Origin of the sequence: Oleidesulfovibrio sp. (genome assembly GCF_047973035.1) — a bacterium.
Lineage (GTDB): Bacteria > Desulfobacterota > Desulfovibrionia > Desulfovibrionales > Desulfovibrionaceae > Oleidesulfovibrio.
Genome location: NZ_JBKEBF010000037.1, coordinates 1 through 115,343, shown reverse-complemented (window position 1 = coordinate 115,343; position 115,343 = coordinate 1). Strand labels below are relative to the sequence as shown.

The following is a 115,343-nucleotide window of genomic DNA, read 5'->3' as shown; positions in this document are numbered from 1 at the left end:
TCGTTATGGGCACACGCGGTAAAACCGTACTGGAAGGACTTATGCTGGGCAGCGTTACCCAGCGGGTACTGAAGATTACCCCTTGCAGGGTGTTGGTAACAAGGCATGTATAGCCTTTCTTCGTATTGAAGCGCCCGTCCGGATGACGGGCGCTTTTTTGTGCCGCAAATCCGGCAGTCACAGACGTAGCAACAGCTGCTCCATAACCGGCGTAACCGGCGCTATCTGCCTGCATGTTGCCTCTGGCAGAATGGAAAGCTTCAGATGGGTAAAGCAGCGCAGTACGCTACAAACAAACTCTCGTGTTGGCATCACTTCTGAAGGTCCGTATCCCGCCGTGTTTGATAATAATCAGCAGTAAACAAAGACAGCCTGTTATTCTCCGTAACATCTTCACAACTATGCCTCCGTAGCTTGCGCTGTCATACTGCTGGCCCAGCCCGCACACGCAGCAATATTCTGCAATGCAGCGCAGTTTGTTATAAAAGAGCACTGTATTCACAGCGTGTTGAGCCGCCTTTCGACTTTGTGAAATTTCGGACTTGACGACAGCCCGTCCAATGTCCATAGTCTGGGCACGCGCAATCCGCGCCAGATCAGGAATCTAGGAGTTGTCATGTCCACGGAATTCGGCACGGCCGTTAAGAAAATCGCTGAAGTCATGATGTTTGAAAACTGGCTTCGTTTTTATTTCATCAATGAAGAAGAAGACTCCAAGCTGTTTATCCGTGTACCGGAGCAGGCTGAAGAACGAATTCAGAAGGACTACCCCGACGTAGCCGGCCTGTTGGAGTTTATGAATAATAAGGAAATTACCTTTGAAACGTCGCGTAGCGCCGTGTGCACCTTTGTTGCCACCAAGCTGGAAGGCAAAAGCGTACGCAACGATCTGACAGGCCGCGTTTTTGACAGTTCTGTTTTCCAGCTGCAGATGCAGCTTTTCAACATCTGGGTTCAGTCCCACGAAGCGCAGCTGGACAGCAGCTTTATGGAATTCCGCACCTGGCTGGAAATGTTTGAAGAATGGAAAAAGTCCGACCGCGTAAAAGAATACGTGGAAGAGATGAAAGATACGCTTGTACGCGCTGCCAAGGACACTTGCAGCGTTCCGCAATAAACATCCTGACTGTTACTTTTCAGGCAGCATCCGTTTGGGTGCTGCCTTTTTTATTACGCTGCATGCCCTCTGGCATGGTCAAAAGCCGCTATTTGCATTATTCTGCATAATAGAACTCTAAAGCAGACCGGCTTTCTCGCAAGGAGGGCATTATGAGTAAGATACGTTCAGCCATTTTGGCGTCTTTTGTTGCTGACTCGCTGGCGCTGGGCGCACACTGGGAATACGACAGAGAGCGCATAGAAAAAACACTGGGCAGAATTTCAAAACTGGTCGCCCCCCGCCTGAATGCCCACCATCCCACCAAAGAGGCGGGAGATCTTTCACACTATGGCGACCAGACTCTGCTGCTGCTGAAAACCGTTGCAGAAACCCGCGACTTTTCTCTTCAGACTTTTGCCGAGCACTGGCAGCAGATGATGAAAGAGTACACAGGGTACATAGACAGAGCTTCCCGTGATACCATGGCCCGTTTTGCCCAAGGTTCCCCGCCGGACAAAACAGGTGCCGTAACCGGAGATTTTTCCGGAGCATCGCGTGTGGCGCCGCTGCTGGCTATTCTGGGCGATGATCTGGACAGGCTTATTGATGCAGCCCGTGCGCAATGCCTGATGACGCATGGCTCTGTACTGGTGGCAGACGGTGCGGAGTTCATGGCGCGTTCAGCCCATGCGTTGCTGCAGGGGCACTCTATGCCCGACGCGTTTTTGTCCGCCGCAACTGCCGGATATACGGAACTGCCTGCCGAAGACTGGCTGGCCTTTGCCGAAATGCATACGAACATGGAAGGAGCTGAAGCCATAACCCGTTTCGGGCAGGCATGCGGCATGAAGGGCGCCATGCTCAGCGTCATACAGCTTGCCATACGCTACGAAGACAACCCCGCAGAAGGGCTGGTTGAAAACGTCATGGGCGGCGGCGATTCATGCGCAAGAGGCCTTGCCCTGGGAATGCTGCTGGGGGCACGTCACGGACAGGACTGGATACCCGTGCACTGGCTTTCCGACCTGCGCTCGCGTGATGCCATTGAAGACTGCTTTACCAGATTATGGGCCTAGTGTTCCTGTCTGATTGCGCGTAGCCCAGCTTGTAAACGCAAAAAAAGCCGGACGTTATGTCCGGCTTTTCTTATTCTTCCATTCAAATGCGTTACAGCAGCGTCAGGTCCCAGTTGAAGGTACTGGAGCGCGACGGCTCCGGCACTTCACGGGGCGGCTGTTCTTTCATATGCACAAAGATAGTATAGCCTGCGGCTTTCAGTTCTTCGTGATGCGAGGTTATATCCAGCGGCCAGCCGGGGAAGAGCCAAGTATTCTGCCCGTAACGGCGTGCCCAGAAGGGCTCCCGCTTAGGACTATAAAACGGCTCGCCCTGCTTAAGAGGCTGCACGGGGTTGCGGGTAAGGCCCATAGGCCAGTAACCGGACAGGACAATACCCAGCGGGATGGGGCTCATGGCCGGCAGAGACAGAACCTCTTCACCGGACAGTTCGGGGCTGACAATGGCACCACGGATTCCCATACGTTCCAGCACAACCAGCGCTGCAGGGTTCGAGATATTGCAGAAAGGACCTGCCACAGGGGCGATCTTTGCATTCTCGGGGAAAAGCGCCATCTGCCAAGGCGCACCGAGCACAAAGTGACGGGCACCGTTGCGCAGCACCTGCACTATCAGGCGCTTCCACTGATCTTCTTCGTTAGGCCAGATAACAGGCGGCAACCACCACGAGTAACGGGGCACCAGAGTGCGTGATATGCTGGCAGACTTGGGCGAAAGCCACACTCCGTCCACCACTCCGCCATCGCGCCCACCGCGGCGGCCTTTGGGTATGTTGCCGTGCAGCATAACCGTAAAGCCTTTGCCCATACTTCCGGCACGGGCAGGAAGCTCGGGTTCGAAATCCACAGAAGTCTCGCTACGGGTCCGGACAGCGTTCAGTTTTGCTTCCCATTGGCGCAGCAGGGCAACCAGATCTTTTTCGCGCCTGTCGATAAGGAACACAGGGATTCCGGCTGCAGGCGGGCGCCCTTTGGCAAACGGCAGAGTAAAAGCTCCGGCCTTGGGCACGGGCTTGCTTACGCGTACCGTGCGATGCCACGGGTCGTCCTCGTAACCGATGCGCAAAAAGTCCGCAGTTTGCAGCGCAACGCGGGGCTTGAATTCAAACGCACCCTTTTTATCACGCGTCAGCTTGCCCACCAGCTGGCCCGAACTTGTGGAATCGTTCGGAGCTGTCACCGGATGCTGCTTCTGAGGCAGGAAACGGGCGTGGGTGGTAGGACGGCTGAGCGCTTGCTTCAGCAGGTCTTCGGCCTGCTTTCTGGCTTTCGGATCGTTAGGGTTATCGCGCAGCAGCCGATACGCCGTAACGGTATAAAAAACATAGTGCGGGCCTTTTTTGCGGCCTTCGATCTTCCATGAAGAAAGATTTTCCATACCCAGCAGGTTACGCGCCAGCACATCCAGCGAAAGGTCAAGGCACGAGAAGTAACGGCCTTCACGGCTTTTCTGTTTGTACATACGGCGGCAGGGCTGCACACAGCGACCACGCAGACCGGATTTACCGCCCATGTAGCTGGACCAGTAGCAGCGGCCTGATACACAGAAGCAAAGCGCACCGTGCACAAACAGCTCAAGGTCAAGCCCCTCAGGACAGTTGTCGTTGCACAGGCGAACCTCGTCTATGTCCAGCTCCCGCGGCAGGATAACGCGGTCTGCACCGATGCTGCGTGCGGACTCCAGCGCTGCCGGATGTGTAATGTTTGCCAGTGTGGAAAGGTGTATTTCGCCTTCAAAACCAGCCTGACGCGCCATTTCCACAGCGCCCAGATCCTGCATGATCAAGGCATGGGGCTGCACTCCGCGCGCAAGCCGCGCAATAAGGCGTCCGGCTGCGGCAGGGTCGTTGGGCTTGAGCATGGAGTTAAGCGCAATATACACCTTGCGGTCTTCGCGCCGTGCCAGCTCAACCATCTGGGCCAGTTCTTTTATGGAAAAGTTATCAGCCTGCATACGGGCAGAAAAATGCTTCATGCCTACGTAAACGGCGTCTGCACCGGCTGCCAGAGCTGCCAGAAACGATTGAGTATCGCCTGCGGGTGCTAATATTTCAGGTAGATGTGTCATTGTTATGGTATCCGTAGCGGGGCGGGTAGGGAGTTGCAGTTTTTACTATGCCCGATGCCCGTTCTTCTGACGCTCTCATTCCGGCGTCATGCCGTTCTTCCGTCTGCCAGAGGACTGTTATGCCCCTGCTTTCTCAAGACGGAACCGACAACATACGGTTCGGGTCATCGCAACGCTGCCGCAAAAAAAGACAACACACCGATATGCAAGAACATATCGCGGAACTGCCTTTTCTGCGGCCACAATCAGGCCGCGAAACTGCAATGCAGACAGACCAACGCCCCGGCACAGTCCCGTCTGCAACCTTGCATCTAACCATAGAAGGGCACAGATGCAACAGTAATAATTCCCGTCTGCGTACTTTATTTGCACAGACGCATTATTTTGTGCAATGCGCACTGCCGCATTTGGCAACAAAGTAATCCTGCTCTTGTCAGAGGCGGACGAAAACACTATGTGAGTCCTGCCACCAGGGCAGGTCATTCTTATGTGAAGGACAGATACAATCTGGCTTTATACTGCTTGCAAGCCTCGCTTGACACAACTATCCTCTGATACCGCGCTGTTACTGTATTTTTACAGTCTGCCTGTGCTGTACAGGCACTTTTCCGCCACTCTACAGCAAGATAGTGTTGACCCGCTCAAAGGCCTATTCTAGACAATTAGAAAGCCACGCCTGCGATTGCGTGGCTTAAGAAATATGAGGAATGTGAAATGAGCGAAGAGCAATGCACCGAACTCAAGGTGCTGGACAACGTCCCTTTCGGACAAGTGTCCGGTGACGCGCAATTTTTTGCCCTGCGCCTTGAAAAACCCCAATGGAAAGACTGGAAGCCCGGTCAGTTTGTGATGATCCGTCCGCGCGGATGGGCCTTTGACATGCTGTGGGCACGCCCTTTTTCCATATGCCGCGTCAGCAGCCGCGATCTTGTCCTGTTCTTTCAGGCAGTAGGACGCGGTACCCGCAGACTGGCCGAGCTGAAAGCCGGTGACTCCGTAGTCGTGTGGGGCCCCCTTGGCAACAGTTTTGCTGTGGAGCCTGATACCTCCACCTTGTTGCTGGCCGGCGGCATCGGCATCGCTCCGTTCATCGGTTATGCCCACGCGCACCCTAAACCGTGGAACCTGTGGATGGAATTCGGCCACCGTATGCCTTTGGGATGCTATCCTTTTGAAAGCATCAACGAAAAAATCATGGCCGACAACTATCTGGAAGAATGCCCCGAAGACCTGCAAAAGTTCATCGCCCGCCTGGAAAAACGCATTGCGGAATACGCAGAGCGTGACGGTCTGGTGCTGGCTTGCGGTCCCACGCCGTTCCTGCATACCGTGCAGCAATTTGCTTTAAAGCATGGCGCACGTTGTCAGCTTTCGCTTGAAACCCGTATGGCATGCGGAGTAGGCGGCTGCCTTGGCTGCGTTACCAGCACCACCGACAAACACCACCTGCACGAAACGCAGGCTGGCAAAGCACAGGTCTGCAACAACGGCCCCGTATTCTGGGCTGATGAAATTGACCTGACCAAAGCATAGGAGCACGGCCGTGGATTTGCACGTTACCATACCCAGCGGTCTGCATGGCCTCGAGCTGAAGAACCCCGTCATGACTGCCTCGGGCACGTTCGGCTACGGGGTTGAGTTTGCACCCTACGGTGATCTGACCAAGCTTGGCGGCATTGTTGTCAAAGGGCTTTCCTTAAAGGCCCGCGCAGGCAACCCTATGCCCCGCATCGCCGAAACTCCATGCGGCATGTTGAATGCCGTGGGCCTGCAGAACTCCGGCGTTGAAAATTTCATCACCGAAAAGCTGCCCAAACTGCCGTGGCAGGAAACCCCTGTCATTGCCAACCTGTATGCCTGCGACCCTGACGAATTCGCGGAACTGACAGGTATTCTGGCCGCAGAAGAGGGCATTGCCGCCATTGAAGTAAACATTTCCTGCCCTAACGTCAGCGAAGGCGGCATCCTGTTCGGTCAGGACGCACGGCAGGCGGCGCGGGTAACCAGCGCGGTCAAACGCCGCTCCGGCTCCAAACCCGTTATTGTCAAGCTGTCACCCAACGTTACCGACATCACTGAAATCGCCCGCGCAGTGGAAGACAGCGGCGCGGACATGCTGGCCTGCATCAACACGCTTAGCGGTATGGGCGTGGACATACGTTGCCGCAAACCGCTGCTGGCCAACGTTATCGGCGGTCTTTCCGGCCCTGCCATCAAGCCCGTGGCCTTGCGTTGCGTATGGCAGGTGGCACGTTCCGTCAGCATTCCGGTTATCGGCATCGGCGGGGCAACCACGGCGGAAGACATTCTGGAATTCATCCTTGTGGGCGCGCACGCCGTACAGATAGGCACCGCCAACTTCATGCGTCCTGACATGGCCTTTCGCCTTGTGGACGAGCTGCAGCAACTTGTGGACGAGCTTGGCATCACCAGCTGGGATGAGTTCAGAGGCTCTCTGCAAGTATAACAAGTTACCGAAAAACATCCGGGAAGCTATCGATAGTGTCGTAATCTGCCGCAACCGTTACATCGGACGCGGAACGACAACCCTGAGAGTTTTACAGAAAAACATCACCGAAGCCGGAGAGCGATTACGTTCTCCGGCTTTTTTATATCCGCCACAGCATCTATAAGCAGAATAGTTTTGGATAGTTGCACAACTTTTTCAAATGAGTGCGCTCTGACATTTTTCTACAAACTCACTTGCCTTGAATGGTGCGAACACGTACAACTTCACAAAATCAATAAAAATGCTGCCAGTTCAGCGCGGCATAACGGGAGTGCCTTTAGTTCAACCGACCACACATTTACCGCATCCTTAGGAGGAGCGCATGGAAACCATGCTTGATGGAAAAATAGTCTCTCGTGGCAAGGAGTTTTTTACCAGTATCAGCGGCGAAGCCCCGTCCATCTTTAATAAAGGCTGGTGGACAGGCAAAGTCATGGACTGGGCCATGCAGAACGAAGACTTCAAGGTCCAGCTGTTCCGCTTTGTTGACGTGTTCCCTTACCTGAACACATCAGAGTCGCTTTCGCGGCATATCCGTGAATATTTTGCAGAGGGCGGCGATGATGTGCCCTCGGTGCTCAAGTGGGGGGCAGGCAAGGCTGGCTTCGGCGGCAAGCTGACAGCCATGCTGATGGAAAAAACCATCCGCTCCAATATTGAAGGCATGGGCCGCCAGTTCATCATCGGACAGAACTCCAAAGAAGCGGTAAAATCAATCGCAAAGCTGCGCAAAGACGGCTTTGCCTTCACCATCGACCTGCTTGGCGAAGCCACCATGAACGAAAAGGAAGCCGACGAGTACCGTGACGGCTATCTGGAAGTTCTGGACGCCATTGCCAAAGAGCAGGACAAATGGACACCCCTTAAAGGAAGCGGTCCCGATAAAGATCTGGACTGGGGCTACACTCCCAAGGTCAACGTTTCCATCAAGCCCTCGGCCCTGTACTCTCAGGCAAAGTCTGTAGATATCGAAGGTTCTGTTCAGGGCATCATGAAGCGCCTTGCCCCCATCTACCGCAAGGTTATCGAAATGAACGGCTTCCTGTGCATCGACATGGAAGCACTCAAGTATAAGGAAATGACCCTTGAGCTATACCGCAGGATGCGCAGCGAACAGGAATTCCGCCACTACCCGCACCTTTCCATCGTGCTGCAGGCCTATCTGCGCGAGTCAGAAAAAGACTTGGAAGACCTGCTGCACTGGGCCCGCACAGAAAAGCTGCCCATTGCCATCCGTCTTGTAAAAGGCGCCTACTGGGACGCGGAAACCGTTATTGCCAAGCAGAACGGATGGGAAATTCCCGTCTGGGTGCACAAGCCTGAATCAGACATGTGCTTTGAGCGCATGACCCGCACCATCCTGCAGAACAGCGATATCTGCTACTACGCCTGCGGTTCGCACAACATCCGCACCATTGCCGCCACCATGGAAATGGCAAAAGAACTGAATGTGCCCGAAGACCGCTACGAGTTTCAGGTGCTGTACGGCATGGCGGAACCCGTGCGTAAAGGTTTGCAGAATGTGGCAGGCAGGGTGCGCCTTTACTGCCCCTACGGCGAACTGATTCCCGGCATGGCCTACCTTGTGCGGCGCCTGCTGGAAAATACCGCCAACGAATCATTCCTGAAGCAGAGCTTTGCTGACAACGCCGACATGGAGCGCCTGCTCGAAAATCCGGAAATTACGCTCAAGCGCGAGCTGGAAGCACGCCCGCCGCGAGTAGAGCCCTCCGGCACAGGTGGCCTGCCGCCGTTCCGCAACGATGCCATGATAGACTTTACCATTCCGGAGCAACGGGCTGCCTTCCCCCGCGCCATAGCTGAAGTACGCGCCAAAGCGGGCGGCACTATTCCGCTGTATATCGACGGCAAAGACGTAAGCACTGCAGATGTCATTGCCACCACCAACCCCGCAGACCCCGATGAAAAGCTGGCAGAGGTGTGTCAGGCCGGAGTAGAACAGATAGACAGCGCCATAGAAGCCGCAGAGCGCGCATTCTACATCTGGCGCGATGTTTCGCCCGAAGACCGCGCAAACTACCTGCTTAAAGCCGCAGACATCGCCCGCAAAAACGCCTACCAGCTTTCTGCATGGCAGATTCTGGAAGTGGGCAAACAGTGGGATCAGGCATACCATGACGTAGGCGAGGGCATCGACTTTCTCGAATACTACGCCCGTGACATGCTCCGCCTTGGCAAGCCGCGCCGCATGGGTCGCGCGCCGGGCGAACACAACCACCTATTCTATCAGCCAAAGGGTATCGCGGCGGTTATTTCGCCGTGGAACTTCCCGTTTGCCATATCCATCGGCATGGCTTCTGCCGCCATCGTTACCGGCAACCCCGTCATCTACAAACCATCCAGCATCGCATCGCGCATCGGCTACAACCTGACGGAAGTCTTCCGCGAAGCAGGGCTGCCCGCAGGCGTGTTCAACTTCTGCCCCGGCCGCAGCTCTGTTATGGGCGACTATCTGGTAGAACATCCTAAGGTAAGCCTCATCTGCTTTACCGGTTCAATGGAAGTCGGCCTGCGCATTCAGGAAAAAGCAGCCGTAGTTCAGCCCGGACAGCACCACTGCAAACGGGTTATCGCGGAAATGGGCGGCAAAAACGCCATCATCATTGATGACGACGCAGACCTTGATGAAGCAGTGCATCAGGTCATCTACTCCGCATTCGGCTTTCAAGGGCAGAAATGCTCCGCCTGTTCGCGTGTTATCGTGCTCGACCCCATCTACGACCGATTTGTCAGCCGCCTGACTGAAGCCTGCAACGACCTGAAAATCGGCCCCGCAGAAGACGCGGCAAACTATATGGGCCCAGTTGCCGATGTTTCACTGCAAAAAAACGTGAACGCCTACATCGAAATCGCAAAGCAGGAAGGCAAAATTATTGTCTCCCGAGACGATATTCCTGAAAAAGGCTGCTACGTGCCGCTGACAGTTGTGGAAGGCATCACGCCGGAGCATCGCATCGCTCAGGAAGAAATATTCGGGCCGGTGCTGGCAATCATGCGCGCCAAAAACTTTGACGAGGCGCTTGATATTGCCAACGGAACCAGATTTGCTCTGACCGGCGGCGTATTCTCGCGCAGCCCGGAGCACCTTGAAAAAGCCAGAAAGCAATTCCGCGTGGGCAACCTGTACCTGAACCGCGGCAGCACCGGCGCACTTGTTGAGCGTCAGGCGTTCGGCGGGTTCAAAATGTCCGGCGTAGGTTCAAAAACCGGCGGCCCCGACTATCTGCTGCAGTTCATGGACCCGCGGCTGGTTACCGAAAACACCATGCGTCGCGGCTTTACCCCCATCGAAGAAGATGACGACTGGATTGTGTAAAGCTGGATAGAAAAAGCGTTGCGCCAAAAAAAATGAAAAGAGGCTCCCGAAAGGGGGCCTCTTTATTTGGGGTGAGTAATTTTCGCCTCCGGCGGGCAAGGGGAATAATTCCCTTTGCAAACCCCGAGAAAACTATGGTCACTATTGCACCATACGATTCGCAATCGCTGCCTTTTTAGGTTTGCTCGGCAGTAGGCTTGCAAAAGGCAGAGCCTGTGCTTTAACTCAACCTACAGCTTTCGCATTGCACTTAAAGGCCAGTAAACGTACTCAACTTTTCCTGTAACCTCTGTTTCATCAACAAGTCTCACAGTTCCTTTATGCCCTACTGTTTCCACAAGATACCGTCCTTCAGGAATCATACAGGAATCATCCGCATCTGAAAGGCTCCCGACATTTTCACACGATTGAAATGAACAAACATCTCCGGTAACTCCCTGTATCCGAAATAAATATGGAGAGCTGTCGGGTGCATCAGAATCTATCTTTTCGATTACAACAAAATCGCCTTTAGCAAGCTCTCGCTCCCAATATGAATGCGGAACTCCCAACAGTCTTAAACCTCCCCCAAATTCCGGCAACAACGCAGTATTCCCCGCTGCAATTGAATACGATTGAAACCGGCCACCATCCACAGCACTGTTTACTACAAAAAATGCCACGACATACATGGATAAAAATGCAGTACGCTGCCAGCGGCTGCTGCCAAAGCCGTCTCCTGCCAAAACAGGCTTTGCAAAGGCCGCATCAAACGCCGAATACAGACGGACAAGAACCTCCAGCGCGCCCAGTAGTCCCATCAACAACAAAAAACTATCATTCTTCAGCCCAGAAAAAAGTAAGAGAAGAGGGTCATCAATTAGAATAAAAACACCTAATCCAAAGCCCTTGGCAAAGTGCCCCCGTACTATCTGGCCGGTACCCGGGCATAGAAAAGACAATGCAGCTAACGCAAAACGAATCAAAACCACCAACCTCATTTATTCATGGAACATGCTGAAGCTCGTGAAGGCCAAAATTTATTTGAAAACAGCCCACCTTCACAGACGATAGCATTGCAAAACTGATATTAAAAATGATTTTCATTGTCAAATATATGAATAACCAAACTCACCCACAAAAAAACGCTAAACCAGCGCACCACATCACCACTTATCCAGCCCCCTACAAAAACAGCCCGCCGGCCACATGGCCTGCGGGCTGTTTACTATGCGTAACTTCTTGTCCGAAGGATGCTACAGGGCAGCCTTCAGAACATTCCGGCTTACTTCCAGCTTCTGGTCGCCGCGCTCGGACATTGCTGTCAGTCCTTTTGCTTCCAGCCCCTTGATTACAGCGTCGAAATGTTCAACGCCAAGCTTATGGTCGGAAAGGCGGGTTTTAACGCCCAGAGACTCAAAGAACTCCCTTGTTTTGGCTATGGCGGCATTAATGCGTTCGTCATCTGTGCCTTCGGTGATGTTCCAGATGCGCTCGGCATACTGCAGCAGCTTTTCGCGTTTGGATTCGCGGCGCACATCCATCAAGGCAGGCAGAATGATGGCCAGAGTCTGACCGTGATCAAGACCGTAAAGAGACGTAATCTCGTGCCCGATCATATGAGTTGCCCAGTCCTGCGGTACACCCGAACCGATAAGGCCGTTCAGCCCCATGGTGGCGCACCATACAAGGTTCGCACGGGCATCGTAGTCTTCGGGGTGATCAATCGTATAACGTCCGATTTCGATCAGGGTCAGCAGGATGCCTTCTGAGGTTCTGTCCTGAAAGCGGCCTTCCACGGGGAAAGTGAGATACTGCTCCATAACGTGGACAAAGGTGTCCACCACACCGTTTGCCACCTGCTTGGCAGGCAACGAGTAGGTAAGCGTGGGGTCAAGAATCGAAAACTTCGGGAAGGTAAGCGGACAGAGCACGGGAAACTTTCCGTCACCCTTGCTGATAACACCGCCGCAATTCATCTCGGAACCGGTGGCAGGCAATGTCGCCACACACCCCAACGGCACGGCCTTGGCTGCGGGCACCCCTGCAAAACCATGGTACAGGATAGACTCCGGATCACCGTCGAACACGGACGCAAGCGAAACAAACTTCGTACCGTCCATGACAGACCCGCCGCCCACGGCCAGCAAAAAATTGATACCTTCTTTTTTTACCAGTTCCACGGCCTTCATAAGAGTTTCATAACGGGGGTTGGCTTCAATCCCGCCAAACTCAAACACCCGGCGATGAGACCCCAGTGCGCTTCGCACCTTATCAAAAGCGCCGAACCGCTTTACGCTGCCGCCGCCGTATAAAATAAGCACGTTGGCATCAGCAGGAACAAGCGTGTCCAGTTCTGCCAGTCTGTCTTTACCGAAAACAATGTGGGTAGGGTTATGAAAGTTGAAATCAAGCATGATTATCCTCCTTAAGGATTGTATGCGGAATATAATTATGTCTTATAATTCTGAATTTTTGCGTTTGACAAACTTTCAGACGCGCATCGTTAAAGCTGTTGCCGGAGTATGCACTCATTTTTGTGCGTACCTTCCCTCATACTCCTTTTTTGCCCTGAAACAAGTACGCACCAGACGGTGCCTGACGAATTATCAAGCAACATAACCCCTTTGCTTTTCGTTGAGTACTCGTATAATCTACCTAATACGTACTTCCAGACATGTCAGGGCGTTGCACTTCATGCCCTTACAACAGTCAGCGATCAGTACCAGTGCAGCGGTTATAGTACTTGCTGCCGTATCTGCCTTACGGAGTCTCCCATGCCTGTTTCTAAAAATCGTCCGAATCCATCAATACCTTCTGCACCTCTTGTTCCCAAACGCGATGTGCTGGTCACTGTAAGCGAATCGCAAAACCATCTGCACGCTGCACAGTTTGCTGCACAGTTCTTACACAATGCAACGTCTGTCGGTATTACACTTTTATACGTCGCACCGCCGAAGCAGCAGCACAACAGAGGCCCTTACGGCCTTGCATTAGGCGTGGGCGGTATGGATGACGAAGAGTATAACCGCCATATCGCGTTAGGTACAGCCAGCCTTGCAGAGGCCGAAAAACTGCTTTTGAAGGCAGGTGTTGAAGAAGACCGTATTACTTTGCGCTCTGTGCCGAACACAACGGCCATGGACTGGGATATTATGTATCAGGGGGTCAATGGCGGACACTCTGCCATTGCTCTTGGCAACCGGGGGCGTACCTGGCTGGAAAACCTGCTGGAAGGCACACCCGACATCACCGGCGGGCTGATCAAGCAGTCGTGCATTGTCCCGCTCTGGCTGTGTCCGCCGAACCCTTCCGGTTCTCAAAAGGTGCTTATCTGCGTTGACGGTTCTGCCTCAGCCTTTAACGCCGTACACCATATTTCTCATATTCTGGGAGCAGACAGCCCCCACGAATTCACATTGCTGCGCATCTGCAAAACAAATCCATGCGGCTTTACCGACAGCGGCATGTTGTTCAAACAATGCCGCCAGATTATGGAAGGGCAGGGTGTTGCGCCGGAACGTGTCTCTACCAGCGTTGTCACGCATAACAACGTGGTGGAAACCATCCTGCGGCTTTCGCTGGAAGGTAACTACGGCCTTGTGGTGGCAGGCAGACGCGGAATGGGGTCAAACCTCATCGAGCATTTGCTGATGGGTGCGGTGGCAAACAAGCTGATGCGCAGGCTGCGCAACTGTGCGCTGTGCCTTTGCTGCTAGATTTAGTGCTGCATGACAACTCTTCGCCTCCGGCGGCAGTATGCCGCCGGAGGCTTTTATTTGAACGGTATAAAGCAGAGAGCAGGGGCGGGGAACAAGCAGAGCAGCCGCCATTCCATTATGCATTGAGTCCTTCTTTATGATGCGGAAAAAAAGCAAATGGAGAACAGCTCAGTGTTATTGCAATAACTGTAGCTGCGTTGCCTGCGCGGGCTTCCATATGCGGATAGACCGCTCCATACCGTACTCGGCGCAGCCGCTGGTTACCGCACGGTACAGCTCCTCTGCATTCGGGGAATTACAGATATATTCTTTGCCGAACCTGCGCCGGTATTCATTAAGCACTTCCGGAAAATGCTCTTTCAACTGCCCGAAATAATACTCCCGGCTGCCTTCGCGCAGCGACATTCCCGGCCAGAACAGTATGTACGAAGCACCAGCCTCTCCCGCCTGCCGGACGACCTCACTAACCATATCTGTAGAATCTGTAATGAAGGGCAGCGTAGGCATGAGTGTGATTCCGGCATAAATTCCGGCATCACGCAGCGCTTTAACTGCCTTGAAACGCTCGGACGGAGGCGGGGCGTGCGGTTCTATTTTTGCCGCCAGTGCGTCTCCAGCGGTGGTCACAGTAACGGAGACCGCCGCATAGGTACGCCCTACAAGCCTGAGCATATCAATATCGCGTGTTACCAGCGTGCTTTTAGTGATTACATGCACCCCGAAACCATGACGGCCAAACAGCCGCAGTGCCCCGCGTGTAAGCTCCAGCTTTTTCTCCGCAGGCATGTAGGGGTCGTTCATAGAACCTGTGGTCACTGTGCCGCGCTGACGCTTGCGCGGCAGTTCATCAGCCAGAATTTTCAACGCATCCTGCTTTACCCGTATATGCTCAAGGGCGCCTATGTCGTAGCACGTACTGCGTGTATCGCAATAAATACAACCATGCGGGCAGCCGCGATACAGGTTCATATTATAGTAGCTGCCGAAGAGCTTGTCAGGAGCGTCTTTCACACGTGTAAGAATGGTTTTGGCTTCGATGTAGTCCATACCTCACATTGCACGGTACTTTCAGCCACCACAACAACCGGAAGCGTAATGACAGGAGGGGACAGCAGTCAGGCATCGGTAAAGCCGCAGGCATAAGCGAAACAAGGCCAGCAAAAAGACAGATACCGGCAAAAAATGATTTACGCGGAAGAAATGCTACGCTTTTGAATTACAAGCAAATCTGGACTGTCATCTCATATTCCACAGCACTGCATCCTTCTGCTTATAGGCCCGCTTTGCCGTTACCCAAAAGCACTTACCAGCCAAGGACAAACACTCTTTGAGCGGGTGCGGAACCCCCTTCCCCCAACAAAAAACCGCCCGCATGTGGCCATGCGGGCGGATATTGTACACCAACGTTTCACGTGAAACGTCAATATCGGCGGCAAACTACATCTGTGCTGCCACCTGGTCGGCACCGGCTTGCAGCGCCTCTGCGTTTTTGGGGATCAGGTGCGAATAGTGGCTGGAGATAACGTTACTCAGGCTATTCTTAACCACTTCCAGATCCATAACGCCGGTTGCCTTTACGTATGCGCCAAGTGCAACCATGTTTGCCATACGGGTATTACCCAGCTGATCGGCAATTTCGTTTGCGGGCACACCGTATGCTTTTACGCGGCTTTCTGCCTGCGCCATATCCACCAGCGAAGAGTTTACAATCAGAACTCCGCCGTCCTGCATCATGGGCTGGAACTTGTCCATGGAGGGCTGGTTCATGATGATCAGGCTGGCAGGGCGCTGAATGATGGGCGAACCGATGTCTTCGTTAGAAATAACAACGGTGCAGTTTGCAGTACCGCCGCGCATTTCAGGGCCGTAAACGGGAATATAGGTTACGTTAAGACCGCTTTCCATACCGGCATATGCCAGAAGGTTGCCGATAAGCATAACGCCCTGTCCGCCGAAACCGGCAATGATGACGTCCTGATACAGACTCATTGGCTTATTCCTCCTCGGCCGCTTCGGCGGTGATGTCTTTGTATACTCCCAGCGGGAAGTAGGGGATCATCTCTTCGGCGATGCGCTTGTTAGCGGATACGGGGTCCATGCGCCAATTGGTGGGGCAGCCGGACAGCATTTCAACAAAGCCGAAGCCGACGTTGTTTGCCTGCACTTCAAAAGCCTTGCGCAGAGCACGCTTGGCCTGACGGATATTCTTTACCGAATCAAGCGAAACACGCGCAGCATATGCGGTGCCGCCCAGACCGGCAATAATCTCTGTCATTTTAATGGGCTGACCTTCGCTTTCTGCGCAACGTCCGCCGGGGCAGGTGGTGGTTTTCTGGCCTACCAGAGTGGTGGGTGCCATCTGACCGCCGGTCATGCCGTAAACGGTATTGTTTACAAACACAACGGAGATGCGCTCGCCACGGTTGGCTGCATGCACGATTTCGGCAAGGCCGATGGAAGCAAGGTCGCCATCACCCTGATAGGTAAAGACAAATTTATCCTTGCGTGCACGCTTTACACCGGTTGCCACTGCAGGAGCACGCCCGTGGGGTGCTTCTACCGCGTCAACATCAAGGTAATTGTAAATAAACACCGAACAACCGATGGAACCGACGCAGAGGGTATCTTCCACAAGGCCCATTTCGGTAAGCACTTCGGCCACAAGGCGGTGCGCCACACCGTGGTGACAACCGGGGCAGTAGTGAGTAGGACGGTCGGCCAAGACTTCGGGTACGTCGAAGACCAGCTTTTCGTTATTTTCGGCTTGCATGGATTACCTCCCCAGCCTTGCGACTATTGCTTCCACGAAGTCGTCGGAACCGGGCAGGTTGCCGGGCATATGACCGTAGAAGTCAGAATCGGCCAGACCGCGGATGGAAAGACGCACGTCTTCAACCATCTGTCCGCAGTTCTGTTCAATGGTAAGAAAACGCTTGCCCTTTTCTGCCAGAGCGCGGATAGGCTCTTCGGGGAAGGGGTAGAGCGTAAGCGGACGCACAAGGCCCACTTTGTGACCTTCTGCGCGCAGACGACGAACGGAGCTTTTGACGATACGCCCGATGGAGCCATACGCCACAACAACCAGTTCCGCATCATCGCATTCGAAAATGTCTGCGCGGGCTTCGGCCTTCATGGCTTCGTACTTGTCCTGCAGGTGTCTGTTCTGCTTTGCAAGAGCACCGTCCGTAAGGAACAGCGACTTGAGCAGACGGGGACCGCGGTCTTTAGCACCTTCGATGCACCAGTCTTCAACGCCGTAGTTCTCGGCTTTTTCCGGAGTCCACGGAATGACAGGCTCTTTCATCTGGCCGACAATGGCGTCGCCGAGAACAAGCACGGGGTTGCGGTACTTGAAAGCAAGGTCAAAGGCTTCGATCATCATGTCGTAGCCTTCCTGACAGGTGCCGGGAGCAAGAACCAGAGTACGGTAGTCGCCATGACCGCCGCCGCGGGTGGACTGGAAGTAGTCACCCTGCGAAGAGCCGATGTCGCCAAGACCCGGACCGCCGCGGTTCATGTTTACGATGACGCCGGGCAGCTCGCTTCCTGCCATGTAGGAAATGGCTTCCTGCATCAGCGAAACACCGGGGCTGGAGGAAGTGGTCAGCGCACGCGCACCTGCGGCGGCTGCGCCCAGCAGCATGTTGGCTGCTGCCACTTCCGATTCAGCCTGAACAAATTCACCACCTTCTTTCACAATGGCGGTGGACATAAACTCGGGAATATCGTTCTGAGGGGTGATGGGGTACCCGAAGTAACAGGTACAGCCAGCAGCCAGCGCGCCGCGCGCAATGGCTTCATTACCCTTGATGAAAATTCTAGAGGGCTTTTCGGACATGCGCCTACTCCTTTGCCTTTTCGCCCTTTGCGGGCTTTTCGGGCCGGTAAACCCTGATCGCACAGTCGGGGCAGATAAGCGCACAAGATGCGCAGCCCGTACACTTTTCCATGTCCTCTTCAGTCACCTCTGCCACTTTGTACCCTTTACGGTTAAAGCGGGAGGACTGACGGATGATTTCCTTGGGGCAAACGGTGGTGCACAAAAGGCACCCCTTGCACCTCTCATCCAAAAACGTAACGCGTGCCATTCGCACTACCCTCTGTTTTTTCGCAAGCTGCCACTATAGGCCGCTCGCTGTGTCATGAGATTTTTTGTTAATTCTTAGAGCTGTGGGTATAGCTCAAGTCCTGCCGGTTTGCAAAATTGTGCAACACTCATTTTTCCAGCCCACACTATAAAAGCAACATTGCATCACCATACGAAAAAAAGCGGTAACCGGCGTCCACCGCTTCTTTATATGCGGCAAGCATTTTTTCGCGTCCTGCAAAGGCCGAAACCATCATCAGCAAAGACGATTCGGGCAGGTGGAAATTGGTGATGATGTGGTCTGCCACATTGAACGTATATCCCGGATAGATAAAAATATCCGTCCATCCGGTATAGGGACGAATTTCACCGCACTGCGCCCATGCGCCTTCCAGCACGCGGGTGGAAGTAGTGCCCACGGTAACAACAGGACGCCCTTCTTTTTTGGCATTGTTAATTGCCGTGGCAGCCTGCTGCGAAAGTTCTATATATTCTTTGTGCATACGGTGTGTGCGGATATCATCCACACGCACAGGGCTGAAGGTACCATACCCGACGTATAACGTCACTTCCGCCCAGCCGAAACCACGCTTTGCAAGCGCTTCGTGCAGCTCGGGGGTAAAGTGCAGGCCTGCTGTAGGTGCGGCAACGGAACCTAAGCGGTCTTCGCGGCTGTAAATGGTCTGATAACGGTCGTGGTCATCTTTACCGTCCGGTCTGCGGATGTACGGAGGGAGCGGCAGATGCCCCTGCTGCATGAAAACTGCTGCAAGGTCGCCGTGCCAGCGCAGCTGCACTTCGCACTTGCCGAACTCACCCGTTGCCAGCACTTCCACCTCAAGCCCTTCAAACTGCATGACATCCCCTTTGCGCACACGCTTTGATGCACGCAGAAGGCCTTCGGCACGGGCTGTACATGCTCCCGTTTCGTTTACGGGAACAGCTTTGATAAGCGGCAGAGGAGTGAGCAGCAGAAATTCAACTTTGCCGCCTGTGGGACGCTTGCCCAGCATACGGGCCGGCAGCACCCGCGAGTTATTGGCCACCAGCAGGGCACCGTCGGGCAGAAAATCTGCAATATCGCGGAACATGGCCTGCGAATTAGTGCCTGTAGCTCTGTTGACCACAAACAGGCGGGATTCTCCGCGCTTTTCGGGCGGATTCTGCGCTATCTGCGCTTCCGGCAGGTCAAATCGGTAACCGGCAAGAGTAAAATCGGCATCAACATGCTGTAATGCCTCTTGGTTGTTCTGGTTTTGTTCAGAAATAGTCGATTGCATGGGGCAGCGTGTCCTTTCCACCATCCGGCATAGCTTCCGGCCGCAATCTTTCAGCCGCCGTCACCGGCATGGAATCCGCACCAGACCAGAAGATGCGGCGGCAGGCAAGTTTTTTCAAACAGGGGCGCCCCATTTTGTCACTTTTTGTCGAAAACACAACTATTTCAAGCTGTCAGCCGACAACTGAACAATAGAAGCGGCGGCATGTTATGCTTTTTTTTGCGTTTTTGCCAATTCGCACATAAAAGCACAGCCACCGGACAAGACACGTTGCGTTACTTAGTTATTGTTGATTCATTGCGTGCCGCTGCGACATACGCTATGTGACATAGCTGAGTGACGGCGTCGCCGTGGTGCGTAATCAATCGGCTCTGGCGCAAAGCGCGTACAGGCCCGAACCATTGTATTTCAGTAAGGAGACTCCATGAAAAAATCTCTTATTCTTGCGCTTCTGCTTGCCGGCGTGGTGGCTCTTTCCGGTTGTACTACAACCGGCAGCTCCAGCTCCGGCGGAACTGAAGAAGTTTCCCAGTTCCTGTACTATGACTTCAACGACATTGTCGTTCCCCGCGACATGAAGCTGAAAGACTCGTTTGTGCTCGGTTCCGGTGCAGACCGTACCGGCTTCCTCGGCTTTTCCGGCTGGGTGGATGCCCGTTCGCTGACTCAGAACACCATTTCCAACATGCAGCGTGACGGCTGGAGCCTGCGCTTCCAGTTCATCAGCCCGCGTACGCTGCTGCTGTTCACAAAGCCTGACAAATTTGCCATCATCAATATTACTGACAATAAAACCAACACCGAACTGGAAGTGTGGGTTGCCCCCCGTCAGGACAACGTAGGCCTTGAAAAGCCTATCCTTGATACCCCCACCAATTCTATTCCCGGTGACATCACCATTCAAGAAGAAGGGCTGACAAACTAATGAGCTCCACTTCCGGCACCGCGCATCTTGCCTTCAGCGGCTATATGGGCAAACGCCTGCAATTAGGCGTCTGCGGTTCTGTCGCGGCATATAAATCGCTCGATCTTCTGCGGCGTTTTAAAGACTCCGGAGCCGATGTAGGCGCGACGGTTACGGAAAGTGCTGCCCGTTTTGTAACTCCGCTCAGTTTCGAAGCGCTCGGCGCTTCACCTGTATATTCCGGCATGTTTCCCGTGGGGGATGATGTTTTCGGGCATCTTACCCCCGGGGAAGCCTGCCATGCTTTTCTTATTGCACCCGCCACTGCCGCCATCATGGCTAAAATTGCGCACGGCATGGCAGACGATATGCTGTCGTGTCAGGCTCTGGCTTTTGAAGGGCCGTTGGTCATTGCTCCTGCCATGAACCCCCGCATGTGGAATAACCCGTCCACACAGGAAAACTGGCAAAAGCTGAAAGACCGCGGGCACATAACCATTGAGCCCGGCTGCGGTCGCATGGCCTGCATGGATGTGGGGCAGGGCAGACTGGCAGACCTTGATACCATTTTTCTTACCGGTCTGAAGGCCATGACGCCACAGGATATGGCCGGAACCAAAGTCATGATAACCCTTGGCCCTACGCGGGAACAGTGGGACGGCGTGCGCTTCTGGTCCAATCCGTCTTCCGGCGTGATGGGCGCATCATTTGCCGTGGCGGCATGGTTGCGCGGCGCTCAGGTACATGCCGTCTGCGGCCCGGGCACTCCGTGGCTGCCTGCGGCCATAATGCGTTATGACGTTACCAGTGCAAAAGAAATGTACAAAGCCACGGCAGACTTATGGCCTGCCGTGGATACCGGAATTTTCACTGCCGCAGTTGCGGACTTCAGCCCTGTTCCTTTCGGCGATGCAAAGTTTAAAAAAGCCGGAAGCGATTCCCTGCGGGTCGAATTTACGCCAAACACTGATATTTTAAAAACGCTGGGGCAGGCTAAGCGCGATGATCAGCGCATCATCGGCTTTGCGGCAGAGACGGGCGACCTGCAGGCCAATGCCGTGGGCAAGCTGCAACGCAAAAATGCCGATATGATCGTCGGCAATATTGTCGGCACCCCTGAAAGCGGCTTCCAGTCCGCTACCAACAAGGTTTTTGTGGCAGACAGGAACGGTCGTACCGAAGAGTGGCCCGTGCAACCCAAGACAGAAGTAGCATGGAGGATTCTGGATTGGCTGTTGCAAATGTAGCTCTGCGCGAAGATCTGCGCCCTTGGCACAATGCCGGACTTAACTATCTTTTTATTGATGAGACGGTAGAGGCATGGCTGGAAGAGGGTAAAAAGGCACAGCAGGCAGCTTCGCCCGCTGGCGCTTCACAAAACGTCGCAGCTCAGACCCCGCATGTCCTCCGGCAAAGCCAAAGCGATTCTTACGCTGCGCCCGCTCCTGCACAGCGAGCAGGGCAGCACGGGTATACGCCACAGGCTGCCACCGAGCATTCTTCTCCGCAAAGGCCATACAGCGGCACCGCCGCGAACGGCTCTGCCGGTCCTGCTGGGCAGCAGCACCGCCCTGCAGCCCCTCAACCACCTCGGGACAATACAGCCTTACAGCCGCAAACACGGCCCAAGTATACCCCGCAGGAGTCTCCGGACGCATGCACGATGCGCGAGGATAAACCTGAGCCGCCTCAGGCAAGCACGCTGCCGCCTGAACAATGGCCTGCAACATGGCAGGCTGCGTGGGCTAAAATCCCCGGCCCTGCACCTGTTGTATGGACATACTGGTCGCTTGGCGATGACCTGTGCGGCAATGCCAATGCCGAGCGCGGCGCACTGCTGCGGCGCATCATCGGCAGCCTGCAACTGCCCCGCGGAACCAGCGCCTTCTGGCCCGTGGCCATGCCGCCCCAAAACGCCCAGACAGACACGGACGAATCCGGCCTTGTGGCAGACCCCGCACTGTTTCTTGCCGGTATAGAGCGCATCAAGCCGCGCAGGGTGTTTGCCTTCGGCAGCAGAGCGCTGCGAAGCTTTGCCCCGCATTGCGGTCTCAGGCCATATCAGTTTGTCCACTTCAACGGCTTCAGGCTGTATGCCATGCCGGACATTGATTACCTGCTTGAATCACCAGGCCCTGTAGATGCAGTTATCTCCTGCCTGCGCGTGGCGTTGCAGCAAATGCGCTGAAACTCTTTGCCTGCTATTTTTTGCCCGCTGCCTGAAAAGGTAGCGGGCTTTTTTCTGTCGATGCAACGCTGTCCGGCTCTTCCCGAGCAGCAGTCCTGTCGCTTCTGCATTCTCCGCTTTGCAGCGCGGTTGCATATTGCCGCACGGCACCGTAACTCATCGGCAATCATCGCCCCAGGCAAAAACACCTTGCCAATGTGAACTGCCATGCACATGTTTCAATAAGTATAAACAAACAAAATTCGATTCGAAAAACCTGTTCACCCCCCCCCGTTTACGCTATGCTCAGACTAGCCTCCGCATCCGAGTGGTGCCATAGCCATGCAGGAGAAACGCCATGAACAGCTACACCTCTTTTTTTCGCACATATTCAACCCTCTGGGCGATTTTTATCTTTTTCATAGCAATTCATACAGCCTCTATTGCTTTTGCGGCTGAGAACGAGCCTGAAAATAAGCCTGTCAGCGTGGTCAATGTAACTATTAATGCCGGAATCGGTCCTGCAACGGCGGACCTGCTGCGCGGAGCGATTCAAGAGGCAGAGGCGGGGCATGACATGGTGCTGGTGACGCTGAACACCCCGGGCGGACTTGTTTCATCCATGCGCGAGATGGTTCAGGACATTCTGAACGCAAATGTGCCCGTAGGGGTGTGGGTAGGGCCGTCAGGAGCACATGCCGCAAGTGCAGGTATGTTTCTGGTTGCTGCGGCCAGCATTAACGGTATGGCTCCGCAGACGACTCTGGGGGCAGCCATTCCCGTAACGGCAGACGGTTCCGACACTAAAGGGGACTTAGCCACAAAAGTCACCAACGACCTTTCCAGTCTGGTTTCCAGTCTGGCAGAACGCCACAACCGCAATGTGGACTGGTATGTTTCTGCCGTTCGCAAAGGTGAGAGTCTGCCTTCGTCTCAGGCCATCATGAACAACGTTGTCGAGTTTATGGCAACCTCGCCGAAAGACTTTCTTGTTCAGGCCGGCAGCAGAGGGGTGCCCGCCGAGCTTGGGCCGCTCTATTTCACGGAAGACATGATAACCATCGTGCCGTATGAGCCAGGGGTCAGGTACCGCTTTATCGGCTGGCTGCTTGATCCGCAGGTTGCGTATCTGTTGCTTATTGCCGGTGTTGCGTTGCTTTTTGTGGAGTTTACGCACCCCGGCGCGATACTGCCGGGAGTGTTAGGAGCGTTATCGTTACTGCTTGGGCTGTACGCCATGACAATTCTGCCCACGGAAGCAGCCGGACTGCTGCTGATTGTTCTGGGGCTGATATTCTTTCTGCTGGAAGTGAAAGTCATCAGTTTCGGTCTGCTTTCTCTGGCTGGAGTCGCCGCGCTTTTCTTCGGCTCGCTCATCCTCTTCCCTGAAAGTGAAAGACTGCGCCTTCCCCTCATGACCATCGGCCCTACGGTTCTTGGTATCAGCGCCTTTATGGGTGGCATAGTCTGGCTGGCAGTAAAGTCGCAACGTCGCACTACCGCAATGGTTTCTGAACAGCTGACAGGGCAGACAGCGACCGTTGTCCGCTGGAACGGCAAAAAGGGAACCGTTAAACTGCAAGGCACCATGTGGAACGCGACAACACCGAAAGAACTCCCCATCGCAAAAGGGGAAAGTGTTATCGTTACCGGCATGAAGGGCCTTACGCTGCATGTATCAACAGGCCACGCCGATTCCGATGATTCACACAAAGGAACTTCGTAGCGGCATAACTTCAGCCCCCAACCGCATCGCGGTTCTATACACTGTAATCACGGCTCCAAATGTAAACCTAAAGGAGAAGCAGAATGTTTGCCTATCTTCCCATAATTCTGGCCATCGTTGCGTTTCTGATTGCATCCATCAAAGTGCTTAATGAATACGAAAGGGCGGTTGTTTTCCGGCTTGGGCGCGTTCTCGGAGCCAAAGGTCCGGGCATCATTATTCTGATTCCCATAATTGATCGCATGGTTCGCGTAAGCAAACGGGTGCTGACCCTCGATGTTCCCAATCAGGATGTCATCACACGGGATAACGTTTCCGTTGAAGTAAATGCTGTCGTATACTTCCGCGTTGTGGAGCCTGTTAAGTCCATCATTGAAGTAGAGGATTATCTTTATGCCACTTCGCAACTTGCGCAGACGACGTTACGTAGCGTTTGTGGCAGTGCGGAGCTGGACCAGCTGCTGGCCCAACGGGAAGAGATGAATGAGCAGATTCAGCAATTACTGGACGAACAGACCGACCCGTGGGGCATCAAGGTACAGTCTGTAGAGCTTAAGCATATTGACCTGCCTGCCGAAATGCAGCGCGCAATGGCCAAACAGGCAGAGGCTGAACGTGAACGCCGCGCCAAGGTCATTAACGCAGAAGGCGAGTTACAGGCTTCGACAAAACTTAAAGAAGCAGCGCAGATAATGTCGGAAGCACCTGCTTCACTCCAGTTGCGGTACCTCCAGACAATGCGGGAAATGGCTGCGGAAGGAAAATCAACCGTAATCCCTATTCCGTTTGATATTATTAAACCCTTTCTTGATGCCAAGGGCAAATAGCCTGATTTGAACCAGTTACCCTTGATAGGAAAGGCGGCCTGATGGTCGCCTTTTTATTTGTATTTTTAAATGAGCCTGTTGCCTTATATGGCCGCACCACACAAAACAGACGAAACAGAACACACAGGGAAGCTGGCCGGAGCAAACCAATGACAACCACTAGACGATACTGAAATGAGAGAGGAATCGCCGTGACAGTGAGGGGGAGTGGCTTCTTAAAACCGCAACGCGAAGAGGATAACGTAAGCATGATGTTCCATCGGCTTTATGGTCTGTAGCTCAAGTATTCTCAGCAAGCCCCTTATTATTTATACCTGAGACAAGTTAGTGCATCCCCCGGCAAAAAGAAAATCGCAAGTGAACCGTTAAAACGGGTAGCGGCGCGCAAGGCACATAATTTAATCACAGCGCACCCATGCCGCAGACGGCTTTAATTCCTCCTCCATAAACCACACAGCACCGCAAGCAGATCAGGCCAACACAAAAACTTCACTCAGATTACCCGCAGCAGAGGCGGGGCGTGAGAGGGCGCCTCCTCAAGAGATGACGTGGGCAATTTTTTGGCATATATTGCCCACCGTTCTTACAAGCTCAACCAGCCGCGCATATGCGCGCTTCATACAGGAACCGACCATGCATATTCTTGTTACCGGAGCAGCCGGTTTTATCGGCTTTCATCTAAGCCGCCGTTTTCTGGCTGATGGGCACACCGTTGTAGGCCTCGATTGCCTGAACGATTACTACGACGTGCAGCTTAAGAAAGATCGTCTGGCACTGCTGCAAAAAGAGCAGGGCTTTACCTTTGCCCCTGTGGATCTTGCTGATGATGCCGCCATGGATGCTCTGTTCGAAAAAGAACAGTTCACCCATGTGGTGAACCTTGCTGCGCAGGCAGGCGTTCGCTACAGCATCGAAAATCCCCGTTCGTACATTCAGTCCAACCTTGTCGGCTTTGGCAATATTCTGGAAGGCTGCCGCCACAACGGCGTTAAACACCTTGTGTATGCTTCTTCCAGCTCGGTATACGGGCTGAATACCAACATGCCCTTCAGCGTGCATGACAACGTAGACCACCCCATCAGCCTGTACGCCGCAAGCAAAAAATCCAACGAGCTTATGGCGCACACATACAGCCACTTGTACCGTCTGCCTACAACAGGACTGCGCTTTTTCACTGTGTACGGCCCGTGGGGACGTCCGGACATGGCTCTGTTCCTGTTCACCAAAGCCATATTTGAAGGCAAGCCCATTAATGTATTTAATGAAGGCCGCATGCGCCGCGACTTTACTTATATTGATGACATCATTGAAGGCGTGGTCCGCGTGACAGAGCGCACACCTGCACCTAATCCTGAATGGAGCGGAGCTGCGCCTGACCCGTCATCCAGCCCCGCACCGTACCGCATTTACAACATAGGTAACAATAACACGGTAGAACTGGGCACCTTTATTGAAACACTTGAAGAGTGCATCGGCAAAAAGGCCGTTAAAAACCTTATGCCCATGCAGCCCGGTGACGTGGAAGCCACCTATGCAAACGTAGATGACCTTATCGCTGACACCGGCTTTAAGCCCGGAACGCCGCTGAAAGAGGGCATCGCAAACTTTGTGGACTGGTACCGGAAGTACTACAACGTGTAGCAGCCTGCTTGCTTGAAACAATTCAGCCCGCTTTTGCGGGCTTTTTTGTTTTCTTCGCAAATGCTGTAGAATTGAACATTCCGTATTACATTTTAACTCTCATTATGCTGCCATAATGTTTCACGTGAAACATTAACTATCTTCTACACCGGTTACAAAACAGCATGGTTAAGCCAACGAAGCCGTAAACAGCCGGATAAAAGTAACGCAAAAAATCTTATCAACCCGTTGACACTTTACTCTTGCTTTACTAGCTATACTCTCGTCACCCGCGTGGACCATGAACAACGTTCATGTTTCACGTGAAACATGAACGTGCAACCTAGAGAGAGTGCTGTGGCTAGAATCATCGCTATCGCTAACCAGAAGGGTGGAGTAGGTAAAACCACAACTGCCATTAACCTTGCGGCTTCGCTGGCAGTGATGGAAAAGCGCGTTTTGCTGGTGGATTGCGATCCGCAGGCCAACGGCACCAGCGGGTTAGGGCTGGACCCTGATCATCTGGATGAAAACCTGTATACCGTGTTCTTTCGTCCGGAAGAAGCAGTAGAAGCAGTATACCCGACCAGCCTTGAATACCTTTCCGTTCTGCCTACCACGACTGATCTGGTAGCAGTAGAGCTGGAGCTGGTAGATAAAATGGGGCGGGAATACTACATGACAGATCTACTGAAAAATCTGGAAAGCAGGTTTGACTACATCCTTCTTGACTGCCCGCCCTCGCTGGGGCTTATTACGCTTAATGCTTTGTGCGCAGCCAGAGAATTACTCATCCCGCTGCAGTGCGAATTTTTTGCGCTGGAAGGCATCGTAAAGCTGCTGCAAACATTTGAGCAGGTAAAAAAACGCCTCAACCCCGGGCTGACCCTGATGGGTGTGGTGCTTACCATGTTCGACCTGCGCAACAGGCTTTCGCGTCAGGTGAAAAACGAAGTACGCAAATGCTTCCCTGACCACCTGTTTGAAACGGTGGTGCCCAGAAACGTACGACTTTCAGAAGCACCAAGCTACGGCAAATCGATTATTCATTATGATGTGAAGTCGAAGGGAGCCGAGGCCTATCTGGCACTGGCAAAAGAAGTAGTGCTCAGAAGGCCCCAGCAAGAAGGCAAGCGTTAAAGTATTAAGAACCGGAAGGGGTGTGTTCGTAGCAGATGTGGTCTTTGAAGTGTTTTTTACGCACTGTGGCACCACAGCCCTTGCAACGAAAAACCAGAAGGCCGCCCAGATTTGCGTTGGTCAGACGGAAGGGCTTACCTTCGTCGTGTTCCCAGTCTTCTGTTTTTGCCCCGCAACAGTTGCACTGGACTTCCGCGTTAAAGGGGTATTTAAAATCCCAGAACTCTTTAAACGACTCCCAGTCTTCCAGCGGCTCTGCCACTTCGACAGGGGGGTACATGGCATCAAGACCGTTTTCCAGAATGGGAGCTACCTTGCGGCCTACACGGCTCCAGAGTTCAGAACTGATCGTGATCGAATGTAGATTTCCATGCTTGTCATACAACGGCAACACATGGGAATTTCTGTCAGACATACATAGCCTCCGTCTGGTTATTTCTCCGTCAAATGGCGCAGAACAGATTTAGGGGGATTCAACATATTGTCAAGGAGAGAGAGATGGCTGCCGTGCAAAGAGGCCTCGGACGTGGGCTGGATGCGCTCTTTAAAGGATATCAGGAAGAAACACCCGCACCGGCACAGGGCGGGGCAACTCCTAATACACTTTCCATAAAGGCTCTTATCCCCAATCCGGAGCAACCCAGAAAGCACTTCAGTGAAGAAGCTCTGCAGGAGCTTGCAGACTCCATCCGCTCACAGGGAGTCCTTCAGCCCCTGCTCGTCCGCCCTGCAAAGAATGCAGAAGGCATGTACGAAATTATTGCAGGAGAACGCCGCTGGCGTGCCTGCCAGAAAGCCAAAGTTACAGAGCTGCCCGTCATTATCCGCGAGATGACAGACGAGGAAACTCTGGCGGTAGCGCTTATAGAAAACCTGCAGCGCGAAGACCTGAACCCGATGGAAGAAGCGCAGGGTATGGCCCAACTGAAAGAGCAGTTCGGCATGAATCAGGAAGTGCTGGCTGCAAAGCTGGGTAAAAGCCGTTCTGCTGTGGCTAACACCATGCGCCTTCTTAACTTGCCAAAAACTGCACAGGACGACATCGCAGCCGGCAGACTGACCGCAGGGCACGCCAGAACACTGCTTTCCGTCAACGATGACGCTGCTCGCGAAGAGCTGCGTCGCCGCATAGTAGAAGAGGGACTTACCGTGCGCGGGGCAGAATTGCAGGCGACCTTTTTTAAAGAAAACGGAACACTGCCCGCCGAAGGCGAAAAGGGCGCAGGCACATCCGGAAAGAGCGCTTCGGCACCCAAAATTGCCCCCAGCGCAAGCATTATTTCACTGCGCGAAAAACTTAAAGCAACCATGCCGGTAAAGGCGACGATCTCGGGTTCGGAAGAAAAAGGCAAAGTGACGTTGTCGTTTTCTTCGCAGGAAGAACTTGCACGCGTGCTTAACCTGCTCGGCATCCAACTTTAGCCGCGATTACATATGACCTATTCATTCGATACAGACCGCCTGTGCGGCACAGTTGGCCAGCTTTGCGATAAAAAAGTGCTTATCGTGGGCGACGTGATGGTAGACGAGTATCTCATCGGAGATGCCGAGCGTATCTCGCCGGAAGCCCCTGTTCCCGTCGTTACAGTAGAGCGTGAAAAGCTGCTTATCGGCGGAGCAGGAAACGTTGCCAAAAACATTCAGTCACTGGGTGGCAAGCCTGCGCTTATAAGTTTGTGCGGCACAGGCAGCAACGCTGAAGCGCTTCGGAATGTACTGCAAAGTGAAAATCTGGATGCGACTCTGGTTGCCATCGAAGGCAGAAGAACCACGTTTAAAACCCGTGTTCTCGCACGGCAGCAACAGATGGTCCGCATCGACCGCGAAGATACTTCCGCACTGCAAGGCGAAGGGCTTACCAGGCTGCTGCAGGCCGTAGAAGACCAGCTTGCAGAGCACGATGTCATCATTGTTTCAGACTATGGCAAAGGGCTGGTAACTGAAGAATTCATGCAGCGCCTTAACGCCATGTTGGATGTGTATGAAGGCAGGCACGGCAAGCGTCACCACGTGTTTGTTGATCCCAAGACACGTAACTTTCACTTGTACAAACACGTCTTCATCCTTACCCCCAACGCAAAGGAAACAAGCGAAGGAGCACGTCTGCCCACAGGCAGCAAAGAAGAAATTCTTGCTGCGGGCACCGCCATCTTTGCCATGCTGGAGTGCGACAAGCTGCTTACCACGCTGGGCGCACAGGGTATGGCTCTATTCGATGGTGCGGGCAAAGTCTGGCACATTCCCACCACAGGACAAAGTGTGTTTGATGTGACAGGCGCAGGTGATACCGTAATTGCAACACTTGCCCTTGCACAGGCGGCAAAAATCGACCTGCTGGACTCCTGTATGCTGGCAAATTTTGCTGCGGGTATAGTGGTAGGGCAGGTGGGTGCTGCTTCCGTTACGCCTGATGAACTGCTTGAAGCCATAAAAAGACACGATGCACCAGCGGTAAGCCGCTGGCTCTAAAAAAACATACTCAAACGCTCCGGAACCGTCCGGAGCGTTTTTTATTTTCGTAATCAGCAGACTAACAAGAGCCGGAGTTGGCACCGGCAAAGAATTCACGTATTCTGTAAGATACACGCCAAAAAAACGGAGACACAGCAAAAACTTCATCTCAGGAGCGGCTTCTGCTTCTGCTCACAGCCTGTGCATGGGCACAGCGGAAGGTACAGAAGCTAAGATGGCAGCATTTGCATCGGTACTACATGATTGGCGCAAAGGGGAAACGCCATGACCACATGGAGCGCAAAAGCATATAGCGACGGCACGCTGCATCTAGCGGGTGAAATAGATTACAGCGTCGCCCCGCAAGTCAGACGGTACCTGCATGATTACGCAGGCAGTTCGGCAAACACTCTTCTGCTGAATCTTCAGCAGGTGGAGTACATAGACAGCACCGGTCTGGCAATTCTGCTGGAGCTACGAAGGATACTGCTAAGTCAGGAGCGTAGCATAAGCATAGTCAAAGCATCAGAAGGGGTAGCCCGCCTTTTTACCTTGACGCAGGTTGCTGCACTTTTCGGCATGGAAAAAAAAACCGGCGACCAAGAGGGCACCAATGCATCGTGATGTGCAGACCCTTGTCTGGCTTGTAAACGGTCTGGTAGCGTGGCCGGCTAAAGCCCGAAAGCGTCCGAGAGCCTACTATACGTGGCAGGGCTGGCAGCACTTAGCAGAAGTGGGCTCGCGCTCTCTTGCCATCGTTTCCATCATTGCCGCCTGTACAGGTATGATTCTGGCCCTTCAGGCCGCGCAGCAGCTGGAAAAGGTAGGAGCGCTTAGTTACGTGGCCAATATGGTCAGCGTAACCATTGTAAAAGAGCTTGGCCCGCTGCTTACTGCCATCATTCTGGCAGGTCGCTCCGGTGCTGCATTCTGCGCCGAAATTGCAACAATGCAGATTTCAGAGGAAATAGATGCGCTTCAGGTTATCGGCATTGATCCGGTACGTTTTCTGGTCGCGCCCAAGATAATGGCAATGCTCATCATGCTGCCGGTGCTTACATTGTGGGCAGATCTGGTCGGCATCTTGGCGGGGGGGCTCTTCTCATCACTGCTTCTGGGGCTTTCTCTGCAAGGATACCTCAATCAGGCTGTGCTTTTTCTGGGCACGAATGATGTGGTAGCCAGCGTAGTCAAAGCTGCCGGCTTCGGGGGAGCCATTACGGTTATCTGCTGCTGGCAGGGCTTTCTGGCACGCGAAGGCGCAGCGGACGTGGGCAGACGCACAACAAAAGCAGTAGTGCAGTCTATCTTCATGATTATTCTGCTCGATTTTTTCTTCACCGCACTCAACTACATCGCAGGCTGATACAATATGCATACAACTCCGGGCGTAAGCCTGCATGCGGTGGATGTAGGTTACGAAAACAACGTGGTTCTGCGCAATCTGACCCTGACCATTCCGGCAGGCAGAATAACTGTCATACTGGGCGGCTCAGGCTGCGGAAAGTCCACGCTGCTTCGGCACATTTTAGGTCTGCAAAGGCCGGTTGCCGGTGATATTTTTATTGACGGAAACAACCTGTGCAGCATGACCGAAGACCAGCTGTACGAATACCGTCGCAACATGGGTGTGCTGTTTCAGGGCGGAGCGTTGCTCGGCTCGCTCACCCTGCGTGAAAATGTGGCTTTGCCTCTGCTTGAGCATAGCCAGCTGGATGACGAAACGCTCAACACAGTCGTCCGTTTGAAGTTGTCTCTCGTCGGGTTGGATAATTTTTTAGATTATTACCCCAGTCAGCTTTCAGGCGGAATGCGCAAACGGGCAGGGCTGGCCCGTGCTCTGGCGCTTGATCCCGGCATCCTGTTATGTGACGAGCCTTCTGCGGGCCTTGATCCCATAACGGCGGCAGAGGTCGATCAGCTGATAACAGACCTGCATCAATCGCAAAAAATGACTATTCTTGTGGTCACGCACGACCTCGACAGCCTCTACCGCATTGCAGAACATGTTATAGTGCTGAATGCGGGAGAAGTTCTTTTCAACGGCCCGCTGGAACAACTGCGTCAGGCAGATGATCCGTACATACGGCAGTTTCTAAGCAGAACCCCCGGTGCACGTAAGACTCCGTCATGGCTGTTGTAGCAATCAGACTGAAGGATACAACCATGCTTAATAAGCAGGATAATAAAAAAGAAGTCATAAAGGCGGCACTCACCTTACTGCTTGGTCTTGTGGTGCTGGGTTTGTTCATAGTGGCCTTTGGCGGGCACAGGTTCTGGGAAACGCTGGATACGTACAGCATACGATTTCTGACAGTAAAAGACCTGTCCGTCGGCAGGCCGGTGAAGTACGCAGGCATAAACATAGGCCGCGTGCTGGAAATCGATGTGGACAGTCAGGATCCGGCGCAGATACGGGTGGTAATCGGAGTAAAAGAAGGGTTTACCGTTTACGAAGGAACAGTTGCCAGCATTACACAGAAAGGGCTGGTGGGCGATAATTACGTACTGTTAAGTCTGGCAGCCGCCCCCGGTAATGTCTTGCCCGTACAAAGCGAAATACCTCCGGACACAAGCACCTCCATTTTCGAGGCCGCAGCATCTGTGGGGCAGCTGGTACGCGAGCTGCAACCCCGCCTGATAAGCATTGCGGACAACCTTGACACTCTGCTTGTCACTGTAAACAAACAGAACATGGGGGAAGTTGCCCAAAACTTAAACACCGTACTCCAGACAGCAGATAACAGCATAAAAACGCTTACGAGCGAAATTTCGGCTGTTTCCAAAGAGACCGCTGCAGGCATACGGGAAGCACGCGCAGTAATGCGCAAGCTGGACGGAGGGGTAGACAATGCCAATGCCGCAATGCACTCTACGAATCAGGCCATGCTGGCAATAAAAACACAGACAGAAGCCGTAGGTACAATGATGACGCGGTTGGGCAGCCAACTGGGAACAGACCTTGAGTACGACCAGGTGCAGGTTGAAGAAATATTACGCAATACGAGGGAACTGACACACAATCTGAATATGCTTTCACGCTCGCTCAGAGACAGACCCTGGCAAGTAATTTTCCATCCTTCGGATGAGCAGCAGATTCGCTAGTGCTATTCTGACTTCCACCTGCAAAGCTGAAAAAAGACACACACCACTAAGGGAGCACCGTTGATGAAAAACCAGACAATACAGCCCGAGCAGACGAACTCCCCCGGAGCAGAAACGAACACACCCTGCGCAAACGCGCATACAATACACGCAGAACCAGCGCATCTTGCCACCAGCCATATGCGCCCCACGGCGAGTTTTAGTGCAGGCAAGGCAACTGCCGTGCTGTGCATGTTGCTGTTGTGCATAAGCCTTTTCGCATGCGGCGGCAGGGGCGGCCCGAGAGAAAAATTACTGCGCGTGGACACTGGCAGCATATTCCGCCCTCAGTCTGAAACATACTGCGCTGACAACACCATGCTGCATCTGCGGCTGTATGAAGTAGGCACACTGGCGGGACTGAACAGAACCGCGGTGCTGATTGCCAAAGGTAATGTTCTGACGCCCAGCACAACATGGCACTGGGAAGGAACACCTCCCACGTTGTTCACACAAGCGCTTGAAAACGAAACTGCAAACAATCCGTATTACGATATCAGCGCGCATCCTCGTTCGCGTAACGACTTAAGTGGCATTCTGCGTGTATCTATTACTGCCTTTGAGGTGGTGGCGGAAGCTCCGTACAAAGTACGCGGAGGTGCCCGCATCGAGCTGTGGACAGCCGATGAGACCAGCCGAATAGACATGACTGCGCTCACCTTTGAAGAGCCGATCGAACGAATGGAAGGAGACCTTATAGCAAAAGCTGCATCACAGGTGTTGAGCAAATTATCCGGCCAGACCCGTGCATGGCTGGAAACGTCAGCCCTCAGAGCATTGCCGAAGCCAGAAGGATGGGTTGCACCGTGAACCCGTTTGCCTACATTGCCGAACGTAAAATTCAGGAAGCAATCGAACGGGGCGAGCTGGACGACTATGAAGGAAAAGGTAAGCCCATACAGCTTTGCGATGACCCGCTGGTGCCGCCGGAATTACGCATGGCGTATAAGATGTTAAAAAACAGCGGGTACCTGCCGCCCGAAGCGCAGGACTTGAAAGAAGTGCATACTATTCTGGAGCTGCTTCAGGAGTGCAGCGACGAGCAGATACGCTACCGGCAAATGAACAAGCTGAATGTGCTTATGGCGCGCATCAACAAAGACCGCAGACATCCCATCAAGCTGGAAGAGTTAAAAGAATATTACAGCAAAACAGTGCAGCGGATATCGGTAGCGGAGCGGAAGCACGTGAGCGACATAGAAACCAGAAGGCTGTAACTGCGATAGGACCGCTTGCGAAAGACAACGCCTTACAGGCTCAATGCACTGGTTTGCAATATATAGCAGGATTAGACAGAAGTTACTCCCCCGTCCAAATGGACCACGGCAAAGCTGAGCTTTTCCCTCCACATCCTACCGCCAAGACGAGACATTACGAATCCTAACAAACAGAAACCACTTTCACCACCCGATACATCAAAACCGCCATCACTTACGGGGGTTGCAAAGGGAACCATTTCCTTTGCCCGCCGGAGGCAGACATAAATTGGAACAAAAAAGCCCGCAACACCAGTCGCGGGCTTTTGTCATCTTACGGGTACATATTATTTACGCAGCAAAGCGGCATAAAAGAACTCACTGGCGGGGCTGTCCGGTGGCGTTGTCCACTCAAGTTCCAGCTTGGCGCCTGTGCGCTCAATAAAGTGCTCAATCTGCTTTTCGTTTTCTTCAGGGTTCAGGGTGCAGGTAATATATGCCAGAAGACCTGCTTCCGGCAGAGCTGACCATGTGCTGTCCAGAATCTCTGCCTGAACTGCAACAAGACGGGCTACGGATTCCTGGCTGCGATGCTGCCGGATATCAGGACGGCGGGAAAGGGTGCCGAAGCCTGAGCAGGGCACGTCTGCAAGAACAGCCTTCGGAGCAATGCCTTCAGGCACATGCGAAGCAGGGCCGGAAAACACCGGCACATCGGGCAGGCCGAGACGTTCCAGTTCGATACGCAACCCTTTGAGGCGCTTTTCACTGGGATCGCTGGCAGCGCAAACTTCCACGCCGCGCTCAAGCAGCGCGCAGGTCTTGCCACCGCGTCCGCAGCAGCAATCCCAAACAGGCCCTTCCCACGTTTCAGGCTGGAGCGCGTCCATGACTTCCTGCACGGCAAAAGACTGGCTGGAGGCAATGCCTTCTTCCATCAGCACATACAATTCTGCGGGACGTTTCTGCGCCGGAAAAAGCAGACCGGAGGAACTGTGGCCGATGCACTCAGGATGTGCAGCAAGGCGCTGATGCGTTTCGGGCCCTTCGGGGTGGCGCATATTGATGCGCACACCTGCAGGCGCAGAGTGAGACGAAGCAGTAAGATATTGTTCCGCCCGCTCTTCACCATAGGCTTCAACCCAGATGCGGACAATCCATTCCGGCGTTGCGTACCAGATTGAAAGAAACGCAATGCGGGGGTCAGCTTCATCCGCAAGGGCGTCATGGTACCACTCGGGGCGCAACGGTGCGCCTTCAAGGCGGTCGATATTGCGCAACACGGCATTGGCAAGACGGGAAAGCCCCGTACCAAAGCGTGAACGCACATAACTTACGGCCCAGTCAACGGACGCGTACACCGGAACACGCTGTAAATACAGCATTTCATACACAGACAGGCCAAGGGTTTGCATCAGCTCGACAGGGAGCTTGGAGTCGGCCTTTAAAAAACGGCGAATAAGCCACGATAACCTAATTTCCGACCGCAGGTATCCGTACACAAGTTCCGTAGCCAGAGCAGTATCTTGCGGGCTTAATCGGGCCTCTTTAAGGTTTCCGTCCAGAACACTCTGCACGTCGCGCCCTTTACCCATTACGGCGCGTATAGTTTCAAGAGCGATTGCTCGCGCAGGAGGCAGTAAAGCTCTCTTTTGATCCAATCCAGATTTATTTTTCACGTCTGCCTCGTTTCAGCTCAGCTTCGGCTTTGATGGCAGCCTGAAGGTCGAGCGGAGGTGGCGGGTTATGAATGAACATACGAAGCGCAACTTCCATCAGTTGCATGGGCACCAGAGTATCAAGACAAGGCCCGTTAGGACGCTCGTTAAGTACACCGTACACCGGCAGGGGATAGGTATCCTGAATGCCGGAAGTAAGGTCTCGTTCGCATGCTACGGCCACAATAAATTTCGGACGCTGCTGCACCACAATGCGGCGTGCAATGGTGCCACCGGTAGCCACTGCCAGCGATACGCCGTAGTGGTCACGCAGTTTGATCAGCCCGCCGATGGGGCACTCGCCACAGCGTTTGCAGCGGTCCACGTTATAGGTAAGTCTAACGGCGCAATGACTGTTCTGCAGACAATGCGGTGTAAGGATGAGGATGTCTTCAGGGTTGAACTTACCCGTTTCACCACGAATAAGTTCATTATTCACACGAATAAAACTGTGCCGCACTTTTTCTTTGGGAATGCCGAAAAAACGCGCCAGCATCACCATAAGCGGCAAAAAAAGTTTAATGGTAAGTCCGCGGATGCGGCTTGTGCCAAGCACAGGACTGCCTTTGACGATATTCAACACCAGCCCAAGTGCAGCCCATGCAATAAGCAGAATGAGCGACAGCATAAAAAAGCCGGAAATATACGGCAAGGCGGGGTGAATGTTGGCAAGACCGATGGACGGGATAAGCCATACCAGCAGCAGAACAACGCAGATAAGAACAGATGTTCCGGTAATCAGACCTATGAACAGGCGCTTGCGAGCCCCGTAATAGCGCTCCGGGCCTGCTGCTGCATCTGCCACCGAGCTTTGTTCGGGAGTAAAAGGGTTCATAGGGCGACCTTAGCAAATTGCCGGAAAATCAATCAATACCCGTTGCGGAACGAAAAAGGAGATTTCACTCATAAACACCAATAAACATCTGCTATACAAGCAGGATAGCAGAAGCATAAAAACATGACGGTCAGAAATGGCTGCAGTTATAAGAAAAAAACAGCCAGCATAACCGGAACCATAATCCGGCAAAAAGCTGGCTGCTGAAAAAACTCTGTTATTCCGGCAGAAATCGCTATCAGCACTCATCAAGGCCGACACATTCGGCAAGAGAGCATTCCGAAAGATAACCGCAATAGAACGCCGTTGCGACCATAGGCTTACGACTTGCCGGACGCAAAGAGGAAATAAGGTACAGTTTGTCGCTGCATGCGATGGCAAGCTTATCATCCACAAGACCCACAACAGTACCTGCTGCAATTCCCTCCGGCACGGCTTCGCCCATTACACCGGGTTCAAACCCCACACGGATAGGCTTGCAACCTTCACGTTTAAGCGCAAAAAAGGCTCCCGGCCAGGGATGAACTCCGCGAATGTGCGCATCCACTTCGCGCACAGGGCGGTTCCACGTAATTTCGCCGTCCGCTTTGGTTAGCTTGGCTGCGTGCGTGGCACTTTCGTGGTCCTGCACTATGGGAATAAGCTCGCCCACAACCAGCCTCTCAAGCGCATCAATAAGCAGTCTGCCGCCAAGGTCCGCAAGCTCATCATGCATGGTTGCGGCCGTATCGGTAATGCCGATGCCGGTAGCGCGCTGCAACAGGATAGGTCCGCTGTCCAGGCCCGCCTCCATCTGCATGATGGTAATGCCTGTTACTGCGTCACCATTCATAATAGCGCGCTGGATAGGCGCCGCACCGCGGTACTTGGGCAGCAACGAGGCATGTACATTGATAGCGCCTTTAGGAGCAATATCAAGCACGCGCTGCGGCAGAATAAGCCCGTAGGCTGCAACAATAAGCACATCGGCACCAAGTGCAGCCAACTGCTCTACATCTTCGTCTGCCTTGAAGTTAAGAGGCTGGTACACGGGCAGGCCGTGTTCAAGTGCCAGCTTCTTTACCGCAGAAGGACTACACTCCAGACCGCGACCGCAGGGTCTGTCCGGCTGGGTGTACACACCCGCAACTTCTGCGCCTTCCCACTTCAGAATATGAGAAAGGACAGTAGCCGCGAAATCGGGCGTACCCATGTAGACAACTTTCAGTTTTACTTTTTGCGCTTCAGCCATTTTTTCACTTTGTTGTCGTAAAGAGTGCGTTTCAGACGGCTGATCCTGTCAATGAAAAGCGTGCCGTCCAGATGATCAATTTCATGCTGAAGGCAGATGGAAAGCAGTCCGTCCGCATCGATGCATACGTCGTTACCTTCCAGATCTTTCGCGTACAGGCGGATCTTTTCAGCTCGGGTAACTTTGCTGCGCAGTGCGGGAACGGAAAGGCAACCTTCTTCGGTTTCCACTTCACCTTCAAGCATTTCAAAGCGGGGGTTTACATACGTACGCAAGTCGTTGCGGGTTTCAGGGCCGGAAACATCCACCACGATCAGGCGGCAATTTGCGCCAACCTGAGGAGCGGCAAGGCCGATGCCGTCGGCATCGTACATGGTTTCCACCATATCAGCGGCAAGCTCACGAATTTCATCAGTTATTTCTCCGATATCCTCGCACTCGATGGCAAGGCGTTTATCGGGATATGTCAGTATTTCTCGAATCATTATTCTTTTTCCTGCTTGTCGGCACCGCATCATTGCGGCTCACAAGTAGATAAGCATTGTATACGCCGGTGCAAACCCGCAAACACAACACAGCCCGCGAAAGCGGGCACCGTAAATCTTAACGGTACGGCTGCGTACAGGCATACACCCGCAGCCGCGCGGGGGCAACCATGCATAAGCATTAAATAACCCGCCGCAGTATAAACGCCCCGACGGTAGGTCCGCCGGGGCGTACAGGTTTTAATCCTGCTTTTCGCGCAGCTTGATGCCAAGCTCGCGCAGCTGCTTGGAAGCAACCGCGTCAGGAGCCTGCGTCATCAGGCAGGTGGCCTTCTGTGTTTTAGGGAAGGCAATAACATCGCGAATAGAGGCGGAGCCTGCCAACAGCATCACCAGACGGTCCATACCGAAGGCAATGCCGCCATGTGGAGGTGCGCCCAGTTCCAGAGCCTGCATAAGGAAGCCGAACTGGTTTTCCGCTTCTTCCTTATCAAAGCCCAGCGCGCTGAACATGTGTTCCTGCGCCTGACGGCTATGGATACGGATGGAACCGCCGCCAACTTCGCTGCCGTTCAGAACAAGATCGTATGCGCGGGCACGGGCCTTTGCAGGATCGGTCACCATCAACTCTTCATGGCCGACCTGAGGTGCAGTGAAAGGATGATGGCAGGCAACATAGCGCTTGTCCTCCGGAGAGTATTCAAACAGCGGGAAGTCGGTCACCCACAGGAAGTTGAAGGAATTTTCAGGAATCAGACCAAAGCGTTCCGCCACTTTCAGGCGCAGGTACCCCAACGAGTTGTTCACAACGTCGGGCGATGCCGCCTGAAAGAACACAATGTCGCCCACTTCAAGGCCAAGCTCGGCAGTCAGCGCGGCACGTTCTTCGTCGGACAGGAACTTGGCAATGGGAGACTGCCATTCACCTTCTTTGATCTTAATCCAGGCAAGGCCCTGAGCACCGTACACTTTTACAAACTCGGTGTAGTCGTCAATTTCCTTACGGCTCAGCTCGCCGCCGCCCGGTACGCGCATGGCCTTGACCAGTTCAGCCTTTGCAAACAGACGGAAGCCGGAACCGCGCAGGATTTCTGTAACGTCTTTCAGTTTCAGGTCAAAACGGGTGTCGGGCTTATCAAGACCGTATTCGGCAATGGCCTGATCGTACGGCATACGGGGGAAGGGCACAGGAATATCAATACCCAGAGTTTCCTTGAAAACACGGGACATCAGCCCTTCAGCCATGGTCTGGACTTTTTCTTCGTCCACAAAGCTCATCTCAATATCAACCTGAGTGAACTCGGGCTGACGGTCGGCGCGCAGATCTTCATCACGGAAGCAACGTACGATCTGGTAGTAACGGTCCATGCCGGAAACCATCAGCAGCTGCTTGAAAATCTGCGGAGACTGCGGCAGCGCGTAAAATTCACCTTGATTCATACGGCTGGGAACAAGGAAGTCACGTGCGCCTTCAGGAGTGGATTTGGTCAGGTAAGGGGTTTCCACTTCCAGAAATTCAAGTTCGTCCAGATAGTTGCGGATTGCCTGTGCCGCACGGTGGCGCAGCTGGAAGTTACGGGCAAGACGCGGACGACGCAGGTCGAGGTAACGGTATTCGAGGCGCAGGTTTTCGCTGGCTTCTACACGGTCTTCCACCTGGAAGGGAGGCGTTTTGGAAGTATTAAGCAGCTTCCATTCGGAAACATAAATTTCCACTTCGCCGGTTTTCATGTTGGGGTTAACCATGCCCTCGGGGCGGGGACGCACAGTACCGCGCACGGCCAGCACATATTCGGTGCGCAGGATATGAGCCCGTGCATGTGCATCTTCGTTTACATCCGGACTGAACACAACCTGAGTCAGGCCGTTGCGGTCACGAAGATCGATAAAAATAAGGCCGCCATGGTCACGGCGAAACTGAACCCAACCCATCAGGCACACTTCGGAACCGATGGCATTGGCATTCAGCTCACCGCACGTATTGGTGCGTGCCCAATCGCCAAGTGATTCCACAAATTTCTGGTGATCCTGCTGAATGTCCAAATTCTGGTCGCTCATTGAAGTATACCTCTGTGTTCGGCAGGGGACTTTCTGCTCCCGCCTGTAGTAATAACGTACTAGATAAAAATGTTATTGCGCCACGGCTTCAGGTGCGGCGTCCATGGATACTGTTGCCTGCTCGCCGGAGTCCATGTCCTTGATGGTCACGGTACCTTCTACAAGCTCGTTGCCACCCAGCAGCAACACTTTGCGCACATTACGCTTACCGGCCTGTCTCATCTGGCTTTTCATGCTGCGCGCGGCAAAGCTTACTTCACCTTTCAGGCCGCTTTCGCGCAGAGCCTGCGCCAGCATCATGCCGCGCTCAAGGCCGTCTTCTTCCAGCACTGCCACCAGAAAGTCAGGACGCACAGATTCATGCGCAGCTTTCTGCTCCAGCGCCAGAGCAAGCCGCTCCATACCGCAGGCAAAGCCGATACCGGCCACATCGGGGCCGCCCAGCTGAGAGATAAGACCGTCATACCGGCCGCCGCCAGCCACTGAGGACTGTGCGCCGATATCGCCGCAGACCACTTCAAACGTGGTGCGGTTGTAATAATCAAGCCCGCGTACGAGACGCGGATTAGCCACATACGAAACACCCGCACGGTCAAGCATGGAGACCACGGCCGCATGGTGTGCAGAGCAGGTCTTGCAGGTATGATCCAGAATGACCGGCGCATCGGCGGTCATTTCCTTGCAACGAGGAACCTTGCAATCCAGCACGCGCAAGGGGTTGGTTTCCATACGGCGACGGCAGTCTTCACACAGTTCGTCCGTATTCAATGCGGCAAGAAATTCTTTAAGGGCAGCATGGTAGCCGGGGCGGCAATCGCGGCAGCCCAACGAGTTAATCTGCAGCTCAAGGTCGCTAAGGCCTATACGCTTCAGGAACATCAGCAGCATAATCACGATTTCCGCATCAGCATAAGGTTCCTGCGGACCAAGGCACTCGCAGTTGATCTGATGGAACTGACGCATGCGTCCTTTCTGCGGACGCTCGTAGCGGAACATAGGCCCGAAGGTGAACAGTTTGGAAATCTGCTCCTGACTATGCAGCGAAGCTTCGATGTACGAACGCATAACGCCCGCAGTAGCCTCCGGACGCATAGTCAGCGAACGGCCCTTACGGTCAGGAAATGTGTACATTTCCTTTTGCACCACATCAGTTTCCGCTCCGATGGAGCGGCAGAACAGTTCGGTACGCTCTAAAATAGGAGTACGCAGTTCACCATATCCATACGCGGAAAAAACTTCGCGTGCAGTATTCTCCAGAAAAGTGAACACGTCACTTTCCGGCGGAAACATGTCCGCGAACCCCTTGATCTTCTTAACCTTGCTCATAAAAGCCAGTCCATGCTGATAGGATAAATATACCGGAATATGCCGCATGGCGCAGTAGCCACAACACACCGGTGAAACAGCCTTCTGTAGTCCATCGCGCAGCGGTTGTCAAAAAGAACACCTGCCAAACATCACGGCTCATGCCGCTTTGCAAAGCAGGTAAAAGAACAGACAGGCAATAATTCTGCAAAATAATTCTGCGCGCTAAGAAATTATTTATCCGCTCCCCAAAAAGCCCGATGTAAAAAGTAACCGGCACTCTCAAAATTTCTGTCTATCTATGGCGCATACGCTGGAGCCGTTCATACATGGAGCAACTCATCAGAATATATGGCATACGTACCTTTACCGTCATTTTTTACAGCATACAGGGCGCTATCCGCTTTTGTGCACAAAGTGGCGTAATCCTGACCATGTACGGGGTAGACTGCCACGCCTATGCTTAAACCTATAGCACATTCAGCCTCATCGCTTTTATACCGCAGAGTCACTTCATCATTAAGCTGCCGACACTTAGCTTCCAGAGATGCAAGGTCAGTTATGTCAGTCATAAACACCACAAATTCATCACCACCAAAGCGCCCAAGAATATCTTCACAGCGAAAAAGCGACCGCAGCTTATCTGCTACATCAACAATGACGGAGTCACCTGCAAAATGCCCGAGGGTGTCATTCACAGCCTTAAAATTATCCACATCAATCATAAAAAGGGCATGACGTGTGGCTGAAGGGCTGGATACCAGCAGTTGTTCGATGGCAACTCTGGTTGCCCCTTTGTTCAGCAGGTTGCTCAACGAATCACGCTGGCTGGACTCGAACAAAGCAAGTTCACGCGATTTTTCATTCGAAATATTGCGCACATAGCTGATAATCCTGATTGCATCCGTAATGTCGGAATAGTAGATTTGAACATCCAGACGCAGCCACTGGTACACACCATTTCCATCCAGCTCGTAAGTGACATGATCAAAGCAGGTGAAGGCGTTTTTATATAGCGAAAGGATACGCTTGCGCGAGAGCGCTTCGCCATATGCCTGTCGATAGTCAGGATGTGTAAGCTGATCCTGTATTGCCTCTATCGTGTCCTCATAACACAGATTCTTACCCAGCCCGAGATGCGCCGCAAGCTGTGCCGCATTCTGACCTATAAGAACATTACGCGACATATCGGCTTCCAGCACGTTGCTGTATAGCCTGCTGCTGATGTCATTGTACTCCTGTTGGGCTGCGCATTGCAGTTGCAGTTTCTTCTGCTCCGTTATGTCCCGAACTATCCCTATAATATGAACCTTTTTGCCTTCGTGGTTCAAACTGGTTGTCAGATCGAGTGAAAACCATCTTTCTGCACCGTCCGGGTGAATAAAGCTGCCTTCAACGTGTTCATGCTCTGACTCACCTGAAATTCTGGATAGTGCGGTTTTGATTTCACCCGACATGCGAAGGGTTGTAGAATAGTTTTCAAAATGCTCGGAAAAACGGTCATGCCGCCTGGGGATGCCAAAAAATTCTTCAAAATTGGTTGAAAGATAGGCGCAGTCAGTTTCACTATTCCAATCAAAAAAGACGTCTCCGGTTCGGGAAATTAAAGCCTCATAGCGGCTGTACTCGTTTGAAAGGTTGTGTGCCACGGTCGTACGAAACCGCATGTTCACTTCTTCATCGGCCAAAAAAAAGGTGCTTAAGGTTATAAGCACACTTCCCAGAAGAATTCCGACAACAAGCACATATGAAAAAACAAGTTCGCTACCGGCAACACCATGCTGAAATTGCCCCAGAATACCTGAAAGCAAAATAAAGCCGATCCCCACAGAAAAAATTTTGTAAGAAACAGGCTTTTTATTATAATCCTTCACCACTGCCCATATAAGAAGGGCTACGTTGGATACAGCCAAAATTTGAAACAGCGGCATGAAAACCGCAAATTCAAGAAAAAATATGATTTTTAATGTAACAACAACCAGCCAGAACAGCAGCATTACATTTTTTACTAACCGGATAATATACTGCTTTGTTCCCCAACTGGAATGAATACATTGCCACACAGAATACGGCAAAAAATAAAGGCTTATATATTTAACATTTTCAACTAGTATATTCGTGATTGGATTTTCTGAAACTAAACCACTGCTGCAAATCACCCATACAGCCATAGAAAAAAACAAAAAAGACTGAGCAATGTTTGTTTTATTCTTTGTGTACTGTTGATATTTAGGCAAAAAATGCAACACCATCAGCAACAACGAAATAAATAACAAAGATATCATTGATGCTATGACAGCTATTTCACCTTCAGAAAATGTATTCAAGTCAAAAGTAACATCGACAAATGATAGCGAACTTATACCTTCTGCACTCATCAAGATCACCCCAAGACATCAAAATGAAAGCAGCGCCAATATGCAGTTCAAGGTAATAAACTAACAGTGCTGGCGCGTTATGTGTAATCTTTGATACAATGCTACTTTTTTTGCAATAGCTATCACAAAACTAACAAAAACTACATAAAACCACACAATTTCAAACATTTATATGTAATTTGAACTTTTATTCCTTTTTTTGATAAGAGCCGCAGTTTTTAAAAATACAATTTCTTCAACTTCGAAGATTCTGTTCAATCCTTCCAAACCATAAACTCACCCGCCAATTCGTCTTAGATTGACACGCAGCCTGTGCGTATTGACGCTAGCTGCGCATATGGTATTTTTTTCGCTCGTTATTACGGAGACAATCATGTGGGACGAGAAACACGTTCAGGAATACGAATACTGGCATGCCACCAAGGCTGGTGAATTTGCGCTGCGACAGGAAAAGCGCCTGCTGGAGAGCATGGTCTCCGGCTGGCCACGTCGCGGGCGGTCACTGCTGGAGGTAGGGTGCGGTCCGGGGTATTTTCTGGAAATGTTATGGGAGGCCGGTTTCGATGTGACCGGACTTGACCGTTCTACCGCCATGCTGGAAGCCGCCCACGGAAGGCTGGGGCACAAAGCGGAGCTGAATGTAGGTAACGGCGAGCATCTGCCATACGAAGACAATCGCTTTGACTACGTTGTTCTGCTGGCCAGCCTTGAATTTATGGAAGACCCGGAAACCGCTCTGGAAGAAGCGTTCCGCGTGGCAGCCCGAGGGGTTCTTGTCGGTTTTCTTAATCGCTGGAGCCTTTACTACCTTACACGCGGCAGACCCTGTTTAAAAAAGTCCGATACAGACAAATCCGGCACGCTGCGCAAGGCAAACTGGTTCAGCCCCTTAAAATTGCGCTCCATGCTTCGCGAAGTGGTCGGTGACAAACCCATGACCATGCGTTCCGTTTTGGCAGGGCCTGTCTTTTCGTGGCGTGATTTCTTGCCGTGCGCGCTCTGCAATGGCTGGATATCTCCACTGCCATTCGGCGGATACGCAGCCATCCGCGTAGACCTTGTGAATATCGCTCCCGTCACTCCCATCATGGCGAAAGCCGAAGCAGTAAAAACGGCGCCTACTGCATAATCATTTGCTCAGGCGGCTGTCATACGCACGTCTTACGCATCTCTCATTCAGGGGAGCTATTCTTTATGCTCGTCTTTCACCGAATCACACAAACAAAGCGGCTTACACCTGCGGTTAGGCCATTCATTCCGTCAGCCCGGTGTATGAGCATGGAGCCAGCCCTTGCTGCCTATAATCGCGATAACGGCAACAGGTAAGACAACACCGCCTATCCTTCAGGGGCAAAGGGCAGGGTAGCGGCTTAACCGTACGGTTGGATTGTTCCTGTAACTGCTACCTTTCCCGAAAAGCCCCTACGCGGCTCGGCTGCTATAAACGTTTTCATACAATATTAAAGCACTAACCAGTTCTTTTATTACACGTAATTTCTGCCATAACGCATAAAAAAGGGCACCGGATTCCGGTGCCCTTTTTAGTCTGATGAATCTAGTATTGTTACGCCTAGCGTTTGTACACAGCGCCTTTGGCGGCGGAAGTGACCAGCCTGCTGTAGCGGCGCAGCAGGGGCGAAGTAATCTCTTTTTCCAGCGGGGTAAACGCCTTCCGGCGTTCTTCCATCTCGGCTTCATCCACCAGCAGGTTCAGTTTACGCGCAGGAATGTCGATCTCGATCATATCACCTTCACGCACAAGGCCGATTGGGCCGCCTTCTGCAGCTTCAGGCGAAACGTGGCCAATGGCTGCGCCACGGGTTCCGCCGGAGAAGCGACCGTCAGTAATAAGCGCAACATCCGCGCCCAGCCCGATACCGGCAATGGCCGCAGTGGGTGAGAGCATTTCACGCATACCCGGGCCGCCCTTGGGGCCTTCGTAGCGGATAATGATGGCATCACCTTTTTCTATCTTCTGCGCCATAATGGCTTCAAACGCTGTTTCTTCCGAGTCAAACACGCGGGCACGGGCAATACGCTGCATCATTTCAGGAGCAACGGCAGACTGCTTTACCACCGCGCCTTCCGGTGCCAGAGAACCATACAGAATGGCAATGCCACCCTGCGGCGAATAAGGAGCTTCCACAGACTTGATAACATCATGGTTGCGCACGGCTGCGCCAAGGTCATCAAGGTTTTCGCCCACGGTTTTGCCGGTCACAGTCATGGCATCGCGGTTAATCAGGCCGATTTTATCCAGCTCTGCCATTACAGCGGGAATGCCCCCTGCGCGGTGCAGGTCCTGAATATGCTGATGTCCCGCAGGGGAAAGCTTACACAGGTTAGGCGTCTTACGGCTAACTTCATCAAAAATACTCAGCGTCAGATCAAGGCCGGCTTCGGCAAATACCGCAGGGAGATGCAGCACCGTATTGGTGGAGCAGCCCAGAGCCATATCGGCGGCAACAGCGTTGGCTACGGCTTTTTCCGTAACGATGTCGCGCGGCTTGATGTCCTTCTCCAGCAGTTCCATCACACGCATACCCGCATGCTTTGCAAGGCGCACCCGCGCGGCAGATGTGGCAGGCGTGGTGCCGTTACCGGGCAGCGCAAGGCCGATGGTCTCGGAAAGACAGTTCATGGAGTTGGCAGTGAACATACCAGCGCAGGAGCCGCAGCCGGGACAGGCAGTTTCAGAAAGGTCTTCCAGCTCCGCTTCGGTCATCTTGCCCTGACGCACCATGCCGACGCCTTCAAACACGGTGATAAGGTCAGAAGCCTTGCCGCCTGTTTCGCCTGCCATCATGGGGCCACCGCTGATGAGCACCGAAGGTACGTTCAGACGCAGCATAGCCATAAGCATGCCGGGTACGGATTTGTCACAGTTGGGTATGAACACCAGCGCGTCAAAAGGATGCGCCGTTGCCATGATCTCAATAGAATCCGCAATAATTTCTCGGCTTGGTAGCGAAAAACGCATTCCTTCGTGGTTCATGGCCAGACCGTCGCACACGCCGATGGCAGGAAATTCCATAGGAGTTCCGCCGGCTGCACGAACACCGGCTTTAACGGCTTCGGCAATGGTATCAAGATGAATGTGCCCAGGCACCACCTCGTTGGCGGCGTTTACTACACCCACCAACGGGCGTGACATCTCTTCGCGGGTAAGGCCAAGGGCGTACAGCAGCGATCTGTGAGGGGCCTTTTCCAGCCCGCCAGTCATTTTTTTACTTCTCATGATGTCCTCTGAAAGATGCTGATATGTAGCTGCGCACGCAATGCTTGTATTAACAAAGCATCTAAAAAGAAACTTACCGGAAGGCTTCCGGAAGCATTACGAACACTGCACGAAAAGAATCAGCGTTTTACGGCTATCCAGCTGCTTACAACGCCCATAACCACAGGCACAGCCACAAGCATGGCGACCTGCTCCACAGGCAGAAACGACAATTGCATGCTTACCGGCGGAAACATGAACACGTTTTTAATCTGCGCCCACGTAATCCACAAAAGAGCTGTCGCCAGCAGACCGCCAACAAGCCCCTGCAGGCCGCCGGTAATCAAAAGCGGCAATCGTATGTACCAGTTGCGCGCACCCACAAGGTGCAAAATTTCTATTTCTGTCTCGCGGCTGACCAGAGACAATTTGATGGTATTACCCACCACAAGCGAAAGCACAAGCCCCAGAAAACCTATAACGGGCCACATTACATTACGGCTGAACACGTTCCATGCACGCGCCAGATCATCCCGCACAGGGCTGGCGCCTATGCGTTGCACACCCGGTAAACCGGAAAGATAGGCCATGGTTTCTTCATGCCATGTATCCATATCTTTAGGGCGGGGTTCAAAAGTAAGCACGGCAGTGGCAGGCAGGGGACTTTCACCTATCCACGAGGTATCCACACCGCCCACGCTGGCAAGGTTGCCTGTCAGGGTTTTCAATGCTTCGTCAGGAGTGTACGTGCGCACATCCACAAGCCAGGGCATGTGCGAAAAGCCCTGCCACTGCGAACGGACAATTTTCATATCCGCATCCTTGTGCCAGTACACCTGATACACAGCTTTGCCCCGTGCAGTTCCTAGCGCCTGATCAAGATTGACAAACGCCATTAAAAACAGCCCTGCCAGAAAGACCGCAAGAGTCACGGCAAGCAGTGTAAACAGTTGGGCAAGAGGATGCGCAGCCATATCGCGCACACCTCTGCTAAAGAGTCGCAGAATGATGCCTACCATGCATCCTCCGCTTCGGAGCCTTCAAAAATAGTAGCTCCTGCCCAATTTGCGTAGGTTATTTTGCCTTCATCCAGACGCAGAACGCGCGCACCGGAATGGCGCTCGACCAGCTCTCTGTTGTGGGTAGCCACAATGACCGTGGTTCCATAAGCGTGAAACTGCTTGAAAATATCCAGCATACGCAGCGCAAGATCGGGATCAAGGTTGCCTGTGGGTTCATCCGCAAGCAGAATCTGCGGGTTGACCACAACCGCACGGGCAACGGCAACCCGCTGCTGTTCACCGCCGGAAAGCTCACCGCAGGCGGTGTGCAGCCTGTTTTCCAGCCCGAGGCCGCGGGCAACGGCGCGGACTCGCCTGTCTATATGCAGACGCTGCAGGCAACGTACTTCCAGCGCGATGGCTATATTGTCGTACACGCTGCGTTTAGGCAGAATTTTAAAATCCTGAAATACCACGCTCACCTGACGCCGCAAGGCCGGCAATTGACGCTTTTTCAGGTTTTTCAGATCAAATCCGGCCACACTTACAGAACCGCGGTACACAGGCAACGCGCCATATAGCATACGCATAAGTGTGGTCTTACCGGCACCGGAAGGTCCGCATAAAAAAAGAAAGTCACCTTTTTCCAGCCGGAACGAGACGTTTTTCAACGCCCAATGCGGACCGAAGTTGTGTGAAAGATGCTGAATATCAAGCATGTATTATTCCGCTACAAAAAAGGGGAGCCTATTCAGGCTCCCCCGTTCGCTATGCTGTTATGTGGCGCATCAGCCGCACTTGGTAAAACCGCATGCAGGGCAGATATGGCAACCTTCCTGAAACACCAGCTCTTCGTCGCAATCGGGGCACTGCTGCCTGTTCAAGCCGTTAGGCGAATGAACGGGCACCTTTGCCTTTAAGTACCTGTTTTCCAGCACCCATGCAATGGCATCAGGGATGGAGAGCAGGAGGCCTTTTTTCTGAAACTTAGGATGTTCTCCGCCAATCCCCTTAAGTTGATTGACTATTTCCTCAATTTCCACACCGGAACGCATGGCCAGAGATACCAGCCTGCCGATGGCTTCCGCTTTTGCCGTAATAGAGCGACCGGATTTTCCGATGGTGGCAAACAGCTCGAACGGGCGTCCGTCCACCTCGTTAATGGTCAGATACAGAACGCCGAGGCCGGTTTCAACCTTCTGGGTAAATCCGTATACCACATCAGGGCGCATACGCACAACGCTACTATCTTTTTTATCGCCCTCTTTGGCTTTTTCGCCGTCGCCGGTGCAAAGCACCTGGGACTGCTTGCAGCCGTCACGGTAAACCGTAACGCCCTTGCAGCCGCGCTCGTACGCCATCCAGTAGATATTACGAATGTCATCAATGCTGGCGCTGTTGGGCAGGTTAACAGTTTTTGAAACGGCGTTGTCAGTATGTTCCTGAAACGCAGCCTGCATTTTCAGATGCCATACTGGCTCGATATCCATGGCGGTCACATACACATCGCGCAGCCACTTGGGCAGGTGCTCTATATTTTGCACAGAACCCTTTTGCGTAACTGTTTCCATCAGCTTTTCGGAATAGCAGGATTCGTCTTTCAGAGCCTGTTCAAAATACGGGTTCACTTCTACCAGCCGTTCGCCATCCATGACATGGCGTGCGAAGCTGAGCGCAAAAAGCGGTTCAACGCCGGATGAACAACCTGCAATGATTGAAAGAGTTCCGGTAGGAGCAATGGTGGTTATAGTGGCGTTACGGTACGGGCCAATATCACGCTGTCCGAAAACGGACTCGGCATAGGCAGGAAAAGCACCGCGTTCTTTTGCAAGCTGCTTGGATGCGGCGCGGCCTTCTGCACGGATAAACTCCATCAGCCGGTCTGCCAGCTTTACAGCATCCTGACTGTTGTAGGGGATGCGCAGCTGGTACAAAAGATCAGCCCAGCCCATAATGCCAAGGCCTATCTTACGGTTTTTGTGTACTGTTTCAGTAATTTTATCGAGAGGATAGCGGGACGCATCAATAACGTTATCCAAAAAACGCACAGAAAGCTGAATGATGCGCTTAAGCTCTGCCCAGTCTACGGAATCGGTCACGCTTTTCTGCCCGTCCACGTACAGACCGGCAAGGTTGATGGAGCCGAGGTTGCAGGCTTCATAGGGCAGCAGCGGCTGTTCTCCGCACGGGTTGGTAGATTCCATTTCGCCTTGTGCGGGAGTGGGGTTGTCGCGGTTGATACGGTCGATGAACACGATGCCCGGATCACCGGATTCCCATGCCTTCTGCACCAGAATCTCAAACACTTCGCGGGCGTTCAAGGTTCCTTTTGCTTCACCGGTATGCGGAGCGATAAGAGGGTAGTCTTCACCATTTTCAACGGCTTTCATGAAGTCTTCAGTCAGTGCCACGGAAAGGTTGAAGTTATTAAACTCGCCTTCACGTTCTTTAGCGCGAATAAAGTCCAGAATATCAGGATGGTCTACACGCAGAATGCCCATATTCGCGCCACGGCGTGTGCCCCCCTGCTTAATCTGCTCGGTTGCCGTGTTAAATATGCGCAAAAAAGAAAGCGGACCGGATGCAACACCGCCGGTGGAACCGACACGGCTTTCCTGCGGCCGCAGACGAGTGAAAGAAAAACCTGTTCCCCCGCCTGACTTATGAATCATTGCAGCATGCTTTACAGCATCAAAAATTTCTTCGATGGAGTCGCCCACAGGCAAAACAAAGCAGGCAGCCAGCTGACCAAGCTCGGTGCCTGCGTTCATCAGAGTAGGGGAATTTGGCAAAAACTTCCATGAAGTCATAAGATTATAAAATTCTTTTGCCAGTGAGTCCTTCTTCCACGAAGAGTCTTTGTATTTGTCTTCTTCATTGGCGATGGCAGCTGCAACACGCCAGAAAAGTCCGGTTGCATCTTCCAATGGCTGTCCGTCCGGTCCCTTACGAAAATAGCGCCTGGACAGCACAACTTCCGCATTGGAATTAAGTGTAACCGGCGTTAAATCTTTAGGTTGTTTAGGCATCCCCTTCATGAACTCCCTTCCTTCTTTATTCATTATATCAGTATGTTAAATTTTATCTCAACTTTTGTTAACAAAAATCATTCCTAACATGACTAAAAGAAAAAAGCCATACACAAGCTGTTTTTTATGAAGAACAACAGAACATGCCGTTTTCGTTACACAGAAAGCACTCACATACCTGAACAGGTGCAACAAAAGGCACCCAGACAATATAAAGAAGCTGCATGACCTTAGATAATTCCGGGAAGCTTACACAGTTTGGAGAAGATTCTCAGCAATAAAAAAAAGAAAAGTTTTACCAAGATCCACACAACTTACCGTTAAGTCTATCAAAGTTTTTTTACCCCAGATCATAATACACCGGCAGAGTAACAAGCGACCTGCACTTGATAAAAAAGAAAAGAGTTTATTGGCGTACTGATAGCACGAGGAAGTAAAGGTCAGAATCTCCGGAAAGCCAATGGATAGCTGCAGAAAGACGGCATAGTGATTTAAAGAACCACCTCAGAAAATCACTCACCGGAATAGTAAAATTCATCCTTCAGCCTGCCTTAGTGAGAAGACCTTTATCGGCCTTACCAGAACAACAAAAAGCCCGCCTGCACAGCAGACGGGCAAAAAAGGGTCACACTAATAACCCCGGATGGAGCAATGCTTAAAAATGGGTCTGAGGAGACTGCAAGGCAGCCGTTGCAGCTACAGGCATACCATGAACAAGATTGGTGTTCTTGGGGCGGAAAGAGAAACATCCTGCTGCTAAAGCAAAAATCAGACATCCCATCATTGCACGGTTAACCCAACGATAGATCTGTTGACGATCTTCTCTGTTCATTCTTCTTCTGGTACGCATAAGCTTATCCTCACTTTGATTCTGGCTCAGCTTGCTTACCCATTGTTCAAACTGAGCGACCAATCACGTTGATTCACATATATGACCGCTCTAAAAATTCGTCAAGGAGAATGTGAAAAAAATAACTTAATCATGTATCATATTGGATTTTATATATAAACACTAATGATTGATTACTCGCATAGTATTTTTTTACATAGAATCCCATGTTAACACCTTGAGTTAGCATTCAATTTTTATTTTAAAAAACAAAAAAACCGGCCGGAAAATATTCCGGCCGGTTGGTGCCACTATGTCTGTAGTATCAGTATCGGCAAGGCTTGTTACGAGAAGTGAAGGAGGGCCTCACCCTAAATTACAGGCTAAGTTCTAGTTGCAGCCGAAACCGCCACTGCCATGGAAGCCGCCACCACGGTGTCCGCGCTTAAAGCCGGACTGCAGGCCTACTTCCTTTTCAAGGCGGTCAGAAAGTTCGATATGCAGGTTGCGCATCTGGGTGCGCAGCTTTGCAACTTCGCCGGCAACCTTGCCAACTGCTGCGGGGTCAGCGTTGGGATTGTTGTACATGGCGTTCAGTTCTGCCTGCTTTGCAAACAGCGACTCGCGCAACGGGGTCATTTCCTTATCAGCTTCCGCCACGATTTTGTCATACTCGGCCTGCTTTTCAGGGGTAAGGCTGTTGTAACCGGAGCCCATGCCCTGTCCGCCACCGTAAGGACAATTAACACTTCCCTTACCGTATCCGCCCATCATACTACCGTGACCGCCGCCATGACCATAAGGGCCGGCAAATGCTACGGCTGCAAGAGCAAAAACTCCAAGGGCTGCTACGATAGTTACAATTGAACGAGTCTTCATGGAATCCTCCGTTTTTGTTTGTTGCTTCTTATTTTCACCAAAGTGGTTCACTGATTGCAATTGCTATACATATAGCAACCGCCGTGCCAACAAAGGCAATATCAAGATATTTAAATAAAATCAGAATATTAAAGACAACACCTTTATCAGATGCAAAACTATGCTGTATAAAAAACATACACTTTATTTATAAATACATGTATAAAAATTAAACACCGTACAGATTTTAAACACGGAAACATCGTATGCGCGGAAAAAACAAACATAAGATGCCGGGACCGTTTGCCTCTCCATGGGTAGTCATCGGTGCGGCGGTTATTCTGGGCGTTGTGGTTATTGCGCTTTCGCTTCGCAATATCACAAGGTCTGAAGAATATATGGCAAACCTGCTGCTGGAAAAAGGCGGGTCGCTGATAAAAGCTTTTGAAGCAGGTGCCAGAACAGGAATGCGGGGCAGCGCCATCCGCCTTCAGGTACTGCTGGAAGAAATGGCGGACCAGCCGGACATCGATTTTATAGCTCTTACTGATCAGGAAGGCAGAATTGTTGCGCACAGTAATTCAAAAATGGTCAACTCCCGTCTGTTTGATACTGATGTCACAACATCGATGCTGAAGCCTGACTCACGCCCGAAGTGGAGTATTTTCGGTCAGAAAAATAAACGTTTTTTTGTTGTATACCGACAATTTACACCATTACGGGGCAGATCACCCCATAACGGGCATATGATGACGCGCAAACGCAAGTCAGACTGGGACGATTGGCAAAAGCCGGACGGCCCGCCCCCCACAATTTTTGTCGGCTTTGACGTACAACCGTTTGAAGACGCGCAGAAGCAGGACAGGCAACATACCATGACTATGGCTGCCATCGTTCTGCTTTTAGGGCTTGCCGGTTTTATATCGCTTATATGGGCGCAAAACGTACAACGCACCCGTAAAGAACTGGAAAGTACACAGGCTTTATCAGACGAAATTGTTGCCAACCTGCCGGAAGGGTTGATTGTGTTCGATGCCGCTGATGTGCCTGCCTTTATGAATAACGCGGCACGGGTAATGCTTGGCCTGCCGCCTGCAGAACATAAGCAGGGAGCAAAAGACCTCACTCCGCCGGCACTAGATGAACTGCCGGAATCCTTATTGAGTTATCTGCAGATGCTGGACAGCATGCATGTCTTCAGCGGTAAGGAGGCGGAGTTAATTGCAGACGGGGTTTCCTTGCCTGTCAGCATTCAAGGAGCACGCATCACCGGTGAAGACGGTACCCATATGGGCAAGCTGTTGCTGCTTAACGACTTAAGCGAAATCCGCAGACTGGAAGATGAAGTACGCCGCCGCGAAAAACTGGCGGCAATAGGCAGCCTTGCCGCAGGCGTGGCGCACGAAATCCGTAACCCCTTAAGTTCAATCAAAGGGTATGCCACATACTTCGGCACCCGCTTTGCGAAGGGCAGCGAAGACAGAAACGCAGCTCGCATCATGGTGCAGGAAGTAGACAGGTTGAACCGCGTCATTTCCGACCTTATCGGGCTTGCGCGGCCCTCTGACCTGTCACTCAAGCTGGTAAAACCGGCATCACTGGCAGAAAACGTCTTACGACTGATTATGCCCGATGCCGCCAGCAAAAATATCGACCTTCGATTTGCCGCTGCAGACGACCTGCCGCAGGCGACCATAGATCCGGACAGAGTCACACAGGCACTGCTTAACGTCTGCCTGAACGGGTTGGACGCTATGGAACAAGGCGGAATATTAACCATAAGCGTGGATACAGACTCGCAATCACGGGAAGGTGCTCCGTTACTGCGTTTCAAAATTCGGGACACCGGCACCGGTATATCGAATGAGCACCTTACAACAATGTTTGACCCGTACTTCACCACCAAGAGCCAGGGAACAGGACTCGGCCTTGCCATTGTGCATAAGATTGTCGAGGCACACGGCGGCGAAATTAAAGTTCATTCCGCTGCTGGTGAAGGAACAGAAATATCAATTATTCTGCCGCTGCACCCGAAAAAAACAGATGCAGAACAGGTATAGCCAGACTGAAAAAAGCACGGCCATAGCCGCATGGCATTACGAGGACGCATATGACCAATAACACCAACATTCTCATTGTAGACGATGACGAAGCGCACAGGGCCATGCTGCGCACCATGCTGCGCGGCTGGGGCTACGGAATAACAGAAGCCGATGACGGTTCCGTTGCGGTACAGAAAGTACAGGAGCGCGCTTTTGACGCAATTCTGATGGATATACGCATGGCGCGCATGAGCGGTATCGAAGCACTGCGGCATATTATGGCCCATAATCCGGCTATCCCCGTGCTTATCATGACCGCCTATTCGTCTGTGAATACAGCCGTGGAAGCCCTTAAAATAGGTGCGTACGACTACCTGACAAAGCCTCTGGACTTTGATGAACTGAAGCTGACCCTTGAGCGGGCACTTGACCATACACGGCTTGCTACAGAAAACCGCGAACTGCGTGATTCCATCTCCGCTGGTGAGGCGGCAGCGCGCATAATCGGCCGCAGCGAAGCCGTAAAGCAGCTTACCGAACTGGTAGCCACCGTTGCCCCTAGCGAAGCTACAGTGCTTATTACAGGCGAATCAGGCACAGGTAAGGAACTGGTGGCAAAAGCAATCCACGAAGGCAGTAACAGACGCACAAAGCCACTGGTCACTGTAAACTGTGCAGCCCTGACAGAATCACTTCTGGAATCTGAACTGTTCGGACATGAAAAAGGCGCCTTCACTGGTGCGGACAGAAGAAGAGAAGGGCGTTTTTTACAGGCAGACGGCGGTACGCTGTTTCTGGATGAGCTGGGCGAAATGTCGCTTTCTCTTCAGGCAAAATTACTGCGTGCATTGCAGCAGGGTGAAATTCAGCGGGTGGGCAGCGATAATCTCTTGCAGGTGGATGTGCGTGTCATCGCGGCCACAAACCGCAACCTGCCGGAAGAGGTGGCCGCAGGGCGTTTTCGTGAGGACCTCTTTTACCGGCTGAATGTCATCGGCGTTGCCGTACCTGCATTGCGTGAACGCCGTGAAGATATTCCCTTGCTTGCAGGGCACTTTCTTACCCGCTATGCGGAAAGAAACCGTAAAATGCTTAAGGGGTTCACCCCGCAGGCAATGAACAAGCTGGTCAAACATGACTGGCCCGGTAACGTACGCGAGCTGGAAAATACTGTTGAGCGTGCTGTTATCATGAGCACAAGCGAATACGTAACCGAGCGGGAACTGCCGGCGAACATTGCGGCATTAGCGGGTGATGCCGTGCATGACACGGCACAGCCTGATACCACTGACATAGTGCATGATCCATACGCAGGCATGTCGCTGGAAGACCTTGAGCGGCGCGCCATTGAGGCCACGCTGCGTGAATGCGCGGACAACAAAAGCGAAGCGGCTCGCAGACTGGGTATTACCCGCGCAACGCTGCATAACAAACTAAAAAAATACGGAATGGAATAAGCCCATACGTACATCCAGCCTTTGCCTGCCTTGCGTACACCCCTTATCGCATCGAACAGTCGCATAGTATAAAAAACCGCCCCCGAAGAAAAACTCTTCGGGGGCGGACTTATTGTATAAGGCTTAATGGGCCATCTTATTCTTGAGCATATCAAGCCGCGCTTCGATAACCTGCGGGTTCGGATAGGTATCTTTGATGGACAGCAAAACCTTTTTTGCTTCCGCGTAGCGTTTCTGCTGCTGCAGAACATCTGCAAGAGCCAGCATACCTAGAGCGCGTACCGTGCTTTCTGCTTCTGTCATGCCTTCCAGCTTGCGGAGCAAGTCTTCTGCACGGCCATAATTATTCATGAATATATCCGTCTGCGCCAGCTCATACACGCAACGTGCATGGTATGCCTGCGGCAATTCCTGAATATCAAGGCACGCCCGCAGCGATTCCAGAGCAAGGTCATATTCACCCCTGTCTCTGTAGATTCTTGCTGCATGGCGGTATGCTTCTGCAATATCCCGCGGTGGCAGATCAGGCATAGTCTGATATTTCAGCCAGATTTCCAGAGCCTTGTCGCGTTTATGCAACTCTTCATACAGCGTGGCCAGATCAAACAACACAGCTTGCGCGCGTTCAGGCTCCAGCCCGAATTCAAGATACATGGATTCAAGCAGCTCGGCTGCCGCAGCAGGATTGCCACGAACACCGCGGGCTATCTCCACCAGCTTGTTCCACACGTCCCAGCGGTTTTCCGCATGCGGATACAGTTGCAGATAACGCTCATACTGGCGTTCTGCCTCTATATACTGCTTCTGGGCAAATGCGGCTCTGGCATGCGACAGCAGTTCCTTGCGTTCGTCCTTTTCATCGCAGCCTGCAAGCAGCAGGGCCGCAACAAGGACAACCGCCAGAACACGTGCGCAATGCGCAATGTGCTGCCTATGCTTCATGGAGTAAGCCTATTCCTCTTCAGCCGAAACCTGTTCCTGCTCAGACACGCGGTCAAAGCCCACAACCTGATCGCCTTCGTCAAGCCATACAAGGCGTACGCCCTGTGTTGCACGGCCGACACTGCGGATTTCCTTGATACCCATACGGATAATTTTATTTATGGAAGTCAGTAGAATAAGCTGGTCATTTGCAATAACCGTCATGGCACCCAGTACGTCGCCGGTTTTCGGGGTAACCTTGAAGTTGATTACGCCCTTACCACCACGGCTCTGGATACGATATTTATCAATCAGCGTACGCTTGCCGTAACCATTTACAGAAACAGTCATAATTTCTGCAACAGTGTTGCTTCCCACAGTAACGCAAGCAACAACACTGTCGTCCTGACGCAGTGCGATGCCCTTGACACCGGTAGCGGAACGGCCCATGGCACGTACTTCGCTGCATCCGAAGCGGATTGCGATACCTTTCTGGGTGGTCAGCACAACTTCGCAGTTGTCATCCACTTCGCGCACCATGATGAGTTCGTCATCTTCACGCAGACCAACGGCAATCAGACCTGTTCTGCGGCACCTGGCGTACAGCGAAGCGCTGGAACGCTTGACCATGCCCTTGCGGGTGGCGAACAGGAAGTACTTGTCTTCCGTAAATTCGCGGATGGTAAGCGCAGTATTGACCCATTCATTCTCTTCCATGGGCAGCAGGTTGTTGATGTGCATACCTTTGGCAGTACGGCTGCCTTCGGGTACCTGATGCACTTTCAACTGGAACATACGGCCCTTGTTGGTAAAGAGCAGCAGGTACTGGTGGTTTGTTGTCACCAGAAAGTCCTGCACAAAGTCGCCGTCACCGGTATGCACACCTGCAATACCTTTACCGCCGCGCCGCTGCTGCTGGTAGCTGTCCAGCGAAGTACGCTTGATATACCCGCGACGCGAAAGAGTGATAACCACGTCTTCGTCGGGGATAAGGTCTTCGATGTCGATACCTTCCAGCTCATCTTCAAGGAGTTCGGTACGACGAGGCGTGGCATAGGTTGTCTTGAGTTCATTCAGCTCATCGCGGATAACGCCGCGCAGCACATCATCGTTTTCCAGAATAGAGCGGAAGTATTCAATTTTCTTCAGCAGCTCGCGGTATTCCTCAATCAGCTTTTCATGCTCAAGGTTTGTCAGACGCTGCAGACGCATATCCAGAATGGCCTGTGCCTGCAGTTCGGACAGCGAGAAGCGGATCATCAGGCGTTCTTTAGCTTCCGGTGGAGTCTTGGATGCGCGGATAAGCTCGACAACTTCATCGATGTTATCCAGCGCAATCCGCAGACCTTCCAGAATATGAGCACGGGCTTCGGCCTTGCGCAGATCGTAGTTCGTTCTGCGGATGATGACTTCACGGCGATGCTGCAGGAAGTATTCGAACACCTTTTTCAGCGTAAGCAACTGCGGGCGGTTACCCACAACAGCCAGCATGTTGATGCCGAAAGAGGTTTCAAGCTGGGTATATTTGTACAGCTGATTGATGACGATTTCGGGAATGGTGCCGCGCTTAAGGTCTACAACCACACGGATACCGCGTCTGTCGGATTCGTCACGCAGATCTGTAATGCCCTCAATCTTACGGTCGTTGGCAAGTGCCGCGATTTTTTCCACCAGCGAAGATTTATTCAGCGCATAGGGAATTTCGCGGATAACGATGGACTGGAAGCCTTTTTTACGCTCTTCCACTTCCACACGGCCGCGGATTTTTACAGTACCGCGTCCTGTTTCATATGCTTCACGCAGACCTTTGCCCGCGTAACAGAAACCGTATGTCGGGAAGTCAGGCCCTTTGACCAGCTGCGCAAGATCGGCAACCGTGCATTCAGGGTTGTCCAGTTCCAGCAGCAGACCGTCCACCAGCTCGCCTAGGTTATGCGGCGGAATGTTGGTAGCCATACCAACCGCGATACCGGAAGAACCGTTCAGCAGCAGGTTGGGCACCTTGGTGGGCAACACCGCAGGCTCAAGCAGAGTGTTGTCGTAGTTGGGCCGAAACTCCACGGTCTCCTTGTCGATATCGGCAAGGAATTCCGATGCAAGGCGCGACATACGTACTTCGGTATAACGCATTGCCGCTGCGGAGTCGCCGTCGATGGAACCGAAGTTCCCCTGACCGGTAACCAGCGGATCACGCATGGAGAAGTCCTGCGCCATACGGACAAGAGCATCGTATACGGCAGAGTCGCCATGCGGGTGGTATTTACCGATGACGTCACCGACCACACGGGCCGATTTTTTGGGCGGGCGGGTGTAACCGTTCCCCAGCTCGTGCTGGGCATACATGATGCGCCGGTGCACGGGCTTCAGGCCATCGCGCACATCAGGGATGGCGCGGCCGATAATAACACTTAGCGAGTATTCAAGATAAGATTTCTTGAGCTCTTCTTCAATGGTAACCAGATTGGACACGTCTGACGCCTCTTGCGAAGGTTAAATATCCAGATCCTGCACGGTCAGGGCGTTACGCACGATGAAATCGCGGCGCGGTTCAACCCTGTCGCCCATGAGCTGTTCAAAAATCTCGTTGGCTTCTTCGCCATCTTCCACCTTTACCTGAAGCATGATGCGGTTTTCAGGATTCATGGTGGTCACCCACAGCTGCTCGGCATCCATTTCACCCAGGCCTTTATAACGCTGGATGTTGATGCCCTTGCGTGCTTCCTGAAGCACATGTTCTACCAGCAGGAAGATGTCTGCCACTTCGGCACGTTCGCCTTTACGGTCAACCACAAAGCTGAGGCCGCCGCAGATGCGCCGCATATCCGCCATGGAGTCATAAGGCTGCTTGTACATCTTCGAGTTGAAAAACTCGTTCCCGATGCGGGTTTTGTGACCGTTGGTATCTTCAAATTCCAGATACACACGGCGCTCAAAGCCGGAATCATCAACATCGGTACGCACGGTATACCCGCGGCTGTTCAAAAACTCACCGAAACCGTTAATGAAATCAGGTGTTTCAAACACTTCTGGGGTAAGCTTTGTCTCGTAATCAAGGAATGCAAGGAACAGATTTCTGCCGATACCCACATTCTCCACATCGGCAATCTTGGCCATGACAGACCGGATAGCCTTGAGCAGATCAAGAATCTGAGTCTCGCGGAACTCCATACCGTTGCCGGCTTCGATCACAAGGTCTTTCGCCACGCGTTCCATAAGGTACGAGTTAAGCTCCGCTTCGTCCTTGATGAACTTTTCGAACCTGCTGTTGTACACGCGGAACAACGGAGGCTGCGCGATGTACAGATGTCCGCGGTCGATCAGCTCGGGGTACTGGCGATAGAAGAACGTAAGCAGCAACGTACGGATGTGCGCGCCGTCAACGTCCGCGTCAGTCATGATGACGACTTTGTGGTAACGCAGCTTGTCGTAATCCACGTCATCTTCACCGATGCCTGCACCCATGGCGGTAATCAGCGCTTTGACTTCCTTGTTGGCCAGCATCTTGTCGAAACGGGTTTTCTCTACGTTCAGGATTTTGCCTCGCAGCGGCAGAATGGCCTGAGTTGCAGGATTACGGCCCTGTTTAGCCGAACCGCCTGCAGAGTCACCTTCCACGATGAAGAGTTCGGACTCGGAAGGGTCCTTGCTCTGACAGTCAGCCAGCTTACCGGGCAGCGAGTTGTCAGACAGTGCTCCTTTGCGGCGCACCAGATCTTTCGCCTTGCGCGCAGCATCACGGGCACGGGCCGCATCAACGGCCTTTTCGATGATCAGCTTTGCGTCTTTGGGATTTTCGCCGAAGTAGGTGGTCAGGTTTTCGTATACCAGACCGGAAACGATCCCTACAACTTCACTGTTACCCAGCTTTGTCTTGGTCTGACCTTCAAACTGCGGGTTGGGTAGTTTGACGCTGACAACACCGGTCAGACCTTCGCGCACATCGTCGCCCGAAAGTTTGACCTTAAGCTTTTTAGGCAGATCGGAACCCTGAATGTAGGTGTTGATAGCGCGGGTAAGCGCCGTCTTGAACCCTGCAAGGTGGGTACCGCCTTCCTTTGTGCGGATGTTGTTGGCAAAGGTGAGCATGTTTTCTTTGTACCCTGCATTGTACTGCAAAGCGAAATCCACCATCACGTTATCCGATTCGCCGGAAGAGAAGATGATGGGATGAATGCCGCCTTCACCGGAGTTCAGGTTCCTTACAAACTCCCTGATCCCCCCTTCAAAACGAAAGGAAGCGGACTCTCCGCTGCGTTCATCGATAAACTCGACCTCGAGCCCGGGATTGAGGTACGCGAGCTCCTCAAAGCGTTTTTTGAGGAGCTCGAAAGAAAACTGGTTTGTCTCGAAGATTTCTTCGTCGGGACGGAAACGGATGGTCGTACCCCGAAGGTCGGTTTCACCCTGTTTTTCCAGTTCCTTTACGGGCACGCCCCGCTCAAAACGATGATGATACTTGTAACCGTCACGACGTACTGTCACCTCAAGGTATTCTGACAGCGCGTTTACGCACGAAACACCAACGCCATGCAGGCCGCCGGAAACCTTGTAGGAGTCATTGTCAAACTTGCCGCCTGCATGCAGCACGGTCATGACAACTTCAACAGCGGGCCTGCCTTCCTTCGGGTGAATGTCCACAGGAATGCCGCGGCCGTTATCGATAACCGTCACGCTGTTGTCGATGTGCAGCTTGATTGTAATCTTCGAACAATAGCCGGCCATGGCTTCGTCAATGGAGTTATCCACAACCTCGTACACCAGATGATGCAGGCCGCGAATATCCGTGCTGCCAATGTACATGGCAGGACGCATGCGAACTGCGGACAAACCTTCCAGAACGGTAATGTTTGCCGCGTCGTAGCTCTGCTGTCGCGTCTCGTTGGTCATATTAGACTTCTTCCTCGCTGTAGTACGTCTCTTCCACGATCTTCATAGGCATGACGATGACCAGATAGTCTGGGTCATTGGTGCCGGTCAGACCGCAGGGGCCTTCTGCGCCTGTCAGCGTAAACTTAAGCGCATCGGACTGATAGTGGTTCATAATTTCGATCAGGTTACGCGTGGGGAATGCGATACGCTTCAGGTCGCCGCCGAAGGTGGCTTCCAGAGACTCGACCGCAGAACCTACTTCCTGCCCCTGAGAGGTCAGGGAAATTTCGCTGCTCTCAAGGTCAAAATAAGTGCAGCGGTTGTTGTCGGTATTAAAAATGAGCAGGCGGTCAAGCGCTGCCATCATGTCTTTGCGGCCTACTTCCAGTGAACCGGCTTCAGGAGTGCTCAGTTTGGAAACAAAGCTCGTGTAGTCGGGGTACTGGTAATAAGACAACGGCAGGCTGAATGTTTCACGTTTGTCACCGGCACGGAAGAACAGACGCTTATTGTCGATATTCAGCTCCACCTCATCGGTGCCCAGCCACTTTTTCAGTTCCATGAGGTACTTCTTCTGCACCAGAATACCTTCTGCGGGCAAAAGTGCATGCAGATCGTCATTGAGAAAACGCTGCATGGAGAACTGATGGCCGTTAAGCCCGCAGGCTTCGATGGTGTTGTCTTCCTTGGGCTTGATGCTCATGCAGGCGATGGCTTCCATCGAGTCTTCATCACTGATGCAGAAAGAGAGCTTGTCGATGAGTTCCTGAATGAAATCACCGGACCAGAAAACCGTACCTTCTTCCGGATAATCGGAAAAATTCTGGAACCAGGTGGAGTCATTGGTGGGCAGCTTATATTTACGGCGTCCCTGTTCAATGCTCAGTGATGCTGTTTCCTTATCAATGCGCAGAGTGATCTCACCTGCAGGCAGCTTGCGGATAAGATCCACGAACGCACGACCCTGTACACCTGCAAGACCCTCTTCGGTAATCTCTGCATTGTACGATCCGCGAAACTCGATGTTCGAGTCTGTGGAAAGAACGTGTACCATTCCGGCTTCTGCTTTCAGCCAGATGGAGCGCAGGTATGCGGCTCCTGTTTTGGCAGGAATGATGTTGGCTGCTTTCTGAAGTCCGTCAATCACGTCTTCTTTGAAAACTTTTAAATACATAAGGTATTCTCCCTTTTGTATTATGTAGTAGGCACGGTTCGTTTGTTGCTATCCGGCGTAACTACTTGTTTAATATAGTTATTTAAGGTGCCCGTTTTGTGAATGGTTACGAACCCTTTGTACATCTTACCTTGGTGTCGGCACTATTCACTGCCAGATAGACACTGTTTCTTCAGGTCTGTCACCAGTTGCTTGGTCGTTCTGTCACTATCTATCATTTTCTGAATCTTTTTAACAGCATACATTGCCGTAGAATGATCCTTTCCGCCAAAAATCCTTCCCAGAGCGGGGTAAGAGCTTCCCATAAGTTCACGGCAGAGGAACATGGCAATCTGCCTGGCGAGAACAACTTTCTGGTGGCGCTTATCGCCCGTTATATCCTTTACAGGTAAGGAAAAATGTCCTGCGCACAACGCGAGTATCCGGTCTGCGCTCAGGGGACGGCCTGCACGTGCCTCCGTGTGGCTGAGAACCTGTTCAAAATCACTGTCACTTATGGCTCTGTTCACAAGATCGCGGTACGCGGTAAGCCGGTTAAGAACACCCTGCAGGTGCCTGAAGTCACGAAAGCGCTGGGCCAGCGTGAAAATGTGTTCTTTATTCAGTTGCAGCTTATACAATTTGCACTGCCGCTGGATGAACTTTACCAGAACTTCCAGGTCCGGCGATTTTAGCGTTACAATCAATCCCCATTCCAGCCGTGAACGCAGGCCTGCATCCATGAAATCCAGTTCTGCCAGCTTGCCTGGACAGGTAAACACCATCTGTTTGCGACTGTCATAAAAGCTGTTGAACAGTGATGTCAGTTCTTCCTGCATCTGAGGGAGTTCGCGCAGGCGATGAAGGTCGTCGATAAGCAGGTAACGGCAGTTCTCAAGTGCCTTGCGTGTTGACAACGGCAGACTGCTTGTTGCTAATGTTCCTAAATCATCTACTGTTCCGAGATAAATGTATTTTTTATCTACAGTCTTGCTCAAGTCGTTGGCTATGGCCCGCAGCAGATGGGTTTTGCCGCTGCCGGCAGGTCCGCAGATGACAAAAGGGTTGTACCGGATTTCTTCGTCCCGTCTGGCCACTTCTCTGGCAGATGCCACAGGAAAAAAATTTCGTTTGTTGGATATGAACGTCTCAAAAGTATATTCGCGTCCATATGGAGCTGTAAGCTTTTTTGAGATCGCCGGAGGCGGAGTCGGAGATGTAGGTGCCATACGCCCGCACCGGATACTGTAATCCACTGTATAGCCGTCGCCCATGTACAGGTTAAGTTCGGCCTCAAAGCGGTCCTGTACCTGTATGGAAAACCACTGCGCAAAAAAAGGATGTGGAAAACGCACCTCAAGCCTTTTTTCATCGGCAAGAAGTATTTCCAGAGGATCAAACCATTGGTGCAGGTCCTGTTCTGTGCAGGACTGCCTGAAATGTTGGCGCAGGGCTTTTTTTAGCACGAGTTTATTATCAAATGTAAATGTTTCGATATAGATGCAGGCAGCATGAATACGTAAAAAAGACAGCTTGCCGGAACAGTACCATCCAACCTTAGAAACATATCAGATTATAGGGTTTTTAACAAGCTTTCACGGTGCGGTAAGCGGGTTGGGGAAAGTAGCGTGATAGTTGTGGAAAAAGTCTAGACAATTTCTCGTATTGTCCCTAGGCTTGTATAGTGTGGTTTTGTAGGGTAAACGCCGCACTCAGGTGGAGGTAACCACAAAAAAATCACGGCTACCGTGTGGAAAGGAATAATGCGGGCAGGAAAAGTTAAAAACAGAAGACGTAATAAAAATGGCACTAAACGGCTGGTTGCTGCATGCGGGGGGCTCCTTGCATGCTTGATCATTGTTACGGTTTTCTGGCTGCGGGATGACACAGCGGATGATATACCTACAGTGGCGGAAACCGTTCAGGAACAGGCTCTGGCTGAGGATGTAGCCCAACCGGAACTGCCGCCGATTCCCGTGCCGCAAACAATAAACGGAACCATACAGTCGGGGGATACCGTATCGACCATTCTTGGTGAATGGCTTTCTTCGGCAGAGGTGCATCAGCTGGCGCAAGCCTGTAACGAGGTATTCAAACTCTCTCGTATCAGGGCCGGACAGCCGTGGACTGTAACCTGTCTTGAAGACCAGTTGCAGTCCTTCAGTTATGAAATAGATGATAACAGTACGCTTAATGTCGTCAGAGATGGCGACATGTTTACTGTGGCCGTTGATCCTATCCATTACGATATTCAACTGGACAGGGTTGAGGGGAAAATTGACTCGAACCTGTTTGCAGCTATTGATACCGCCGGTGAAGGTGCTGCATTAGCGTATCGCCTTGCTGACATTTTTATGTGGGAAGTGGATTTTATCCGTGATATCCGTGTAGGAGACTCTTTTACCGTTGTTGTGGAAAAACGGTATAGAGATGGGGAGTTTAAAGGATACGGACGTATTCTTGCTGCCCGTTTCGTCAATCAGGGGGATGCCTACGAAGGATTTCTGCTGGAAGATGATGGTCGCTCCGAATACTTTACAGCGGAGGGCGGCAGTCTGAGAAAAGCTTTTCTTAAGGCTCCGCTTGATTTTCGCCGTATTTCCTCCGGCTACAGCACTGCTCGGCTGCACCCCGTACTGAATGTTGTAAGACCGCATCATGGCATTGATTATGCCGCCCCCACAGGCACCCCGATTAAAGCAATCGGCAGCGGAACCGTTGTTGCTGTCGCACGTACCAAGGCTGCCGGAAAGTATGTAAAAATCCAGCATAAAAACGGTTATGAAAGCGCGTATCTGCACATGTCGCGATATGCCCGCGGAATACGTTCCGGACAGAAGGTCGCTCAGGGGCAGATTATCGGATACGTGGGGGCTACCGGTTATGCGACCGGTCCTCATCTTGATTTCCGTATCAAACGGTATGGGAAATATATGAATCCCAAGACCGTTACAAACCCCCGCGCTACCCCTGTTCCCAAGGTTCGCTTGGATGAGTTTAAAACAGCTGTTGTTTCTTACAAAGGGTACCTTGACGGAACGCTGGCTTTACAGACATATGCTGTAGATAACGTATCTACCTTATAAAAATATAAAGAAAAAATGTTGTAGATAACGCCCCGGAAGGTACTTTCGGGGCGTTTTATTTATGCGTATCTGGGATGGTTTTTTATTGATAAAATTCATATTATTATAAAGTTTTGAACAATATTGTGCCTAAGTTTGTCTGTTTCTCCGACAGATATGTCAGCCACTACCTCCGGCATTGCCCAATGAGTCCGAAGAGGGAAGCCAAGGGCACTCTGATGCATGAAAATCAGATAGGCAACTGCGCCTTGTTGCAAATGTTATAAACATGGTTGGGTAGTAGCCAGTACGGTGCATGAGCCTGAAGCGTGATGTGCTCAGAACATTTCTGAATAGTCAACAGATGGTGAAATATGGAAAGAAGCCTGTTCGGGACAAGGGCTGTGACAAGTTATGAACAGAGTTATGTGACGGTTGGAATTAAGGTAAGTTAGAATAATCAGGGGGAATGACTTCGACCGACTTTGGTACAGAAACCCATGTAGAAATCTGGTCAAGGGAACATCGCCTATATGAGGTATCGCAGGCTAATTCCTTCTTATTGTTGTATCCTCTTGACGACATGTATAAGCTGGCTTACCGATGACTTTATGACCTATCCAGATGCCAGTAAAATAAGGGGTGACGATGACTGACCGAAATTTGACTCATAAAGAGCTTTCTTCAATGCTGGGTGTTTCGGAAACCACAATCAAGAGCTATCGCAGAAAGTTTCCGGGCTGCATTCCTGTAGCCAGCAAGGGCAAGCCTATCCGCTTCACCCCAGAAGCGGGAAATGTGTGCGTACGCATTCGCGATATGTTCAATCTCGGTATGTCTGTAGAAGAGGTGCGCATCCGGCTGGCGCAGGAATTTGACTGGATAGAAGAATGTGTTCCGGGAGAAGAGGAACCTGCTGAAAAGCCGCAGGAGCCTGTGGTGGAAGTGCCGGCTCGTGTGGAGTTGTCTCAGGATCTTTCCGCATCTATGAGTAATCTTGCAAAGTCCATGGTTGCTCTTACTCAGCAGCAGACAACTGTTCTTAAGCGGCTGCAGACCATTGAAACTATGCTTGGCCAGCTGGGGCTTGCCGGTCCAGTTGATTTAAAGCCGATGGAAGCAACACTTGGTCCTGCATGGGAGCGCCGTTTTGAACGGATGCAGCAAGCCATGGAAGCCATCGCAGATTCTGTTACCGGTTTACATCAACAGGTGGAAAAAATTAAATCAGCACCAGCTGAACAGATAGAATCCGTTTTATACTCTGGTGAAACAGAGCATATGGGGCAGGAACCTGTTTCAGAGCCTGATGCCGAGGCTATGTCCGCAGCAGAAGAGTCTGAACGACTCCATGCTGCAGTCCATGCCGCAGCAGTACCCAAGGCTGATCCTCCGCGTCGGATTTTAACCTTGCCGCTGGTTTTCCAGTCTTCCCGCGGGGAATATCTTGGGGTGGCAGGCAAGGCTCGTGGCCGTTTCAGCGCAAATGATCTGAAGGCGTTGCTGGCGATGACGTTTTTTCCGCCGGAACGTTATAACCAGCAGTGGGAGCAGGATGGAGCAGGGTGGTGGATGCTGCTTACCCAGCCGGAAAGCGAAAATCCCAGAGAGTTTGCCATTTATATGGAAGAGACGGTTACCCCGAGGGGGAATATTGTAGCTTCTGTACTGCGTCTTGCCGTAAACGGCACAATGGAACATCCCGTTGAGCTACATAATTTTATCAGTGAAATGCAGGGTGAATAACTATCTGAAAGCAAGCAAAAGCGGCGTATAGAGTATACGCCGCTTTTTTTGTGTCAGTCTGAATTTTGCAATCGTTTTGCAGTCCCGAAAAAGAGATGGCAGGGAAAGCTTATATTTGCTTTGGGAAGCGAATAGTAAAAGTTGTTCCTTTACCCGGCTCGCTGATGCATTCAATAGTACCCCCCAACTTTTGTGAAACAATATTAAAAACAATGTGCAGGCCAAGACCGGTTCCTCCCTGCCCCTTGCGGGTAGAAAAGAACGGCTCGAAAGCCCTGTCGCGTACTTCCGGCGGCATTCCTTTTCCGTCATCTTTGACGATGAGAATTGCGTCAGTATCATCCTGTTCGATACTTACTATTATATTACCACTTTCACTTTCGCTCAGGCCGTGGATAAGGGCGTTGGTAACAAGATTGGAAACAACCTGCATAACCGCGCCGGGATAACAGTAAACTGTCACGCTCTGGCTGCCCACAACGGCAACCGTATGTGAGGTGTGGCGCCAGCTGGACCGCAGGCTCATCATAACTTCATTAAGGTATTCACGCAGGTTCAGCCTGCGGGGGTGTTCTGTGGTCTGATCGACGGCAACCTGCTTAAAACTTTGGATAAGCTCTGCTGCACGGCGCAGGTTAATCATTGATGATGTAATCGATTCCTTTGAGATATCGAAAAAGCGGGTGAGGTCAGACTTTTTCATGGTGTTTGACTGAAGCTTTTCATTGAGCATATCAAGTTGCTCTTCCATGTAGCTTACGCTTGTCAGGCCTAACCCCAGAGGTGTGTTTATTTCGTGAGCAACACCGGCAACCAGACCGCCCAGAGAAGCCATTTTTTCAGACTCCACCAGTTGTGCCTGCGCTGCTTTCAGTTCATCAAGGGAAAGCTGTAATTCCGCTGTCCTGCTTTGCACCCGCTGTTCCAGATCAAGGTTGAGCTGTTCCAATTCATCCAGAGCTATCTTTCGGCCTGTATCATCCTGGCCGACGGAAAGCAGACCTGCAAATTTGCCTTTGTCATTAAAAAGAGCCTGACTGGACCATGCAATCCATACAACTTCGCCACTACGACGGATGGCAGGACGTACATTGCTTCGAGTCTGATTAGGCGCCTTTTCAATTTCATCTATGATGCCAAGGAGTTCTTGCTCCGTCATGTATTCTCTCGTGATAATGGTACCTATCATATTTTTGCCGATCAGCTCATCTGCATTCCAACCGAAAAAACTAAGCCCGTATTCGTTCATAAACTGGATTACACCATGGGTATCTATTTGCATGATAATGCTTCTGGCATGTTCAACAAGCTGGTGGTACTTGTTTTTTGATTTTTTCAACTCCAGCTGAATGATATTTTGGCGTGCGATATGCCAGCGCTGCAGTATGATAAGCAGTAATAATGCAACAACACCAAGTGCACCAAACCAGACTTGATATTTATGTTTTGCATAAAATGTCTGAGGCTTATTCAGCATAACGGTGTCTGCAGGTAGCCTGTCGGCTTTTAATCCGAACTTCTGCAGTACATTCCAATCAAAAACATAACGGTTGGCGCCAGCGCGCATGACAGGGATGGAGTCAGCAGGCGTTCCAGTGATAATGCGCTTAGCAAGTTCTGCGGCCTGTTTGCCTTGGGCAAATCCGCTGATCACATCACCACCGACACTTCCGTGACCTACATAAAATTCAAGCAATGAGTAGACGGGCACAGGGCTGACTTCTGTCAATAATTCCCCCATCCGCTCGTAGGTATAAAATTTTCCGTCTTTATCGGAAAAATACACGCCGATCATAACTGCCTGATTCGGCTGCATGGTACTGATTTTTTTTCGTAGCTCATCAAGAGAAAGATTGTCGTTCCAGATAAATCGTACCTTGCCTTTAAGTGGCTCCAGCTCTTTATCAATAAACGAAACCCATGCCCTGCCGGTTGTAAGGTAGTCGTTAATGATAAATATTTCTTCAATCTCCGGTTGGAGCTTTAAAATTGTCTGCACAGTTGTGAGGGGGCTGGGGCTTTCCACTACCCCTGTATAATTTGTGACAGTCTGCATATCCTGAGGGCGATAGTTGTTTACGCCGCAAAAAATAATAGGGCTTTCAGGCCACATGGCGGGACGATTTTTCTATGCGAATTCAAAAGCATTGTCATCGGACGTAATCACAGCAGCAAACTTCAGGTCCGCATATTTAATAGTGAGTAAATTTTTCAGTGATGCGTAATAGTTATGTGACGTTACCCGCTTTGTGTCCATGTTTTCCACATGGAGAATCACATTTAGTTTTTTATCTGCAAAGCATGTTTCCACAGCACTGGTAATGTCTTTTACCCAATTCATTGTCTGATCATAGGAATTCAGCAAAAGGATATGCTTTGGTGGTTCCGGCTTGGCGGGAATGACATTGCCGGAGGCAGCCATGTGAGTGGTTAAAAGGAAAAGAATGGCTATAACCATCACCCGACAGGCCTGTAGGCTGATGGAAACAGCTCTCAGACTAAAAGGAAGGTGTAAATTCAGCATAAAGCAGCTCTGCCGTGTTTCTGTTATTATTGTCACTTACAGTATACGTGGTTACCTGCCGGATTCTGTTATTTTGTGCGAGTATTTTGTTCTAATGTTTTATAATTATGATTAATTCTTGGCCTGTAATATTGCACAGGCCCTGCTGGTACTCTCGGAAGCATGGCCTCGTTATCTTTTTTATCTGAGAGTTCCGGAGCAGTGACAGATGGAGAGTTCTGCTTAACGCCGGACAGAATATGAAGATTGTGCTTTAGAAACCATAATCTGCAGACCCCAAAAAAGCCCCGCATAGCGGGGCTTTGTTACTTTTAGAGTGCTGCAGGCTGGTGGGTTAGCGTGCAATCATGGAGCGCAGCATGTCGGCGCAGTTTTCCGCGTTATGGCTCATGGCGAAAAGTGCATCTACAAAATGAATCAACTGGTAGATGTCTTTAAAGTCAAGATCGGAACGATAAACCGCAGATACTATGCGGATTCTTTCGCGGAATACCTCGCGCTGCTGAGCACGGACGGCACGGTAGGTATTTTTAATGCTGACTCGGTCCAGTTTACCGTCACCGTGTACCAGCCCTACAGTCGCCTCCAGAGCGGGGCACAGCAGCTCAATGGCTTTGGAAACTTTATGCAGGAAAAAGACAAATTCCTTCTGGAATTCATCAGGGATGGGAATGCGTCGCATACCCAGCCAGTTAAGCGCTTCCTGCCCTGCATCCAGAATGTTGTCCTGGCTGCGGGTATAGTTGATGAACAGGGTTTTATCCACAGCCATGAACAGCGAACGGGGTAAATGGTTACGGATATTACGCTTGATTTTGTCTGCGTGTTCCTCTGCTTCATCCACTTCACGCAAAAGAGTGTTGAAGTCTTTGCATGTGCCACCGGTAATGTAGCATTCCATGGATTCTTCAATAAGTCCCATTCCTTTGGCAATCTGCTCGTAGTGCTCGATTAGTCCGTTCATGGGGGAACGCTCGTCGCGTACAAGCCCGAAAAGGGGTATCCGAATATTCATATATGAAACCTCCGGTAACAGCTTTCAGGCGACCTACAGGAAGGACCATCTGAGCAGCTGGAAAATGACAATGCTGGTAATTGCGGCAATAGGTACTGTAAGTACCCAGTAAAGCACTATTCTGTAAAGTACCCTGAAATCTACGGCACCAAAACCACGGGCCAGACCTACACCTACGATGGAGCCGACAGCTGCATGTGTGGAAGAAACAGGCATACCCATATTGGACGCCATGAGTACCGTTGTTGCAGCACCGAATTCCACAGAAAACCCGCGGGTGTTGGTAAGTTTGGTAATTTTTTCTCCGACTGTGGCCATAACTTTATGTCCCAGCAGAGCGATACCGGCAGCAATGCCTAGACCGCCGATGACAAGCAACCATAGCGGAACCTCTGCGGAAGCAACAAATGTTTGCTCGCGCGCAATCATATAAATGGCAGCTACAGGCCCGATGGCGTTTGCTACGTCGTTTGCACCCTGAGAAACTGCAACATAGCATGCTGTTCCCACCTGCAGCCGCCGGAACATATCCTCTACGGCTTCGGGACCGTCAGCGTCTGCCGGAACAGTGCGGTTGAAAAGAATACGGAAGCCGACCCAGACAACTACTGTGATGATAGCGGTCAGGATAAGCGCGGTAGACCAGTGCAGGTTCATATTTTTACCGACCGGCGTTTTGTAAAAAAAGGAAAGCAGCACAAGGTCGGCAGTAAGGGCAATCCAGAACGGCGCCCAGAATTTTGCTTTTTCAATAATGCGTTTTCGGTACAGAATAAAACGCCGGATATGAGTGAATATAAAGTAGGCGATTGCTGCACCGAACAGCGGTGAAATAATCCACGAAAGAACCACAAAACCCATGCTGCCCCAGTTTACCACTTCCGGTCCGCCGGCAACAATGCCGAACCCCAGAATGGAACCGACGATGGAATGCGTGGAAGAGACAGGCAAAGAAGTAAGTGTGGCAACCAGTACCCACAGCGCGGCAGAAAGCAGGGCGGCAAACATCCCAACCATCATGATGCGCGGATCGGTGATCATGTCTGCGTTGATGATGCCCTTACTGATTGTTTTGGTAACCTGAGCACCCAGAAAAACAGCACCGATAAAGTTAAGAACACCGGCTATAAGAACAGCCTGTTTTACCGTAATGGCTTTTGATCCTACCGATGACGCCATGGAGTTGGCAACGTCGTTGGCTCCCAGATTGAAAGCCATAAGAAAACCGGCGCCTACGGCGAGGACAAGAAAGACGGTATATATATCCATGTAACCTATCCGTTTTAAAAAACGATTTTTTCCGTAACACGAATGCGGTATGGCCTTGTTATCCGGCTATGTTACGGTAAGTATGATACCGTTACCTGCTGTTGAAATGTTACGGACAAACACGTCGCCCCGAAGTCGGGAAAAACGGGCCGTTGTCAATAAAGCGCCATCGGTTTACCTGCCGATTGTAACAATCGTGTGACAAAAACGCCATAAAGTTACGTCTTAATAACGCCATGAAGAAATATTCCATTCGTTTCAGACTGTTTTTAGGAAGTATCATATTGCTGTTTATAGCAATATTTCCGCCATTTTTATACATAAGCGACCTTCTGCGCGAGGACGTTATTACAGAATCGAAGCTGAGGGCAAGAAATGGCCTTGAAATGGCAGTCTGGCTTATGGAGGACCGCGCTCCTTTTGCAAGCCGCAAGGCTATGAATGACTGGGCACAAAAGTTTGGGCAACGTACCGGAATGCGCCTGACCTTTATTGAAAAAGGCAAAGTTATGGCAGATTCGGATGTCCCCTTTGCTGAGATTGCGGATATGGACGACCATGGTCGCCGTCCGGAAGTGCTGGCCGCCATAAAAGGCGGTGAGGGGATGGAAATTCGCTACAGTACGACGCTGGGCAAGGACCTTATTTATATGGCGCGCCCGATTAAGTGGCCTGATGCGGGTCTTGACGGAGTGGTGCGCATTGCGCTGCCGGCATCTATCGTCAATGAGCGTCTGGCAGGGCTGAAAGAAGGGATGGGGGCGGTTTTTCTGATTGCGCTTTTCGCCAGTATGCTGCTCGGATATTTTGTTACACGTTCTCTCGCCCGTTCAATTGAAGGGGTGGCATCAATTGCGCAAGCAATCGGGCAGGGGGAATACCATCGCAGAATCAGAGAATACCCCGGTTCAGAGCTGCGTCCTCTTGTTGACGCCATTAACGATATGGCCACCAACATTCAAAGTCAGATGCAGGTGCTTACCGACCAGAAAGGGCGTCTGGAAGCTATTCTTAACGCAATTACCGACGGCGTTATGGTGCTGAACGAAGAAGGCCGCATTCAGTCCGTAAATGCTGCGCTGACGGAAATGTTTCCGCAGGGTGAGGCGATGCTGGGCACTACGCCGCTTGAAGCTACCATGCAGCTTAACCTTCAGCGTGCTGTGGAAGCCATGCTTCGTAGTGACGATGCAGAACCTGCCGGTAACCGGATCTGCAATATCGAGATGGAAGGCGGTAAGTGCATTGAAATAACGCTGGTGCCGTTCACTGACCCTGCCGGTGCCAGAAAGATTGTACTGGCGTTTCATGATATCAGCGAGCGTGAACAGCTGGAAAAAGTACGTCGCGACTTTGTTGCCAATGTTTCGCACGAGCTTAAAACTCCGCTTACCAGCATTAAAGGGTACGCGGAAATGCTTATTGATGCCCCGCCAGCCCGTAAAGAGCAAAGCGAAAAGTTTCTGGGAACCATTCTGAAGAATGCCAACCACATGATCAAAATGGTTAACAGCCTGCTGGTGCTTGCCCGATCACAACACAAACGTGAACAGGTGGCTATGTCTGCCGTGGATGTGACTCCGGTTTTGCGGCAGACAATACGCGAGATGGGGTTGCACGCAGAGGCTAAACAGATAGTTATAGACAGTCTGCTGCCGGAAGCGCCGCTTACCGTACTGGGAGACAAGGATGCGCTTTTTGAGGTGTTCCATAACCTGCTGGACAATGCGATAAAGTATAGCCCTGAGCATTCTAAGATTATTGTGACGGGCAGGCAGAGTGAGGGCCGTGTGGCCATTTGCATAAAAGACACCGGTCCGGGGATTCCGGCAGTCAGTAAGGAGCGTATTTTCGAACGCTTTTACAGGCTTGATAGGGACGGAGATCAGAATAAATCCGGTTCTGCGGGGTTGGGCCTTGCTATCTGCAGACGTATAGTAAAAAGCCACGGTGGTGAAATATGGGTTGAAAGCCCGCTTGATGCAGCCAGCGGAACCGGTGCCGCGTTTTTTGTGACTCTTGATGCGGCAGAATAGATATTATTCCGCAGGAGTGATTGTTTTGTTTACTTAAGCACAGGAAGCTGTGCAGGCGGATAAAAAATAAAGCCCCCGCATAGATAGATGCGGGGGCTGACTGTTTGTATTGCATGTAGTTTTGCTTAGTCTCTGTCGCTTAGACGCGGGCAGAAAAAAGAGCGCAACAGACTGTTCCGCGCTTGGCACGGGAACAAAAGCATTATCTGGGCCTTTGTCAGGCTACTTCATTCGATAGGTAATACGTCCGCGGTTCAGATCGTAGGGAGAAAGCTCCACACGAACCCTGTCACCTGGTAATATCCGAATGTAAAATTTGCGCATTTTGCCCGAAATATGCGCAAGTACAGTATGCCCGTTTTCCAACTCTACCTGAAACATTGCGTTGGGCAGGGCTTCCTGGACGATGCCGTCTACTTCGATGGCCTCTTCCTTCGCCATGACTCCTCCTGATGGCTCGCAAAATATTGTAATGCAGCCTTAAAAGGCGCAATACCAACGCAATCGCCATTCCACAAAAAGAGACAGCTGTCAATGAAGAGCAAGTTAATTAGTATGTAAGGCGGATTTTGCTTCGTTTTTCATTGCAATACCCACCAGAACGAGGCCTCCCAGTATCATGGGCATGCACAGAATCTGCCCCATGGTCAGCCAGCCGAAGGCCAGATACCCGAGGTGTGCATCGGGTTCGCGGAAGAATTCCACAAAGAAGCGGAAGCTGCCGTAGAGAAACAGGAACATGCCGGAAACCGCCATGCGCGGGCGAGGTTTGGCAGAAAATACCCACAGGATGACAAACAGGGCTACGCCTTCAAGCAGAGCTTCGTACAATTGCGAAGGGTGGCGGGGGAGCGGACCGGCACCGGGGAAGATCATTCCCCATTCTGCAGCAGTGTGTCTGCCCCACAGTTCTCCGTTAATAAAATTGCCCAGTCTGCCGGCAAGCAGCCCCGGAGCAACAAGGGGCGCTGTAAAGTCTGCTACATCAAAAAGAGCTTTTTTATTGTGACGGGCAAACAGCCACATGGCGATGATTACGCCCAGAAGCCCGCCGTGAAAGCTCATGCCTCCGTTCCATATTTTAAAAATATCGAGCGGATTTTGTAAAAAGTATGACGTTTCGTAAAACAGAGTGTAGCCTAATCTGCCACCCAGTACGACGCCGAAAACGCCGTATGTGACCAGATCGTCAACTTGTTCTGCAGTCCAGCCCGACCCCGGCTTGAGCGCGCGTGAGCGAGCCAGCAACCATGCGGCAATAAAGCCCAGAATGTACATAAGCCCGTACCAGCGGATGCTGAGCGGACCGATGCTGAATGCTATGGGGTCAATGACGGGATAATTGATCATTCACTTCTCCGAGTGCGTGCTGTGTGTTTTAGATGGTACTGAGTGCCCACCATAGGTATGCTTGGCTCGTTTTTTTTGTCAATCTAAGGATTATTATCACAAGCTGCGGCTTTAGGCACAAAACCGCAGCTTGTGCGGCTTGCACAACTAAATCTCATATCAACTTTTATTTTGCGGTATGTTGACTCGTCGTGTTGAACGAGCCGTTGTGGGTTGCTGCTCAAAAACTGGAAGAGTATTTAGTATGACAGGCATAAGTTGTTAGTTATACAGGCCAAATGTTGTAGCATTTAATGCCCCTGACGTTGCGGATAGGTTGCGATAGTTGCCTGCTTCTTAAAGGCTTCACCGTTGTTTTTTTAACAGTGCTTGCAGGGTAAGTAAGATTTTTACGAGCGGACGAAGTGTTGCCGGGCAAGTGAAAATTATCTGCGGGAGATAATATAGAGCTGTTGTAGCTGGTTCTGTTATGCAAAAGCGAATCAGAGGAGGGTGCGTGTAGCCTGAAAGAGTGTTGCAGAAGCGGAGCTATATGATCAGTTCGTAGGGGCTGAGAATGCATGTAAAAGGACAAGCGTAGCGCCGTCTACCTGACGGGCTGCTATAATGTTCAGGAACCCCTGTTAAAACCTACGGAAACAAGCTCGTCACCGTGGTTGGTGCGCCGCGCCAGAACAGGAACTCTGCGTAGCCCGCCTGAAAGTTTCAGCATCGCTTGTAACCCCTCTTCGTTCTCCAGTACGTTGATATATACATGTTCGGGGTTCGCCTCTCGCGCTCGTTTTGTATGCGGGCAGTTGTCCTTGCCGTATATTATCAGTGTATCCAGCATGTCAGTTACTCCTCTTACTGCTCTTCTTCCTCTGGCGCGAGTTATACTTAATAAGACCTGTGTGTTGTACTGCTTATCATAGCTTGACTGCGGTTGCACGGTCCGAGAAGCAATTTTGAAAAAAATGAAACAGCGTTATTGACAATCTTGCCAGTCATGCTGCATAAGGCAATTCCGCTTTGGGGCTGTAGCTCAGTTGGGAGAGCGCTTGAATGGCATTCAAGAGGTCAGGAGTTCAATTCTCCTCAGCTCCACCAGAGAATTTAAAGGCTTAGATCAAAAGATCTAAGCCTTTTTTCGTGTTGCTAGTGCCTATTGAACATCTGTGTGTCTGGGGGCTATTTAATGTTTTAAAATTGTTATATTTTCAAACCGTTACAGAGTTCTCAGCAGTCCGAAAATTTGTTTTAAAGTTTTTGGGGCCGTAGCTGATAGAAACTTACAGAAGTGGAAAGCGGCTGTTTTGTAGGCAAGCTATCTATAACGTCGATAAAGGCATACCCCGCTTTTCCCGTCCGTGCCACACCCGTAGCACGGGTCCGATGTCAGTTTTAGCCAGATAGCGAAGTACGTTTATGCCGAAAACAAACACGCGCATCCCTTCCATACTATCCTGTTCCCGTCTCAGGCGACGATAAGCGGCAAAACGGTTGATGGCTGCTTACTGATTCTCTTTGTAACCAATTGTATTGCTTGCCTGATGAATAAGTCTCCAAGCCCACCATGCCACGAGTAAAATCAAAAATAATATTACGAACGGTGCTGTGGCATATCGAATAGGGTGCCTTAAGTAGTTGCTACCATCCCCCGGAGTACCGAATGGGGACAAGCCAACAAGCATCAACCCAAGAAGAAGTACAATACTACTGAATGGCGATGTCCAAAACCATACAAACAAAAACGCCCGAAAACTCTGCCTGTTTTTCTTTTTCCAAAAGACCCAAGCAGCCCACCCTACAAAGCCAATCATGACAAGTGAAAGACAAGGAAGAATAAAAGCCCAAAAGTCGATCCGCTGGGAACTGAGTGCACTCCCAATAACCAGCCAACCAAGATAACTTTTTTCAGAAAGCAAAAAAGCTGGAACAACAGAAAGGGCAGCTAGCTGGATAGTGAGTTGCTGTGAAAGTTTTTGTGAGTAAAAGAGCATATATGCCGTATTCAATAAGATGCCCCCCTGCAACTACTGTTACTAAAAGAGGTAGAAGCGTAAATTGGATTTTATAAGACAGAGCAGAACTTATGGATATAACAGCAGTGGCTCCACAATAAAGGATTGGTAACATTATTGCTTGGAAATAAACCATCGTCCTAGAAGGGGAGGGGGCCTTTTTTGATTGCTTGGCCCTCTCTGCATTAGCTTTCATATTCTTCCTGATGTTTATCAATGGGTAACCTTGATATGGTTTCTCGTTTGATGGTCAGCAACTAAGGCTGCAGACAACTTCTGATTTTGCAATCGGGTTAGTCTCAGTTGGGTAGAAGGCTAGTTATTGTAAATAATCTGTTTTTCTCCAGAAGTGTTCTCTGTGTAGATGGCTAACAACTATCTTATTTAAATACTAGCCTTCTGTTATATTCCTTTCCCTTTTGACCAGAAACTCGTCCCGCCACTAAATCTTGAACGGTCTTTGTGCGTTTACCTCGGTGGCTATTGACCCCTTTCCGCAGGAGGCTCTTCATACCAGCATAATCAGCCCGCCAGAGGGGCTCTCCCTCTATTCCTTCAACCACACCCAGTGTGTTCAATTTTCGGCGGTAAAGAATATGACTATAGCTGGTTGGGACTCTGTGACCGCTTCGGCAAAGACGTGCCAGACATCGGTAAGGCTACGTGGTTTTGTATGAAGGAATGGGCGGGTACAATGAATGCCGAAGACGGGACGGAATAATTGTCTGTTTAGAAGCCTCATTCCGTGTAAGTTGACGCTGGTTAGCAATGTAGCTAACGTTCCGTTCAAATGCAGAATGGCTTTTGGCTAGCCTCTGCGAATTTCAACCTAGAGGGATACATGAGAAAGACCATAGTAGCGTAATCCGTCTGCTGACGGATAGGCGCCGCGGCAGACGGAGACATCCTGTTGACTATTGTGCGGGGGATTGCCCCCAATTCAGCAACAGCAAACAGCAGGAGTCATCCAATGACGCAAATCTGTTATTCAAAATCACAACGGTATACCGATCTGGACACCATTTATGAGCAGTGCAGCGGCCCCGGAGGCTTGCGGCTAAGCGACTTTCTGGCGCAGAAAATGGGCTTGAGGCCCGGTTCCCGCCTGCTTGATGTAGGGTGCAACCGAGGTATTCAGACTTGTTTTCTGGCCAAGGAGTATGGCATTGATATCATTGCAATCGACCCTTGGAGCGACCGTATGCAGGGGGATCTCATGGTGGAGCACCTGCGCAGCAATGCAGAGTCATGGGGAGTTTCGAATCGTGTTCTCGGACAAAAGATAGGAGTGCCGCATACGAATTTTGCGTCTCACTCCTTTGATTTCGTCCATTCGACCACCGCTCTCGAAATGGTTCGCGGCTTGAATGGTGAAGAGGGTTATCTGGATTGCCTCCGTGAAATACATCGGGTGCTCAGACCAGGGGGCATTTTCGGACTTGGTGAGCCTATGCACCTTGATTCGCCTTTGCCGGAAGACCTTGAACCATACGTCTCGCATGGCGATTTTCCGTGGAAGGAATGCTTTCGGGATATTAAGAGCACAACGGCTGATGTTGAACGTGCCGGATTTATCATTCTGGAAAGCGGCTATGCGCCGGACGCGTGGTCGTGGTGGATGGAGTTCGCAAAACATGACCCCTTCTGCAAGAAGGAGCCAGATGGCGACCCTAAAACCCTTGAAGTCGATAACGGGCGCTGGACCAGCTTCGGGTACGTAATCGCACAAAAGATAGAATAATAGTAAGATAATACGGGCCGCAGGTAAATATAACCTGCGGCCCTTTTTGATTTAAGCAGTGCGCGTGTAAACCGTAACGGTCCATGGCCGCTGCTGGAGGCCGTTCAACGCCGTTGGTGGACCATCCGTATTCTGAATCCCTTACTCTTGCTCAAATCGAGACATCCATAGAAACTGCCACTTAATGAACGAAGAGCGGTCAGCCCTTCTCTAGTCTTTGAAAAAAGATATCCTTTAAACAAAAAGATAAACATTTTTGATGGATAAAACGAGCTCTCTAACGTGGCGCTCAACATGTCAGGAGGGTTAACTCTCCACAGTCGGGCCAGAGGACTTAAAGGCTTAGCAGCTTTTCCTGTTGAGCCTTTTTTCGTGTCCGACACACAAGGTAGAACAATCTGTGCTCATTATGGGGAACTTTGCGGTCTCTGGTTAGTGTTCATAAACTAACTTCTTATGCACGGGAAACCCTATTCTCAGGCTCGTTTGGCAAGCATTAAAAGATGACTCTTGTTTCGCAGAGGAAATATCTTCAGTTATCAATGAATGTTCTTGGGATTAACGCTGACAGCGGCTTTTCCATTTACTAAGCAGGGCAATGAATGATTTGAGCCTGTTTGATGACGTGAAAATATGGAATTTTGTGGCATAGGGTGCCCTTGATGCAATGTCATAAGATTGGTAGTCGCGTTACTGATTGAAAATAAAGTAAGAATAATCGTTAATTATCTTTGAGCGGGAATGTTTGGACATTTATATGGATTATAAGGTAAAAGAAACCAAGGTGTAATGACCTTTGAAGGGCTGTGGATGCTTTTCGGCAACCAGTTTAAAGGAAAACAGTAGAGTTGGGGATGTCCTTTTTGCGCTGGCAGACTGCCCGCATACAGGAATGGCATGCGCTGAGATTTTCAAGACCATAACCCTGCGGAGTACCGAGCTTCCGCACCCCGTAGACCTTCTTTCCAGATGGATGTCTTACTTCCGCTGGACGTTGTTTCTGTCGGATGTGCGAGTGCCATGTGACGTGGTGGAAGGAACGTAAGAATTTTGGTCTTACTCTCGGTAGAAAGGAGATGGTGACAGAGAGTTTCGCTCCTGCCCTCAGGAATATTTTTGAAAGACAGCTTGTTGTGTCTCATTGTTCGGGGGAAGGGCAAGCGGAACGCTGGGAGATTTGTATGAAGGTGCGGCGCACAGCCATGGTAAAAACCCTGATCAGACACCCTGAGATCCTGCTTCTTTTACTTGTCGCCATTATCTCCACCGTTGCCCTGCCTCTGCGCAGTTATTTTGTCGTTCTGCCGCACTTCAGTGAAAAGCTTTTGGACTATTCGGAAGAAGAAGCCGAAAAAACGGCCCACTTCTGGGCATCAAAAGTAATCCGGCTATCCCCCTCACAACCAATTACGCTCCATGAAGACATTGACGCTTTAATGAAAAGCGCAATCGTCGAATTTGGTCTTGAAAAAGTTAAAATATTCGATGCCGACGGGAAGATTGTTTATTCCACGGCGCCGGCTGACATCGGTAAGATAAATCGCCACGATTATTTTACATTGATTGTGGCAGAAGGGAAAAAATTCTCAAAAATTGTAACAAAAAATCAGCAAACTCTGGAGGGCAGAGTAGTTACGAAAGATGTTGCGGAAATATATATACCGCTAAAAAACAACAATAAGTTCGCCGGGGCTTTCGAACTGTATTATGATCTGACCGCAAGAAAAGAAGAACTGGACAGGCTTCTTATAAAAGAGGCTGTTATCGGGGCTGCGATCTCTTTGTTCTTATTCGGGCTTGTGTTGATGGTGATTATTCATGCCTGCAAGGTGAACTACTACAGATATCTGGCAGAAGAGCAGATTAAACTGCTCAACAGAGATCTGGAAAAAATAGTTGATGCGCAGACAAGAGAACTGAAGGTAACACAGGAAGTCTCGATTCAATCGCTAGCGATTCTTGCAGAAAGTTACGACCCTGACACGGGTGAGCACCTGAACCGTATACGCAACCTGACAAGCACCATCGCTGAAAGGCTGAAGTCTGAAGGGCCCTATGCTTCATATCTGGCCGGAAAAGATAATTACATTGATGAGCTTGCGCTGGCGTCTATTCTGCATGACATAGGCAAAACATCTATTCCCGTAGAAATTCTTTCTAAACCGGATAAGCTGACCAAGGAAGAATTCGAGATTGTAAAAGGCCATACATCCATTGCAGGGCTTGTGCTGCGTCTGGGAAATGAAACCTTCCTGAAAGAGTTTGGTAAAGATTCATATCTTGCTCTGGCTGCCGATATTGCCCTTTATCATCATGAACGATGGGACGGGACGGGTTATCCTCATGGTTTGAAGGGGGAAGAAATACCCCTGTCAGCCCGTATTGTAGCCCTTGCCGATGTGTATGCCCTGTGCAGCGAGCGCCCGTATAAAGAGCCATGGTCGCACGAAAGGGCAGTGGATTTGATTAAAAGTGAGGCCGGTAAGCATTTTGATCCGGTTGTCGTTGCTGCTTTTCTGGATATTGAACAGAGTATAAAAAAGGACTTTCAATCTTACCTGTCCGGCTAACCCGCTTTACCCTTCCGCACGGTCACTCTGTTGTCATGTCCAGCGGCGGTAATTCTTTTTTTAAAAGATCTTCAATCTCCGCCAGCTGGGCTGCATTTGCAGAATGGGTGCGGCAGGCAACATAAAGGGTGTCTCTTACCGGCCTGTATCCTTTCCATAAAATGCTGATGTCGGCGTTTTCTACAGCCTTACGGCAAAGAAAATCAGGAATAACGGCCAAGCCCGGCCCTGCAGATAATCCCCTTGCAACCGAATGAATGTTAGGAACAATGTAGTTCGGGCGAAAGTCCGGATGGGCGTTGAAGTTGACCTTCCAAAAGCGTTTCAGATGCTCGCTGTCTCCTGCAATGCCGTACCACTTCTGTGACGTTAACCACACCAGCAAATCTTCCTTTCGCGCTTCATCCTTTAGTTCAGCCATAGGTTCGCAGTTTTGCCCTTTGCCTGCGGCCAGAATGATATTTGCCTGCGACACGGGGCGATATCTCACCCCTTTTGTAATCCTTTTTTCAGGCGTAACGACAATATCTATCAGCCCTTTTTCGAGTTTTTTAAGCAACTCGTCATAATTGCCAAACTCCAGAATCAAGTCGAATGCAAACCCGTGAACATGCTTTTCCAGCGTTTCCTGAAAAGTTTCAAAGCACATACCCACAACAATGGTCGGCCTGTCCTGACGGGTGGTCTGCTGAATATGCTGCTCCACAGCTTCCAGCTTCAGGATAGGATCAATAATGCCGTTGTATAAAAGCTTTCCCCGCTCTGTAGGAATGAGCTTGCGCGGGGCACGTTCAAACAATTTATAGCCCACGTGTTCTTCCAATGATCCAAGATGCAGGCTCACACCAGGCTGTGAAACAAACAAGGCTTCAGCTGCCGCAGTCATGCTGCCCTTTTCATAGACAGTTTTAAACGTCCTCAACCACTCAAGGTTTATCATGCGGCCTCCAATCAGAAAAATAATGCATACCACAAAATCATACTATTTTAAAAATAGATAATTTGTCTCTATTGTCAACGCAACAGGGATGGTGCTGTTTTTGGTCCGCCCAGCAAGCGGCTTTTGTCTATGCCACGCTCTTTGAGGCAAGAGGGCAAGAAAAATGGAGCTTGCTCCCTGTCGGGATGTTGCAGGGGGACGCTGCATTGACTCAAAGAGCTTCGGCGGCGGGCAAGACAATAATCTTTGCTTTCCGGCAATAAGCATTTGTTATTCTGGTATGAAAGATGATGCCCCATAGTGTGTTTTGTCTGTGTATTTTCACTGGTTTTTACAGATCCATATGACAAACCATCAGGCATCTGGGAACTCATTAACGTGAGGGGAGTTATGAAAATAATGAATATTCGAATAGTAGTTGCGGGCCTTGCGTTGGCTCTTTTTTCCATGTTGCTGAGCGCCTGCCAGCAGAAGCTCGTGGTTGCCAGCCCCGTGCTGGAGCCTGTCGCTTTTTCTGACAGGCAGTGGACGGGACTTGCTGTTTCAAAAAACGAGCGCCTGTTCGTAAACTATCCCCGCTGGTCCGATAATGTTCCTGTCTCTGTGGCGGAAATAGTAGATGGCAAGGCAGTGCCGTATCCTGATGTTCAGATGAACAGCTGGAAGCCCGGCCTTGACCCTGCCACGCACTTTGTATCTGTTCAGGCGGTCTTTATAGATACTGCAAACCGTTTGTGGATTCTGGACCCTGCCAACCCGCAGTTTAAGGGTGTTGTGGAAGGAGGCCCCAAGCTGGTGGAGGTTGATCTTGAAACAAACTCCATCAAGCGTGTGTACCGTTTCGGGCCGGACATTGCGCCTGTCAAAAGTTATCTTAACGACGTCCGTATCGATGTGGAACGCAACTTTGCCTATATGACGGATTCTGACGGCAGTGCTCTGGTTGCGCTGAATCTTGAAACGGGCAAGGCAAGGCGCTTTCTTGATAGTCACCCTTCGACTGAATCAGAAGATGTTACTTTGACCATCGGTGGCACGCCGTGGATGTTCATGGGCGGTAAGCCTCAGATTCATGCTGATGGCATCGCTTATGATGCTGCAAAAGACATGCTTTTCTATCAGGCTCTTACAGGCAGAACCATGTACCGGCTTCCTGCTGCTGCATTGCGCAATCAAGACGTTACCGACAACGAAGTTGCCGCGCAGACAGAGATTGTCGGGAAAACCGGTGCAGCGGACGGCTTGTACTTCGGCCCTGATGCGAAAGTGTACATATCTGCTCTGGAACATGATGCCATTTTGCGCACAACGCCGGACGGCAGAGTGGAAACGGTTATTCAGGATGCAGCAATCAGCTGGCCGGACTCATTCAGCATGGGGCCGGATGGAAAGCTCTATTTTACCACGTCCCGAATCCATGAAGGAGCCCAACCGAAAGCTCCCTACGGGGTTTACCGGATAGCCCTTCCGTAACAATGCATACAAGAACAGCCCGGGGAGTCCCGGGCTGTTTCTTTTTATCACCACGAACGGCTCTGCCGCTTATGCCAGCTCAAGCAGAGGATGCATTAAGCTGGCAGAGCCGGTGCATAGTATGGGGCAGGGAAGCCGCAGACAGCATCAACGCTGCTTGTGTCTATGACAGCGTTTGTAGTGTTGCCTGTTTTTATTGCTTGCCGTAGGTGTTCGTTATTCACGACCGTTTAAATATCACAATAGAGGAGCAATATTTATGAGAATATATGCCGCATTTATTGTTTGCATGTTGTGTATGGTGTGCGCGGGGGGCGCAATAGCAAAAGATGCTGCATCCAGCTTTGTTACGGTTCCATCTACAGTGTCAGCGCAGGCACAGGCTGCTTTGCGCAAGATGCAAGACCCGAACTTGCAACCTGAACTGCCGGACGCTGACGACTTCAGCGGCTGGAAAGCTGCACAGGAGGGAAGAGAGCTTTTCGGAATAGCGGCGCAAAAGGCCATAGTAGAGCGGCTGAAGCCTGAGGTAAGACAAATGCAGCTTGGCGGAGTGCCTGTGCTGGAAATAACGCCTGATGCGTGGCAAGGCAGTAAAAAGACCGTGGTCTATTTTCATGGCGGAGCATATACGTTTTTCAGCGCCCGCTCCACGCTTGGCACTGCTGCAATGATAGCTGACGTCACAGGGCTGCGGGTTGTTTCGGTGGATTATACGTTGGCCCCGCAGGCCGGATGGAGGCAGATCACGGGACAAGCGGTTGCCGTGTTGCAGGCGTTGCACAAGCAGGGCACAGCCATGAATGAACTTGCAGTTATCGGTGATTCCGCAGGCGGCGGGCTGGCAGCCGGGGCCGTGCTTAAGATGCGCGATGAAGGAATGCAGCTTCCTGCGGCGGTTGTGCTCTGGTCACCATGGTCCGACATTACTGACACCGGAGATTCATACACCACTCTGAAGCATGCCGAGCCCGCGTATCTGTACGATAAGCATCTGAAAAAAGCAGCCGCTGCGTATGCAGAACTGCCTGAACAGAAGCATCCTTACGTTTCGCCGGTATATGGTGATTATTCAAAAGGCTTTGCGCCGACATTGATACAAGGCGGTACCAAAGAAATTTTTTTAAGCAACTTTGTTCGGCAGTATCAGGCTCTGGATATGGCCGGAGTGCCGGTCACTCTGGATTTATACGAAGGAATGACGCATGTCTTTCAGGCGATGATGCCTGACTCTGCAGAGGCGAAAACGGCGCTGGAAAAGACAGGCAGATTTTTAAGGCTGCACCTTGGAGAGTAAGCTGCCTGTATAATAGGCAGACGTAATTGCAAGCAAAAGCAGCTCTGTGCCATGTCGTGTCGGAATTTGCTTTGGAGGCGTTGAAAAAGCATCTGCAACCCCAAATGCACAGCGTACTATCGAGAGCGTGCTGTTTTTTCAGACGAATAAGTCCACGAAAAAAGCAAAAGGCCTGAACCATAGTGTTCGGGCCTTTTAAAATTTCAAGGTGTGTCAGCGTCTGTGACTCAGGCCGGTACTCCGGCAAAAAATGTACACGGCAGGGTATGCAGATTTACTGCCCCGAAGCCGCTTACATTACCTCAATGTCCAGCAGTGTCTGTTTGAATGTTTCCAGCAAAGGCCCGCCGCATTCAATTGCCTTTTCTGCCGCTGCAAGGGCTTCGTTTTTCCGCCCCAGCTCTGCCAGCACAGAAGCCAGATTGTTATATGCTATGCCGTTATCAGGCTGGATTTGTGTAGCGCGGCGAAATGAGGTTACGCTTTTTTCCAACTTGCCCAGCTGGTACAACGCATTGCCCGTTCCCAGCCATGCTTCATAGCTGCCAGGCCATCTTTCTGTAGCGGCAGTGTAACCTGCTAAGGCTGCTTTTATTCTTTCAGCGCGCTCAAGGCCTGTTACGGCTTCAAGCCACCGAATGCGACCGGCAAACGCCGGCAGCTTGTCCGGCGCAAGCACGGCAAGCCCCCAAGAATCTCCGCGGGCCCATACGTTGTCAAACAGCGTGAAGGACATTCGTTTTTCAGGGTCGGTACCGGATAACAGGTGAACTTCCTGCGTTGCAGAGTCATACCCCGTGACAACAGCATAATGCCACTGCGGCACCCACGACAGTCCCAGATTAAGCAGAACCACAACCGGAACACCTTCGGCCAGTGCGGTGTACAGTTCCGCCTGACCGGTAAGGGGATAGGCTACGCGGTCATATCGTCTTGCTGCACTTATCATGGCAGGCTGCAGGCTGCCGTGTTTGTCGGGCGAGTAGACCATGTCTACAAGTTCGGAAAACTGCTCAGAAGGCTGCGGTGCAATTGTTTTTCCGCTCCACGTCAGCACCATGGCCATACTGGCCGGTCCGCACTGGAATTCTTCCTGCGCGAAAAAAGGTACGCCGGAAACGGAAGTGGAAGGCGGTGCCCCCACAGAAGCAGGCGAGACCTGCATTCCTCCGCCGGAACGCAGGCCGCCGCATCCTGAAAGTATACAACATAGCACCACCAACGGTGCCAGTGTACGAAGCTTACTGTGCAAAAAGAAACCTGCCTATTTGGTAAAGGGGAAGACGTCAGTAAGGTCGAGCAGGTCTGTGATCAGAAGAACAAAAAAGACCAGCAATGCAGCACCGACAATGACTCCGACAGCGCCGGAACCGGCAGGCATTGTGTCCAGCTTGGCGGCGATTTCTGCTACTTCGGCATCAGTCAGGCTGGCTACGCGCATTTTTGCTTCTTCAACATCAACACCGTGGCCGACCATGATTTTCTGCACATCTTCGCGCTCAATAAATGCATTAACTTTGTTTCTGCTTTCAGCGTGTTGGGCAACGGCTATGGATGTTTCCGTAGAAATCATTTTTGCTTTAGCGGTTGCAACGCCGAAACCGGAAACGAGAACGCTACATATACAGCACATACAAATAATACGAGCTATTTTGTTGATCATGGATACTCCTCATTAAGAGTTGGTAGTGCAATAAGATATGGGCGAAATAACACGGTTGTGCAGTCTGTTCAATAGAGGGGAGTAGTTTTTGGAAAGGGTGGCCTGATAAGAAAGCCGTAATCTGTTTACAGGCGTACAGAAAACCTACTGCGCGGGCCAGCTGTGATCTGACGTTTTTTAAGAGTGCACGTTTAAAAATGCACAATATTGTTTCGTCTGGCAGGAGCGTGCAAGGATAACGTGTTGATTATTCGATCAATCAGAGATGAAAGATTCCTCTAAAGGGAAATGTAAATGACGCCTGTCTGCTTGATTCTTATGGTGTTGTGTAATGAAAAATGAAAGTTCTGCATTAGGCTGCAGTTTTACATTAAAATAGATGGTTAAGTATTATTGTGATGCCTTTTGTGCAGAGTTCCCTCCGCAAAAATGCTTGCAAAATTTCTTTGTTTTAACTGCTTGACCTTGCCCTAAGGGGAAAAGCTACATTTTGTGAAAGTGAGTGGTGATTAATGTGAGTGTCCTGCCGCTGTTTTGCCGGTGCGTACCCGCCACAGAACATCATGCTTTCTTTGCCTCTCGCAAGGCTTTTCCCGCAACTAATGGCAATGTGTCACACTCATACAACTAAGGACCAGACATGAAACGAATCAAAAACAGTTCCAAGGCTATCGGTACACTGTTGCTGTCCGCGGCTATTCTGCTGGCTGCCACTGCCGCTTTTGCGGGCACACCCAAGTATGTGTTCTACTTCATCGGCGATGGTATGGGCCCTGTGCAGCGTCAGGTCGCACAATATTTTTATAAGATTGAGACCGGCAACCCCGAAGCTCGTCTGGTAATGAACAGCTTCCCCATTTCCGCACTGGTGACCACGCACTCTGCAAACACCATGATTACCGACTCGGCAGCAGGCGGCACTGCGCTTGCCACCGGCTTTAAAACAACCAACGATATGGTTTCAAAGCTGCCCGACGGTACAGACGTTAAGACCATTGCCGAAGCTGCCCGCGATGCCGGTTATGCTGTAGGCATTGCCACCACTACCCGTATCACCCATGCTACCCCCGCTTCTTTTTCTGCGCATAACGTGCATCGCGGCAACGAAAACGAAATTGCTGTCGACCAGCTGAACTCCGGCTTTGAATACTTTGCAGGCGGCGGCTATCGTAATTTTGTAGCAAAGAACAATGCCGACGGTTTGAAATCCAAGCGTAAAGATGACCGCGATCTGGTGGCAGAGTTCAAAGCCAAAGGCTACACCACGTTTGTAGGTGAAAACAGCCGTGATACCTTCCGTGCCTACCAGCCTAAAAAGGGTGACAAAGTGCTGGCTGCTCTTTCTTCCAGCGCGCTGGGTATGGAAATTGACCGCCGTAACAGCAAAGAAACCGTAAACGCCATGCCCGCTCTGGCAGAGCTGACCGAAAAAGGCATCGAAGTGCTGGAAGCGCAGGGTAAGCCTTTCTTCATGATGGTTGAAGGCGGCCGTATTGACTACGCTGCTCACTGTAACGATGCAGCCGGCACCATCTGGGATACCGTTGCTTTTGACGAAGCTATTGCCAAAGCATACGACTTTTACAACAAACACCCAGAGGACACCCTGATCGTTGTTGCTGCCGACCACGAAACCGGCGGTATGGCAATGGGCCTGAGCCTTGATTCCAAAGGCTACTTCCTGAAGCTGAAAGAACTCTTCAAGGTAAAGGCATCTGCCGAAGACGTGCTGATGTACGTATATCCCGAAATGGTTGCAGAAATTCCTGATGTGGCAAAGCGCCAGCAGGCTTATCTTGCCTACATTGCGGAAAACTTCGGCCTGTCCGACCTGAACGCACGCGAACTTAAGATTATTACGTCAGCCATGGCAGTGGAAGATAAGAACCAGACCCTGCCCGAAGACCAGCAGACCACGTACGGCTATGCTTATACGCCCACTATGATTGCCGTATCCCACGTGGTGTCAGAGCGTGCCCGCATCGGCTGGACATCCTATGTGCACACCTCTTCCGTTATCGCTTTGTCCGCTACAGGTGAAGAGGCGGATGAGTTTGCCGGATTCAAGGATAACACTGACATTCCCAGAATCATGGCCAAGGTGCTTGGTGTGGAACTGTCTCCCTTCGAGCGTGCTCCCTCTGCAGCTCTGCTGGGTGATACCACCGGACCATCCAAGAAATATTCTGAAATTCCTTACGGAAAAACGCAGAATGTTTTTGGTAAAAACTAACCTCTTCTGACTCAAAAAAGGGGGGCGGCATGTGCCGCCTCCTGTTCTTTTTGCCGGAGACCTGATGCGAAGCTCTGTAAAAATGCTTCTTGAACTGGCTGCTGTGCTTGTGCTGCTGGCCGGACTGTATCTTGCCGGACATTCGTTTTTATCAAGCCCCAAGGATGAAAATGTACATGAAGTAACAGCCACGGTACTTGCCGCAGATAACAGCGAAGTGCTCCAGTCCGGTGCAGGCGCTGTCGGACCGCAGAGGCTTTCCGTCATCATTGACGGCGGCAGGTGGAAGGGAACAACAGTACAGGCCAAGAATTACCTGAACGGCCAGCTGGACATGGATGAAATCTATGTTCCCGGAGATCATATACTGCTTGCGGTTCAGATTGCGGATGGCAGCATTCTTGATGCCCGTACGATAAACACATTCAGGCAGAACTGGGAGCTGGGGCTGTTTGCCGTGTTTGCGCTGGGGCTTGTCCTGTATGCCCGCATGATCGGTTTAAAGGCGCTTGTCTCGTTTGTCGCCTCTCTCGGGGTTCTCTGGTATTTTTATATTCCCAATCTGCTGAACGGCGCTGCACCGTTGCCGCTAAGCCTTGCAGTGCTGGTGATGCTGTCGCTGGCTATCATCATAACCGTAGCGGGCGTGACAAGGCAGGGGATTGCCGCGTTTCTGGGTACTGTGTGCGGTATGGCGGTAACCCTGCTGCTTACTTTGTATTTCGGGGACAAATTCAACCTGCTGGGTATGACTACTCCTTTTTCGACCACGCTGCTGGTACAGGGGGCGTATGGTCTGGATTTTCAGCATATTTTTTATTCCGCCGTGCTTCTGGGCGCTTCGGGCGCAGCCATGGACATTGCCATGGATGTAAGCGCGTCCATGCATGAGATAAAGCAGAAACGGCCTGATATCTGTGTGCGGGAGTTGATCCGGTCGGGCATTACTATCGGGCGCATGGTTATTGGCACCATGTCTACAACATTGTTGCTGGCATATTCCGGCGGTTATCTGACTATGCTTATGGTTTTTGTGGCGCAGGAAACCAGTGTAGCCCGTATTCTGAATATGAAACTTGTCGCGGCTGAAATCTTCAGGGTGCTCATCGGCAGCATCGGTCTGCTTATGGTGGCGCCTGCTACAGCTGTTATTGCCGGTATCCTGCTGAGTTTTGAATTCAGCAGGTGTAAAAGGGCCGCGGCGCAACAGGTTCCGGAGTAAAGCGCCCGAGGGTATTTCGACTTCGGAAGTTGCGCGGTTAGCCCTGATATGAGCACGGACGCGAAGTTCCATATATACGCTCTGCGCTTCAGGCGATTGTGGCGATAATCCTGCGCCGGTGTCTTTTGGTAAAAAAACGTCCCGCAGGCTTGTGTAGTTGCAGATTGTCGTTGCCGTATGGCATTTGTTCTGTTCACTGTCTTATGACATCTTTCTGCGGGAGGTTATATGAAGCACTCAGGATCTTGTCTTTGCGGGGCTGTAACGTTTGAGGTGACAGGTAGTTTTGAGCAATTTTATCTTTGTCACTGTGAAAGGTGCCGTAAAGATACAGGCTCTGCGCACGCTGCGAACCTTTTTTCCAGCACGGCCTCTTTGCAGTGGCTCAGCGGCGAATCTTTGGTAAAGACATTTAATTATAAATCAGAAGGCCATATAAAAAGCTTCTGTACAGAGTGCGGGTCTGCGCTGCCTAATATTCAGATGGATGGAACGCTGCTTGTTGTTCCTGCAGGAAGCCTTGATACGGATGTGCCTCTACGGCCGCAGGGTCATATTTTTTGTTCCCGCAAAGCCAACTGGGACGATCGTCTGGAAGACGTGGGCTCGTTTGAAGAGCTACCCGTGCAAGAGGGCGCATAACCTGCTTATTTATCGCAGGTGTCTGATGTTATCGTCACCACATTGGCAGCGATGGAGCTTGGTTATAAATAGGGGTGTTGCTTTTTCTGTGTTGCATTCGAGCGGGCCGGACGTTGTGTCCGGCCCTTTTTGTTGAAGGGCAGGCGATTGTTATCTACATCCGGCGCAAGGCATTTGCATACAGCTTTGCACAGTATTCAGATATCTGGTGGTCGGCGAGGGCGGATTTCCAGCCGGTGCTGATAAGGCGCGGTACGACCACTTGTGACCGCACTATGTAGCTGGGGCTTTTGGAAACCTGCAATCCTTTATACGGATAGCCCCGGTCGTCCAGTTCGTTTTCCGGCGCGTTCATGAAGACCAGATTGCCTTCGTGGGTGTACCCCTGAAACCGTCTGAGCCATTCCGAAGCTCTGTACCCCACCACAGGTATCCAGCGCATTGCGGCAAGTGTAAAGTTAAAGCCGGCCCCGAAAGGAAGCCGCGGTACGGCATCGGAGGCATTTACCACGCGGTAGATTGGTGTTTTTATGGACTTGTAAAAAGCATCATCCGCAACGCGGGGCGCACCGAAGGTGTACGTAGCGCCTGTACTGTCCGAGCCAAGATATTTTGTGGCAACAATTGCCAGCGCACCGCCAAGGGAGTGGCCGGTGATATACAACGGCATGTCGCTGTACGGGGCCAGCGCCTGCCTCAGCTTTGTCTCCACGGCCTTGAATGCCTGCAGGAATCCCTTATGGACTTTGCCTTCTCCGGGAGCGGCTACCAGTGTTGCCTGCATGTCGGTCATCAGATCCTTTTTGGATGATGTTCCTCTGAAGGCCAGAACAAGAAATGGCCGTGCGCCCTGTTGGGTCATTTTAGCCAGCAGGGCTTCCGTATCTCCTTCGATGAAAGTGTCCAGCAGTTCAAAATTAGCGTTGCTCAGTTCGCGTTCCACAAGAGAACAGTCTTTACGGTGAGTTTCAAAGCATTTGGACACCAGCCCCTCAAGCAGGTTTTCGTGGCGTCCCTCCTTGATTGCCTGACGCAGCTCCTCTACGTACTCTTCAACGGTGACTTCTCCCGGCAGCGGCTCATATATCAGTCGCGATATTTCAGCCATCAGCCATGCTGTTCTGTCCGAGTATGCAGCCCGGTTTACAGGCAGGGCAGAAACGAGTTGTTCGTCATGAAAAAATGTTGTCATGCAGCCTCCAGTCAGACATCTCTGTCTGTATAGAATTTTATATATTCTGCCGGTTGGCTGCTGTGCAGGCTATTATTACCGCTTTTTCATCTAGTAACTATTCCTGAAAATGCAGTATGTTATGGGTAGATTTGCAAAAGTCTGATAATCTGATGACAGACAAATATTATTTGAAGCAATCTTGCGGTAAACCGTTTTGCCCGATTGTACAGGATGTACCGTGCAACTGATTATAGTGACAGAAATATGGGGAAGAACACGGCATGTGGATGCGCTGGGTAAAGCACTTGGGCCTGTCTGCGGTAACGTGCTTGTGGTGGACCCGTATGACGGCAAAAATCCGTGCTTTGGGTCGGAGCGGCAAGCTTATGCTGCATTCACGGAGCGCTGCGGGCATCTGGAATATGCGCGCAGAGTAGAGCAGGCTCTGCCCGCGGATGAAAAGGTGTTTCTTTTAGGGTTCAGTGCCGGAGCCGGAGCTGTCTGGTCAGCTCTGGGCTGCAGCACCGCGGCGAACATCGGCGGCGCAATGTGCTTTTATGGCTCTTCGATCCGCAATATCGTTGCTGAGTCAGCCCGTAGTGTCTTCAGTTGTCAGGCGGAGCTGATCTTTCCGGAGTATGAACCGCATTTTGATGTGCAGGCTTTGATTTCAAAGCTTCGAGCTTACTCCGGCGTGACGTGCCAAACGGTACCGTTCGGGCATGGCTTTATGAATCCGTTATCTCAGAACTATGACAAGCATGGCTGCAATATCTGGATAAAGCGGGTTAGCGAACGGCTGGAAAGAGTTGCGGCGGCCCCGTGAGTTCGGGATGCCCGCCTTGTATGAGCACAGCAGGAGAGAGTTCCGGTTGCTGCTGCGGGATGTGCGTTGCGGCCTTGATTATTGCTGCGGGGAATCTGGAGATGTACCGGCAGCAGATGATGACGCACTGGGAAGGTAGTTGCTTTCCACCTTGTTCCTGCCGGTTTGTTTTGCGCGGTATAGTGCTTTGTCTGCTCTTACCAGCGCCATCGACAGGTCAGGTTCGTCAGCCATTACGTTAGCAATACCGATGCTCACGGTGAGAGGAATCGGAGTGTCGCCGTACTTTGCCTGTGACGCTTCTACTGCCTCTCTGATACGTTCTGCCGCAACCTGCGCAGCATGGCTGCCGGCGGGCTGCAGTAAGGCGACAAATTCTTCTCCTCCGTACCGGAAGAGTCTGTCCATACATCGTAACTCTGTGCTGACGATATTGCAGAAATGTTGCAGAACTGCATCGCCTGCGTCATGACCGTAGTTGTCGTTGATGGATTTAAATCTGTCGATATCAAGCAGAAGAATTACCAGAGGTTCGCCCATGCGTTGCAGTCTGGCTATGTAATGCTTAGTGTATGTATTCAGCAGTCGTCTGTTTCCTGCTCCGGTTAACGGGTCCGTGAGTGATTCTTTTTTCAGACATGCGTGCTTACCGTCATTGATAAGCATTACGATGATGCCGATGAATATGATTGTCATCAGCGCGTAAGAAACAACAAAAAAAGCAGTAACCGGCCCTAGCTGGAGAAAGTCATTGCTTTTCATTAAAAATGAGAAACCATACAGGGCAAACAAAAAAGATATGATTCCGTACATGGCATATGCAATGGCAAGAGCATTACGAGGCGAGAGGCATTTTTTTGATGCAATGCCATAAGAGAACAAAAACGCTATAATGGCAAGAAAAGCATTGTTGGCAGCAATGCGCATGCCGATGTTGTTGTTAACTTCTGTAAAGTATATATTGAAAGCTGTAATAGATAGTACGCTGAAGGCCATCACAGACCACTGCGTTTTTGTAATCAGCTTTTCGTGTAAGAACTTACGTGTTCCATTGTATATCAATGCTTCTGTGTAAAATAACAGTACATTGCCAAGTGTGATTGTAAGCAGGTCAGGCAATATTCCTCTGAAAAAAAAGGTAAACATACCTGCGGAGCCTAAAGAAAACCCCATAGTCCATAACCGTGCACCGGCAATGGCATTTTTTCTTACGTGCATGATGTACATGAAGTACGCAGCAATAAGAAAAATTAATGCATTTAGTAATGTTACTGTTCTGATGTCTATCATTGTGTTTGTGTGTTGAGAGTGTCGCTGTGGGCACGCACTATACATTGATTTTAGATGTTGACAACAACGCGTTTTGGCACAACGACAGCTCGTATATTATGCAGCACATCCGGCAGATGAAAAAGTGGTTTATTCTGACGGAGGTGTTTTGTTGAAAATTTTCTGTAAGGATTATTGTGTCAATTATCAGGGCATATAGACAGGAAGACCAGAGTGCTGTGCTGGATATCTGGCTGGCTGCTTCCAGAGTAGGGCATCCCTTTTTTTCCGAAGCGGAATTACTGCGCCAGTATGGTATCGTGCGCGATCAGTATCTGCATGCGGCTGAAATATGGATAGCGGAAAATGAAACCGGCCCTGCGGGATTTATTGCCATGTTGGGGCCCATGATCGGTGCCTTGTTCGTAGCGCCGGAGCAGCATGGCAAAGGCATTGGCTCGCAGCTTATAAGCGCGATGCAGAAAAAGTACGGAGAGATTGAAGTAGGGGTGTTACAGCCGAATGCTTCTGCGCATCACTTTTACTGCAATTGTGGCTTTGTGGAGTTTGCCCGGGAAGAAACAACGGAAGTGAATCCGCCGCAGACCGTTATTCTGATGCGGCTCGGAGGAGCCGGAAAAAGTCAGGCTCACTAAACGGGATGCTGGCAACTTATTAATCTGATTTGCGTATGAGTGAAGCGGGGCTGTTACACCCCGCTTTTTAATAACTAGTTGCGTTAAATAACGATGCGAAAAGGCAGGCATTATTCCGAGCCAGATTTCCAGATACCTTGCACTGCTATTATGTGAGCATGAAGCGAGAGGGATTGAGTTCCACCATAGAGTTAATCAGCTGTTTTTTTTGCGGAGAAGACAGGCGCTTACTTTTGTCTATTGCATTGCTGAAATGGCTGAAAAGCTGCTGATAGCTTGGTGCTCCGTTTTCAGCAATATACGATTTGTCACTGACTATCATGGGCACGTCTGATCCCCATAGCAGCTTGTCTTTTATCTGATAGTGACCATCGCGGAATTTTCCTTCCGCGTCTTTATCCAGCATGGATGCAAAGTTACCGGCGTCTTTATTACTGGCCCATGCAAACGCGGAAAGATCTGCATATGTGTTCGGGTAGTTGCGTAGCATGTCGATAATTATATACGTCCATGAACCGGTATCAATGCCGTCCTTTTTGTACCAGTCCAGCATATCTTCAAGTCCTTTTTCTCCCCCGAAGTGGGCAAAATTAATACGTAACTCTTTAATGTCCTTTGTGGAGTGCAGATACCCCCGTTCCCAGTCGCGGAACATGTTGCGCCAGTTTGATGCATGCGTATCGGCCTCAACGGCTCTTTTTTTACGGGTGGCACTGTATGAGCCCGACTGGCAGTGGACGGTCAGCGGAATTCCTTCATCGATGCACCATTCATAAAACCGTGTGTATTCAAGGACGGCTTGCTTATTTTCAACGGGGTACGGATTAAACCCGATGGGAGGGTAAAGTTTGATGCCCATGGCTTTGCCGCTTTGCAATGAGCTGAAGCCCTGTTTACGCTCGGCCTTGGTAACACCGTACTGTTGCCAGAAGGTCTGCAGATCTTCCAGCAGGGTACTACCCTCGGGGTTGAGTTTGCGCAGGTCGAGGCCTAAAAAAGGGAGCACACGAAGATTGTCTGAAACTTCCGGGTGCAACTCATGAGCACGCTCTACTGCGTGCCTGAGGCGGAGGAACTGGCCTTCAACGCTGGGGTCATCCGGCACGGTGTCTGCCTGCGAACCCGGTATGGGGCAAAGCTTTCCCGTGCAGGGCTTGCAGTCTTCTCCGCAATCCTGCCGGACGCAGTCAAAGTCCATCACCAGCGGGGTCAGCACCGTAAGCTCGCTTTTGCCGGTGGCTTGTATCTCTCTTGCCAGACCAATCAGGTTTTCTTCCTGCGGCCGCTCAAAAAATTGTAGAATGTTCTTGTGTTTTTCAACACCCTTGCGAAGAAATCCCAGCGTGAGAACTGTGCTGGCTCCTAGCGCAGCCCCTAACTTTTTCAGCGTATTCACGCGGGCCTGACCATTCAGAGTTTCATAGACGGGGACATCTACAAAATTGAAGAGGTGGCAATGTGCATCAACAAAAACTTGTCTGGACATACGGACTCCTGCTTGTCTGACGTCACGTCTGTTAAATGGTTACGATGATAGTTGTAAACATTCAGGTGGTTATGGCTGCTGGCAATGCGGGCCAGGGCAGACTCTGTCAGCTCAGAAACCGTCAGGGCGGGGCTGTTCACGCGGCTGCTGACAACAATAAGAGAGCAACAAGCTGGATGCACTGGCGAACACTACGCATGCACCGGAAAGAAGGAACATCCTAGCATGTCGCCGGACCTCAGTCAGTGAACCACATATGATTATCACGGGAGTGTCTCCCAGCCGTCCGGAATGGTATGACTGCCTGTTGAAAAAATCATGTGTCGCAGGAAAAACAGAATGGGTCGCTGAGCGATATTTACGGCTGAGTAATGTGCAAGAGCAGGCGTGCCTGCCAATGAGGGGCGCGTACTAAGAGCCGCTATTGTGAGGGCGGGTGCCAGCCTGCAAGGGGGGAAAGGTGTCGGTGTCCGTGGGGAATGAAGAATGCAATTGCTGCCCGCGGTCTTGGCAGTTTTTCTTATGCAGAGAGTGGTCTGCCCTTCCTTTTATAACGGGGCAGAAAGGCCTACGGTGCTTGTCTTGAGTTTTGTTCGGGCGTTGCGTCTTGTCAGGCTTCAGGAGTGGCGGGATTTGCCGATCAGTCGAATTGTTGTCAACGGGTGACATCCACACCAATCCACTTTTGACTCATTCTTTTCAGCGTACCATCTTGGTGCATATCTTCAAGGATACGATTAATAGTTTTCTGCAGGGCTATGTCGTTTTTTCTCAGGCCGATGCCCATAGCCTCCTGCCGGATGGGCTTACCCAGCATGCGCAGGTTGTATTCGCCGGATTGGATTACATTTACGCAGACAATATGGTCGGTAATTACAGCTTCAACCACGCCGTGCTCTAGCTCCAGCACGGCTTGGATGTCGTTTTCGTAGTAACGGATATTGCGGGGGGCAAGTGCTCTGGCATCCTCAGCATACGTTGTTTCTACTACAACGCCGATGGCGCGTCCTTTTATGTCGGCAACGGTATTGTAGGGGGCATTTGCTTTTACCAATATCTGTGCGCCGGAGAAGTAGTAAGGCCTAGAGAAGATAATTCTTTCAAGTCGGTTTGATGTGATGGCCATGCTTGCAAGGATGCCTTCAAAAGCGCCAGCCTCAAGCTGGGGGATCAGGCTTTCCCAAGGTATTGTGATGGGCACAAAGGTTACTCCGAGGCGGGAAGCTATCTCTTTTGCCACATCTACATCAAAGCCTTGCAGGGTGTTGTTTTGGTCGTAATAGTTAAAAGGGGGATAGCCGCCGCTCATGGCAAAGGCTATTTCGCCGGTTTCTTTGACATGCCCTAATGAGCCGCTGCCATCTGAGCAGGACATAAGAAATGTTAACGAGCAAAAGAGTATGAGTGCTGGCTTGAGGCATGCCTTGCAGGACATGAAAACTCCAAATGGAAAAGATATAGCCGGACAGAGTTGGTCACTCCGGCGTTGTTGCGGCTGTGTGCAGTCTGGTGTTGTTTTCAGTGATGGTACGCTGTGCGGCGTTTTATTCTCTATTATAAGAAACAAGATGCGGCAAAGGCCAATGCTTTTTGGTTATGCTGGTTATGTCAGAAGCATTGCGGGGTACCATGAAAGGAGTTGGTTGTACCTGCGTGCGAGTTCTTTTCAGATTATACTATGCGCGGGGCGTGCAAGGCATTGGTAAGTGCCATGCGTCACCGCTCCATGCGCCAAAGAGTGTTGTGAACATCGCACGGAAAACTGTACTTTGCTGTTAAATCAAATGTTTTGTTTTCGTAGCATGTGTTGACGCAGTTTGCCGCTTTCTAAATGAGGGAAGTATATGACCGGACGCTGGATGATTCTGGCCGGTATTATTTTGCTGGTTGCAGGATTGATTGTGCATTTTGCACCGGGGCTGCTGAGCTGGTTTGGCCGGCTCCCCGGGGATATCCGCTTTGAATCAGGCAGAACGAGAGTATTTATTCCGGTAACGTCCATGCTTGTTGTAAGCGTGGTGATTTCTGTGATTATCAGCCTGTTCCGCCGGTAACAGAAGCGGGAGGATAGCGCAATAAGGAAAGAGGGTTGCCGGAAAGATTGCAGCGCCTGCAACTGGCGTGATGGAATAATCATCGCGAAAGCGGATGACCTTTGTATCATATGGCGCTATGCTTGTAAGAATATTTTTTTGTGTTCGCAGCAGGTCATATTTAGCTTTTGTTTCATATCTGAACTTTTTTGAAGTAAAATGAACTTTTTATTTATTTGTTTTTTATTGCAAACAGGCTGCCTGCAACAGTGCTGAAGTGAGTATTTCCTTTTGCAGGGCGAGAAGATGCTCTTGTTGCTTGCAAAAAATTATACACTGATGCATGTTGCGATTACGAAAGAATTTTTATCGTCGGCATCCAGGTGGCGTCGGCGGTACACATGCAGAGTGCTGCACACTGTAGTTCAATCGGTATTTTTGCCCGATCGTACTATACAGAAAGCTATCATTCTGATGATGTTTTGCTTTCATGGTAACCGGCAGTCTGAACCGGTATTGTTCAGGCAGGATTGGCGGGGCAGGGACAAGCGCTTCGTCTTCAGCCGGTCAGGGTTTTTTCCGGACCTTATGCTGTTCCGGACAACCTCCAACAAGGCAGGTTTCAGTCATGAGTTCCCAACGGTTGTACAAGACAATCTACACCATCGCAAAATCCATTAACTCAAGCCTTGAGCCTTCCAGAATTCTGGCGGACATTGCAGAACAAGTAACCAAGGCCATCAGCGCCAAAGGTTGCTTTATCCGCCTTCTGGATGCACGCGGCGAAATGCTGCTGCCCGGAGCCAGTTTCGGGTTAAGCCAGCGCTACGCGCTTAAAGGTCCTGTTCAGGTGGATAAAAGCCATCTTGATCAGGAAGTATTGCAGGGCAACCCCGTGCATATTGAAGATGTGCGTACCGACAGCCGTTTCCAGTATCGCGACGAAGCAGCTGCCGAGGGATTGGTTTCTCTTGTTGTACTGCCCCTTAAGGCGCGCGGTGGAAAGGTAATCGGCGTGCTGCGCGTGTACTCCGGCGAAGTAAGAGCGTTTACCGAAGACGAAATGGACTTTTTGGCCTGCATTGCCAACCTTTCGGGCATCGCACTTGAAAATGCGCGTATGTACGAAGCGTTGAAGCGTGAAAGCCGGCTGGCGGAAGAATACATCTACCGCGTCGACGAAAACTAGCTTTTTGACCCCACAGCACCCGGCGCCATGCGCTGGCCGCGGAGGAAAGATATGAAAAAGGTAAGAGTCGGCATCAACGGCTTTGGCCGTATCGGCCGTCAGGTTCTTAAAACTATCTGGGAGCGCCATAGAAACACCATAGAGGTGGTGGCGATCAATGACCTTTTCGACATCAACACCAACGCCCATCTGCTCAAGCACGATACCAACTACAGAGGTTTTGCACCTGAAGTTTCGGTAGACGGCGATATCATGCGCGTGGGCGGTGACTTTGTTATTAAAAACTTTGCCGAACGCGATCCCCGCGCCATTCCGTGGGGCGATATGGACGTGGATGTGGTTATTGAAGCCACAGGTATTTTTACCACCGGCCCCAAAGCCGCCATGCACCTTGAGGCCGGCGCTAAAAAGGTTGTGATTTCCGCTCCTGCCAAGGAAGAAGACATCACCGTGGTGCTGGGTGTAAACCATCAGGATTACGACCCGCAGAAGCATAAAATCATTTCAAATGCTTCTTGTACCACAAACTGCCTTGCGCCTGTTGTAAAAGTGATGCATGAGCATTTCGGCATCCAGAAAGGCGTTATGACCACTGTACACGCCTACACCAACGACCAGCGTATTCTTGACCAGCCGCACAGAGACATGCGCCGTGCACGCGCTGCCGCATGCAACATGATTCCTACATCTACCGGTGCGGCAAAGGCTGTTGCGCTTGTTATTCCCGAAATGAAAGGCCGGTTCGAAGGGTACTCGGTACGTGTTCCCACGCCTACCGTTTCTCTGGTCGATTTTGTAGCCATTCTGGAACGCGAAACTACAACTGAAGAACTGCGTGCAACGCTGAAAAACGCTGCACAGGGCGAACTGAAGGGCATTATGGGCTTTTCCGAGCAACCGCTGGTATCGTCCGACTTTATCGGCGACCCTCACTCCGGCATTGTAGAGGCCGACTTCACATTGGTGCAGACCGGCAACCTTGCCAAGGTTTACGTGTGGTACGATAACGAATGGGGTTATTCGTGCCGTGTGGCGGACCTTGTGGAATACATGCGGGAACGCGGCTTGTAACGGCTGGCTGACTACAATTTGCGTCAGTTTGAGACGTAATAATATGGCCGCACCTTCGGGTTGCGGCCTTTTTTGTGCATGCTACATAGATACTGTCCAAAACCCTAACTGCAAAAAAGAAGAGAATGCCGACGAATTCCTGCGCCCCTCATATGTATGATGTGCATACCTCACTGAAAAAACACGGCAAAGCACCACGCCGCGTGGTTGTGCTGCATGGCGGCCCCGGTGCTCCGGGTAGTGCCGCTCAGCTGGCGCGGGATATTTCCAGCCGCCATGGCGTACTGGAGCCGTGGCAACGGGCAGATTCTGTGGAAGCGCTGGTTGCAGAGCTTGCGTGTGTACTGCGCTATGATGCGGGATTGCCCGCAACTCTTGTTGGGCACTCGTGGGGGGCGTTGCTTGGCTATATGCTGACTGCGCGGCATCCTGAGCTGGTTAACAAACTGGTTATGATAGGGGCGCCGCCGTTTGAGGCAAGGCACGCCAAAGGTATCATGCCGATGCGTATGAACGCCATGAGCGAAGCGCAACGCGAAGATGCTTCTGAGCTTATTTCTGTCATGGCTGACAAAACGCGAATGCAAAGGGAAGGCGACCAGATACTTGTCCGGTTTGGCAGGCTGATGGAGCAGGCCGACGCTTATAACCCGCTGCCACAACAGCCGGAGCCGATGATTGCCAATTACCGGCAGTTTTCAGCTGTGATGGGGCAAGTGACGGAACTTCGCCGGAGCGGGGCCTTGATCGCGCTTGGTGAATCCATCCGCTGTCCCGTGGTGGCGCTGCATGGCGAATATGATTCTCATCCGGTTGATGCTGTGCGCAGGCCCCTTGGATATTCGCTTACAAATTTCCGCTGTGTTGTCTTGCCCAATTGTGGGCACACGCCATGGCAGGAGCGCGAAGCAAGAGCCGTATTTTACGAGTGCCTGTTTGCCGAGCTGGAAAGTTGATGGCTGTAGTGTATGGATTTGAAAAGCCTGCGTGAGAACTCATGCAGGCTTTTTTCTATGGTAAGGATAACCGGTGCCGCAGAGGGAGATGGTGGCCTTCAAAACTGTGGCACCGGAATGCGGTTGTAATAAAAAAGTGCGGCGGCCTGTAAAACGGGCCGCCGCGTGTGGAGTGAGGAGAACACAGTAAAAGGAGTCTAAGCGCCAAACCACTGGCGCAAAGCGTCCTGTTCTTCTTTGGTCATGTGCAGGCCAAGACGGGTGCGGCGCCAGAGTACGCCATCCGCATCGTCTGCCCATTCATTTTGCTGCTGGTAACGAACTTCGGCTTCGTATAGGTCTGCGCCGAAGTGCTGGCCAAGGGCAGCAAGGCTTTTTGCATCGCCCAGTACGTCGTGTGCCAACGTTCCATAATGGCGGCACAGGCGGTGCGCCATGCGGGCAGGCAGCCACGGGTACTGGCGGTGGAATTTGTACAGGTAGGGCTCGAACCCTTCGGGCATATCGCCGCCGGGGAACGGAGCTGTCGCCGTCCAGTGCGAGCCTTCGGGGGCTTCGGTGCGCCCCAGAAGGGGCAGCAGCTGGTCGACAATTTTTTCACCGATTTCACGTCCGGCAGTAATTTTGCCGCCGAAAACGTTTAGCAGCGGTGCACTGCCGTCTGCCCCTTTTTCCACCTTGAACACGTAGTCACGCGTGGCGGAAGTGGCATCCTTGCCATCGGAGTACAGAGGGCGGATACCCGCAAAATCCCATACCACGTCCTCGGCTTTTATCTGCGTGCGGAAGTAGTCATTGGTAATCTTGCACAGGTATTCGCGTTCTGCCTGAGAGCAGGCAGCCTTTGCGGGATCACCCTGATAGTCCACATCGGTGGTGCCGATCATGGTGAAATCGTTTTCGTAGGGAATAACGAAGACGATTCGCTTGTCATCGTTCTGCAGAATGTAGCTGTAGGGATGATCGTACAGCTTTGGAACGATGATGTGGCTGCCCAGAACCATGCGGATGCGGCCGGTATCGGACGACTCTGCACGTTCGGTCAGGAACTCGTTGCTCCACGGGCCGGTGGTGTTCACCATGCTGCGGGCTTTGATTTCTGCTGTTTCGCCGGTACGGGTGTTTACCGTGGTGGCACACCATACGCCGTCTTTGCGGACAACTTTTTCCACACGGGTACGGGTAAAGACCGAAGCGCCGCGCATGGAAGCGTCCATTGCGTTGTACAGGCAGAAGCGGGTATCAAGCACGCCCAGATCGGAGTACTCAAAGCCAGTTTTAAATTTGTCTACCAGAGAACGACCTGAAACATGCTTTTTCAGGTTTACGCGCTCTGAACCTGCAATCTGCTGCAGGGGGCTTAAATGATCGTACAGGAACAGCCCTGCCCGAATGAGCCACGCAGGGCGCAGCCACGGAGCATGGGGCAGTACGATGCGCATGGGCCATGCGATGTGAGGAGCTGTGGCAAGAATGACTTCTCGCTCGGCCAGAGCCTCTCGCACCAGTCTGAATTCATAATGTTCAAGATAGCGAAGGCCACCGTGAATCAGTTTGGACGACGCAGAAGACGTTGCCCAGCCGATATCTTCAGCCTCGCAAAGTGCAACGGAAAGCCCTCTACCGGCCGCGTCTCGGGCCGCAGAGGCACCGTTGATGCCGCCGCCGACAATAAGCACATCGAAAATGTTCGTTTTCATGAGTGCAGCATATGCCTTACTTTCGGAATGGTCAAAATAATTTTCGAAAACGAAAATAAAAAATAATAAGGAGGCTGGAAAACCTTACCACGTCAGGGCTGAGCGCTGTTTCGTGTAGCTGCGTGTGTGCTGGGAACAGGGATTGCGAAGAGCTGTGATGTGGGAAAAGAGTAGTAATAACTGAATGGTAATAGCTGTACGTCAATTGAATTCGCAAAGATAGAAGCTCAGTGTGGGGCTGCCCTCAGGTTTGCGGCAATCCGGCTTGCAGAGCGGATTGGCATAGGTGCAGAGGGCATCCAGCTGTGCTTTTTTATGAGAGTTGGCGACAATGCGGCTCTTCTTTTTGAAGCAGGCAGCATTAAAAAAGCCTGCCTCTGCATCATAGTACAGAAACAGGCTTTCATTTTATCTGCGTATGGGGAGCTTATTCCGGCACGTCGCCGTTCGCGGTTTCCGGCAATCTTGTTGCCAGTACTTTGTCGATACGGTTTTTCGTAATGTTTACCACTTCAAACTTCCAGCCTTCCCACTCTGCGGTATCGCCGGTGCGGGGGATGTTGCCGCTGATCCACATAAGCATGCCGCCAAGTGTGTTGTACTGGCGTTTTTCCTGCTCCGGTACGGTGCGCAGCTCCAAGCGGTCTTTCAGCTCATGTACGGGAATCAGTCCGTCGAGCAGCCATGAGCCGTCCTCGCGCATGAATGCCCACGCCTCGTCAGGATTCTGCGGCATGAATTCTCCGGTCAATGCTTCCAGCACGTCCTGCAGCGTCACGATCCCCAGCACTTCACCGTATTCATCCACAACAAAGACCATCTGGATGTCAGAGCTGCGGAACTGGTCGAGCAGCTTCAGGCACGACATGGATTCAGGCACATACACGGCAGGCTTCAGGTCTGATTCCAGAGAGAGAGGCTCGCCTTTAAGGTGCTGTTTTAAAATGCGCTTGGCGCTGATGATGCCAAGCACATCGCTGATGCTTTCCCTGCAGACAGGCAGCCGCGAGTGTCCTGAGTCTACCAGACGCGCCAGATTTTCTTCATTGGTATCTTCAACGTCCAGAAACACAATTTCGCTTCGCGGTGTCATAAGCGAGACAACCTGATTGTCGTCCAGCCGGAAGACTTTACGCATCATTTCATGTTCCTGCTCTTCCAGAACGCCTGCAATGGAGCCTTCTACCAGTACGGCGTAGATATCGTCTTCCGTCAGGTCCGCGGAGTCTGAATTTTTTTTGCCCAGCAGGCGCAGAATGGCGTCTGTGGAAAAAGACAGCAGAAAGACAAAAGGCCGTGACAGCGTGGCAAGCAGGGCGATGGGACGCGCCATTGTGCGGGCAATGCCTTCTGCATTGAATTGCGCCAAACGTTTGGGTACCAGTTCGCCGATGACAATGGCAAAGAATGTCACGCCTGCTACCACGATGGTGGTGGCGGCAATACTGCTGTGTCTGGGTGAAAGCCCCGCAGAAACGAAAAATTCGGCTAGGGGCCCTGCCAGAGCAGCTTCGCCCACAATACCGCTTAGTACGCCGATGGCGGTGATGCCTATTTGAACTGTGGAAAGAAACTGCGTGGGTTCTTCGCCCAGCCGGATGGCCGTGCGGGCTGCATTGTCGCCTTCGTCCGCCAGACGTTGCAGACGGCTTTTTTTAGCCGTGACCAGCGCAAGTTCCGACATGGCGAAAATGCCGTTAAGTATAATCAGGAACAGTAAAAGGACTATGTCCAAGTGTGTGTTCTCCTTTTATGCGCCGGAGCAAAAAGGCGCCATAGGGCAGACTGCTCTGTCGGATGCCCGCACGGCGGGCATCCGTGTGTCGCAGAATCAGTAGCCTTGCAACTCTCCCAGATGCTCAAGCACCAATGTAGGCTGCCGCTCAAGCGAGGGCAGGTCTTCCAGAGTTGCCTCTCCGCTGAGTACCAGCAAAAAATCTATACCGGCATTTTCTGCCAGCAGTTTGTCGGTGGAAAGCCGGTCTCCCACCATGACCATATCCTCTTTGGCGTATCGTGCCAGCAAAGGCTCTAACACGGCAGTTTCAGGCTTACCGAAGATGTGTTCAGGCTTGCGCCCCGTTGCGGTATGGTACAGCGCAATAAAGCTGCCTACATCAGGAATCGGACCTTCATGGGTAGGGCACACCAGATCGGGGTGAGTAGCCAGAAACGCCACTTGCGGCTGCTGAAGCAGTAAAGCAGAGCGGGCCAGCTTTTCGTATGTAAGTTCGGTATCGTAAGCCAGCACAACAGCCTGACAATTTTTTTCACTTATTTCTACTTCGGGCATGACTTTTTTCAGGCATGCCACAAAGTCGGAGTTGCCCACCGGATAAATAATGTTGATGCCGTGGCTGCGCAAGTGGTCAACCAAAGGTGTGATGGGCGAAATAATATGTTTGTCCTCTGCCGGAATATCCATCTTGTTAAGCTTGCGGACATATGTTTCCGGAGACTTGGAGGTGTTGTTGCTGAGGAAAAAAAAGTCGATGGCTCCCCAGTTGCGCCGGATAAAGTCCACTGTGGGCTGGATGGGGATATCCCCCAGATAGACGGTTCCATCCAGATCAAAGACAAAGCAGCGTTTGGCGTTCATAAAAAATCCTGCATCCTGGCTGATAAGCAAAAGTGAAAATTGTGTGTGAATAATTGCGGATGCGCGCATGATACGCGCCGTTACATTGGCTGTCCATATTCACGGAAAGATGAGAGCTCAGAGGCAAAGCCGTGAAGCAGTGGTCTTGTTTTCTGTGCGTGGCAAGGCTAAAGTGCGCGGATGAGTAAAAGCGCGATACGACACAAATCGTTACAGGAGTTTCTGGCAGAGCGTGGCTACGCCACCATTGAAGAGTTGGCGACCCGCTTTGGCGTGACCCCGCAGACGATCCGTAAAGATATAAATACGCTGGCTGCAGAGGGCCGCCTGCAACGCTTTCATGGCGGGGCAGGGGTTCCGTTAGGCTCCAACAATATTGTGTATGACCAGCGCAAATCCATGTTCATGGATGAAAAAAAGCGCATCGGTGAACTGGTGGCAGAGCACATTCCCGAAGGGGCTTCGCTGTGTATCAACATCGGAACCACCACCGAAGCTGTTGCGCGCGCGCTTTTAAATCATCAGGGGCTGAGAGTTGTAACCAACAGTCTGAATGTGGCTTCTATCCTTGCCCAGAACGCAACAAATGACGTGGTTGTAGCAGGTGGTTCTGTGCGGCACAGGGACAACGGGATAGTAGGTCCCAGTGCAGAACGGTTTATCCGCGAATTCCGCGTTGATTATGGCATCATAGGCATTTCCGGCATTGATGAAGAAGGTAACCTGTTGGATTATGATTACCGCGAAGTGGCCGTAGCCCGAACCATAATTGACTGTTCGCGTCACGTTTATATGGTGACGGACAACTCGAAGTTCGGGCGGCCCGCTATGGTTCGCGTGGCTCGTCTGGGCGACCTGACTGCGCTCTTTTCCAATGGCCCGCTGCCATCGCCGGAATGGGAAACACTGGTACGCGAATCCGGCGCGGAATTGTTTCTTGCTTAGCGTTCTGCCGTCATATCGCAGTTTCAGCCCCGTACGTTGTGCGGGGCTTTTTTTGTTACTGCGCTCGGTTTTGATAAAAGCTGTGTTCTATTCTTCGACTTCGCGTAAAACGTGGGCCGCTGCATTGGTGTCGTCCGGCAGATGAAAAAAGCATAATTTCATATTGCAACAAGGGAAACCATGCCCGCCGGACAAAAGCTCGTTTTACCGTTTTTTCACCTGCTGCATGTCCGGCAACGTATATGCTTCGATACCTGTTAATCTGCTGGGAATATTTTGAGTTTTTGTAACGCGGCTGAACGGATGTTGTGCTGCTGTTTTTATGTGGCGTGAGTGCTTGCAGTTTGTAATCGCGTTACAAAAAAGGGTGTATGTTTTTCAGTAAAGAAATCAGTGTGTTCAATTGTGTATAATGCCGCTTGTCATCTGATTATATCCGAAAAAAAGCTTTGAGAATTACGTGATATTATTTATCTTGTCAGAGGTTTTTTATGCGGCGGTCTGCACCGGGAGGAATCGGGCGACCGCTGTAGCACGATCGTATCACCATTTAAGGAGTGGACTATGTTGAGGAAGTGGACCTGTCTGCTGGCTATTGTGGCCTTTATGGGCTTGGCAACGGCAGCCTTTGCCGATGATTGCGGCTTCCGCGGTGCTCTGGATGCAGCATACTGCGATGAAAACAAAGACCTTGTGGCCGACGCCCCCAAAAATCCTGCGGAGTTTAAGGATCCCAGCACGCTGGTATTCACCTATACTCCGGTAGAAGACCCTGCCGTGTATCAGGACGCTTTTGCCGATTTTCAGGCATACTTGGAAAAGAAGACCGGTAAACGCGTTATTTACTACACCGTGCAGTCTAACGCTGCAGAAGTAGAAGCCATGCGTTCCGGCCGTCTGCACATTGCAGGCTTCTCCACCGGCCCCACCTGCTATGCAGTTAACCTTGCCGGTTACGTGCCCATCGCCGTAAAAGGCTTTGAAACAGAATTTCAGGGCTACCGTCTGCTGCTGATCACCCGCAAAGACAGCGACATCAAGACCATTGCCGACCTTAAAGGCAAGCGCGTGGCTCATACCTCCGCTTCTTCCAATTCCGGCAACCTTGCACCCCGTGCACTTTTCCCCAAGCTGGGCATCACTCCTGATCAGGACTACACGGTTGTGTACTCCGGCAAGCACGACCAGTCCATTCTGGGCGTAGCCTACGGCGACTACGACGCAGCACCCGTTGCCGGCGACGTGTTCAAGCGTATGGCTAAAGCCGGTCGTATCAACGCTGACGACTTCCGTGTTGTATGGGAAAGCGATCAGTTCCCCACTTCTTCCTTCGGTTATGCACATGACCTGAAGCCTGAACTGGTTCAGCAGATCCGCGAAGCCTTCCTTGAGTACCGCTTTACTCCTGCCATGCAGAAGACCTTTGGCGGCGCTGACCGTTTCTTCCCCGTGACCTACGAAAAAGACTGGGCAATCATCCGTGACATCGCAGATGCCAACGGTGAGAGCTTCAACCAGGCCGGTCTGGAAGCCATTGCCAAGAAAGAAGCTGAAGCCAAGGCCAAGAAAGCAGCCAAAGCAAAGCAATAGTTCTTTCTGGTTAATTCCTATTAGTTACGGTAAACAGTGGGTGTCAGGTTTCTGATGCCCACTGTCCATGTTTTCAGGGTTTTACACAAAGGAAAGTCAGCAGTGACTCAGGCAACAGCACAGAACGTATCCGATAGCGGAACGTCACTGGTCATTGAACATCTTCGTAAAGAATATGTCCGCGGCAAAGCGGTTCTTAAAGACATCAGTCTTACTATTGACGGATGCAGCACCACAGCGATCATCGGGCCTTCCGGCACCGGCAAAAGTACGCTGCTGCGTTGCATTAACAGGCTCATCGAGCCTACCTCGGGCAGCATCCGGCTGGGCGGCGTGGATTTGTGCGCCTTGCGCGGCAAAGACCTGCGCGCAATGCGCCGCCGTATAGGCATGGTGTTTCAGGAGTTTAACCTTGTAGAGCGCCTGACCGTTATGGAAAACGTGCTCTGCGGGCGTCTGGGCTACATTTCGTCCCTGCGTGCATGGATGCGCAAATTTCCGGCAGAAGACATCAACCGTGCGTATGACCTGCTTGATATGGTAGGCCTTGCTGACTTCGCACAAGCCAGAGCAGACGAACTTTCCGGTGGTCAGCGTCAGCGTGTGGGGATTGCCCGCGCTGTTATGCAGCAACCTGAAATTCTGCTGGCGGACGAGCCTACATCGTCTCTCGACCCCAAAACTTCTGTTGAAATTATGGAACTTCTTGGCGAAGTGGCCACCCGTAACAGAATTCCCGTTCTGGTGAACATTCACGATGTGACTCTGGGACGACGCTTTGCTGACCGAATTATCGGCATGAGTAAAGGCGTGGTTGTGTTCGACGGCAAGCCTGAAGATATGGCCAACGAGCACCTGAAAGAAATCTACGGCGGCGAGGATTGGTTGAAATGAGTTCCCAAGCCATAAAACGCCCTGCACCGTTCAGGCCGAACTACTGGGCGCGGCTGGGCTATCTGCTTGTCGTGCTTTACTGCATCTGGGCATCGCAGTCGCTGGATATTTCGTTTGATCGTTTTGTTACCGGTATAGACAACGCCCAGCGCTTTCTTGGCGCCATGATTCCGCCCAGTTTTGCCCGTTGGCAGCTGCTGATAAGCAACCTGCTGGAAACACTTCAGATTGCGATTATTTCTTCAGCTTTCGGGGTGTTTATCTCCTTGCCCATCGGTCTTATGGCGGCGCGTAACATGATGCCTGACTGGCTCACTTGGCCCAGCCGTGGTTTTATTGCCATCTGCCGCTCGTTTCACCCTGTCATTTTTGCCATTCTCTTCGTTAAGGCAGTTGGTTTCGGTCCGCTGGCGGGGATTCTGACGCTCATCTTCGCCTCCATCGGTTTTATCGGTAAACTTTTTGCCGAAGCCATCGAGGAAATTTCGCTCAAACCTGTTGAAGCTATGCGTGCTGCCGGTGCTCCGTTTTTTTCGGTGCTTATTTTTGCCGTTCTGCCGCAGGTGCTGAACCGCTTCATCGGCTTTGCCACGTATCAGACTGACGCCAACCTGCGTAATTCGACCATGATCGGCATCGTGGGTGCGGGTGGTATCGGCGGCACCTTGTCCGCCGCGTTCCAGCGTTACGATTACGACTTTGTCTGTGCCATCCTCATTTCTATAATCGTACTGGTTATGGTGAGTGAGTTCCTTGCGCAGCGCGTGAAGGGGGTATTCCGATGAATGTCGCAGATCGTGAATGGGTGCGCTTTACCCCCGCAGAACGGCTTGCCCGTTTCGCTGTTTTTTTGTGTGCTGGCCTGCTTCTGGCGTGGTCGTTCCGGACTGTTCAGGTTATCCCTGAATTTCTTATGGATGCACCGACTCAGGTTGCAGACCTTTTCCACCGCATGTGGCCTGTGGATTTCGGCTTCTACTATGAAGGCGTACACGCCGGACTTGTGGAGACCCTGCATATTGCCACGTTGGGAACGCTGCTGACGCTTGTTCTTGCTTTGCCGGTCGGCGTTATGGCTGCGCGAAACGTGTGTCAGGTGCCTGCCCTTAACTGGCTGGCAACACTTATTCTGGTATCGTCGCGTTCCGTCAACTCGCTGGTCTGGGCTTTGCTGTTTGTGGCTATTTTCGGCCCCGGCACTCTGGCCGGTGTTGTGACCATCGGTGTGCGTTCTATCGGTTTTGTGGGCAAGCTTTTTGGCGAAGCGCTGGAAGAAGCTCACAAAGGCCCTGTGGAAGCCATGCGCGCAGCAGGCGCTCCTTGGCCCAGTATCTTTATGAAAGCATACTGGCCGCAGGTTTCTCCTGCGTTCTGGAGCATCGCACTGTTCCGTTGGGACATCAACGTACGAGAGTCATCTGTCATCGGCCTTGTCGGTGCGGGTGGTATCGGTGTTGCGCTTGATTCTGCGCTGAACCTGTTCCAGTGGACCCGTGTGTCACTTATTCTGGTGTGCATCTTTGTTGTGGTTATTCTTGCAGAAGTGCTTGTAACCCAGATTCGTAAGCGCATCATCTAACCTGCGGGTTTGTATTGTCTGTAAAGCCGCTGCATCACATGATGCAGCGGCTTTTTTTGTGCGCTGTGCCGAGCAGAAAGGCTGTTGCCGGTAATTTCTGTCTGCTTGCGGGTGTCAGCCGGAACGGTTGTTGTTTTGCACTTCTTATCATTGCAGGCAGGAGAAAGGGGGATGGAAGACATATCGGCTCTCCGTATAGCATTTTTTCGGATCAAGGGGCCGTTCGCTCAAGAGTTGTCGGCTGCACCATGTGCCTTTGCTGCGGAGGCAACGTGCCGGAGGGCAGGTAAGAGACATGGTTTTACAAAGAATAGATTGAAAGTGCGCATTCTCTTTGTTTGCTAGATCAAAACAGGTTGCAGTATATAGGGCTTGTCGTGCAGGGTGATTGCCTGTTTTCGTATTCCGCAAAAAAGTAAGGACGTACCCATGAATATATATCTGATAATTGTGCTGGCGGCGATAATCGGCGGCTGGATGTTGCAGACAACCGGTGCTGTGTTGGGCCTTGGCAGGTTGGGTGCCAAGCTGCCTGCAGAATTTGAAGGCAGCATGAATGAAGAATGCTATGCCAGATCGCAGAAGTACGCTGCCGCAGGCATGAAGCTGAATATTATTCAGGACACAATCAGCACTGGAGCATTTCTGGGCTTTTTGCTGCTGGGCGGGTTCGGCTGGGCTGATGCTGTTTCGCGCGGTGCGGGAGGCCGGATTGCAGAGTGGGCAGGCATCGCAACCTCCGGAACAGGCGGAACCAGCGGAACCGGCAGTGAAATTATTATCGGCCTGTGCTTTTTTGCCCTGCTTATGCTGCTTTCCGGTGTTCTTTCTTTGCCGTTTTCCATCTGGCACACGTTTGTGCATGAGGCGCGCTTTGGATTTAACAAAACAACACCAGCCACGTTTGTCGCTGACAGAATCAAGGGCTTTTTACTGACGGTAATTATCGGCGGTCCGCTTGCTGCGGGTGTTTTGTGGCTGCTTTTGTGGCTCGGCGCAGAGGCATGGCTGCCTGTGTGGGGGTTGGTGACAGTGATTTCGTTGCTGCTTACTTTTTTAGCGCCGCGGTATTTGCTGCCTCTTTTTAATACCTTTACGCCGTTGCCGGACGGAAGCTTGCGCAACGCGATTCAGGTGTATGTCGAGCGGCAGGGGTATCGTATTTCCGGCCTGTTTGCCGTGGATGGCTCGCGCCGTAGCGCAAAGGTGAATGCGTACTTCACCGGACTTGGCAAAGAGCGACGCATAGCGCTGTTTGATACGTTGATGGGAAAACTGGATGAAGAGGAAGTCGTTGCAGTTGTGGCGCATGAAGTAGGCCACTGCAAGTTGGGGCACGTGCCCGTAATGATGATAATCAGCGTTGCGCGAACAGGTTTTATGCTGTGGCTGCTTTCATTCTTTTTGACTGAACCGCAGCTGTTTGCGGCATTCGGGGTTCACAATGTTTCGGCCCATGCCGGACTTGTCTTTTTTTCGCTCCTGTTTACCCCCGTGTCACTGCTGACAGGTATGGGCTTTTTTGTGCTGACCCGTCGTAACGAGTACGCGGCAGATGCTTTTGCTGCTAAGACCACAGGCAGACCGGACGTTTTGCGAACCGCGTTGCGCAAGCTCGCGTCTGAAAACCTGTCGAACTTGACACCGCATCCCTTACAGGTGGCGTTACACTACACCCATCCGCCGCTAGTCCAACGCCTGCAGGCGTTGGAGGCAATGAGTATTTCTGTTAACAGCCAATAGAAAGGAAAATAAGACTGCTTACTGGTGGCGTGAATTAGGTTTTGCTGTCGGTATGGGCTTGTTGCTAGGGGAAAAGTTGAAAACAACCTTCTGTAGTGTATAGCTGACAGGAGGAATTAACAATGCCGTGCCTATGACTGTATAGTACGGATGCAATGAGAGGTTCGTGCATAGCTTTGCAACTGACCAGCTGATAAACACTCCAACAAGTGAACCTAATAAGAATTTTAAATAGTATATAAGGCCCGTCACCCTCACTTTAAAGACAAAGAAAGAGGATATAAAGAAAGAGCATATATTCGCTGTAAGAAAGGCGCAAATGTTTGCTGCAACAACTGTGATGTCCTGGGCAATTAGTGCACCAAATATGAGAAAGTGTATGAGTGTATTAAGTGCTCCTGCAATCAAAAAGCGAAAAATATGAGCATGTTGCTTTAAGGGTGTAAGCGCTTTGCCGCGGAATAAGGGATGGGAGTGTTTCATGTCTGTTTTTGTTTGGGGGTGTTTTCATAAGAGTCTGTAATAATATATAAAGGCCGCCGTTTTGATTCGGTATATATTTTTCCGATGTACTCGCCGATGATGCCGAGGGCAAGCAGCTGAATACCGCCTAGAAAGACCATAGCTGCCATTAATGATGCATAGCCTTGCACAGGGTCGCCATACAGTAGTCGTTTTATGATTACAAAAATTCCGAATAAAAAAGCGAGGAAAGAGATAGTTGCCCCAAGGAATGACGCTGCTCTTAGTGGTACTATCGAAAAAGAAGTAAGACCGTTAATGGCAAGACCCACTAATTTATGAGGCTTCCACTTTGTGGTGCCGGCACACCGCGGGGGGCGCTCAAAGCAAACATTCGTAGTGCGAAAGCCCGGTAGGCCGGAAAACTTTATTTGAGATTCTTGTTCGAATTATTTGAGACGCGCTCTAATTATTTGAGATTTCCAAGCTGCTCAGTCGCGAAACCTGCGCAGCACGAAAGAAAGCCAGCCTCCACAGCGTATTAGCACGAAAAACACCTTTCCTGACGCCGGATGGCCATGTGCCTCCATACAGCGCAGGAAATGCTTGTCAGCCCACCTCCTGTCCGCCTCGTTTTCTATCTGTTCATAGGCGAGGTCATGCT

Annotated in this window: 98 protein-coding genes and 1 tRNA gene (1 of these 99 running past the window's edge); 49 read left to right on the top strand and 50 right to left on the bottom strand. The window is 51.4% G+C overall.

The annotated features are described in order from the left end of the window. The 3 genes from ACK5LI_RS12750 to ACK5LI_RS12740 form a co-directional block, all read left to right on the top strand. Positions 1-113 carry the final stretch of a universal stress protein gene (locus ACK5LI_RS12750; protein ID WP_416949923.1) on the top strand. It extends 307 nt beyond the left edge of the window, so only the last 113 of its 420 coding nucleotides appear in the window; its start codon lies beyond the left edge, outside the window; its stop codon occupies positions 111-113. A gap of 503 nt (positions 114-616) precedes the next feature. After that, complete coding sequence (locus tag ACK5LI_RS12745) at positions 617-1,117, top strand: hypothetical protein (protein ID WP_416949921.1); 501 nt, start codon at positions 617-619, stop codon at positions 1,115-1,117. Positions 1,118-1,269: 152 nt separating this feature from the next. Then, positions 1,270-2,175, top strand: coding sequence for an ADP-ribosylglycohydrolase family protein (locus tag ACK5LI_RS12740; RefSeq protein ID WP_416949919.1), 906 nt, complete (start codon positions 1,270-1,272; stop codon positions 2,173-2,175). A 91-nt stretch (positions 2,176-2,266) separates the two neighbouring features. On the opposite strand, the gene ACK5LI_RS12735 is transcribed toward ACK5LI_RS12740, so the two are convergent. Next, positions 2,267-4,243: a U32 family peptidase gene (locus ACK5LI_RS12735; protein ID WP_416949917.1), complete on the bottom strand. Its 1,977-nt coding sequence runs from the start codon at positions 4,241-4,243 to the stop codon at positions 2,267-2,269. Between the two features lie 714 nt (positions 4,244-4,957). Here ACK5LI_RS12735 and ACK5LI_RS12730 point away from each other — a divergent pair. The 3 genes from ACK5LI_RS12730 to pruA all read left to right on the top strand — a co-directional run bounded on the left by ACK5LI_RS12730 (position 4,958) and on the right by pruA (position 10,089). After that, on the top strand, positions 4,958-5,776 hold the full coding sequence (locus ACK5LI_RS12730) for a dihydroorotate dehydrogenase electron transfer subunit (RefSeq protein ID WP_416949915.1): 819 nt from the start codon (positions 4,958-4,960) through the stop codon (positions 5,774-5,776). Positions 5,777-5,786: 10 nt separating this feature from the next. Beyond that, positions 5,787-6,710, top strand: coding sequence for a dihydroorotate dehydrogenase (locus ACK5LI_RS12725; protein WP_416949913.1), 924 nt, complete (start codon positions 5,787-5,789; stop codon positions 6,708-6,710). 364 nt (positions 6,711-7,074) lie between these two features. Continuing rightward, complete coding sequence (gene pruA / locus ACK5LI_RS12720) at positions 7,075-10,089, top strand: L-glutamate gamma-semialdehyde dehydrogenase (protein WP_416949911.1); 3,015 nt, start codon at positions 7,075-7,077, stop codon at positions 10,087-10,089. 230 nt (positions 10,090-10,319) lie between these two features. Here pruA and ACK5LI_RS12715 read toward each other — a convergent pair whose 3' ends face one another. Both ACK5LI_RS12715 and ACK5LI_RS12710 read right to left on the bottom strand, forming a co-directional pair. After that, on the bottom strand, positions 10,320-11,060 hold the full coding sequence (locus ACK5LI_RS12715; RefSeq protein ID WP_416949909.1) for a hypothetical protein: 741 nt from the start codon (positions 11,058-11,060) through the stop codon (positions 10,320-10,322). A 264-nt stretch (positions 11,061-11,324) separates the two neighbouring features. Further along, positions 11,325-12,485 (bottom strand): iron-containing alcohol dehydrogenase, encoded by a 1,161-nt coding sequence (locus ACK5LI_RS12710; protein WP_416949907.1) that lies wholly within the window; start codon positions 12,483-12,485, stop codon positions 11,325-11,327. Positions 12,486-12,845: 360 nt separating this feature from the next. Between ACK5LI_RS12710 and ACK5LI_RS12705 the strand changes: the two genes are divergently transcribed. Further along, positions 12,846-13,787: a universal stress protein gene (locus ACK5LI_RS12705; RefSeq protein ID WP_416949905.1), complete on the top strand. Its 942-nt coding sequence runs from the start codon at positions 12,846-12,848 to the stop codon at positions 13,785-13,787. 177 nt (positions 13,788-13,964) lie between these two features. Here the strand turns inward: ACK5LI_RS12705 and ACK5LI_RS12700 are convergent, their stop codons facing one another. The 6 genes from ACK5LI_RS12700 to queA form a co-directional block, all read right to left on the bottom strand. Beyond that, positions 13,965-14,837, bottom strand: a complete 873-nt coding sequence (locus tag ACK5LI_RS12700) for a radical SAM protein (protein ID WP_416949903.1) — start codon at positions 14,835-14,837, stop codon at positions 13,965-13,967. A gap of 390 nt (positions 14,838-15,227) precedes the next feature. After that, the gene (locus ACK5LI_RS12695; RefSeq protein WP_416949900.1) at positions 15,228-15,779 is read right to left on the bottom strand and encodes a 2-oxoacid:acceptor oxidoreductase family protein; all 552 of its coding nucleotides are present in this window, start codon (positions 15,777-15,779) and stop codon (positions 15,228-15,230) included. A gap of 4 nt (positions 15,780-15,783) precedes the next feature. Further along, complete coding sequence (locus tag ACK5LI_RS12690; protein WP_416949898.1) at positions 15,784-16,560, bottom strand: thiamine pyrophosphate-dependent enzyme; 777 nt, start codon at positions 16,558-16,560, stop codon at positions 15,784-15,786. A gap of 3 nt (positions 16,561-16,563) precedes the next feature. After that, positions 16,564-17,628 carry a 3-methyl-2-oxobutanoate dehydrogenase subunit VorB gene (locus tag ACK5LI_RS12685; protein WP_416949896.1) on the bottom strand — a complete coding sequence of 355 codons (1,065 nt, stop codon included), beginning with the start codon at positions 17,626-17,628 and terminating at the stop codon, positions 16,564-16,566. A 4-nt stretch (positions 17,629-17,632) separates the two neighbouring features. Beyond that, positions 17,633-17,878 carry a 4Fe-4S binding protein gene (locus ACK5LI_RS12680; RefSeq protein ID WP_416949894.1) on the bottom strand — a complete coding sequence of 82 codons (246 nt, stop codon included), beginning with the start codon at positions 17,876-17,878 and terminating at the stop codon, positions 17,633-17,635. 145 nt (positions 17,879-18,023) lie between these two features. Continuing rightward, complete coding sequence (gene queA, locus ACK5LI_RS12675) at positions 18,024-19,157, bottom strand: tRNA preQ1(34) S-adenosylmethionine ribosyltransferase-isomerase QueA (protein WP_416949892.1); 1,134 nt, start codon at positions 19,155-19,157, stop codon at positions 18,024-18,026. Positions 19,158-19,581: 424 nt separating this feature from the next. Here queA and ACK5LI_RS12670 point away from each other — a divergent pair, with 424 nt between their 5' ends. From ACK5LI_RS12670 to ACK5LI_RS12640, 7 genes are all read left to right on the top strand, one after another. Next, positions 19,582-20,082 (top strand): hypothetical protein, encoded by a 501-nt coding sequence (locus ACK5LI_RS12670; protein WP_416949890.1) that lies wholly within the window; start codon positions 19,582-19,584, stop codon positions 20,080-20,082. Then, positions 20,082-21,308: a bifunctional phosphopantothenoylcysteine decarboxylase/phosphopantothenate--cysteine ligase CoaBC gene (gene coaBC / locus ACK5LI_RS12665; RefSeq protein WP_416949888.1), complete on the top strand. Its 1,227-nt coding sequence runs from the start codon at positions 20,082-20,084 to the stop codon at positions 21,306-21,308. The genes ACK5LI_RS12670 and coaBC overlap by 1 nt, the downstream gene beginning before the upstream one ends. Continuing rightward, positions 21,290-22,249: a hypothetical protein gene (locus tag ACK5LI_RS12660; protein ID WP_416949886.1), complete on the top strand. Its 960-nt coding sequence runs from the start codon at positions 21,290-21,292 to the stop codon at positions 22,247-22,249. The genes coaBC and ACK5LI_RS12660 overlap by 19 nt, the downstream gene beginning before the upstream one ends. Positions 22,250-22,586: 337 nt before the next feature. Next, positions 22,587-23,954: an NfeD family protein gene (locus tag ACK5LI_RS12655; protein ID WP_416949884.1), complete on the top strand. Its 1,368-nt coding sequence runs from the start codon at positions 22,587-22,589 to the stop codon at positions 23,952-23,954. 83 nt (positions 23,955-24,037) lie between these two features. After that, positions 24,038-24,781: a slipin family protein gene (locus tag ACK5LI_RS12650; RefSeq protein WP_416949882.1), complete on the top strand. Its 744-nt coding sequence runs from the start codon at positions 24,038-24,040 to the stop codon at positions 24,779-24,781. A gap of 633 nt (positions 24,782-25,414) precedes the next feature. Further along, on the top strand, positions 25,415-26,422 hold the full coding sequence (locus tag ACK5LI_RS12645) for an NAD-dependent epimerase (RefSeq protein WP_416949880.1): 1,008 nt from the start codon (positions 25,415-25,417) through the stop codon (positions 26,420-26,422). Positions 26,423-26,758: 336 nt separating this feature from the next. Next, complete coding sequence (locus ACK5LI_RS12640; protein WP_416949878.1) at positions 26,759-27,541, top strand: ParA family protein; 783 nt, start codon at positions 26,759-26,761, stop codon at positions 27,539-27,541. A gap of 4 nt (positions 27,542-27,545) precedes the next feature. Here ACK5LI_RS12640 and ACK5LI_RS12635 read toward each other — a convergent pair whose 3' ends face one another. Next, positions 27,546-27,956 carry a hypothetical protein gene (locus tag ACK5LI_RS12635; RefSeq protein ID WP_416949876.1) on the bottom strand — a complete coding sequence of 137 codons (411 nt, stop codon included), beginning with the start codon at positions 27,954-27,956 and terminating at the stop codon, positions 27,546-27,548. An 83-nt stretch (positions 27,957-28,039) separates the two neighbouring features. On the opposite strand from ACK5LI_RS12635, the gene ACK5LI_RS12630 reads away from it, so the two are divergent. From ACK5LI_RS12630 to ACK5LI_RS12595, 8 genes are all read left to right on the top strand, one after another. After that, on the top strand, positions 28,040-28,963 hold the full coding sequence (locus ACK5LI_RS12630; RefSeq protein ID WP_416949874.1) for a ParB/RepB/Spo0J family partition protein: 924 nt from the start codon (positions 28,040-28,042) through the stop codon (positions 28,961-28,963). A 12-nt stretch (positions 28,964-28,975) separates the two neighbouring features. After that, the gene (locus tag ACK5LI_RS12625; protein ID WP_416949872.1) at positions 28,976-30,010 is read left to right on the top strand and encodes a bifunctional heptose 7-phosphate kinase/heptose 1-phosphate adenyltransferase; all 1,035 of its coding nucleotides are present in this window, start codon (positions 28,976-28,978) and stop codon (positions 30,008-30,010) included. 267 nt (positions 30,011-30,277) lie between these two features. Further along, positions 30,278-30,616 carry an STAS domain-containing protein gene (locus tag ACK5LI_RS12620; RefSeq protein ID WP_416949870.1) on the top strand — a complete coding sequence of 113 codons (339 nt, stop codon included), beginning with the start codon at positions 30,278-30,280 and terminating at the stop codon, positions 30,614-30,616. Beyond that, the gene (locus tag ACK5LI_RS12615) at positions 30,606-31,358 is read left to right on the top strand and encodes an ABC transporter permease (RefSeq protein ID WP_416949868.1); all 753 of its coding nucleotides are present in this window, start codon (positions 30,606-30,608) and stop codon (positions 31,356-31,358) included. Before ACK5LI_RS12620 ends, ACK5LI_RS12615 begins: the two co-directional genes overlap by 11 nt. Positions 31,359-31,364: 6 nt before the next feature. After that, positions 31,365-32,135, top strand: a complete 771-nt coding sequence (locus ACK5LI_RS12610) for an ABC transporter ATP-binding protein (RefSeq protein ID WP_416949866.1) — start codon at positions 31,365-31,367, stop codon at positions 32,133-32,135. Next, positions 32,123-33,097 carry an MlaD family protein gene (locus ACK5LI_RS12605; RefSeq protein WP_416949864.1) on the top strand — a complete coding sequence of 325 codons (975 nt, stop codon included), beginning with the start codon at positions 32,123-32,125 and terminating at the stop codon, positions 33,095-33,097. The genes ACK5LI_RS12610 and ACK5LI_RS12605 overlap by 13 nt, the downstream gene beginning before the upstream one ends. Positions 33,098-33,160: 63 nt before the next feature. Continuing rightward, positions 33,161-33,946: a hypothetical protein gene (locus ACK5LI_RS12600; protein WP_416949862.1), complete on the top strand. Its 786-nt coding sequence runs from the start codon at positions 33,161-33,163 to the stop codon at positions 33,944-33,946. Then, positions 33,943-34,353: a DUF1992 domain-containing protein gene (locus ACK5LI_RS12595; protein ID WP_416949859.1), complete on the top strand. Its 411-nt coding sequence runs from the start codon at positions 33,943-33,945 to the stop codon at positions 34,351-34,353. Before ACK5LI_RS12600 ends, ACK5LI_RS12595 begins: the two co-directional genes overlap by 4 nt. A 326-nt stretch (positions 34,354-34,679) precedes the next feature. On the opposite strand, the gene ACK5LI_RS12590 is transcribed toward ACK5LI_RS12595, so the two are convergent. The 8 genes from ACK5LI_RS12590 to ACK5LI_RS12555 all read right to left on the bottom strand — a co-directional run bounded on the left by ACK5LI_RS12590 (position 34,680) and on the right by ACK5LI_RS12555 (position 43,895). Continuing rightward, positions 34,680-36,011, bottom strand: a complete 1,332-nt coding sequence (locus ACK5LI_RS12590; protein WP_416949857.1) for a transcription antitermination factor NusB — start codon at positions 36,009-36,011, stop codon at positions 34,680-34,682. Then, positions 36,001-36,885 (bottom strand): DUF116 domain-containing protein, encoded by an 885-nt coding sequence (locus ACK5LI_RS12585; protein WP_416949855.1) that lies wholly within the window; start codon positions 36,883-36,885, stop codon positions 36,001-36,003. Before ACK5LI_RS12585 ends, ACK5LI_RS12590 begins: the two co-directional genes overlap by 11 nt. Before the next feature lie 238 nt (positions 36,886-37,123). Beyond that, on the bottom strand, positions 37,124-38,116 hold the full coding sequence (fmt, locus tag ACK5LI_RS12580) for a methionyl-tRNA formyltransferase (RefSeq protein ID WP_416949853.1): 993 nt from the start codon (positions 38,114-38,116) through the stop codon (positions 37,124-37,126). Beyond that, positions 38,095-38,601, bottom strand: coding sequence for a peptide deformylase (gene def, locus ACK5LI_RS12575; RefSeq protein ID WP_416949851.1), 507 nt, complete (start codon positions 38,599-38,601; stop codon positions 38,095-38,097). Before def ends, fmt begins: the two co-directional genes overlap by 22 nt. Positions 38,602-38,841: 240 nt before the next feature. Further along, complete coding sequence (gene aspS / locus ACK5LI_RS12570) at positions 38,842-40,659, bottom strand: aspartate--tRNA ligase (RefSeq protein WP_416949849.1); 1,818 nt, start codon at positions 40,657-40,659, stop codon at positions 38,842-38,844. Positions 40,660-40,731: 72 nt separating this feature from the next. Then, entirely contained in the window at positions 40,732-41,985 is a 1,254-nt protein-coding gene (gene hisS, locus ACK5LI_RS12565) for a histidine--tRNA ligase (protein WP_416949847.1), read from the bottom strand. Next, positions 41,972-42,244 (bottom strand): hypothetical protein, encoded by a 273-nt coding sequence (locus ACK5LI_RS12560; protein ID WP_416949845.1) that lies wholly within the window; start codon positions 42,242-42,244, stop codon positions 41,972-41,974. The genes hisS and ACK5LI_RS12560 overlap by 14 nt, the downstream gene beginning before the upstream one ends. Before the next feature lie 43 nt (positions 42,245-42,287). Further along, positions 42,288-43,895 (bottom strand): diguanylate cyclase domain-containing protein, encoded by a 1,608-nt coding sequence (locus ACK5LI_RS12555; protein WP_416949842.1) that lies wholly within the window; start codon positions 43,893-43,895, stop codon positions 42,288-42,290. An 820-nt stretch (positions 43,896-44,715) separates the two neighbouring features. On the opposite strand from ACK5LI_RS12555, the gene ACK5LI_RS12550 reads away from it, so the two are divergent. After that, positions 44,716-45,471, top strand: coding sequence for a class I SAM-dependent methyltransferase (locus ACK5LI_RS12550; RefSeq protein WP_416949840.1), 756 nt, complete (start codon positions 44,716-44,718; stop codon positions 45,469-45,471). Between the two features lie 441 nt (positions 45,472-45,912). Here the strand turns inward: ACK5LI_RS12550 and ilvD are convergent, their stop codons facing one another. From ilvD to ACK5LI_RS12520, 6 genes are all read right to left on the bottom strand, one after another. After that, entirely contained in the window at positions 45,913-47,580 is a 1,668-nt protein-coding gene (gene ilvD / locus ACK5LI_RS12545; protein WP_416949838.1) for a dihydroxy-acid dehydratase, read from the bottom strand. Between the two features lie 119 nt (positions 47,581-47,699). Next, positions 47,700-48,578, bottom strand: coding sequence for a cell division protein FtsX (locus ACK5LI_RS12540; RefSeq protein WP_416949836.1), 879 nt, complete (start codon positions 48,576-48,578; stop codon positions 47,700-47,702). Continuing rightward, positions 48,572-49,279 carry a cell division ATP-binding protein FtsE gene (ftsE, locus tag ACK5LI_RS12535; RefSeq protein ID WP_416949834.1) on the bottom strand — a complete coding sequence of 236 codons (708 nt, stop codon included), beginning with the start codon at positions 49,277-49,279 and terminating at the stop codon, positions 48,572-48,574. Before ftsE ends, ACK5LI_RS12540 begins: the two co-directional genes overlap by 7 nt. 69 nt (positions 49,280-49,348) lie before the next feature. Beyond that, positions 49,349-51,589, bottom strand: a complete 2,241-nt coding sequence (locus ACK5LI_RS12530; protein ID WP_416950202.1) for a vitamin B12-dependent ribonucleotide reductase — start codon at positions 51,587-51,589, stop codon at positions 49,349-49,351. Between the two features lie 655 nt (positions 51,590-52,244). Further along, entirely contained in the window at positions 52,245-52,439 is a 195-nt protein-coding gene (locus tag ACK5LI_RS12525) for a hypothetical protein (protein WP_416949832.1), read from the bottom strand. 369 nt (positions 52,440-52,808) lie between these two features. Continuing rightward, the gene (locus ACK5LI_RS12520; protein WP_416949830.1) at positions 52,809-53,297 is read right to left on the bottom strand and encodes a periplasmic heavy metal sensor; all 489 of its coding nucleotides are present in this window, start codon (positions 53,295-53,297) and stop codon (positions 52,809-52,811) included. Positions 53,298-53,542: 245 nt separating this feature from the next. Between ACK5LI_RS12520 and ACK5LI_RS12515 the strand changes: the two genes are divergently transcribed. Both ACK5LI_RS12515 and ACK5LI_RS12510 read left to right on the top strand, forming a co-directional pair. Beyond that, positions 53,543-55,336: an ATP-binding protein gene (locus tag ACK5LI_RS12515; RefSeq protein ID WP_416949828.1), complete on the top strand. Its 1,794-nt coding sequence runs from the start codon at positions 53,543-53,545 to the stop codon at positions 55,334-55,336. A gap of 50 nt (positions 55,337-55,386) precedes the next feature. Further along, positions 55,387-56,775 (top strand): sigma-54-dependent transcriptional regulator, encoded by a 1,389-nt coding sequence (locus ACK5LI_RS12510; RefSeq protein WP_416949826.1) that lies wholly within the window; start codon positions 55,387-55,389, stop codon positions 56,773-56,775. 123 nt (positions 56,776-56,898) lie between these two features. Here the strand turns inward: ACK5LI_RS12510 and ACK5LI_RS12505 are convergent, their stop codons facing one another. The 5 genes from ACK5LI_RS12505 to ACK5LI_RS12485 form a co-directional block, all read right to left on the bottom strand. Next, positions 56,899-57,717: a tetratricopeptide repeat protein gene (locus ACK5LI_RS12505; protein ID WP_416949824.1), complete on the bottom strand. Its 819-nt coding sequence runs from the start codon at positions 57,715-57,717 to the stop codon at positions 56,899-56,901. Between the two features lie 9 nt (positions 57,718-57,726). Then, positions 57,727-60,165, bottom strand: a complete 2,439-nt coding sequence (gene gyrA / locus ACK5LI_RS12500; protein ID WP_416949822.1) for a DNA gyrase subunit A — start codon at positions 60,163-60,165, stop codon at positions 57,727-57,729. Between the two features lie 21 nt (positions 60,166-60,186). Next, entirely contained in the window at positions 60,187-62,583 is a 2,397-nt protein-coding gene (gene gyrB, locus ACK5LI_RS12495) for a DNA topoisomerase (ATP-hydrolyzing) subunit B (RefSeq protein ID WP_416949820.1), read from the bottom strand. A gap of 1 nt (position 62,584) precedes the next feature. After that, the gene (dnaN, locus tag ACK5LI_RS12490; RefSeq protein WP_416949818.1) at positions 62,585-63,739 is read right to left on the bottom strand and encodes a DNA polymerase III subunit beta; all 1,155 of its coding nucleotides are present in this window, start codon (positions 63,737-63,739) and stop codon (positions 62,585-62,587) included. 143 nt (positions 63,740-63,882) lie between these two features. Further along, a complete protein-coding gene (locus tag ACK5LI_RS12485) occupies positions 63,883-65,184 on the bottom strand; it encodes a DnaA ATPase domain-containing protein (protein ID WP_416949816.1) in 1,302 nt (433 codons plus the stop codon). A gap of 384 nt (positions 65,185-65,568) precedes the next feature. Here ACK5LI_RS12485 and ACK5LI_RS12480 point away from each other — a divergent pair, with 384 nt between their 5' ends. Together ACK5LI_RS12480 and ACK5LI_RS12475 are read left to right on the top strand one after the other, a co-directional pair. Further along, positions 65,569-66,804: a M23 family metallopeptidase gene (locus ACK5LI_RS12480; protein ID WP_416949814.1), complete on the top strand. Its 1,236-nt coding sequence runs from the start codon at positions 65,569-65,571 to the stop codon at positions 66,802-66,804. Positions 66,805-67,431: 627 nt separating this feature from the next. Then, positions 67,432-68,529 carry a MerR family transcriptional regulator gene (locus tag ACK5LI_RS12475; RefSeq protein WP_416949812.1) on the top strand — a complete coding sequence of 366 codons (1,098 nt, stop codon included), beginning with the start codon at positions 67,432-67,434 and terminating at the stop codon, positions 68,527-68,529. 109 nt (positions 68,530-68,638) lie between these two features. Here ACK5LI_RS12475 and ACK5LI_RS12470 read toward each other — a convergent pair whose 3' ends face one another. The 4 genes from ACK5LI_RS12470 to ACK5LI_RS12455 all read right to left on the bottom strand — a co-directional run bounded on the left by ACK5LI_RS12470 (position 68,639) and on the right by ACK5LI_RS12455 (position 73,337). Then, positions 68,639-70,642 (bottom strand): ATP-binding protein, encoded by a 2,004-nt coding sequence (locus ACK5LI_RS12470; protein WP_416949810.1) that lies wholly within the window; start codon positions 70,640-70,642, stop codon positions 68,639-68,641. A 15-nt stretch (positions 70,643-70,657) separates the two neighbouring features. Continuing rightward, on the bottom strand, positions 70,658-71,053 hold the full coding sequence (locus ACK5LI_RS12465) for a hypothetical protein (RefSeq protein ID WP_416949808.1): 396 nt from the start codon (positions 71,051-71,053) through the stop codon (positions 70,658-70,660). Positions 71,054-71,387: 334 nt separating this feature from the next. Then, positions 71,388-72,068 carry a DUF47 domain-containing protein gene (locus ACK5LI_RS12460; protein ID WP_416949806.1) on the bottom strand — a complete coding sequence of 227 codons (681 nt, stop codon included), beginning with the start codon at positions 72,066-72,068 and terminating at the stop codon, positions 71,388-71,390. A 33-nt stretch (positions 72,069-72,101) separates the two neighbouring features. Beyond that, a complete protein-coding gene (locus ACK5LI_RS12455) occupies positions 72,102-73,337 on the bottom strand; it encodes an inorganic phosphate transporter (RefSeq protein WP_416949804.1) in 1,236 nt (411 codons plus the stop codon). 284 nt (positions 73,338-73,621) lie between these two features. On the opposite strand from ACK5LI_RS12455, the gene ACK5LI_RS12450 reads away from it, so the two are divergent. Then, positions 73,622-75,373 (top strand): ATP-binding protein, encoded by a 1,752-nt coding sequence (locus tag ACK5LI_RS12450; RefSeq protein WP_416949802.1) that lies wholly within the window; start codon positions 73,622-73,624, stop codon positions 75,371-75,373. A 222-nt stretch (positions 75,374-75,595) separates the two neighbouring features. Here the strand turns inward: ACK5LI_RS12450 and infA are convergent, their stop codons facing one another. The 3 genes from infA to uxx1 all read right to left on the bottom strand — a co-directional run bounded on the left by infA (position 75,596) and on the right by uxx1 (position 77,555). Beyond that, positions 75,596-75,814, bottom strand: coding sequence for a translation initiation factor IF-1 (infA, locus tag ACK5LI_RS12445; RefSeq protein WP_416949800.1), 219 nt, complete (start codon positions 75,812-75,814; stop codon positions 75,596-75,598). 105 nt (positions 75,815-75,919) lie between these two features. Further along, a complete protein-coding gene (gene lgt / locus ACK5LI_RS12440; protein WP_416949798.1) occupies positions 75,920-76,723 on the bottom strand; it encodes a prolipoprotein diacylglyceryl transferase in 804 nt (267 codons plus the stop codon). A 610-nt stretch (positions 76,724-77,333) separates the two neighbouring features. Next, positions 77,334-77,555, bottom strand: coding sequence for a UXX-star selenoprotein family 1 (uxx1, locus tag ACK5LI_RS12435; protein WP_416949796.1), 222 nt, complete (start codon positions 77,553-77,555; stop codon positions 77,334-77,336). Positions 77,556-77,736: 181 nt separating this feature from the next. Between uxx1 and ACK5LI_RS12430 the strand changes: the two genes are divergently transcribed. Further along, positions 77,737-77,812, top strand: a tRNA-Ala gene (locus ACK5LI_RS12430). Positions 77,813-78,216: 404 nt separating this feature from the next. On the opposite strand, the gene ACK5LI_RS12425 is transcribed toward ACK5LI_RS12430, so the two are convergent. After that, the gene (locus ACK5LI_RS12425) at positions 78,217-78,720 is read right to left on the bottom strand and encodes a hypothetical protein (RefSeq protein ID WP_416949793.1); all 504 of its coding nucleotides are present in this window, start codon (positions 78,718-78,720) and stop codon (positions 78,217-78,219) included. Between the two features lie 976 nt (positions 78,721-79,696). Here ACK5LI_RS12425 and ACK5LI_RS12420 point away from each other — a divergent pair. The 3 genes from ACK5LI_RS12420 (at position 79,697) to ACK5LI_RS12410 (ending at position 83,037) form a co-directional block, all read left to right on the top strand. Further along, positions 79,697-80,467: a methyltransferase domain-containing protein gene (locus ACK5LI_RS12420; protein WP_416949791.1), complete on the top strand. Its 771-nt coding sequence runs from the start codon at positions 79,697-79,699 to the stop codon at positions 80,465-80,467. 892 nt (positions 80,468-81,359) lie between these two features. Beyond that, entirely contained in the window at positions 81,360-81,512 is a 153-nt protein-coding gene (locus tag ACK5LI_RS12415; protein WP_416949789.1) for a hypothetical protein, read from the top strand. 136 nt (positions 81,513-81,648) lie between these two features. Then, on the top strand, positions 81,649-83,037 hold the full coding sequence (locus ACK5LI_RS12410; protein WP_416949787.1) for an HD-GYP domain-containing protein: 1,389 nt from the start codon (positions 81,649-81,651) through the stop codon (positions 83,035-83,037). A 22-nt stretch (positions 83,038-83,059) separates the two neighbouring features. Here ACK5LI_RS12410 and ACK5LI_RS12405 read toward each other — a convergent pair whose 3' ends face one another. Beyond that, on the bottom strand, positions 83,060-83,977 hold the full coding sequence (locus ACK5LI_RS12405) for a LysR family transcriptional regulator (protein WP_416949785.1): 918 nt from the start codon (positions 83,975-83,977) through the stop codon (positions 83,060-83,062). 399 nt (positions 83,978-84,376) lie between these two features. Between ACK5LI_RS12405 and ACK5LI_RS12400 the strand changes: the two genes are divergently transcribed. Both ACK5LI_RS12400 and ACK5LI_RS12395 read left to right on the top strand, forming a co-directional pair. Then, positions 84,377-85,450 (top strand): L-dopachrome tautomerase-related protein, encoded by a 1,074-nt coding sequence (locus ACK5LI_RS12400; protein WP_416949783.1) that lies wholly within the window; start codon positions 84,377-84,379, stop codon positions 85,448-85,450. Between the two features lie 259 nt (positions 85,451-85,709). Then, positions 85,710-86,747, top strand: coding sequence for an alpha/beta hydrolase fold domain-containing protein (locus tag ACK5LI_RS12395; protein WP_416949781.1), 1,038 nt, complete (start codon positions 85,710-85,712; stop codon positions 86,745-86,747). A 292-nt stretch (positions 86,748-87,039) separates the two neighbouring features. Here the strand turns inward: ACK5LI_RS12395 and ACK5LI_RS12390 are convergent, their stop codons facing one another. Together ACK5LI_RS12390 and ACK5LI_RS12385 are read right to left on the bottom strand one after the other, a co-directional pair. Then, positions 87,040-87,999, bottom strand: a complete 960-nt coding sequence (locus ACK5LI_RS12390; protein ID WP_416949779.1) for a PA2778 family cysteine peptidase — start codon at positions 87,997-87,999, stop codon at positions 87,040-87,042. A 12-nt stretch (positions 88,000-88,011) separates the two neighbouring features. Beyond that, on the bottom strand, positions 88,012-88,410 hold the full coding sequence (locus ACK5LI_RS12385; protein WP_416949777.1) for a PA2779 family protein: 399 nt from the start codon (positions 88,408-88,410) through the stop codon (positions 88,012-88,014). A 640-nt stretch (positions 88,411-89,050) separates the two neighbouring features. Here ACK5LI_RS12385 and ACK5LI_RS12380 point away from each other — a divergent pair. The 3 genes from ACK5LI_RS12380 to ACK5LI_RS12370 all read left to right on the top strand — a co-directional run bounded on the left by ACK5LI_RS12380 (position 89,051) and on the right by ACK5LI_RS12370 (position 92,507). Further along, positions 89,051-90,643 carry an alkaline phosphatase gene (locus ACK5LI_RS12380; protein ID WP_416949775.1) on the top strand — a complete coding sequence of 531 codons (1,593 nt, stop codon included), beginning with the start codon at positions 89,051-89,053 and terminating at the stop codon, positions 90,641-90,643. 31 nt (positions 90,644-90,674) lie between these two features. Continuing rightward, entirely contained in the window at positions 90,675-91,865 is a 1,191-nt protein-coding gene (locus ACK5LI_RS12375) for a YibE/F family protein (RefSeq protein ID WP_416949773.1), read from the top strand. Positions 91,866-92,093: 228 nt separating this feature from the next. Beyond that, entirely contained in the window at positions 92,094-92,507 is a 414-nt protein-coding gene (locus ACK5LI_RS12370; protein WP_416949771.1) for a GFA family protein, read from the top strand. Between the two features lie 154 nt (positions 92,508-92,661). Here the strand turns inward: ACK5LI_RS12370 and ACK5LI_RS12365 are convergent, their stop codons facing one another. Continuing rightward, the gene (locus tag ACK5LI_RS12365) at positions 92,662-93,699 is read right to left on the bottom strand and encodes a lipase family protein (protein WP_416949769.1); all 1,038 of its coding nucleotides are present in this window, start codon (positions 93,697-93,699) and stop codon (positions 92,662-92,664) included. A 220-nt stretch (positions 93,700-93,919) separates the two neighbouring features. On the opposite strand from ACK5LI_RS12365, the gene ACK5LI_RS12360 reads away from it, so the two are divergent. Next, positions 93,920-94,507 (top strand): dienelactone hydrolase, encoded by a 588-nt coding sequence (locus ACK5LI_RS12360; protein WP_416949767.1) that lies wholly within the window; start codon positions 93,920-93,922, stop codon positions 94,505-94,507. 78 nt (positions 94,508-94,585) lie between these two features. Here ACK5LI_RS12360 and ACK5LI_RS12355 read toward each other — a convergent pair whose 3' ends face one another. Beyond that, a complete protein-coding gene (locus ACK5LI_RS12355; RefSeq protein ID WP_416949765.1) occupies positions 94,586-95,797 on the bottom strand; it encodes a GGDEF domain-containing protein in 1,212 nt (403 codons plus the stop codon). Positions 95,798-95,973: 176 nt separating this feature from the next. Here ACK5LI_RS12355 and ACK5LI_RS12350 point away from each other — a divergent pair, with 176 nt between their 5' ends. After that, entirely contained in the window at positions 95,974-96,432 is a 459-nt protein-coding gene (locus ACK5LI_RS12350) for a GNAT family N-acetyltransferase (RefSeq protein ID WP_416949763.1), read from the top strand. Positions 96,433-96,580: 148 nt separating this feature from the next. Here ACK5LI_RS12350 and ACK5LI_RS12345 read toward each other — a convergent pair whose 3' ends face one another. Beyond that, the gene (locus tag ACK5LI_RS12345; RefSeq protein ID WP_416949761.1) at positions 96,581-97,918 is read right to left on the bottom strand and encodes an amidohydrolase family protein; all 1,338 of its coding nucleotides are present in this window, start codon (positions 97,916-97,918) and stop codon (positions 96,581-96,583) included. Between the two features lie 655 nt (positions 97,919-98,573). Then, positions 98,574-99,293 carry a transporter substrate-binding domain-containing protein gene (locus ACK5LI_RS12340; RefSeq protein ID WP_416949759.1) on the bottom strand — a complete coding sequence of 240 codons (720 nt, stop codon included), beginning with the start codon at positions 99,291-99,293 and terminating at the stop codon, positions 98,574-98,576. Positions 99,294-99,762: 469 nt separating this feature from the next. Between ACK5LI_RS12340 and ACK5LI_RS12335 the strand changes: the two genes are divergently transcribed. From ACK5LI_RS12335 to ACK5LI_RS12320, 4 genes are all read left to right on the top strand, one after another. After that, positions 99,763-99,972 (top strand): DUF2905 domain-containing protein, encoded by a 210-nt coding sequence (locus tag ACK5LI_RS12335; RefSeq protein ID WP_416949757.1) that lies wholly within the window; start codon positions 99,763-99,765, stop codon positions 99,970-99,972. Positions 99,973-100,579: 607 nt separating this feature from the next. Continuing rightward, the gene (locus tag ACK5LI_RS12330; RefSeq protein WP_416949755.1) at positions 100,580-101,140 is read left to right on the top strand and encodes a GAF domain-containing protein; all 561 of its coding nucleotides are present in this window, start codon (positions 100,580-100,582) and stop codon (positions 101,138-101,140) included. A gap of 51 nt (positions 101,141-101,191) precedes the next feature. Beyond that, on the top strand, positions 101,192-102,211 hold the full coding sequence (gene gap / locus ACK5LI_RS12325; protein WP_416949753.1) for a type I glyceraldehyde-3-phosphate dehydrogenase: 1,020 nt from the start codon (positions 101,192-101,194) through the stop codon (positions 102,209-102,211). Positions 102,212-102,336: 125 nt separating this feature from the next. Continuing rightward, the gene (locus tag ACK5LI_RS12320) at positions 102,337-103,167 is read left to right on the top strand and encodes an alpha/beta fold hydrolase (protein ID WP_416949750.1); all 831 of its coding nucleotides are present in this window, start codon (positions 102,337-102,339) and stop codon (positions 103,165-103,167) included. 197 nt (positions 103,168-103,364) lie between these two features. Here the strand turns inward: ACK5LI_RS12320 and glpD are convergent, their stop codons facing one another. The 3 genes from glpD to ACK5LI_RS12305 all read right to left on the bottom strand — a co-directional run bounded on the left by glpD (position 103,365) and on the right by ACK5LI_RS12305 (position 107,466). Beyond that, a complete protein-coding gene (gene glpD / locus ACK5LI_RS12315; protein ID WP_416949748.1) occupies positions 103,365-104,867 on the bottom strand; it encodes a glycerol-3-phosphate dehydrogenase in 1,503 nt (500 codons plus the stop codon). Positions 104,868-105,294: 427 nt separating this feature from the next. Then, the gene (locus tag ACK5LI_RS12310; RefSeq protein WP_416949746.1) at positions 105,295-106,602 is read right to left on the bottom strand and encodes a hemolysin family protein; all 1,308 of its coding nucleotides are present in this window, start codon (positions 106,600-106,602) and stop codon (positions 105,295-105,297) included. A 96-nt stretch (positions 106,603-106,698) separates the two neighbouring features. Next, the gene (locus ACK5LI_RS12305; RefSeq protein ID WP_416949744.1) at positions 106,699-107,466 is read right to left on the bottom strand and encodes an HAD-IIA family hydrolase; all 768 of its coding nucleotides are present in this window, start codon (positions 107,464-107,466) and stop codon (positions 106,699-106,701) included. A gap of 180 nt (positions 107,467-107,646) precedes the next feature. Here ACK5LI_RS12305 and ACK5LI_RS12300 point away from each other — a divergent pair, with 180 nt between their 5' ends. From ACK5LI_RS12300 to phnE (ACK5LI_RS12280), 5 genes are all read left to right on the top strand, one after another. Then, positions 107,647-108,411, top strand: a complete 765-nt coding sequence (locus ACK5LI_RS12300; RefSeq protein ID WP_416949742.1) for a DeoR/GlpR family DNA-binding transcription regulator — start codon at positions 107,647-107,649, stop codon at positions 108,409-108,411. A gap of 564 nt (positions 108,412-108,975) precedes the next feature. Beyond that, entirely contained in the window at positions 108,976-110,001 is a 1,026-nt protein-coding gene (gene phnD / locus ACK5LI_RS12295) for a phosphate/phosphite/phosphonate ABC transporter substrate-binding protein (RefSeq protein WP_416949740.1), read from the top strand. A 102-nt stretch (positions 110,002-110,103) separates the two neighbouring features. After that, the gene (gene phnC / locus ACK5LI_RS12290; protein ID WP_416949738.1) at positions 110,104-110,895 is read left to right on the top strand and encodes a phosphonate ABC transporter ATP-binding protein; all 792 of its coding nucleotides are present in this window, start codon (positions 110,104-110,106) and stop codon (positions 110,893-110,895) included. Next, positions 110,892-111,680 (top strand): phosphonate ABC transporter, permease protein PhnE, encoded by a 789-nt coding sequence (phnE, locus tag ACK5LI_RS12285; RefSeq protein ID WP_416949736.1) that lies wholly within the window; start codon positions 110,892-110,894, stop codon positions 111,678-111,680. The genes phnC and phnE (ACK5LI_RS12285) overlap by 4 nt, the downstream gene beginning before the upstream one ends. Further along, on the top strand, positions 111,677-112,474 hold the full coding sequence (gene phnE, locus ACK5LI_RS12280) for a phosphonate ABC transporter, permease protein PhnE (RefSeq protein ID WP_416949734.1): 798 nt from the start codon (positions 111,677-111,679) through the stop codon (positions 112,472-112,474). The genes phnE (ACK5LI_RS12285) and phnE (ACK5LI_RS12280) overlap by 4 nt, the downstream gene beginning before the upstream one ends. On the opposite strand, the gene ACK5LI_RS12275 is transcribed toward phnE (ACK5LI_RS12280), so the two are convergent. Next, positions 112,471-112,656, bottom strand: a complete 186-nt coding sequence (locus ACK5LI_RS12275) for a hypothetical protein (RefSeq protein ID WP_416949732.1) — start codon at positions 112,654-112,656, stop codon at positions 112,471-112,473. The two genes, phnE (ACK5LI_RS12280) and ACK5LI_RS12275, sit on opposite strands and share 4 nt — an antisense overlap. 247 nt (positions 112,657-112,903) lie before the next feature. Here ACK5LI_RS12275 and ACK5LI_RS12270 point away from each other — a divergent pair, with 247 nt between their 5' ends. Then, positions 112,904-114,217 (top strand): M48 family metallopeptidase, encoded by a 1,314-nt coding sequence (locus tag ACK5LI_RS12270; protein WP_416949730.1) that lies wholly within the window; start codon positions 112,904-112,906, stop codon positions 114,215-114,217. A gap of 18 nt (positions 114,218-114,235) precedes the next feature. Here ACK5LI_RS12270 and ACK5LI_RS12265 read toward each other — a convergent pair whose 3' ends face one another. Both ACK5LI_RS12265 and ACK5LI_RS12260 read right to left on the bottom strand, forming a co-directional pair. Beyond that, a complete protein-coding gene (locus tag ACK5LI_RS12265) occupies positions 114,236-114,700 on the bottom strand; it encodes a GtrA family protein (protein ID WP_416949728.1) in 465 nt (154 codons plus the stop codon). Further along, entirely contained in the window at positions 114,697-115,011 is a 315-nt protein-coding gene (locus tag ACK5LI_RS12260) for a hypothetical protein (RefSeq protein WP_416949726.1), read from the bottom strand. Before ACK5LI_RS12260 ends, ACK5LI_RS12265 begins: the two co-directional genes overlap by 4 nt. Between the last annotated feature and the right edge of the window lie 332 nt (positions 115,012-115,343).

What these genes read in the sequence shown, in the direction of transcription:
- ACK5LI_RS12395 (WP_416949781.1), top strand. Translation starts at nt 85,710, where the DNA reads ATGAGAATATATGCCGCATTTATTGTTTGCATGTTGTGTATGGTGTGC.
- ACK5LI_RS12700 (WP_416949903.1), bottom strand. Translation starts at nt 14,837, where the DNA reads ATGGACTACATCGAAGCCAAAACCATTCTTACACGTGTGAAAGACGCT.
- ACK5LI_RS12400 (WP_416949783.1), top strand. Translation starts at nt 84,377, where the DNA reads ATGAATATTCGAATAGTAGTTGCGGGCCTTGCGTTGGCTCTTTTTTCC.
- ACK5LI_RS12695 (WP_416949900.1), bottom strand. Translation starts at nt 15,779, where the DNA reads ATGAGTCTGTATCAGGACGTCATCATTGCCGGTTTCGGCGGACAGGGC.
- ACK5LI_RS12330 (WP_416949755.1), top strand. Translation starts at nt 100,580, where the DNA reads ATGAGTTCCCAACGGTTGTACAAGACAATCTACACCATCGCAAAATCC.
- ACK5LI_RS12365 (WP_416949769.1), bottom strand. Translation starts at nt 93,699, where the DNA reads ATGACAACATTTTTTCATGACGAACAACTCGTTTCTGCCCTGCCTGTA.
- phnE (WP_416949736.1), top strand. Translation starts at nt 110,892, where the DNA reads ATGAGTTCCCAAGCCATAAAACGCCCTGCACCGTTCAGGCCGAACTAC.
- lgt (WP_416949798.1), bottom strand. Translation starts at nt 76,723, where the DNA reads ATGATCAATTATCCCGTCATTGACCCCATAGCATTCAGCATCGGTCCG.
- ACK5LI_RS12620 (WP_416949870.1), top strand. Translation starts at nt 30,278, where the DNA reads ATGACCACATGGAGCGCAAAAGCATATAGCGACGGCACGCTGCATCTA.
- queA (WP_416949892.1), bottom strand. Translation starts at nt 19,157, where the DNA reads ATGCAATCGACTATTTCTGAACAAAACCAGAACAACCAAGAGGCATTA.
- ACK5LI_RS12305 (WP_416949744.1), bottom strand. Translation starts at nt 107,466, where the DNA reads ATGAACGCCAAACGCTGCTTTGTCTTTGATCTGGATGGAACCGTCTAT.
- ACK5LI_RS12470 (WP_416949810.1), bottom strand. Translation starts at nt 70,642, where the DNA reads ATGTGGCCTGAAAGCCCTATTATTTTTTGCGGCGTAAACAACTATCGC.
- aspS (WP_416949849.1), bottom strand. Translation starts at nt 40,659, where the DNA reads ATGAGCGACCAGAATTTGGACATTCAGCAGGATCACCAGAAATTTGTG.
- ACK5LI_RS12680 (WP_416949894.1), bottom strand. Translation starts at nt 17,878, where the DNA reads ATGGCACGCGTTACGTTTTTGGATGAGAGGTGCAAGGGGTGCCTTTTG.
- ftsE (WP_416949834.1), bottom strand. Translation starts at nt 49,279, where the DNA reads ATGCTTGATATTCAGCATCTTTCACACAACTTCGGTCCGCATTGGGCG.
- ACK5LI_RS12460 (WP_416949806.1), bottom strand. Translation starts at nt 72,068, where the DNA reads ATGAATATTCGGATACCCCTTTTCGGGCTTGTACGCGACGAGCGTTCC.
- ACK5LI_RS12525 (WP_416949832.1), bottom strand. Translation starts at nt 52,439, where the DNA reads ATGCGTACCAGAAGAAGAATGAACAGAGAAGATCGTCAACAGATCTAT.
- pruA (WP_416949911.1), top strand. Translation starts at nt 7,075, where the DNA reads ATGGAAACCATGCTTGATGGAAAAATAGTCTCTCGTGGCAAGGAGTTT.
- ACK5LI_RS12645 (WP_416949880.1), top strand. Translation starts at nt 25,415, where the DNA reads ATGCATATTCTTGTTACCGGAGCAGCCGGTTTTATCGGCTTTCATCTA.
- ACK5LI_RS12610 (WP_416949866.1), top strand. Translation starts at nt 31,365, where the DNA reads ATGCATACAACTCCGGGCGTAAGCCTGCATGCGGTGGATGTAGGTTAC.
- ACK5LI_RS12515 (WP_416949828.1), top strand. Translation starts at nt 53,543, where the DNA reads ATGCGCGGAAAAAACAAACATAAGATGCCGGGACCGTTTGCCTCTCCA.
- ACK5LI_RS12345 (WP_416949761.1), bottom strand. Translation starts at nt 97,918, where the DNA reads ATGTCCAGACAAGTTTTTGTTGATGCACATTGCCACCTCTTCAATTTT.
- ACK5LI_RS12415 (WP_416949789.1), top strand. Translation starts at nt 81,360, where the DNA reads ATGGCATGCGCTGAGATTTTCAAGACCATAACCCTGCGGAGTACCGAG.
- phnD (WP_416949740.1), top strand. Translation starts at nt 108,976, where the DNA reads ATGTTGAGGAAGTGGACCTGTCTGCTGGCTATTGTGGCCTTTATGGGC.
- ACK5LI_RS12710 (WP_416949907.1), bottom strand. Translation starts at nt 12,485, where the DNA reads ATGCTTGATTTCAACTTTCATAACCCTACCCACATTGTTTTCGGTAAA.
- ACK5LI_RS12380 (WP_416949775.1), top strand. Translation starts at nt 89,051, where the DNA reads ATGAAACGAATCAAAAACAGTTCCAAGGCTATCGGTACACTGTTGCTG.
- phnE (WP_416949734.1), top strand. Translation starts at nt 111,677, where the DNA reads ATGAATGTCGCAGATCGTGAATGGGTGCGCTTTACCCCCGCAGAACGG.
- ACK5LI_RS12340 (WP_416949759.1), bottom strand. Translation starts at nt 99,293, where the DNA reads ATGTCCTGCTCAGATGGCAGCGGCTCATTAGGGCATGTCAAAGAAACC.
- ACK5LI_RS12745 (WP_416949921.1), top strand. Translation starts at nt 617, where the DNA reads ATGTCCACGGAATTCGGCACGGCCGTTAAGAAAATCGCTGAAGTCATG.
- ACK5LI_RS12300 (WP_416949742.1), top strand. Translation starts at nt 107,647, where the DNA reads ATGAGTAAAAGCGCGATACGACACAAATCGTTACAGGAGTTTCTGGCA.
- ACK5LI_RS12540 (WP_416949836.1), bottom strand. Translation starts at nt 48,578, where the DNA reads ATGGTAGGCATCATTCTGCGACTCTTTAGCAGAGGTGTGCGCGATATG.
- ACK5LI_RS12690 (WP_416949898.1), bottom strand. Translation starts at nt 16,560, where the DNA reads ATGCAAGCCGAAAATAACGAAAAGCTGGTCTTCGACGTACCCGAAGTC.
- ACK5LI_RS12685 (WP_416949896.1), bottom strand. Translation starts at nt 17,628, where the DNA reads ATGTCCGAAAAGCCCTCTAGAATTTTCATCAAGGGTAATGAAGCCATT.
- ACK5LI_RS12275 (WP_416949732.1), bottom strand. Translation starts at nt 112,656, where the DNA reads ATGTCTTCCATCCCCCTTTCTCCTGCCTGCAATGATAAGAAGTGCAAA.
- ACK5LI_RS12270 (WP_416949730.1), top strand. Translation starts at nt 112,904, where the DNA reads ATGAATATATATCTGATAATTGTGCTGGCGGCGATAATCGGCGGCTGG.
- gap (WP_416949753.1), top strand. Translation starts at nt 101,192, where the DNA reads ATGAAAAAGGTAAGAGTCGGCATCAACGGCTTTGGCCGTATCGGCCGT.
- ACK5LI_RS12320 (WP_416949750.1), top strand. Translation starts at nt 102,337, where the DNA reads ATGCCGACGAATTCCTGCGCCCCTCATATGTATGATGTGCATACCTCA.
- ACK5LI_RS12335 (WP_416949757.1), top strand. Translation starts at nt 99,763, where the DNA reads ATGACCGGACGCTGGATGATTCTGGCCGGTATTATTTTGCTGGTTGCA.
- ACK5LI_RS12455 (WP_416949804.1), bottom strand. Translation starts at nt 73,337, where the DNA reads ATGGATATATATACCGTCTTTCTTGTCCTCGCCGTAGGCGCCGGTTTT.
- coaBC (WP_416949888.1), top strand. Translation starts at nt 20,082, where the DNA reads ATGAGCTCCACTTCCGGCACCGCGCATCTTGCCTTCAGCGGCTATATG.
- ACK5LI_RS12605 (WP_416949864.1), top strand. Translation starts at nt 32,123, where the DNA reads ATGGCTGTTGTAGCAATCAGACTGAAGGATACAACCATGCTTAATAAG.
- ACK5LI_RS12600 (WP_416949862.1), top strand. Translation starts at nt 33,161, where the DNA reads ATGAAAAACCAGACAATACAGCCCGAGCAGACGAACTCCCCCGGAGCA.
- ACK5LI_RS12635 (WP_416949876.1), bottom strand. Translation starts at nt 27,956, where the DNA reads ATGTCTGACAGAAATTCCCATGTGTTGCCGTTGTATGACAAGCATGGA.
- ACK5LI_RS12530 (WP_416950202.1), bottom strand. Translation starts at nt 51,589, where the DNA reads ATGCCTAAACAACCTAAAGATTTAACGCCGGTTACACTTAATTCCAAT.
- ACK5LI_RS12650 (WP_416949882.1), top strand. Translation starts at nt 24,038, where the DNA reads ATGTTTGCCTATCTTCCCATAATTCTGGCCATCGTTGCGTTTCTGATT.
- gyrB (WP_416949820.1), bottom strand. Translation starts at nt 62,583, where the DNA reads ATGACCAACGAGACGCGACAGCAGAGCTACGACGCGGCAAACATTACC.
- ACK5LI_RS12385 (WP_416949777.1), bottom strand. Translation starts at nt 88,410, where the DNA reads ATGATCAACAAAATAGCTCGTATTATTTGTATGTGCTGTATATGTAGC.
- ACK5LI_RS12670 (WP_416949890.1), top strand. Translation starts at nt 19,582, where the DNA reads ATGAAAAAATCTCTTATTCTTGCGCTTCTGCTTGCCGGCGTGGTGGCT.
- ACK5LI_RS12420 (WP_416949791.1), top strand. Translation starts at nt 79,697, where the DNA reads ATGACGCAAATCTGTTATTCAAAATCACAACGGTATACCGATCTGGAC.
- ilvD (WP_416949838.1), bottom strand. Translation starts at nt 47,580, where the DNA reads ATGAGAAGTAAAAAAATGACTGGCGGGCTGGAAAAGGCCCCTCACAGA.
- uxx1 (WP_416949796.1), bottom strand. Translation starts at nt 77,555, where the DNA reads ATGCTGGATACACTGATAATATACGGCAAGGACAACTGCCCGCATACA.
- ACK5LI_RS12465 (WP_416949808.1), bottom strand. Translation starts at nt 71,053, where the DNA reads ATGCTGAATTTACACCTTCCTTTTAGTCTGAGAGCTGTTTCCATCAGC.
- ACK5LI_RS12550 (WP_416949840.1), top strand. Translation starts at nt 44,716, where the DNA reads ATGTGGGACGAGAAACACGTTCAGGAATACGAATACTGGCATGCCACC.
- ACK5LI_RS12520 (WP_416949830.1), bottom strand. Translation starts at nt 53,297, where the DNA reads ATGAAGACTCGTTCAATTGTAACTATCGTAGCAGCCCTTGGAGTTTTT.
- ACK5LI_RS12625 (WP_416949872.1), top strand. Translation starts at nt 28,976, where the DNA reads ATGACCTATTCATTCGATACAGACCGCCTGTGCGGCACAGTTGGCCAG.
- ACK5LI_RS12370 (WP_416949771.1), top strand. Translation starts at nt 92,094, where the DNA reads ATGAAGCACTCAGGATCTTGTCTTTGCGGGGCTGTAACGTTTGAGGTG.
- ACK5LI_RS12555 (WP_416949842.1), bottom strand. Translation starts at nt 43,895, where the DNA reads ATGCCGCTGTTTCAAATTTTGGCTGTATCCAACGTAGCCCTTCTTATA.
- ACK5LI_RS12730 (WP_416949915.1), top strand. Translation starts at nt 4,958, where the DNA reads ATGAGCGAAGAGCAATGCACCGAACTCAAGGTGCTGGACAACGTCCCT.
- ACK5LI_RS12510 (WP_416949826.1), top strand. Translation starts at nt 55,387, where the DNA reads ATGACCAATAACACCAACATTCTCATTGTAGACGATGACGAAGCGCAC.
- ACK5LI_RS12735 (WP_416949917.1), bottom strand. Translation starts at nt 4,243, where the DNA reads ATGACACATCTACCTGAAATATTAGCACCCGCAGGCGATACTCAATCG.
- def (WP_416949851.1), bottom strand. Translation starts at nt 38,601, where the DNA reads ATGATTCGAGAAATACTGACATATCCCGATAAACGCCTTGCCATCGAG.
- ACK5LI_RS12630 (WP_416949874.1), top strand. Translation starts at nt 28,040, where the DNA reads ATGGCTGCCGTGCAAAGAGGCCTCGGACGTGGGCTGGATGCGCTCTTT.
- infA (WP_416949800.1), bottom strand. Translation starts at nt 75,814, where the DNA reads ATGGCGAAGGAAGAGGCCATCGAAGTAGACGGCATCGTCCAGGAAGCC.
- ACK5LI_RS12505 (WP_416949824.1), bottom strand. Translation starts at nt 57,717, where the DNA reads ATGAAGCATAGGCAGCACATTGCGCATTGCGCACGTGTTCTGGCGGTT.
- ACK5LI_RS12355 (WP_416949765.1), bottom strand. Translation starts at nt 95,797, where the DNA reads ATGATAGACATCAGAACAGTAACATTACTAAATGCATTAATTTTTCTT.
- ACK5LI_RS12405 (WP_416949785.1), bottom strand. Translation starts at nt 83,977, where the DNA reads ATGATAAACCTTGAGTGGTTGAGGACGTTTAAAACTGTCTATGAAAAG.
- ACK5LI_RS12475 (WP_416949812.1), top strand. Translation starts at nt 67,432, where the DNA reads ATGACTGACCGAAATTTGACTCATAAAGAGCTTTCTTCAATGCTGGGT.
- ACK5LI_RS12705 (WP_416949905.1), top strand. Translation starts at nt 12,846, where the DNA reads ATGCCTGTTTCTAAAAATCGTCCGAATCCATCAATACCTTCTGCACCT.
- ACK5LI_RS12615 (WP_416949868.1), top strand. Translation starts at nt 30,606, where the DNA reads ATGCATCGTGATGTGCAGACCCTTGTCTGGCTTGTAAACGGTCTGGTA.
- ACK5LI_RS12265 (WP_416949728.1), bottom strand. Translation starts at nt 114,700, where the DNA reads ATGAAACACTCCCATCCCTTATTCCGCGGCAAAGCGCTTACACCCTTA.
- glpD (WP_416949748.1), bottom strand. Translation starts at nt 104,867, where the DNA reads ATGAAAACGAACATTTTCGATGTGCTTATTGTCGGCGGCGGCATCAAC.
- ACK5LI_RS12585 (WP_416949855.1), bottom strand. Translation starts at nt 36,885, where the DNA reads ATGAACCCTTTTACTCCCGAACAAAGCTCGGTGGCAGATGCAGCAGCA.
- ACK5LI_RS12740 (WP_416949919.1), top strand. Translation starts at nt 1,270, where the DNA reads ATGAGTAAGATACGTTCAGCCATTTTGGCGTCTTTTGTTGCTGACTCG.
- hisS (WP_416949847.1), bottom strand. Translation starts at nt 41,985, where the DNA reads ATGAGCAAGGTTAAGAAGATCAAGGGGTTCGCGGACATGTTTCCGCCG.
- dnaN (WP_416949818.1), bottom strand. Translation starts at nt 63,739, where the DNA reads ATGTATTTAAAAGTTTTCAAAGAAGACGTGATTGACGGACTTCAGAAA.
- ACK5LI_RS12410 (WP_416949787.1), top strand. Translation starts at nt 81,649, where the DNA reads ATGAAGGTGCGGCGCACAGCCATGGTAAAAACCCTGATCAGACACCCT.
- fmt (WP_416949853.1), bottom strand. Translation starts at nt 38,116, where the DNA reads ATGGCTGAAGCGCAAAAAGTAAAACTGAAAGTTGTCTACATGGGTACG.
- ACK5LI_RS12655 (WP_416949884.1), top strand. Translation starts at nt 22,587, where the DNA reads ATGAACAGCTACACCTCTTTTTTTCGCACATATTCAACCCTCTGGGCG.